110 protein-coding genes, 1 tRNA gene and 2 pseudogenes (1 of these 113 only partly in view) are annotated in these 112,044 nt (G+C 65.5%); 59 read left to right on the top strand and 54 right to left on the bottom strand.

The features are described from left to right. The 3 genes from arsH to arsK all read left to right on the top strand — a co-directional run. Positions 1-615, top strand: partial view of an arsenical resistance protein ArsH gene (gene arsH, locus GRZ55_RS15545; RefSeq protein WP_169287856.1) — the 3' portion only. 117 nt of this gene lie to the left of the window's left edge; only the last 615 of its 732 coding nucleotides appear in the window; its start codon lies off the left edge, out of view; its stop codon occupies positions 613-615. A gap of 66 nt (positions 616-681) precedes the next feature. Further along, positions 682-1,005, top strand: coding sequence for a helix-turn-helix transcriptional regulator (locus tag GRZ55_RS15540; RefSeq protein ID WP_169287941.1), 324 nt, complete (start codon positions 682-684; stop codon positions 1,003-1,005). Positions 1,006-1,024: 19 nt separating this feature from the next. Continuing rightward, positions 1,025-2,278, top strand: a complete 1,254-nt coding sequence (arsK, locus tag GRZ55_RS15535; RefSeq protein WP_169287855.1) for an arsenite efflux MFS transporter ArsK — start codon at positions 1,025-1,027, stop codon at positions 2,276-2,278. A gap of 9 nt (positions 2,279-2,287) precedes the next feature. Here arsK and GRZ55_RS15530 read toward each other — a convergent pair whose 3' ends face one another. Further along, entirely contained in the window at positions 2,288-2,869 is a 582-nt protein-coding gene (locus GRZ55_RS15530) for an NAD(P)H-dependent oxidoreductase (RefSeq protein ID WP_169287854.1), read from the bottom strand. Between the two features lie 133 nt (positions 2,870-3,002). Here GRZ55_RS15530 and GRZ55_RS15525 point away from each other — a divergent pair, with 133 nt between their 5' ends. Further along, positions 3,003-5,690: a bifunctional acetate--CoA ligase family protein/GNAT family N-acetyltransferase gene (locus tag GRZ55_RS15525; RefSeq protein ID WP_169287853.1), complete on the top strand. Its 2,688-nt coding sequence runs from the start codon at positions 3,003-3,005 to the stop codon at positions 5,688-5,690. A 10-nt stretch (positions 5,691-5,700) separates the two neighbouring features. On the opposite strand, the gene GRZ55_RS15520 is transcribed toward GRZ55_RS15525, so the two are convergent. The 4 genes from GRZ55_RS15520 to GRZ55_RS15505 all read right to left on the bottom strand — a co-directional run bounded on the left by GRZ55_RS15520 (position 5,701) and on the right by GRZ55_RS15505 (position 8,956). Beyond that, positions 5,701-6,288 carry a helix-turn-helix domain-containing protein gene (locus GRZ55_RS15520; RefSeq protein WP_246734800.1) on the bottom strand — a complete coding sequence of 196 codons (588 nt, stop codon included), beginning with the start codon at positions 6,286-6,288 and terminating at the stop codon, positions 5,701-5,703. Positions 6,289-6,419: 131 nt separating this feature from the next. Next, positions 6,420-6,791, bottom strand: a complete 372-nt coding sequence (locus GRZ55_RS15515; protein ID WP_169287851.1) for a DNA-binding response regulator — start codon at positions 6,789-6,791, stop codon at positions 6,420-6,422. 108 nt (positions 6,792-6,899) lie between these two features. Next, positions 6,900-7,511 carry a response regulator FixJ gene (fixJ, locus tag GRZ55_RS15510; protein ID WP_169287850.1) on the bottom strand — a complete coding sequence of 204 codons (612 nt, stop codon included), beginning with the start codon at positions 7,509-7,511 and terminating at the stop codon, positions 6,900-6,902. Further along, entirely contained in the window at positions 7,508-8,956 is a 1,449-nt protein-coding gene (locus GRZ55_RS15505) for a PAS domain S-box protein (protein ID WP_368856631.1), read from the bottom strand. The genes fixJ and GRZ55_RS15505 overlap by 4 nt, the downstream gene beginning before the upstream one ends. A 226-nt stretch (positions 8,957-9,182) precedes the next feature. Here GRZ55_RS15505 and GRZ55_RS15500 point away from each other — a divergent pair, with 226 nt between their 5' ends. The 5 genes from GRZ55_RS15500 (at position 9,183) to GRZ55_RS15480 (ending at position 15,487) form a co-directional block, all read left to right on the top strand. Next, on the top strand, positions 9,183-9,938 hold the full coding sequence (locus GRZ55_RS15500) for an SDR family NAD(P)-dependent oxidoreductase (protein WP_210257365.1): 756 nt from the start codon (positions 9,183-9,185) through the stop codon (positions 9,936-9,938). A gap of 16 nt (positions 9,939-9,954) precedes the next feature. Beyond that, complete coding sequence (locus tag GRZ55_RS15495; RefSeq protein WP_210257364.1) at positions 9,955-12,675, top strand: HAD-IC family P-type ATPase; 2,721 nt, start codon at positions 9,955-9,957, stop codon at positions 12,673-12,675. Next, positions 12,672-13,535: a universal stress protein gene (locus GRZ55_RS15490; protein WP_169287847.1), complete on the top strand. Its 864-nt coding sequence runs from the start codon at positions 12,672-12,674 to the stop codon at positions 13,533-13,535. The genes GRZ55_RS15495 and GRZ55_RS15490 overlap by 4 nt, the downstream gene beginning before the upstream one ends. A gap of 65 nt (positions 13,536-13,600) precedes the next feature. Next, positions 13,601-13,975 carry a hypothetical protein gene (locus GRZ55_RS15485; protein ID WP_169287846.1) on the top strand — a complete coding sequence of 125 codons (375 nt, stop codon included), beginning with the start codon at positions 13,601-13,603 and terminating at the stop codon, positions 13,973-13,975. 159 nt (positions 13,976-14,134) lie between these two features. After that, positions 14,135-15,487: a dicarboxylate/amino acid:cation symporter gene (locus GRZ55_RS15480; RefSeq protein WP_169287845.1), complete on the top strand. Its 1,353-nt coding sequence runs from the start codon at positions 14,135-14,137 to the stop codon at positions 15,485-15,487. 21 nt (positions 15,488-15,508) lie between these two features. Here GRZ55_RS15480 and ccoS read toward each other — a convergent pair whose 3' ends face one another. The 8 genes from ccoS to ccoN all read right to left on the bottom strand — a co-directional run bounded on the left by ccoS (position 15,509) and on the right by ccoN (position 23,573). After that, a complete protein-coding gene (ccoS, locus tag GRZ55_RS15475; protein ID WP_169287844.1) occupies positions 15,509-15,658 on the bottom strand; it encodes a cbb3-type cytochrome oxidase assembly protein CcoS in 150 nt (49 codons plus the stop codon). Beyond that, positions 15,655-17,931: a heavy metal translocating P-type ATPase gene (locus GRZ55_RS15470; protein ID WP_169287843.1), complete on the bottom strand. Its 2,277-nt coding sequence runs from the start codon at positions 17,929-17,931 to the stop codon at positions 15,655-15,657. Before GRZ55_RS15470 ends, ccoS begins: the two co-directional genes overlap by 4 nt. Further along, positions 17,928-18,428 carry a FixH family protein gene (locus tag GRZ55_RS15465; RefSeq protein WP_246734787.1) on the bottom strand — a complete coding sequence of 167 codons (501 nt, stop codon included), beginning with the start codon at positions 18,426-18,428 and terminating at the stop codon, positions 17,928-17,930. The genes GRZ55_RS15470 and GRZ55_RS15465 overlap by 4 nt, the downstream gene beginning before the upstream one ends. Further along, on the bottom strand, positions 18,425-19,984 hold the full coding sequence (ccoG, locus tag GRZ55_RS15460) for a cytochrome c oxidase accessory protein CcoG (RefSeq protein WP_169287842.1): 1,560 nt from the start codon (positions 19,982-19,984) through the stop codon (positions 18,425-18,427). Before ccoG ends, GRZ55_RS15465 begins: the two co-directional genes overlap by 4 nt. Positions 19,985-20,167: 183 nt before the next feature. Next, on the bottom strand, positions 20,168-21,040 hold the full coding sequence (gene ccoP, locus GRZ55_RS15455) for a cytochrome-c oxidase, cbb3-type subunit III (RefSeq protein WP_169287841.1): 873 nt from the start codon (positions 21,038-21,040) through the stop codon (positions 20,168-20,170). A gap of 2 nt (positions 21,041-21,042) precedes the next feature. Further along, entirely contained in the window at positions 21,043-21,192 is a 150-nt protein-coding gene (locus GRZ55_RS15450) for a cbb3-type cytochrome c oxidase subunit 3 (protein ID WP_169287840.1), read from the bottom strand. 11 nt (positions 21,193-21,203) lie between these two features. Further along, on the bottom strand, positions 21,204-21,932 hold the full coding sequence (gene ccoO, locus GRZ55_RS15445; protein ID WP_169287839.1) for a cytochrome-c oxidase, cbb3-type subunit II: 729 nt from the start codon (positions 21,930-21,932) through the stop codon (positions 21,204-21,206). A 9-nt stretch (positions 21,933-21,941) separates the two neighbouring features. Then, complete coding sequence (gene ccoN, locus GRZ55_RS15440; RefSeq protein ID WP_169287838.1) at positions 21,942-23,573, bottom strand: cytochrome-c oxidase, cbb3-type subunit I; 1,632 nt, start codon at positions 23,571-23,573, stop codon at positions 21,942-21,944. A 217-nt stretch (positions 23,574-23,790) separates the two neighbouring features. On the opposite strand from ccoN, the gene GRZ55_RS15435 reads away from it, so the two are divergent. Next, the gene (locus tag GRZ55_RS15435; RefSeq protein ID WP_169287837.1) at positions 23,791-24,408 is read left to right on the top strand and encodes a L,D-transpeptidase; all 618 of its coding nucleotides are present in this window, start codon (positions 23,791-23,793) and stop codon (positions 24,406-24,408) included. A gap of 61 nt (positions 24,409-24,469) precedes the next feature. Here the strand turns inward: GRZ55_RS15435 and chrA are convergent, their stop codons facing one another. Beyond that, positions 24,470-25,798, bottom strand: a complete 1,329-nt coding sequence (gene chrA, locus GRZ55_RS15430; RefSeq protein ID WP_169287836.1) for a chromate efflux transporter — start codon at positions 25,796-25,798, stop codon at positions 24,470-24,472. A gap of 139 nt (positions 25,799-25,937) precedes the next feature. On the opposite strand from chrA, the gene GRZ55_RS15425 reads away from it, so the two are divergent. Beyond that, entirely contained in the window at positions 25,938-27,239 is a 1,302-nt protein-coding gene (locus GRZ55_RS15425; protein ID WP_246734786.1) for a dienelactone hydrolase, read from the top strand. Here GRZ55_RS15425 and GRZ55_RS15420 read toward each other — a convergent pair. Further along, on the bottom strand, positions 27,217-28,068 hold the full coding sequence (locus GRZ55_RS15420; protein ID WP_169287835.1) for a helix-turn-helix domain-containing protein: 852 nt from the start codon (positions 28,066-28,068) through the stop codon (positions 27,217-27,219). The genes GRZ55_RS15425 and GRZ55_RS15420 overlap by 23 nt on opposite strands. 92 nt (positions 28,069-28,160) lie before the next feature. Here GRZ55_RS15420 and GRZ55_RS15415 point away from each other — a divergent pair, with 92 nt between their 5' ends. Next, on the top strand, positions 28,161-29,384 hold the full coding sequence (locus tag GRZ55_RS15415; RefSeq protein ID WP_368856627.1) for an MFS transporter: 1,224 nt from the start codon (positions 28,161-28,163) through the stop codon (positions 29,382-29,384). 128 nt (positions 29,385-29,512) lie between these two features. Further along, positions 29,513-29,671: a DUF3309 family protein gene (locus tag GRZ55_RS15410; protein WP_169287834.1), complete on the top strand. Its 159-nt coding sequence runs from the start codon at positions 29,513-29,515 to the stop codon at positions 29,669-29,671. A gap of 180 nt (positions 29,672-29,851) precedes the next feature. Here the strand turns inward: GRZ55_RS15410 and zigA are convergent, their stop codons facing one another. The 4 genes from zigA to GRZ55_RS15390 all read right to left on the bottom strand — a co-directional run bounded on the left by zigA (position 29,852) and on the right by GRZ55_RS15390 (position 34,101). Continuing rightward, positions 29,852-31,075, bottom strand: coding sequence for a zinc metallochaperone GTPase ZigA (zigA, locus tag GRZ55_RS15405; protein ID WP_169287833.1), 1,224 nt, complete (start codon positions 31,073-31,075; stop codon positions 29,852-29,854). Positions 31,076-31,245: 170 nt separating this feature from the next. Continuing rightward, positions 31,246-32,928, bottom strand: a complete 1,683-nt coding sequence (locus GRZ55_RS15400; protein ID WP_169287832.1) for a copper resistance protein CopC — start codon at positions 32,926-32,928, stop codon at positions 31,246-31,248. 54 nt (positions 32,929-32,982) lie between these two features. Further along, the gene (locus GRZ55_RS15395) at positions 32,983-33,507 is read right to left on the bottom strand and encodes a YcnI family protein (RefSeq protein WP_169287831.1); all 525 of its coding nucleotides are present in this window, start codon (positions 33,505-33,507) and stop codon (positions 32,983-32,985) included. Between the two features lie 51 nt (positions 33,508-33,558). After that, a complete protein-coding gene (locus GRZ55_RS15390; RefSeq protein WP_169287830.1) occupies positions 33,559-34,101 on the bottom strand; it encodes a hypothetical protein in 543 nt (180 codons plus the stop codon). Between the two features lie 147 nt (positions 34,102-34,248). Between GRZ55_RS15390 and GRZ55_RS15385 the strand changes: the two genes are divergently transcribed. Beyond that, positions 34,249-34,776, top strand: coding sequence for a histidine phosphatase family protein (locus GRZ55_RS15385; RefSeq protein WP_169287829.1), 528 nt, complete (start codon positions 34,249-34,251; stop codon positions 34,774-34,776). Positions 34,777-34,863: 87 nt separating this feature from the next. Continuing rightward, a complete protein-coding gene (uvrB, locus tag GRZ55_RS15380) occupies positions 34,864-37,797 on the top strand; it encodes an excinuclease ABC subunit UvrB (protein WP_169287828.1) in 2,934 nt (977 codons plus the stop codon). Positions 37,798-37,847: 50 nt separating this feature from the next. On the opposite strand, the gene GRZ55_RS15375 is transcribed toward uvrB, so the two are convergent. Further along, entirely contained in the window at positions 37,848-39,065 is a 1,218-nt protein-coding gene (locus GRZ55_RS15375; RefSeq protein WP_169287827.1) for a hypothetical protein, read from the bottom strand. Between the two features lie 143 nt (positions 39,066-39,208). Continuing rightward, a complete protein-coding gene (locus tag GRZ55_RS15370; protein WP_169287826.1) occupies positions 39,209-40,045 on the bottom strand; it encodes a hypothetical protein in 837 nt (278 codons plus the stop codon). A gap of 303 nt (positions 40,046-40,348) precedes the next feature. On the opposite strand from GRZ55_RS15370, the gene GRZ55_RS15365 reads away from it, so the two are divergent. After that, complete coding sequence (locus tag GRZ55_RS15365; RefSeq protein ID WP_169287936.1) at positions 40,349-40,819, top strand: GFA family protein; 471 nt, start codon at positions 40,349-40,351, stop codon at positions 40,817-40,819. Positions 40,820-41,123: 304 nt separating this feature from the next. Here GRZ55_RS15365 and carB read toward each other — a convergent pair whose 3' ends face one another. Further along, a complete protein-coding gene (gene carB / locus GRZ55_RS15360) occupies positions 41,124-44,621 on the bottom strand; it encodes a carbamoyl-phosphate synthase large subunit (protein WP_169287825.1) in 3,498 nt (1,165 codons plus the stop codon). Between the two features lie 234 nt (positions 44,622-44,855). Between carB and GRZ55_RS15355 the strand changes: the two genes are divergently transcribed. Further along, positions 44,856-45,044, top strand: coding sequence for a hypothetical protein (locus GRZ55_RS15355; protein WP_169287824.1), 189 nt, complete (start codon positions 44,856-44,858; stop codon positions 45,042-45,044). A gap of 7 nt (positions 45,045-45,051) precedes the next feature. Here GRZ55_RS15355 and GRZ55_RS15350 read toward each other — a convergent pair whose 3' ends face one another. Next, positions 45,052-45,603, bottom strand: a complete 552-nt coding sequence (locus GRZ55_RS15350; RefSeq protein ID WP_246734784.1) for a type ISP restriction/modification enzyme — start codon at positions 45,601-45,603, stop codon at positions 45,052-45,054. A gap of 166 nt (positions 45,604-45,769) precedes the next feature. On the opposite strand from GRZ55_RS15350, the gene GRZ55_RS15345 reads away from it, so the two are divergent. Further along, positions 45,770-46,126 (top strand): hypothetical protein, encoded by a 357-nt coding sequence (locus tag GRZ55_RS15345; protein ID WP_169287822.1) that lies wholly within the window; start codon positions 45,770-45,772, stop codon positions 46,124-46,126. A gap of 286 nt (positions 46,127-46,412) precedes the next feature. On the opposite strand, the pseudogene GRZ55_RS15340 reads toward GRZ55_RS15345, so the two are convergent. The 3 genes and pseudogenes from GRZ55_RS15340 to GRZ55_RS15330 form a co-directional block, all read right to left on the bottom strand. Continuing rightward, positions 46,413-47,198: pseudogene (locus GRZ55_RS15340) on the bottom strand (D-alanyl-D-alanine carboxypeptidase family protein); the annotation flags it as partial. A 224-nt stretch (positions 47,199-47,422) separates the two neighbouring features. Beyond that, complete coding sequence (locus GRZ55_RS15335; RefSeq protein WP_169287820.1) at positions 47,423-48,421, bottom strand: serine hydrolase; 999 nt, start codon at positions 48,419-48,421, stop codon at positions 47,423-47,425. Positions 48,422-48,502: 81 nt separating this feature from the next. Continuing rightward, a complete protein-coding gene (locus tag GRZ55_RS15330) occupies positions 48,503-49,297 on the bottom strand; it encodes a lytic transglycosylase domain-containing protein (RefSeq protein ID WP_246734783.1) in 795 nt (264 codons plus the stop codon). 151 nt (positions 49,298-49,448) lie between these two features. Between GRZ55_RS15330 and GRZ55_RS15325 the strand changes: the two genes are divergently transcribed. Continuing rightward, the gene (locus GRZ55_RS15325; RefSeq protein WP_169287819.1) at positions 49,449-49,982 is read left to right on the top strand and encodes a methylated-DNA--[protein]-cysteine S-methyltransferase; all 534 of its coding nucleotides are present in this window, start codon (positions 49,449-49,451) and stop codon (positions 49,980-49,982) included. Positions 49,983-50,054: 72 nt separating this feature from the next. On the opposite strand, the gene GRZ55_RS15320 is transcribed toward GRZ55_RS15325, so the two are convergent. Continuing rightward, entirely contained in the window at positions 50,055-50,270 is a 216-nt protein-coding gene (locus tag GRZ55_RS15320) for a hypothetical protein (RefSeq protein ID WP_169287818.1), read from the bottom strand. 441 nt (positions 50,271-50,711) lie between these two features. Here GRZ55_RS15320 and GRZ55_RS15315 point away from each other — a divergent pair, with 441 nt between their 5' ends. Next, the gene (locus GRZ55_RS15315) at positions 50,712-50,951 is read left to right on the top strand and encodes a DUF1344 domain-containing protein (protein WP_169287817.1); all 240 of its coding nucleotides are present in this window, start codon (positions 50,712-50,714) and stop codon (positions 50,949-50,951) included. 67 nt (positions 50,952-51,018) lie between these two features. Here GRZ55_RS15315 and GRZ55_RS15310 read toward each other — a convergent pair whose 3' ends face one another. After that, entirely contained in the window at positions 51,019-52,236 is a 1,218-nt protein-coding gene (locus GRZ55_RS15310; protein ID WP_169287816.1) for a mandelate racemase/muconate lactonizing enzyme family protein, read from the bottom strand. Positions 52,237-52,262: 26 nt separating this feature from the next. Next, a complete protein-coding gene (locus GRZ55_RS15305; RefSeq protein ID WP_368856626.1) occupies positions 52,263-53,354 on the bottom strand; it encodes a Zn-dependent alcohol dehydrogenase in 1,092 nt (363 codons plus the stop codon). 151 nt (positions 53,355-53,505) lie between these two features. Here GRZ55_RS15305 and GRZ55_RS15300 point away from each other — a divergent pair, with 151 nt between their 5' ends. From GRZ55_RS15300 to GRZ55_RS15290, 3 genes are read left to right on the top strand one after another with little or no spacing between them, the layout of a single operon-like run. Beyond that, the gene (locus tag GRZ55_RS15300) at positions 53,506-53,901 is read left to right on the top strand and encodes an acyl-CoA thioesterase (RefSeq protein ID WP_169287815.1); all 396 of its coding nucleotides are present in this window, start codon (positions 53,506-53,508) and stop codon (positions 53,899-53,901) included. 15 nt (positions 53,902-53,916) lie between these two features. Then, positions 53,917-54,642, top strand: coding sequence for an RNA polymerase sigma factor (locus GRZ55_RS15295; protein ID WP_169287814.1), 726 nt, complete (start codon positions 53,917-53,919; stop codon positions 54,640-54,642). Continuing rightward, positions 54,561-54,944, top strand: coding sequence for a VOC family protein (locus tag GRZ55_RS15290; protein ID WP_169287813.1), 384 nt, complete (start codon positions 54,561-54,563; stop codon positions 54,942-54,944). Before GRZ55_RS15295 ends, GRZ55_RS15290 begins: the two co-directional genes overlap by 82 nt. A gap of 22 nt (positions 54,945-54,966) precedes the next feature. Here the strand turns inward: GRZ55_RS15290 and mgtE are convergent, their stop codons facing one another. Continuing rightward, a complete protein-coding gene (gene mgtE, locus GRZ55_RS15285; protein ID WP_169287812.1) occupies positions 54,967-56,322 on the bottom strand; it encodes a magnesium transporter in 1,356 nt (451 codons plus the stop codon). A gap of 389 nt (positions 56,323-56,711) precedes the next feature. On the opposite strand from mgtE, the gene GRZ55_RS15280 reads away from it, so the two are divergent. Then, positions 56,712-57,311: an NADPH-dependent FMN reductase gene (locus GRZ55_RS15280; RefSeq protein ID WP_169287811.1), complete on the top strand. Its 600-nt coding sequence runs from the start codon at positions 56,712-56,714 to the stop codon at positions 57,309-57,311. A gap of 15 nt (positions 57,312-57,326) precedes the next feature. On the opposite strand, the gene GRZ55_RS15275 is transcribed toward GRZ55_RS15280, so the two are convergent. The 4 genes from GRZ55_RS15275 to GRZ55_RS15260 form a co-directional block, all read right to left on the bottom strand. Next, the gene (locus GRZ55_RS15275; protein ID WP_169287810.1) at positions 57,327-58,622 is read right to left on the bottom strand and encodes a hemolysin family protein; all 1,296 of its coding nucleotides are present in this window, start codon (positions 58,620-58,622) and stop codon (positions 57,327-57,329) included. Between the two features lie 80 nt (positions 58,623-58,702). After that, on the bottom strand, positions 58,703-59,527 hold the full coding sequence (locus GRZ55_RS15270; RefSeq protein ID WP_169287809.1) for an extensin family protein: 825 nt from the start codon (positions 59,525-59,527) through the stop codon (positions 58,703-58,705). A gap of 88 nt (positions 59,528-59,615) precedes the next feature. Next, positions 59,616-60,164, bottom strand: a complete 549-nt coding sequence (locus GRZ55_RS15265; RefSeq protein ID WP_246734781.1) for an extensin family protein — start codon at positions 60,162-60,164, stop codon at positions 59,616-59,618. Between the two features lie 253 nt (positions 60,165-60,417). Next, entirely contained in the window at positions 60,418-60,843 is a 426-nt protein-coding gene (locus GRZ55_RS15260) for a DUF3775 domain-containing protein (RefSeq protein ID WP_169287807.1), read from the bottom strand. A 154-nt stretch (positions 60,844-60,997) separates the two neighbouring features. Here GRZ55_RS15260 and GRZ55_RS15255 point away from each other — a divergent pair, with 154 nt between their 5' ends. The 7 genes and pseudogenes from GRZ55_RS15255 (at position 60,998) to GRZ55_RS15225 (ending at position 66,312) form a co-directional block, all read left to right on the top strand. Then, positions 60,998-61,348 (top strand): DMT family protein, encoded by a 351-nt coding sequence (locus GRZ55_RS15255; protein ID WP_169287933.1) that lies wholly within the window; start codon positions 60,998-61,000, stop codon positions 61,346-61,348. 188 nt (positions 61,349-61,536) lie between these two features. Further along, on the top strand, positions 61,537-62,010 hold the full coding sequence (greA, locus tag GRZ55_RS15250) for a transcription elongation factor GreA (RefSeq protein ID WP_169287806.1): 474 nt from the start codon (positions 61,537-61,539) through the stop codon (positions 62,008-62,010). Between the two features lie 89 nt (positions 62,011-62,099). After that, positions 62,100-63,131 carry a glycosyltransferase family 4 protein gene (locus tag GRZ55_RS15245; RefSeq protein WP_368856625.1) on the top strand — a complete coding sequence of 344 codons (1,032 nt, stop codon included), beginning with the start codon at positions 62,100-62,102 and terminating at the stop codon, positions 63,129-63,131. Between the two features lie 253 nt (positions 63,132-63,384). Further along, positions 63,385-64,110, top strand: coding sequence for a glycosyltransferase family 25 protein (locus tag GRZ55_RS15240; protein ID WP_169287805.1), 726 nt, complete (start codon positions 63,385-63,387; stop codon positions 64,108-64,110). Positions 64,111-64,115: 5 nt separating this feature from the next. After that, a pseudogene (locus tag GRZ55_RS15235) lies at positions 64,116-64,715 on the top strand (glycosyltransferase family 29 protein); the annotation flags it as partial. A gap of 63 nt (positions 64,716-64,778) precedes the next feature. Beyond that, positions 64,779-65,480 carry a glycosyltransferase gene (locus tag GRZ55_RS15230; protein WP_169287931.1) on the top strand — a complete coding sequence of 234 codons (702 nt, stop codon included), beginning with the start codon at positions 64,779-64,781 and terminating at the stop codon, positions 65,478-65,480. Positions 65,481-65,535: 55 nt separating this feature from the next. Continuing rightward, positions 65,536-66,312 carry a glycosyltransferase family 25 protein gene (locus GRZ55_RS15225; RefSeq protein WP_169287804.1) on the top strand — a complete coding sequence of 259 codons (777 nt, stop codon included), beginning with the start codon at positions 65,536-65,538 and terminating at the stop codon, positions 66,310-66,312. A gap of 27 nt (positions 66,313-66,339) precedes the next feature. Here GRZ55_RS15225 and GRZ55_RS15220 read toward each other — a convergent pair whose 3' ends face one another. Then, positions 66,340-66,810, bottom strand: coding sequence for an Lrp/AsnC family transcriptional regulator (locus GRZ55_RS15220; protein WP_169287803.1), 471 nt, complete (start codon positions 66,808-66,810; stop codon positions 66,340-66,342). A gap of 209 nt (positions 66,811-67,019) precedes the next feature. Here GRZ55_RS15220 and GRZ55_RS15215 point away from each other — a divergent pair, with 209 nt between their 5' ends. The 3 genes from GRZ55_RS15215 to GRZ55_RS15205 all read left to right on the top strand — a co-directional run bounded on the left by GRZ55_RS15215 (position 67,020) and on the right by GRZ55_RS15205 (position 70,367). Continuing rightward, positions 67,020-68,324, top strand: a complete 1,305-nt coding sequence (locus GRZ55_RS15215; RefSeq protein ID WP_210257360.1) for an O-antigen ligase — start codon at positions 67,020-67,022, stop codon at positions 68,322-68,324. 144 nt (positions 68,325-68,468) lie between these two features. Beyond that, positions 68,469-69,443: a thioredoxin-disulfide reductase gene (gene trxB, locus GRZ55_RS15210; protein WP_169287801.1), complete on the top strand. Its 975-nt coding sequence runs from the start codon at positions 68,469-68,471 to the stop codon at positions 69,441-69,443. 9 nt (positions 69,444-69,452) lie between these two features. Then, positions 69,453-70,367, top strand: coding sequence for a LysR family transcriptional regulator (locus GRZ55_RS15205; RefSeq protein ID WP_169287930.1), 915 nt, complete (start codon positions 69,453-69,455; stop codon positions 70,365-70,367). A 371-nt stretch (positions 70,368-70,738) separates the two neighbouring features. Here GRZ55_RS15205 and GRZ55_RS15200 read toward each other — a convergent pair whose 3' ends face one another. Beyond that, positions 70,739-72,790 carry an elongation factor G gene (locus GRZ55_RS15200; RefSeq protein ID WP_169287800.1) on the bottom strand — a complete coding sequence of 684 codons (2,052 nt, stop codon included), beginning with the start codon at positions 72,788-72,790 and terminating at the stop codon, positions 70,739-70,741. A 166-nt stretch (positions 72,791-72,956) separates the two neighbouring features. Further along, positions 72,957-74,159 carry a pyridoxal phosphate-dependent aminotransferase gene (locus tag GRZ55_RS15195; protein ID WP_169287799.1) on the bottom strand — a complete coding sequence of 401 codons (1,203 nt, stop codon included), beginning with the start codon at positions 74,157-74,159 and terminating at the stop codon, positions 72,957-72,959. A gap of 182 nt (positions 74,160-74,341) precedes the next feature. Here GRZ55_RS15195 and GRZ55_RS15190 point away from each other — a divergent pair, with 182 nt between their 5' ends. The 7 genes from GRZ55_RS15190 (at position 74,342) to GRZ55_RS15160 (ending at position 81,279) form a co-directional block, all read left to right on the top strand. Continuing rightward, positions 74,342-75,226: an EAL domain-containing protein gene (locus GRZ55_RS15190; protein ID WP_169287798.1), complete on the top strand. Its 885-nt coding sequence runs from the start codon at positions 74,342-74,344 to the stop codon at positions 75,224-75,226. 5 nt (positions 75,227-75,231) lie between these two features. Beyond that, positions 75,232-76,080, top strand: a complete 849-nt coding sequence (locus tag GRZ55_RS15185; RefSeq protein ID WP_169287797.1) for an EAL domain-containing protein — start codon at positions 75,232-75,234, stop codon at positions 76,078-76,080. Positions 76,081-76,158: 78 nt separating this feature from the next. Continuing rightward, positions 76,159-76,767, top strand: a complete 609-nt coding sequence (locus GRZ55_RS15180) for a glutathione S-transferase family protein (protein ID WP_169287796.1) — start codon at positions 76,159-76,161, stop codon at positions 76,765-76,767. Positions 76,768-77,045: 278 nt separating this feature from the next. Further along, complete coding sequence (ugpB, locus tag GRZ55_RS15175; RefSeq protein ID WP_169287795.1) at positions 77,046-78,377, top strand: sn-glycerol-3-phosphate ABC transporter substrate-binding protein UgpB; 1,332 nt, start codon at positions 77,046-77,048, stop codon at positions 78,375-78,377. A 65-nt stretch (positions 78,378-78,442) separates the two neighbouring features. Beyond that, complete coding sequence (gene ugpA, locus GRZ55_RS15170; RefSeq protein WP_169287794.1) at positions 78,443-79,333, top strand: sn-glycerol-3-phosphate ABC transporter permease UgpA; 891 nt, start codon at positions 78,443-78,445, stop codon at positions 79,331-79,333. Positions 79,334-79,344: 11 nt separating this feature from the next. Further along, positions 79,345-80,193, top strand: coding sequence for a sn-glycerol-3-phosphate ABC transporter permease UgpE (ugpE, locus tag GRZ55_RS15165; RefSeq protein ID WP_169287793.1), 849 nt, complete (start codon positions 79,345-79,347; stop codon positions 80,191-80,193). A gap of 3 nt (positions 80,194-80,196) precedes the next feature. Then, positions 80,197-81,279 carry a sn-glycerol-3-phosphate import ATP-binding protein UgpC gene (locus GRZ55_RS15160; RefSeq protein ID WP_169287792.1) on the top strand — a complete coding sequence of 361 codons (1,083 nt, stop codon included), beginning with the start codon at positions 80,197-80,199 and terminating at the stop codon, positions 81,277-81,279. Between the two features lie 41 nt (positions 81,280-81,320). On the opposite strand, the gene GRZ55_RS15155 is transcribed toward GRZ55_RS15160, so the two are convergent. The 3 genes from GRZ55_RS15155 to carA all read right to left on the bottom strand — a co-directional run bounded on the left by GRZ55_RS15155 (position 81,321) and on the right by carA (position 83,612). Next, complete coding sequence (locus GRZ55_RS15155) at positions 81,321-81,548, bottom strand: hypothetical protein (protein WP_169287791.1); 228 nt, start codon at positions 81,546-81,548, stop codon at positions 81,321-81,323. A 256-nt stretch (positions 81,549-81,804) separates the two neighbouring features. Continuing rightward, complete coding sequence (locus tag GRZ55_RS23705; protein WP_169287790.1) at positions 81,805-82,290, bottom strand: BA14K family protein; 486 nt, start codon at positions 82,288-82,290, stop codon at positions 81,805-81,807. A gap of 119 nt (positions 82,291-82,409) precedes the next feature. Next, positions 82,410-83,612 (bottom strand): glutamine-hydrolyzing carbamoyl-phosphate synthase small subunit, encoded by a 1,203-nt coding sequence (gene carA, locus GRZ55_RS15145; RefSeq protein ID WP_169287789.1) that lies wholly within the window; start codon positions 83,610-83,612, stop codon positions 82,410-82,412. Between the two features lie 286 nt (positions 83,613-83,898). On the opposite strand from carA, the gene GRZ55_RS15140 reads away from it, so the two are divergent. Beyond that, positions 83,899-84,348: a GatB/YqeY domain-containing protein gene (locus GRZ55_RS15140; RefSeq protein ID WP_169287788.1), complete on the top strand. Its 450-nt coding sequence runs from the start codon at positions 83,899-83,901 to the stop codon at positions 84,346-84,348. Here GRZ55_RS15140 and GRZ55_RS15135 read toward each other — a convergent pair. The 4 genes from GRZ55_RS15135 to GRZ55_RS15120 form a co-directional block, all read right to left on the bottom strand. Beyond that, positions 84,345-85,400 carry a sensor histidine kinase gene (locus GRZ55_RS15135; protein ID WP_246734780.1) on the bottom strand — a complete coding sequence of 352 codons (1,056 nt, stop codon included), beginning with the start codon at positions 85,398-85,400 and terminating at the stop codon, positions 84,345-84,347. The two genes, GRZ55_RS15140 and GRZ55_RS15135, sit on opposite strands and share 4 nt — an antisense overlap. 1 nt (position 85,401) lies before the next feature. Continuing rightward, entirely contained in the window at positions 85,402-85,815 is a 414-nt protein-coding gene (locus GRZ55_RS15130; protein ID WP_210257370.1) for a response regulator, read from the bottom strand. A 29-nt stretch (positions 85,816-85,844) separates the two neighbouring features. Next, complete coding sequence (locus tag GRZ55_RS15125) at positions 85,845-87,314, bottom strand: ATP-binding protein (protein ID WP_246734779.1); 1,470 nt, start codon at positions 87,312-87,314, stop codon at positions 85,845-85,847. 135 nt (positions 87,315-87,449) lie between these two features. After that, positions 87,450-89,111, bottom strand: coding sequence for a Na/Pi cotransporter family protein (locus GRZ55_RS15120; protein ID WP_169287784.1), 1,662 nt, complete (start codon positions 89,109-89,111; stop codon positions 87,450-87,452). Between the two features lie 228 nt (positions 89,112-89,339). On the opposite strand from GRZ55_RS15120, the gene GRZ55_RS15115 reads away from it, so the two are divergent. Beyond that, the gene (locus GRZ55_RS15115) at positions 89,340-90,206 is read left to right on the top strand and encodes an undecaprenyl-diphosphate phosphatase (protein ID WP_169287783.1); all 867 of its coding nucleotides are present in this window, start codon (positions 89,340-89,342) and stop codon (positions 90,204-90,206) included. A gap of 3 nt (positions 90,207-90,209) precedes the next feature. Here GRZ55_RS15115 and GRZ55_RS15110 read toward each other — a convergent pair whose 3' ends face one another. Continuing rightward, entirely contained in the window at positions 90,210-90,494 is a 285-nt protein-coding gene (locus GRZ55_RS15110) for a BrnA antitoxin family protein (protein ID WP_246734778.1), read from the bottom strand. 10 nt (positions 90,495-90,504) lie between these two features. After that, a complete protein-coding gene (locus tag GRZ55_RS15105; RefSeq protein ID WP_169287781.1) occupies positions 90,505-90,801 on the bottom strand; it encodes a BrnT family toxin in 297 nt (98 codons plus the stop codon). Between the two features lie 169 nt (positions 90,802-90,970). On the opposite strand from GRZ55_RS15105, the gene dnaG reads away from it, so the two are divergent. The 7 genes from dnaG to GRZ55_RS15070 all read left to right on the top strand — a co-directional run bounded on the left by dnaG (position 90,971) and on the right by GRZ55_RS15070 (position 97,251). Further along, positions 90,971-92,884 (top strand): DNA primase, encoded by a 1,914-nt coding sequence (gene dnaG / locus GRZ55_RS15100; RefSeq protein WP_169287780.1) that lies wholly within the window; start codon positions 90,971-90,973, stop codon positions 92,882-92,884. Between the two features lie 291 nt (positions 92,885-93,175). Continuing rightward, entirely contained in the window at positions 93,176-95,194 is a 2,019-nt protein-coding gene (gene rpoD / locus GRZ55_RS15095) for an RNA polymerase sigma factor RpoD (protein ID WP_169287779.1), read from the top strand. 96 nt (positions 95,195-95,290) lie between these two features. Then, a complete protein-coding gene (locus GRZ55_RS15090) occupies positions 95,291-95,551 on the top strand; it encodes a DUF4160 domain-containing protein (protein ID WP_169287778.1) in 261 nt (86 codons plus the stop codon). After that, complete coding sequence (locus GRZ55_RS15085; RefSeq protein WP_169287777.1) at positions 95,506-95,832, top strand: DUF2442 domain-containing protein; 327 nt, start codon at positions 95,506-95,508, stop codon at positions 95,830-95,832. The genes GRZ55_RS15090 and GRZ55_RS15085 overlap by 46 nt, the downstream gene beginning before the upstream one ends. 64 nt (positions 95,833-95,896) lie before the next feature. Further along, on the top strand, positions 95,897-96,511 hold the full coding sequence (locus GRZ55_RS15080; protein WP_169287776.1) for a GyrI-like domain-containing protein: 615 nt from the start codon (positions 95,897-95,899) through the stop codon (positions 96,509-96,511). Between the two features lie 8 nt (positions 96,512-96,519). Next, positions 96,520-96,939, top strand: coding sequence for a secondary thiamine-phosphate synthase enzyme YjbQ (locus GRZ55_RS15075; RefSeq protein ID WP_169287775.1), 420 nt, complete (start codon positions 96,520-96,522; stop codon positions 96,937-96,939). Positions 96,940-96,966: 27 nt separating this feature from the next. Beyond that, positions 96,967-97,251 (top strand): HlyU family transcriptional regulator, encoded by a 285-nt coding sequence (locus tag GRZ55_RS15070; protein WP_169287774.1) that lies wholly within the window; start codon positions 96,967-96,969, stop codon positions 97,249-97,251. 45 nt (positions 97,252-97,296) lie between these two features. Here the strand turns inward: GRZ55_RS15070 and GRZ55_RS15065 are convergent, their stop codons facing one another. Next, the gene (locus GRZ55_RS15065; protein ID WP_169287773.1) at positions 97,297-97,728 is read right to left on the bottom strand and encodes a peptidylprolyl isomerase; all 432 of its coding nucleotides are present in this window, start codon (positions 97,726-97,728) and stop codon (positions 97,297-97,299) included. Positions 97,729-98,264: 536 nt separating this feature from the next. On the opposite strand from GRZ55_RS15065, the gene GRZ55_RS15060 reads away from it, so the two are divergent. After that, positions 98,265-99,134 (top strand): NAD(P)-dependent oxidoreductase, encoded by an 870-nt coding sequence (locus GRZ55_RS15060; protein WP_169287772.1) that lies wholly within the window; start codon positions 98,265-98,267, stop codon positions 99,132-99,134. On the opposite strand, the gene GRZ55_RS15055 is transcribed toward GRZ55_RS15060, so the two are convergent. Both GRZ55_RS15055 and GRZ55_RS15050 read right to left on the bottom strand, forming a co-directional pair. Next, a complete protein-coding gene (locus GRZ55_RS15055; RefSeq protein ID WP_169287771.1) occupies positions 99,135-101,252 on the bottom strand; it encodes a DUF294 nucleotidyltransferase-like domain-containing protein in 2,118 nt (705 codons plus the stop codon). It lies immediately after the preceding gene. 152 nt (positions 101,253-101,404) lie between these two features. Further along, positions 101,405-103,267, bottom strand: coding sequence for an OmpA family protein (locus GRZ55_RS15050; RefSeq protein WP_169287770.1), 1,863 nt, complete (start codon positions 103,265-103,267; stop codon positions 101,405-101,407). Between the two features lie 196 nt (positions 103,268-103,463). Between GRZ55_RS15050 and GRZ55_RS15045 the strand changes: the two genes are divergently transcribed. From GRZ55_RS15045 to GRZ55_RS15025, 5 genes are all read left to right on the top strand, one after another. Next, positions 103,464-103,910, top strand: a complete 447-nt coding sequence (locus GRZ55_RS15045) for a YcgN family cysteine cluster protein (RefSeq protein WP_169287929.1) — start codon at positions 103,464-103,466, stop codon at positions 103,908-103,910. After that, positions 103,907-104,437, top strand: a complete 531-nt coding sequence (locus tag GRZ55_RS15040) for a GNAT family N-acetyltransferase (protein WP_169287769.1) — start codon at positions 103,907-103,909, stop codon at positions 104,435-104,437. Before GRZ55_RS15045 ends, GRZ55_RS15040 begins: the two co-directional genes overlap by 4 nt. Further along, positions 104,434-104,850 (top strand): ketosteroid isomerase-related protein, encoded by a 417-nt coding sequence (locus GRZ55_RS15035; RefSeq protein ID WP_169287768.1) that lies wholly within the window; start codon positions 104,434-104,436, stop codon positions 104,848-104,850. The genes GRZ55_RS15040 and GRZ55_RS15035 overlap by 4 nt, the downstream gene beginning before the upstream one ends. Next, a complete protein-coding gene (locus GRZ55_RS15030) occupies positions 104,847-105,443 on the top strand; it encodes a GNAT family N-acetyltransferase (RefSeq protein WP_169287767.1) in 597 nt (198 codons plus the stop codon). The genes GRZ55_RS15035 and GRZ55_RS15030 overlap by 4 nt, the downstream gene beginning before the upstream one ends. Before the next feature lie 98 nt (positions 105,444-105,541). Continuing rightward, positions 105,542-105,913: a hypothetical protein gene (locus GRZ55_RS15025; protein ID WP_169287766.1), complete on the top strand. Its 372-nt coding sequence runs from the start codon at positions 105,542-105,544 to the stop codon at positions 105,911-105,913. A gap of 72 nt (positions 105,914-105,985) precedes the next feature. Here GRZ55_RS15025 and GRZ55_RS15020 read toward each other — a convergent pair whose 3' ends face one another. Further along, the gene (locus GRZ55_RS15020) at positions 105,986-106,708 is read right to left on the bottom strand and encodes an SIMPL domain-containing protein (RefSeq protein ID WP_169287765.1); all 723 of its coding nucleotides are present in this window, start codon (positions 106,706-106,708) and stop codon (positions 105,986-105,988) included. Positions 106,709-106,815: 107 nt separating this feature from the next. Between GRZ55_RS15020 and GRZ55_RS15015 the strand changes: the two genes are divergently transcribed. Further along, positions 106,816-106,892: transfer RNA gene (locus GRZ55_RS15015), tRNA-Ile, on the top strand. A 377-nt stretch (positions 106,893-107,269) separates the two neighbouring features. On the opposite strand, the gene GRZ55_RS15010 is transcribed toward GRZ55_RS15015, so the two are convergent. The 4 genes from GRZ55_RS15010 to minC are packed head-to-tail and all read right to left on the bottom strand — an operon-like array spanning position 107,270 to position 109,355. Further along, positions 107,270-107,434: a hypothetical protein gene (locus GRZ55_RS15010; RefSeq protein ID WP_169287764.1), complete on the bottom strand. Its 165-nt coding sequence runs from the start codon at positions 107,432-107,434 to the stop codon at positions 107,270-107,272. A 59-nt stretch (positions 107,435-107,493) separates the two neighbouring features. Next, complete coding sequence (minE, locus tag GRZ55_RS15005) at positions 107,494-107,775, bottom strand: cell division topological specificity factor MinE (protein WP_169287763.1); 282 nt, start codon at positions 107,773-107,775, stop codon at positions 107,494-107,496. Further along, positions 107,772-108,587 carry a septum site-determining protein MinD gene (gene minD / locus GRZ55_RS15000; RefSeq protein WP_169287762.1) on the bottom strand — a complete coding sequence of 272 codons (816 nt, stop codon included), beginning with the start codon at positions 108,585-108,587 and terminating at the stop codon, positions 107,772-107,774. Before minD ends, minE begins: the two co-directional genes overlap by 4 nt. Positions 108,588-108,617: 30 nt before the next feature. Then, positions 108,618-109,355, bottom strand: a complete 738-nt coding sequence (gene minC / locus GRZ55_RS14995; protein WP_169287928.1) for a septum site-determining protein MinC — start codon at positions 109,353-109,355, stop codon at positions 108,618-108,620. A gap of 309 nt (positions 109,356-109,664) precedes the next feature. Between minC and GRZ55_RS14990 the strand changes: the two genes are divergently transcribed. Further along, positions 109,665-111,101 (top strand): sensor histidine kinase, encoded by a 1,437-nt coding sequence (locus tag GRZ55_RS14990; RefSeq protein ID WP_368856624.1) that lies wholly within the window; start codon positions 109,665-109,667, stop codon positions 111,099-111,101. Next, on the top strand, positions 111,098-111,775 hold the full coding sequence (locus GRZ55_RS14985) for a response regulator transcription factor (RefSeq protein ID WP_169287761.1): 678 nt from the start codon (positions 111,098-111,100) through the stop codon (positions 111,773-111,775). The genes GRZ55_RS14990 and GRZ55_RS14985 overlap by 4 nt, the downstream gene beginning before the upstream one ends. Positions 111,776-112,044 lie beyond the last annotated feature (269 nt).

Raw genomic sequence — 112,044 nt, 5'->3', positions numbered from 1 at the left:
CTGATGCTCTATGGCTCGCTGAGGGAGCGCTCCTATTCGCGGCTGGCCACGGAGGAGGCCGCCCGCATCCTGCGCCGTCTCGGCGCGGAGGTGCGCATCTTCGATCCTGCCGGCCTGCCGCTGCCCGATTCCGTGCCCGCCGATCATCCCAAGGTCGCCGAGCTGCGCGATCTCTCGCTCTGGTCGGAAGGTCAGGTCTGGTGCTCGCCCGAGCGCCATGGATCGATGACCGGCATCATGAAAGCGCAGATCGACTGGCTCCCCCTTTCCATGGGCGGCGTGCGGCCCACCCAGGGCCGGACGCTCGCCGTCATGCAGGTCTGCGGCGGGTCGCAGAGCTTCAACGCCGTCAACCAGCTGCGCGTGCTCGGCCGCTGGATGCGCATGGTGACCATTCCCAACCAGTCATCGGTAGCCAAGGCCTTCGCCGAATTCGATGGCGAGGGGCGCATGAAACCGTCACCCTACTACAACCGCATCGTCGACGTGATGGAAGAGCTGGTGAAGTTCACCCTGCTTCTGCGCGACCGCACGGCCTACCTCACCGACCGCTATTCCGAGCGGGTGGAGACGGCCGAAGAGGTCTCGCGGCGCGTCAACCTGCGGTCGATATGAGTATCGGCGACGTCGTTCTCCCTCGCCGATCGGCCCGCAGCAATGGAGGTCTCCATGGATTTACCCATGACGCTGGAACAGGCGGCAGCGCAGCTGGAAGCCCTCGGCAACCCGACGCGGCTGAAGATCTACCGGATCCTGGTGCGCGCGGGAGCCGAGGGGCTTCCGGTGGGCGCGGTCCAGGAGCGCATGGCAATTCCTGCCTCGACGCTCTCCCACCACTGCAAGCGGCTGCTCGACACGGGGCTGATGACCCAGGAGCGGCAGGCGACCACCCTGATCTGCCGCACCAACTATGCCGCCATGGCGGGGCTGTTGGGTTTCCTGGCCGCCGAGTGCTGTGTGGAGGGAAGCGCTCCCGACCTGCCGACAATGTCGCCGCCACGCTAGGGGGATGCGGGAGCCGAACATGCTGGCGGGAAGCGACCACGTGACCGAGACCCGGGCCCCTGCCTCCGCGATATGGGCGCTGGGCCTGACCCAGATCATCGGCTATGGCACGCTCTATTACAGCTTCGCCATTCTCGCGCCAGGCATGGCGACGGATTTCGACCTGCCCGAACACTGGATCTTCGGCGCGCTCTCGGTGGCCCTGTTCGTGGGGAGCCTGCTGGCGCCCACCGCCGGCCGCCTCGCCGACCGCTACGGGGCGGGACGCGTGATGTGCCTCGGGTCGGCTGCCGCGGCCCTCGCCCTCGTCGCTGCGGCACTTTCCCCCAACGCTGCTGCTTTCGTCGCAGCACTCGTGATGATGGAACTGGCGGCGTGCTTCGTGCTCTACGCCACTGCTTTCGTGGCAATCGTCCAGCTGGGCGACAGCGGTGCCTCGCGAAGCATCACCCACCTGACGCTGATTGCCGGTTTTGCCTCGACCGCCTTCTGGCCGCTGACGACGGCGCTCTACGCCGAGCTTTCCTGGCGCGAGGTCTATGTCGTCTTTGCAGCGCTCAACCTGTTCATCTGCCTTCCCGTCCATTTCTGGCTGATGCGTCTTCACCGCCGCGCTGTCGCCGTGGCGGCGCCCGCCGAGAAAGCCCCGGCTTCGGACGAGCGGCCCGTCGATCCGAGGCGCCGGACGTCCGCCTTCCTGTTGATGATGGGCGGGTTCGCCGCAGCCGGGTTTGTGCTGTCGGCGGTGCTTCTGCACATGGTGCCGTTGCTGACCGCACTCGGGCTGGGCACGGCCGGCGTGCTCGTGGCGACGCTGTTCGGCCCGTCGCAAGTGGCCAGCCGCCTCATCAACATGGTCTTCGGCGGGAGGTTGCCGCAGACCGTGCTCGCCGTCATCGCGACCGGCCTTCTGGCCGCCGGCATCACGCTGCTGCTGGTCGGCGCGCCGAACGTGGCCGTCATCGCCTTCTTCGTCGTCCTCTTCGGGCTCGGCTCCGGGCTGGTCTCGATCGTCGGGGGCACCTTGCCGCTGGAGGTCTTCGGGCGTGAGGGCTACGGCCGCCGCGTGGGCTGGATGAGTGCTGCCCGCCAGTTCACCTCGGCCTTCGCGCCTTTTGTCCTGGCGCTGATGATGGCCCGGTTCTCGGTGCCGCTGTCACTGGCAACCCTGCTTGCGGTCAGTTTTCTCGGGGTGCTGGGTTTCGCGGTGATCGTCCATCTCCAACGGCTGTCCGGGCGCCCCGCCCCGGCTCCCGGCGCCTCTGCCGTGTGAGGCGATAACTCAGCTGGCCCGCCGACCCAGGTCGCGCATCTGCGCCAGCCACTTTTGCCGCTTGTCCTCCTTGGCCGCTGTCACCAGCCCGAAGAGCGTCGTGCGCACCGGGCTGAAGCCCACGAAACGCAGGATGCTGCGCCTCAATCCGGCGACGCCGTGCGAGAGGAAATAGAGACGGTAGAGAAAGGCCGGCATGCCCATGGTGACGACCAGCCGGGCCGAGCCGCCGGCGAGAAGGGATTTCGGCCCCGACTTGGTGTATTCGAAGGCGATGCCCGGCCGCATCACCTGCTCGAGGAAGGCCTTCAGAAGCGCCGGCATGGTGCCGAGCCAGAGGGGAAAGACGATCACGACATGGTCGGCGTGGCGCACCGCTTCGCCGGCCGCGGAGAGGCTTGCGGGGATATCGCCTTTCTCGAATTCCACCTGCGACCGGAGAAAGGGGATGTCGAGACCGGCGATAGCGATCGTCTCGACCTCATGCCCACCTTCCCGCGCCCCCGCCGCATAGGCCTCGGCCAGGCCCGCGCAAAGCCTGCCGGGATCGCCGTCGGGATGGCCGTTGATCACGAGAACCCTGCGCGGCATGGTCGTGCTTCCTTCACTGAAGGTGGAACCTTATCGGCTTCTACCGAGGTTTCCCCGGTAATGCGTTGACCTCAATCAACGGGCGGTCTGAACTGGCGGCCCATAAGCAGACAGCAACCGACGGAGAGACGTCATGACGATCCGCAATCTCGAAGGCGCCGCGCGCCCGACCTCCGTCGCGATCATCGGCGCCTCTCCCCGCCCAGGCTCCGTGGGGGGCATCGTCCTGGCAAACGTCCTTGCGGCGGGATTCGAAGGAAATGTCTGGGCCGTCAATCCGAAGCACCGCGAGATCGCGGGGATGGCGTGTTATCGCCGCGTCGCCGACCTGCCGGCGGCGCCCGATCTGGCGGTCATCGCCACGCCCCCGCGCACCGTGCCTGGCCTCATCACGGAGCTGGCCGAGAAGGGAACCCGCGTCGCCGTCGTCATCACCGCCGGCCTGAACGCGGAAAACGGCCTGCGCCAGAAGATGCTGGATGCCGCCCGGCCGCACACGTTCCGCATCATCGGACCGAACACGGTGGGCCTGCTGGTGCCGACCATGAAGCTCAACGCGAGTTTCGCCCATATGGCACCCGCCTCCGGCGGGCTGGCGCTGCTGTCGCAATCCGGCGCCATCGCCACTTCGCTCATCGACTGGGCCGCGGACGAGGGCCTCGGCTTCTCCCACATCGTCTCGCTGGGCGACCAGGCCGACGTCGATGTCGGCGACTATCTGGACATGCTGGCCGGCGACGCCGCGACCAAGGCAATCCTGCTCTATCTCGAATCCATCCCCAACCCGCGCAAATTCATCTCCGCTGCCCGGGCGGCGGCGCGGCTGAAGCCCGTCATCGCCATCAAATCCGGCCGGCACGAAGCCGCCGCCAAGGCCGCGGCCACCCATACCGGCGCGCTGTCGGGCGCCGACCGGGTCGTGGAGGCGGCATTGAGGCGTGCCGGTATCCTGCGGGTGAAGGGTCTGGGCAGCCTGTTCGATGCCGCCGAGACCGTGGCCCGCTTCCGCCCGCTGGAACGATCGCGTGTCGGTATCGTCACCAATGGCGGAGGTGCCGGTGTGCTGGCCGTGGACACGCTGATGGACCAGGGCGGCGAGCTGGCCCAGCTTTCGGAGGCGACGCTGGCACGACTCGACAAAACGCTCCCGGCGACCTGGTCGAAGGCGAACCCCGTCGACATCATCGGCGACGCGCCGCCGGAACGCTACGAGGCGGCTGTCCGGGCCGTGGCGGCCGACCCCGACGTGGACTGCATCCTGATCCTCAACTGTCCCACCGCACTGGCCTCGCCGGTGGCGGCGGCCGAAGGCATCGCCCAGCTTGCCGACCGGGGAATGATCGACGGCAAGCCCGCCCTCACCTGCTGGCTCGGCGAGGAAACCGCACGCGCTGGCCGCTCGATCCTGCAGGATGCGGGCCTGGCGAGCTTCGCCACGCCGGGCGAGGCCGCCATCGCGGTCTCGTATCTGAGCGATTGGTCGCGCGCGCAGCGTGCCCTGATGCGCGTACCCTCGAGCCTCAGCGAGGACGTCTCCGGCGACCGGCAGGTCATCGACGACCTTCTTCGCCAGGCAGCACGTGAGGGGCGCCGCATCCTGACCGAGAAGGAAGCGAAGGGCGTGCTGGCGGCCTATGGGATCGAGGTGCCGGAAGACCTTTTCGCCCCCTCCCCCGACAAGGTCGAGGCGATGGCGGCCGATCTCCTGTCACGCACCGAGCGGATCGTGCTGAAGCTCGTGTCGCGCCAGATCAGCCACAAATCCGATATAGGCGGCGTGGTGCTGAACATCGAGACGCCCGAGGCGGCGCGCCGGGCGGCCGAGAAGATCGCCCAGCGGGTCAAGGACGAGCGCCCCGACGCAAGGATCGACGGCTACGCCCTGCAGCCGATGATCGTGCGCCCGCATGCGCAGGAACTCATCATCGGCATGAGCCATGATCCGATCTTCGGGCCGGCGATCCTGTTCGGCACCGGCGGCGTCGCGGTCGAAGTGATCGACGACACCGCGATCGCCCTGCCGCCGCTGGACGACGTGCTGGCCGGCGACCTGATCGATTCCACCCGCGTGGGCCGCCTGCTCGCCGGATTTCGCGACCGCAAGCCCGCCGACCGTCGGGCGATCGTTCACGCGCTGAGCGCGGTCTCGCAGCTGGTCGTCGACTATCCCGCAATCCTCTCTCTCGACATCAATCCCCTGATTGCCGATGCCGACGGCGCCGTCGCGCTCGACGCGCGCATCGAGATCGATCCCGAGAGGGTTGGCGAGGCCGGCCCGAACCGCGCGATGGCCATCCGCCCCTGGCCTTCGGGATGGTCCAGGGACGAGCAGCTGGGCGACCGCAACTGGCGCCTCCAGCCGATCAAGCCAACCGATGTCGAACTCTTTCCGGCCTTCCTGGCCAAGGTCTCGCAGGAAGATATAAGGCTGCGCTTTCTGGCCCCGCGCAGGCACTTTCCCCACCAGATGCTGGTTCGGCTGACCCAGCTCGATTACGACCGCGAAATGGCCTTCGTGGCCCTCGACATCGAGAATGGCGAATTGGGCGGGATCGCGCGCATCTCGTGCGATCCCAACCACGAGACCGCCGAGTTCGGCCTCCTGGTGCGCACCGATCTGCAAGGACACGGGATCGGCCGCGCCCTGATGGAGCAGCTGCTCGACTATGCCCGCGCCGACGGCATTGCGCGGATCGAGGGGCATGTGCTCGACGAGAACACCAAGATGCTGGAGATGTGTCGCCGCCTGGGCTTCACCATGAAACGCGAACCGCAGGAGCCGGGCGTGTTGCTCGTCTCCTGCGAACTCGGCCTGGAATGAACGGTGCGTGCTACTCGCACATGGCGCGCAGCGCGTCCGGCTTGCGGATCTCGACCGTGCGTGTGTTGACCAGGTGGATATGGCCGCTCTCCCGGAAACGGGAGAAGGCGCGCGACACGGTCTCGATGGTCAGGCCGAGATAGTCGCCGATATCGGTGCGGGACATCGGCAGGTCGACGTGGTCCAGACCGCCCTGGCGCTCCATCATCTCCAGAAGGAAGGCCGCGACCCGCTCGCTGGCCGACTGCCGGCCGATGACGAGCATGTGTTCCTGCGCCCGCACCAGCGCCTGAAGGGCGATGGGCAGAAGCTCGCGCGCCACCCGCTCTTCCGGCGGCATGCGATAGCTGCGGATTCCGCAGGCCGCAATCGCCTCGGCGAAGAAGCCGTGCTTCTCGCTCGCCTCGAAGCCGAACACTTCGCCGGCGACGTGGAAGGCGCTGATCTGGCGACGTCCGTCGGACAGGAGCCTGTAGATGCGCACAGCACCGAAATCGATCTGATAGAGCGCATTGGCGCGGTCGCCGGGGGCGTAAATCTCGGTATTCGCGTTGTAGTGGGTGACCTGCGCACCACGCCCCGCCTGCTGCGACAGCATGCCATCGAGGTCGATTCGCGTGGCAGGTGATCCGAAAGCGAAGTGGCTGGCCATGGGGGGTCTCCATCTGTTGTGGAGAGACCTTCGCCGATCCGCCGGGTCACCGATATTCGGTTACCTCCTAAGTAGTTCTACGTAGCCGCCCCCTGCGCCAGGGCCGGCATGGGGATACGGACCGCCAAGGCCCTTTCGACGATGTCGATGAGGGCCTTGCCCAGCAAGGGTTTCTGCACGAGCGCATGTCCCGGACCGGCGGAGGTCTCCTCGACCCTTTCCGCCAGGACGATGACGGGCGACGATTCGATCGACAGCCCGCAATCCCTCGCTTCGGACAGGGCCGCGTCGTCGATGATGATGCAGTCGGCCTGCCGCAATTCGCGCACGGCATCCCGCGCACGCGCGGCGAGCCTCACCTTGAACCCCTCGGCCTCGAGCACGAAGCAGAGCGAAAGGCGCACCGCGTCGTCTGGGGCAATCACGAGGATCTGGCCGGCATCGGACAATTCGGCTCTCCACAAGAAGCGGCGGCGACCAACGTCCACCATGACGTGAAAGATGCGCCGCGCGCGGGAACCACGCCTTGAGTTCGATCAAAGGGACAAAAAGGCCATTCAGTCCGTCTTCGCCGCCATGACCATACGCACGAGTTCGGGCAGATTGCGGGCCTGCATCTTGGCCATGACGTTGGCGCGATGGACCTCGACGGTGCGGGGGCTGATGTCGAGATCATAGGCGATCGTCTTGTTGGGCAGGCCCGCGACGATGCCGGTCATGACCTGCTGCTCGCGTTCGGACAGGCGGGTCATGCGCTCCCGTACGGCGCCTGAATCATGCCCGCCATTCTCCTGCTTGCCGAGTTCTCCGATCGCACGCGCGATAGCCTCAAGCAGCACTTCGTCCTCGAACGGCTTCTCGATGAAATCCAGCGCGCCTGCCTTCATCGCCTCGACCGCCATCGGGACGTCGGCATGACCGGTGATGACGATGGTCGGCAGCATGGCGTCCTGCTCGCGCAGCTTCTTGAGCAGTTCGACGCCGCTCATGTCGGGCATGCGCAGATCCGTCACGAGACAGGCACGATCGAGACCGGAAGCGATGGCGAGGAAAGCGGTCGCCGATTCATGAACGCGCACGGCATGGTCGGACATGGTCAGGAGAAAGGCCAGCGATTTGCGCACCGGCTCTTCGTCGTCGACGATGTGGACGATCACATCTGCGCTCATGTCGGATTCGCCTCTTCGTCGATGGCCGGCATGGTGAAACGGAACGTGGCTCCACCCTGTTCGTTGCGATCCATCACGATCGTGCCGCCATGGGCCTCCACGATGCGCTTGGATATAGAAAGTCCGACGCCCATGCCACCGGGTTTTGTCGTGACAAAGGGCTTGAAGAGCTGCTGGGCGACATCGTCGGTCAGCCCCGGGCCGGTGTCGGCGACTTCGATCTGCACCATCCCTTGCTCCGCCGCAGACGATGTGCGCACGCGCAGCTCGCGGCGCTCGGAATGGCGCATCGCCTCCATCGCGTTGCGCAACAGGTTGATGAGGACCTGCTGGATCTGGACGCGATCCACCAGCACGGTCCGTGCCTCGTCCCCGAACTCGAAAACTGTGCGGATCCCCGCTTCCCGGGAACCGACCAGGGCCAAAGCGGCCGCCTCCTCGACGAGCTGTTTCAGATCTTCCGGCTGCTTTTCGGTCTCTCCCCTTGTGACGAACTCGCGCAGATGCCGGATGATCTGGCCGGCACGCAGGGACTGCCGGGCGGTCTCTTCCAGCGCCTCGCGCATGCGGTTGGCCAAGTCGTCGTCGAAGCGCCTCAGAAGCCGCGTGCAGCCTTGCACGTAATTGGCGATCGCCGACAGCGGCTGGTTGAGCTCATGGGCCAGTGTCGAGGCCATCTCGCCCAGCTCGTTGATGCGCGCCAGCCTGGCGAGTTCGCCCTGCACCTCCTCCAGTCGTGCCTCCGATTCCGCGCGCTCCGTCAGGTCGCGGATGAAGCCGGTGAAGAATACCTGGTCGCCGCTCTTCATCTCGCCCACCGCAAGCTTCATGGGAAAGGTCGAGCCGTCCTTGCGCTGTCCGACGACGACGCGGTCAATCCCGATGATGCGGCGTTCTCCGGTCTGCATGTAGCGGTTCATGTAGGCGTCGTGCTCGCCCCGGTAGGGCTGCGGCATGAGGAGGCTGACATTGCGTCCCGACACCTCTTCCTCCGAATAGCCGAACTGGCGCACGGCGGCCTTGTTGAAGGTCTGGATCACACCCTTTCGATCGATGACGACCGTGGCGTCCGGTACCGTATCGAGAATCGAACGAAGATGCGCCTCTCGCGCCACGAGCTGGGCGGCCGTGCGCCGCGACCGGCGTTCCGCTTTCTGATACCGGGCCCCGCAAAGGGTCAGCAGAACCCCGGCCACCGCTATCGCCAGAAGCTCCGAGGCGGCAATCGGATAGCTGTCGGGCGCAATGAGGGTGCCCCCCACCAGCCCGGCGAGAACAAGCGCCGTCGCCGCCATGCCCGGCGCCCAGCCGCCTTGTGAGCCTGCACCGAGCGCAACGAGGGCGAGCATGAGAGCAACCCAGGTGCTGCCAGTATGATCCACGAGCAGGAACCAGACGACGAGCACCACCAGCGCGCCGGCCGCGGCCAGCGCATAGCCGGCCACCCCCTGCCCCGGACGTTCGTCGTTTGCGATCAGATGGGCCAAGCTTCGCTTCCGCTCTTGCGCTTCCTTCGTGGCGTCCTGCCGAAACAGGCAATGGGGTCCTTGGTCGCGCCTGTCAATCGGCGAAGAGCGTGTGAGGGAGGGCTCGGTTGACCAGCGTCAAGGCGCGCGGCTGCTTGAAATGCGATGGATGGGCAACGAACAGCGACAAAGGCAGGAGCCCGACATGAACAGACAGTTTGATGGCAAGACCGCGATCGTCACGGGCGCGGCATCGGGCATCGGCGCCGCCATCGCCAGGGAACTGGCTTCCGCAGGCGCCACCGTCATCGTATCGGACCTGGATCTGGACAAGGCGCAGGCCGTTTGCGACGAGATCGCCACGCAAGGCGGCAAGGCCCTGGCATTCGCAGCGGACGTTTCGGATGCCGATGCCAGCAGGGCGCTGGTGGATTTCGCGGTGAAGGAAACCGGCGCGTTGCATCTGGCCGTCAACAATGCCGGCATTGGCGGTCCGAGCGAGAAAGCCGGTGACTATCCGCTGGAGGGCTGGCGCAAGGTGATCGACGTCAATCTGAACGGCGTTTTCTACGGCATGCGCTACCAGATACCCGCCATGCTGGAAAAGGGCGGCGGCGCCATCGTCAACATGGCCTCGATCCTCGGGTCCGTTGGCTTCATGAACGCGAGCGCCTATGTGGCCGCCAAGCACGGCGTTGTTGGCCTGACCAAAGCCGCCGCGATGGAATATGCAGCCCAGGGCATCCGCATCAATTCCGTCGGACCCGCCTTCATCAATACGCCGCTTCTGTCGGCCAATCTGGACGAAGAGACGATCGGACAACTCGCCGGCATGCATCCCATCGGCCGTCTCGGTACGGCGGAGGAAGTGTCGGCACTGACTTGCTTCCTGCTTTCCGACCGCGCTAGCTTCATTACCGGCAGTTATCATCTCGTCGATGGTGCCTACACCGCGCAGTGACAGTCAGCAGGGACAGATGAATGACGTGAAGGAGAGCGCCGGTCGGCCGAGTTGGGCCGAACCGGCCGAAAGCGTGCTTGCGCTCACCGGGTCCGACCGCAAGGGGCTGAGCCAGGCCGAGGCACGCCGTCGCCTGGAGGCGGAAGGAGCCAACCGGCTCCCCGAGCCGCCGCGGCGAACCGCGCTGCAGAGGCTGGTGTCCCAGTTCAACAATCTTCTCATTCTCGTGCTGATCGGAGCGGCCGCGATCACGGCGCTGCTCGGCCATTTCATCGATACATTCGTCATTCTTGCCGTGGTGGCGGCCAATACGCTGATCGGCTTCTTCCAGGAGGGCAAGGCCGAGGAAGCGCTGGAAGCGCTGCGCGGCATGCTGGCACCGCGTGCTTCGGTGCTGCGCGACGGGCGCAGAGTCGAGATTGCCGCCGACGAGCTCGTGCGAGGCGACATCGTGCAGCTGGAGGCGGGCGACAAGGTGCCGGCCGACCTGCGGCTTGTCTCGGCTTCCAGCCTGTCAATCGAGGAAGCCATCCTGACCGGCGAATCGGTGCCGACGCGCAAGCAGGTCGATCCGGTAGAGAAGGAGGCGGTGCTCGGCGACCGGCGTTCCATGGCCTATTCCGGAACCATGGTAACGCGCGGCACGGCAGCCGGCGTAGTCGTGGGCACCGGCCCGCACAGCGAGATCGGTCGCATTTCCGGCCTGCTTGCCAATGTCGAGCAGCTGACCACGCCGCTCATCCAGCAGATGGGCGTTTTCGCCCGTTATCTGACGGGCGTCATCCTGGCGATCTCCGCGCTCATCCTGCTGTGGGGAACGCTGCTGCGCGACCAGGATTTTGCCGAGACCTTCATGGTCGTGGTCGGCCTGACGGTCGCAGCCATCCCGGAAGGGCTGCCGGCCGTGCTTACCGTCACTCTCGCCATCGGCGTCCAGACCATGGCCCGGCGCAATGCCATCGTGCGCCGCCTGCCCACCATCGAAACCTTGGGGGCGGTCTCGGTCATCTGTTCCGACAAGACCGGCACGCTCACCCGCAACGAGATGATGGTGACGACACTTCTGACGGCGGAAGGACGTTTCGACGTATCGGGCACGGGATACACGCCCGCGGGCGAGATCAGCCGCGAGGGCGAAACCGTCGATCCCGACGCCACGCCCGCGCTAGCCGACCTCGCTCGGATCGCGGCGCTGTGCAACACGGCGGCGCTGCACGAGGACAGCCACGGCTGGCGGGTCGAAGGCGACCCCATGGAGGGCGCCCTGCTGGCGCTGGCCGCAAAGCTCGGCGTCGGTCATGAGAACCGGGAAGAGCCGGCCGATTCAATTCCCTTCGATGCCGAATATCGCTACATGGCCACGCTGCATGGTGCGGCCGGCGACATGACCGTGGCGCTGGTCAAGGGCGCGCCCGAACGCATCCTGGACATGTGCGGCAGCGAATTGTCCGGGGAAGGGCCACGTCCCCTCGACCGCCGCTACTGGACCGAGAACGCCGAATCCATTGCCAATGACGGCCAGCGGGTCCTGGCGCTCGCGATGAAGGAGCATGCCGGCTCCGGGATCGATCATGACGACATCGCCGAGGGGCTGGTGCTGGTCGGTTTCGTCGGCCTGATCGACCCACCGCGGCCGGAGGCCATCACGGCCGTGGCCGACTGCCAGGCCGCCGGAATCGTGGTCAAGATGATCACCGGCGATCACGCCGGCACGGCCGCTGCAATCGGCCGACAGATCGGGCTGAAACGTACCGGGAAGGTCCTGACCGGGGCCGACATCGAGGCGATGGACGAGGCGTCGCTGGCCAAAATCGTTCTCGACACCGACATCTTCGCCCGTACCAGTCCCGAGCACAAATTGCGGCTCGTGACAGCGCTGCAGAGCCACGGCCATGTCGTCGCCATGACCGGCGACGGGGTCAACGACGCGCCCTCGCTCAAACGGGCCGACGCCGGCATCGCGATGGGACGCAAGGGCAGCGAGGCGACGCGCGAGGCCTCCGACCTGGTCCTGGCGGACGACAATTTCGCCTCCATTGCCGAGGCCGTGCGGCAGGGGCGCACCGTCTACGCAAATCTCAAGAAGGTCGTCACCTTCCTGCTGCCCGTCAATGGCGGCGAGTCGCTCAGCCTGATGATCGCAATCGTCTTCGGTCTCGTGCTGCCCATCACGCCCGCCCAGATCCTGTGGGTCAACATGGTTAGTTCCGTCGCGCTCGCCATGTCGCTCGCCTTCGAAGCGCCCGAGCGCGACATCATGCGCCAGCCGCCGCGCGATCGGACGGCACCGATCCTGTCGCGCTTTCTGGTTTGGCGTGTGGCGCTTGTCTCTGTGCTGTTTTCGATCGGCGTCTTCGGCCAGTTCGCGCTGGCGCGCAGCTTCGGCGACGATATCGAGACCGCCCGCACCATGGCGCTCAACACGCTGGTCGCGATGGAAGTTTTCTATCTCTTCTCCGTGCGTTACCTGCGCGCCGCCTCCATCACCTGGGAAGGGGTCAGGGGCACCCAGCCCGTGCTGATCGCGGTGGCGATCGTTGTCGTGTTGCAGGCTGTCTTCACCTATGTGCCCTTCATGCAGCTCCTGTTCGAGACGCGGCCCCTGTCGCTCGTCCAGCTTGCACAGTGTGCCCTGCCGGGCCTGGTGCTTCTGCTCATCCTCGAAATGGAGAAAATGATCGTCAGCCGGTTCAACCTTGCCGTCGACCACACAAAGATCGCGGAGCCGAACACATGAAGACCATCCTCGTCGCGACCGATTTTTCCGAGCGTTCGGACCGCGCCCTGCGGCGCGCCACGCTGCTGGCAAAGAATGACGAAGCGCGGCTGGTGCTCGTTCATGGCATCGACGACGAGCAGCCCGAACGCCTGGCCGACAGCGCCCGCCGCGAAGCCGAAACGCTGATTGGCGAACTGGCTCATTCGGTGACGACCTTCGACGGTGTCGCCTGCGAGGGGGTGGTGGTCTCCGGCCCGCTGGACGAAGTGGTGGCGACGGCAGCCGAGGATTTTGATGCGGATCTTCTCGTGGTGGGGGCTCACCGGCAGCGCCCGTTCCACGACATCTTTCTCGGCACGACAGTGGACCGCATCCTGCGCCGCAGCCTCAGACCGGTTCTGATGGCCAAGTCCACGCCCGCAGGCCCGCATCACCGAATCCTGTTTGCGACCGACATGAGTCAGGGCTGCACGAACGCGATTCGCACAGCCCGTGACCTGGGGCTACTCGCCGACGCGCGGCTGTCCGTCGTCCATGTCTTCGCCGCGCCCGGGCAGGAGCTCATGCTGCATGCCTCTGCGTCGACGAAGGAGGTGCTCGCCTATGTCGAGAGCGAGCGCTCCAAGGCGGCCAGCAGGCTCTCCGCCTATCTGGGTGATATCGGACTGGAGGCCGACGCGCGCCTTGCCGAACTGGCGGAGGTCTCGACCGCCGGCACCATCGACGACTGCGCCCGCGACATGAAGGCCGACCTGATCGTGATCGGAACCCAGGCACGCTCCACCATCGCCCGCTTCGTGCTCGGCAGCGTCGCCCAGGGCGTGCTGCGGTCGACCGCAAGCGACGTGCTCGTGGTGCCGCCACCCGACGCCGATTGACGGGGATCAAGGGCTTTGGCGGCCAATACGTGCAACTGGAAGATCGAACACGAGGAGATCTTCCCATGAAGCTGCCGCCAAGCATCCGCCACATCCACATGGAACTCGCCCGGGAGAAAGGGCATCCGGGCGGCGAGCGCGATGACGGCTACGACATTCTCGCCCCGCTCGACAGCGAAGGGCGTCTCGACGCCGCCGAGTGGAAATCCCATGCCGCCGCATGCCGCGTGCGCCGTTTCCGCGGCGGCGAGACGGATCGGATCGGGCTGCTGCGCCGAAAGCCGGGCGGAGCCTGGTACTTCGATTACGAAGAAGGCGATGCCGACGACGAACTCGGCTTCCGCTTCAACGACGAGCGTTTCGTCCCCGGCGAATATGTCTCGCTCACGAACGAGGGCGACACGCACACCTACCGAATCGTGTCGGTGGTGAAGCCCTAAGGCGCGATCCAACCCCAACTTTCCGGGGCACGAGCCAGCCAGCGCTGCCGGCGACAGCCACCGGGGCCCTGCCTCCTCGATTTGAGGCGGGGCCAGGCGCCCGCGTTTGCCCTCCGCATCCCTCGACGTTATCAAGCGGCGAACATACGGAGACTGACAATGGCGGCGCCCGGCGGCACGAGCGAAGCGCACGACCCTCAACCGATCCATCTCTACCAGCAGCGTTTCAAGCTGCACGCGTGGATTCGCAGCCGGCTATGGGCGCAGGTGATGGTCGGCATGGCGCTGGGATTTGCCGTCGGCACCATCCTGTCGCCCGATATCGGAATCCTGGATGCCGCGACGGCCGAACTGCTCGGGGCGTGGCTGGCCCTGCCGGGGCAGATTTTCCTCGGCCTGATCGCGATGGTTCTGGTGCCGCTGATCTTCGCCTCCATCGTGGGCGGGCTGAACGGCGCTCAATCCGGCGCGGAGCTCCGCTCCACCGGCTTGAGGCTGGCCGGCTTCATCCTTGCCACGACTTTCGCCGCCGCGTGGATCGGCGTCGCGCTCGCCCGCTGGCTGCAACCCGGCGCATCGGTCCATGGGCTGTCCATGTCGGGCAGTGCGGCGGTTCCTGAGGCTGGCGAGTCGCCTTTCGACGGCGCCCAGGCGCCCGACATCATCGCGGGCATCCTGCCCACCAACCCCACGGCGTCCATCGTGCAGGGCGACCTGCTCGCCGTCGTCGTGCTCGCGGTCCTGGTCGGCATCGCCGCCACCCAGGTCAATCGCGACAAGGTGGCGCCCTTCCTCGCCCTCCTCGACGCCCTGCTCGCCATTGCCATGACCATCGTCAAATGGGCCATGTTCCTGGCCCCGATCGCGGTCTTCGGTCTCATGGCGCAGCTTGTCATGCGGGTCGGGCTGGAGACGGTCGCCGCCATGTCGACCTATGTCGGCACCGTCTTTCTCGGGCTGGCCCTGCTGCTGGTCATCTATCTTGCGATCGCGGCACTGGTCGCCAAAGTGACGCCGATGCGCTTTCTGAAGACGGCGGGCGGCACGCTGCTGCTGGCCTTCTCCACCTCAAGCTCGTCGGCCGTCATGCCGATGACCATCCAGACCGCGCGGCGTCTCGGTGTCCCTGACGCCACCGCCAATCTCGTGGTGCCGCTCGGCGCGACCATGAACATGGCCGGCACCGCGCTTTACCAGTCGGTGGCGATCCTGTTCCTCGCCCAGATGGCCGGCATCGAATTGTCGCTCGGCGAGATCGCCATCATCACCGCGACTCTGGTGGCCTCATCGATCGGCGCGCCGGGCACGCCGGGTGTCAGCATCGCGATCCTGTTGAGCGTGGCGGCCGGTTTCGGCATTCCGACCGCCGGCATGGTCATCATCCTGGGGGTCGACCGCATCCTCGACATGAGCCGCACGGCGGTCAATGTCACCGGCGATCTGGTGGCGAGCATGGTGCTGAGCGGGCGCAAGGTCCGCGACGCGGATGGTTCCAGTCCTGCGGAGCCATAGGCGGACAAGGTCGATCGGCGATCAGACCTCGTCTTCCTCGTCGATGAGGATACGCTCGGCCGCCCCGTCGAGATCGTCATATTGGCCGCTCGACAGCGACCAGATGAAGGCAGCCAGCCCCAGCCCACCGAGAAACAGGGCGATCGGGATCAGGAAGATCAGATTGCTCATTCGGCCGGCTCCAGTCGCAGCCCGCGCGCGGCGGCCTGCGTGGCCTGCGGCTGCGATTCAACGGCATCGACCCGAGCCGGCTTGAGCCGCATGGCGTTGAGCACCACGATGACCGAGGACACCGACATCGCGATCGCCGCCACCAGAGGCGTCACATAGCCGAGCACGGCGATCGGCACCGCGACGACATTGTAGACCGTGGCGATGGCGAAGTTCTGGCGGATCAGCACGCCCGCGCGCCGCGACAGGTCGATCGCCGCAGGCACGGCTGAGAGGTTGTCGCGGAGGAAGACGAGGTCGGCCGCCTGCCGGCCGATATCGGCCGCGTTGGCGGGCGCCATCGAGACGTGGGCCGCTGCGAGCGCCGGCGCGTCGTTGAGCCCGTCGCCAACCATCAGCGGCTTGTGACCGGCAGCCGACAGGGCCTTCAGCCGTTCCGTCTTCGCGCCGGGCAGCATGCCGGCCTCGAATCGCACAATGCCCAACTGCCGCGCCATGGCCGCAACCTCCGCCTCGCGGTCGCCCGAAACGATCTCGGCCGGCAGGCCCGCCCTGGCCAGCGCCGCAACCGCCGCCGCGGCGCCCTCCCGCGGCCTGTCCTCGAAATGGAAGGCAGCGAGAAGCTTTCCGTTGCGCGACAGGACGGTGCCGGCTCCCGCCGGATCTCCGGCTGCACCGGGGAGCGCCCAGTTGGCGCGTCCGAGCCGCACGATTTCGGCGCCGTTCCTCGCCTCGACACCGAGCCCGGGCAGTTCGGCGATGTGCTCGAAGGTCTGCGTCGCGGCATTCCCGGCGGCTTCCGCCAGCGCCAGCGACAGCGGGTGGCGCGAATGGACGGCGAGCGCCGCCGCCAGCGCCAGATCAGCTGGCGCAACCTCGTCCGCATTGACGAGCCTCGGCCTGCCCAATGTCAGCGTGCCGGTCTTGTCGAAGACGACGGTGTCGGCCTCTGCCAGCCGCTCCATGGCCGAGCCGTCCTTGACCATGATGCCCTGCTCGAACAGCCGGCGGGCGGCGATCACCTGCACGATCGGCACGGCCAGGCCGAGCGCGCAGGGGCAGGTGATGATGAGGACGGCAATGGCGATCAGGATGGACCTATGCCAGTCGCCGGTGACCATGACCCAGCCGACCAGCGTGATGAGGGCCACCAGATGCACGACCGGCGCATAAAGCTGCGCCATGCGGTCGGCGATGCGGCGATAGCGGGCACGCCCCCCCTCGGCCGCCTCCATCAGGCGCATCATCTCGGCCAGGAAGGAGTCCCTGGCCGGGGCGGCGGCCTCCAGCGTCAGCGGTCCCGTGAGGTTGAGCGTACCGGCCTGGAGGCGGGCGCCCTCTTCCACCGGCTCGGGCCGGCTCTCGCCGGTCACCAGCGAACGATCGAGATCGGAACGGCCCCTGAGGACCTTCGCATCGACCGGCACCCGCTCGCCGGCTGCGAGCAGGATGGTCATGCCGGGTTCGATCTCTGCGACGGGCAGATAGGCACGGGAGCCATCGGGGGAGACGATCGTCGCGCCCCGCGCCGAAAGCCGGGCGAGGCCCTTGACGGCCACCCGCGCCCGCTCGCGCATCACATGGTCGAGCGTGCGGCCGATCAGGAGGAAGAAGAGAAGCGTGACGGCCGCATCGAAATAGGCGTGCGGGCCGCTGGTCATCGTCTCGTAGAGGCTCATCACATAGGCGGTGATGACACCGATCGAAATCGGCACGTCCATGTTGGAGCGGCCGTGGCGCAGCGCGCCGAGCGCGGAGCGAAAGAAGATGCGGCCCGAATAGACGAGCGCGGGCAGCGCGATCAGCGCCGACACGATGTGAAGGAAGTCCCGTGTCGCCGCATCCGCGCCGGACCAGACGGAAACGGACAGCAGCATGATGTTGGCGGCGGCAAAGCCCGCCACGCCCAGCGCGCGGATCAGTTCCGAAAGCTGCTCGTCCTTGTCGCCGGCACCCGGGTCGAAAAGATGCGCGCGGTAGCCGAGACGCGACAGAGTGGACATGATCGGCGGCGGCGGCGTGCCGTCACGCCAGCTGGCCGACACGCGCTTCGTTGATAGGTTGACGCGGGCGCTTTCCATGCCTTCCAAGTGCTTGAGCGCGCCCTCGATCGTGGCAATGCACGCGCCGCAATGGACGTCCGGGACGGACAGGTCGACCTGTCTCAGCCCGTTGCCCAGCGGCCGGCTGGCCAGGAGCAATTCCTCATCCGACGGCAGCGCCTCGCCCGCCAGTTCCAGCGCAGCTTCCGTGCCGGGCGCGCAGCAGCTCATTGCAGGCTTCCGTTGCGCACGAAGACGCGCTTCATGTCGCGCCACGGCTCGCTCAAACCATGTGTCACGGCACTTATGTCGACGATCCACTGGCCGTCCTCGAGCGGGAGGTCGGCAACGAAGCTCCCTCCGCCTTCCGCCTGGAGCGTAGCCTGGCGATCCTTGGATTCCTGGACCGGTCGACGAAACTCGACGACGATGTCCATGAGCCGCACGCCCTGCCCTTCGCCATTGGTCAGCCGATAGGCGAAGGAACCGTTCGCATAGCTCATCTCGCTGCGCCAGCCGAGCGCGGCCCGCGCGCGGGCGGCGTCGAAATGATCGTTGAACTTCTGGCTCTCGACATAGGAGTTCTGGACCACCAGCCCTGTCCAGCTCCTGTTGGCGAGCGTTGCCATCGTCACGTTCACGGAGATGATGACGCCGAAAAAGGCAACCAGGATCAGGAAGAGATGCTTGCCGGTGAATTCACGCGGGCGCTCGGACATGTCGTTCATCGGTTGGACTCCGGGGCGTGGAAGATGGCGGAATAGCTGGCGGCCTCGGCGCCTTGCCGCTCCGCGACACGGAAGGTGAAGGCGCTGGTTCCGGCGGTCACCAGTTCAGGTGGCATGCGCACGAAAACGCGCAGGTTTCTGAGCCGGTCGGGCTCGAGCATCACGAACACCTCGCGCGATTCCGGCATGTCGAAGCCGCCGAGCAGCATGGTCGCGCCTTCGAGCCCCTCCAGTGACAGCGTCACTGCGCGCGGTTCGGCCACCTTGTTCAGGATCTTGACCGTGTAGCCGTTGCGGATCGAGCCATCGGACAGGAGCACGAATTGCGGATTGCGGTCGTGCTGGACGCTGATTTCCAGGAGGTCGCGTGTGGCGAGCGCGAAGAGGAGCGCGACGCCGACCAGACCCCAGATCGCCAGATAGGCGAATGTGCGCGGACGAATGAGCCGGCGGAGATCGAGACCGCGCGCATCGGGGAGCAGGCGCCCGTCCGAACCGCGCACGCGGGCGGGATCGATGGCGGCCGCACCGCCGCCGGTCGCCAGCGCCATGTTGTGGTTGTAGTCGGCGAGCGTGGCATAGGCGATCAGCCCGCGCTCCTTGCCGGTCTTGTCCATGATGGCGTCGCAGGCATCGATGCACAGCGCGCATGTGATGCATTCCAGCTGCTGGCCGTCGCGGATGTCGATGCCCATCGGGCAAACGGCCACGCAGGCATTGCAATCCACGCAGTCGCCGATGGCGCGGCCCTCGGCAGCAGCCTTCTTCACGCCGCGCGTGCGGGGCTCGCCGCGCCAGTCATTATACGTGACCGTCAGCGAGTTCTCGTCGAGCATCGCCGCCTGGATGCGCGGCCACGGGCACATGTAGATGCAGACCTGCTCGCGCATCAGGCCGCCGAACGTGTAGGTCGTGGCGGTCAGGACGGCGACGGTGATATAGGCGACGGTGGCCGCCTGCCCGGTCAGGAAATCCATCGCGAGCGTCGGCGCGTCGGCGAAATAGAATATCCACGCGCCGCCGGTGGCCACCGCGATCAAGACCCAGATTCCATGCTTGGCAACGCGCTTGACGATCTTGCTGCCCGTCCACGGACCCGCATCGAGCTTCATGCGCGCGTTGCGGTCACCTTCGATCCAGCGTTCCACGACGAGGAAGAGATCCACCCAGACCGTCTGCGGGCAGGTGTAGCCGCACCAGGCGCGGCCAACGGTGGAGGTCACCAGGAACAGGCCGATGCCCGCCATGACCAGAAGGCCCGCGACGATGAAGAACTCCTGCGGCCATATCTCGGCGAAGAAGAAGTAGAAGCGGCGATTGGCGATGTCGACCAGCACTGCCTGGTCAGGCGCATGAGGCCCCCGGTCCCAGCGGATCCAGGGCGTGAGGTAGTAGATGCCGAGCGTGATCAGCATGACCAGCCACTTGAAATTGCGGAAGCTGCCCGAAGCGCGCTTGGGGAATATCTTCTTGCGCGGCGCATAGAGGGGCTGGCGCGTCGCGGCCCGGTTGACGGCTTCCGCGTCGAGGCGTTCGACGTCGCTGGTGTCCAGCATGGCATTCTCCGGGGCGCAGCAGGCGCCTCCCAAGGGGGCTGTTGTCCTTCGACTTGTCGCGCTCCGTGCGGCGGGGAACCTTGATCCGGGTCAAGTCGAGGGCGCTAAAAGCAGGTTCGGCCCGACGTTGCCGCCGGGCCGTTCGCTGAAGTGGGGTAGAGAGACCGCGCCCCCCGGTGCGGCCTATTCGCCCCCGCCAAGCGAATGCACGAAGACGGCGAGCTTTCGCACCGTCACATCTCCCAGCCGATCCGCCCAGCCCGGCATCACGCCGTGGCGTGGCTGGGCGATCTGCGCGGCGATTTCCGCCTCGCTGCCGCCATAGAGCCAGATGGGATTGTTGAGGCTTGGCGCGCCCAGGAGTCGTTCTCCTTCACCGTTGAAGCCATGGCACGCCGCGCAGTAGACCTCAAAGTGCTCCGCGCCGGCCTCGACGAGATCGGGATTTTCCGGCTCGCGCGACAGGCTCGCGACGAAGGCCGCCGTTTCGGCGATCTCCCGCCTGGTCATGACGCCCGCGAAGGCCGGCATCTCCGAGATGCGCGTGTCGAAGTCGGCATGATCGCGCACGCCGTGGGCAATGGTGTGGTGAAGATCCTCGATCGTACCGCCCCAGATCCAGTTGTCGTCATTGAGGTTGGGAAAGCCCTCCGCGCCCTGGGCACCGGTCCCGTGGCACTGGGAGCAGTTGACCCGGTAGGCGGCCGCGCCGCCGGCAATGGCGAAATTGCGCAAGGCGTCGTCGGCCAGAACCTCGTTGAGGTCCAACGAGGCGAGCTGGGCCGTCTGGTCGCTTCGGCTCAGTTGAACCTGTTCCACCTCGCGGTGCAGCTCGGCACGGCTGGAATAGCCCAGCACGCCCTGCGTGGCCGAATTGACGAGCGGCCAGGCCGGGTAGGCGATCGTGTAGCCGATCGACCACACGATGGTCGCGTAGAAGGTCCACAGCCACCAGCGCGGCAGCGGGTTGTTCAGTTCCTTGATGCCATCCCATTCATGGCCGGTCGTCTCGACGCCGGAGATCTCGTCGACCTCCCTCTTGTCCTGGTCGCTCATGATCAGTCTTCCTTGAACGGGATCTGCGAGGCCCTGTCGGCGTGCTTCTTGCTGCCAGGCCTGAAGGCGAAGATGACGACGCCGATGAAGAAGAGGAACAGGGCCAGCAGCGCCCAGCTATCGGCGAAATGGCGCATTGATTCGTAGTCCATCAGGGTGCTCCTCAGCGGAAACCGACATTTTCGTCGTAGGTGGAGAAATCGACCAGCGTGCCGAGCATCTGGAGATAGGCGACGAGCGCGTCCATTTCGGTGACCCGCGACGGATCGCCGTCGAAGGACTCGACGCGCACTTTGGGATAGCGCGACTCAAGGCCTGACGGATCGGCGTCCGGATTGGCCTGCGCCAAGAGATCGCGGCTCGCGTTCTCGATCATCTCATCGTCGTACGGCACGCCGACCGCGCGATTGGCCCGCAGATGGCCGGCCGCGTCCAACTGGAGCGGCGTCGATGCCAGGAAGCCGTAGCTCGGCATGTTGGATTCCGGCACCACGGAGCGCGGATCGATCAGATGCTGAACGTGCCATTCGTTGGAATAGCGTCCGCCGACGCGCGCCAGGTCGGGCCCGGTCCGCTTGGAGCCCCACTGGAAGGGGTGGTCGTACATCGACTCGGCTGCCAGGCTGTAATGGCCGTAACGTTCCACCTCGTCGCGGAAGGGGCGGATCATCTGTGAGTGGCAGGCATAGCAGCCTTCGCGGATGTAGATGTTGCGGCCCGCCAGCTCCAGCGGGGTGTAGGGCCGCATGCCCTCCACCTTCTCGATCGTGTTTTCGAGATAGAAGAGCGGGGCGATCTCGACGATGCCGCCGATGGTGACCACGAGGAAGGAGCCGGCCAGGAGCAGCGTGGCGTTCTTCTCGAGGATCTTGTGCTTTTCCATGAGAGCCATTGCGGCCTCCTATTCGGCTGGCTTCAGCGCGGGCAGGGAGCCGCCGACGGGCGCCTCCTCCCGCACATGGCCGCGTATTGTCATGTAGAGGTTGTAGGCCATGATCAGCGCGCCGATCAGGTAGAGGAAACCGCCAAAAGCGCGCATCACATAGTAGGGATACATGGCCGCCACCGTCTCCGCGAAGGAGTAGACCAAGAAGCCCTGATCGTCGTATTCGCGCCACATGAGGCCCTGCATGATGCCCGACACCCACATCGACGCCGCGTAGATGACGATCCCGAGCGTGGCGGTCCACACGTGGATGCTGACAAGCCGCGTCGAGTAGAGCTTGGCGCGTCCCCACAGCCGCGGGGCCATGTAGTAGAGCGCGGCGAAGGAGATCAGGCCAACCCAGCCAAGCGCGCCGGAATGCACGTGGCCGACGGTCCAGTCCGTGTAGTGCGACAGGGAGTTGACCGCCTTGATCGACATGACGGGACCCTCGAAGGTGGCCATGCCGTAGAAGGCGATGGCGATCACCATCATCTGGATGATCGGGTCGGTCCTGAGCTTGTCCCAGGCGCCGGACAGCGTCATCAGGCCGTTGATCATGCCGCCCCAGGAAGGCATCCACAGCATGATGGAGAACACCATGCCCAGCGTCTGCGCCCAGTCCGGCAGCGCCGTGTAGTGAAGGTGATGGGGTCCTGCCCAGATGTAGAGGAAGATCAGCGCCCAGAAGTGGATGATGGAGAGCCGGTAGGAATAGATCGGCCGGTTCGCCTGCTTGGGCACGAAATAATACATGATGCCGAGGAAGCCGGCGGTGAGGAAAAAGCCGACCGCGTTGTGGCCATACCACCACTGCGTCAGCGCATCCTGCACGCCGGAGAAGGCCGAATAGCTCTTGGTACCCAGGAAGGAGACCGGCATCGACATGTTGTTGACGACATGCAGCATGGCCACGGTGACGATGAAGGCGAGGTAGAACCAGTTCGCCACGTAGATATGGGGCTCCTTGCGCCTCAGGATCGTACCCAGGAAGACGGCGAGATAGGCGACCCAGACGACCGTCAGGAGAATGTCGACATACCATTCGGGCTCGGCATATTCGCGGCTCTGGGTGATGCCCAGGACATAGCCGGACGCGGCCAACAGGATGAAAAGCTGGTACCCCCAGAATACGAACCAGGCGAGATTGCCGCCCCAGAGCCGTGCGTGCGAGGTGCGCTGCACGACCCAGAAGGAGGTGGCCAGAAGCGCGTTGCCGCCAAAGGCGAAAACGACTGCCGAGGTGTGGACGGGACGCACCCGTCCGAAGGTGAACCAAGGCTCGAGATTGAGCTGCGGCCAGGCCAGCTGCGCGGCGATAAGGACGCCCACCACAAGCCCGACGACCGCCCAGAACATGGTCGCGATCACGCCGTAGCGGATCGGCCCGTCCATGTATTCGACCTCGGCATGCACGCTCGAGCGCGCCGGCGTCGCGGGCGCGGGCAGAAAGCTGTGCCGGCGCAAGAGCAGGACGGCGCCGCCGGCCAGCGCGAAGAAGAGCACCCACATGTGGGCCTGGAACAGCGAATCCTGCGACAGCGCCGCCCCTACCAGCGCGAGGAATGCCGCCAGGCTCACGCCGACGATTTCCACCGTGTATTTCATGACTAAATCCCCAGTTGCCTCGGACCCCGAACGAGGGGCGGCCATGGGGCATTTGACAGAGCGCACGTGCGCGCCCCTTGATTTACGTCAAACCGCGCGTCTGTTGGCCCTGGCGGTCGCGGAACTGTTACCGCGAAGCGCTCGACAATTACGTTTCGTTAACCATAAGAAGCGTAGGGATTTGACCGTAGGTCAGGGGATTATACTCGGGGGCGATATGTCGATTACACGCAGGGGATTCATCATAGGATTGCCGCTCTTTGCGGCTGGTTGCGCAACGAGCGGGGCAGACACTTTCGTGACCGCCTATGGTCCGCGCAGGGAAGAGCCTTTTCCGTTGAGCGCCCTGTCGCCCAACGAGGTCAAGCCGGAGCTGCGCCGCCAGCTCGTGGATTACGAGACGCGCCACCCCAAGGGCACGATCGTCGTCGATACACCGGATAAGCGCCTTTACTACGTGATGGGCGATGGCAAGGCGATGCGCTACGGAGTCGGCGTCGGCCGTGCCGGACTGGCCCTGCGCGGCAATGCCTATGTCGGCCGCAAGGCGGAATGGCCGCGCTGGACCCCGACCGACAACATGATGGCGCGCGACCCGATCAACCGGCAATATGCCGGCGGTGTCCCCGGCGGCCTCAACAACCCGCTGGGCGCGCGTGCGCTCTATCTCTACCGCGACGGCCGCGACACCATGTTCCGCATCCACGGCACCAACCAGCCGCAATCGATCGGCCATGCCATGTCGAGCGGCTGCATCCGGATGCTCAATCACGACGTGATCGACCTGCACGAACGCGTGCCCACCGGCGCCCGCGTCGTCGTCATGCAGGCCTGAGGCACGCCAGCGTCTTCGCGGCGGCAGGCCCACGGGCCGCCGCCGGTGCTTGCCGATCGGCTCAGACCAGCAGCATGAAGCCCATGCCGGCAAGAGCCGCTCCGCCCAGCACCAGGAAAAGGTTGAGCTTCAGCACCAAGAGTGCAATTGCCGCCGCCAGTGCGATTGCCGCGGCGGCCGGATCGAAGCTTGCCGGGTCCGGTACCAATACGCGGAGCGGTCCGGCCGCTTCCGCATCGAGCCGTGCAAAGAGCACGTGCAGGCCGAACCAGAACGCCAGATTGGCGATGACGCCGACCACCGCGGCCGTGACCGCCGTCAACGCCGCCGAAAGCCATTTCACGTCGCGCAGTTTCTCGACATAGGGCGCTCCGGCGAAGATCCAGAGAAAACACGGCACGAAGGTGAACCACAGCGCCACCAGCGCGCCGCCAATGCCGCCGGCAAAGGGCTCGAGGCCCGACAGGCGCGCGCCGCCGAGGAAGCCGACAAAAAGCAGGACCAGAATCAAGGGTCCGGGCGTGGTTTCCGCCAGGCCGAGCCCGGTCAGCATCTCGTCCGGGCGCAGCCAGCCATAGACCTCGACTGCCTGCTGGGCGACCCAGGCGAGCACCGCATAGGCACCACCGAAAGTCAGCGCCGCCATGACCGAAAAGAAGCCGGCCTGCAGCGTGAAGACATGCGTCGCCCCGAGCGCGACGAACAGGAGCAGAAGCGGTCCAAGCCAGATGGCGAGCCACAGCGCCGTCGTCGAGACGAAGCGACCAAGGCTCGCCTCGCCCCTGTGCGGCATGGGAGCGGCGGCAGCGGGCACATGTTTGCCGTCCGGGGGCATCATCCAATAGACGGCCGCGCCAATGATGGCCGCCGACAGGATGATGACGGGAAAGGGTATCTGCAGGAAGGCGATGCCGACAAAGGCCACGACGGCGATCGTCACCATGAGGCTGTTCTTCAACGCGCGTTTGGACACCTTGATCAGTGCCTCCAGCACGACGGCCAGCACGGCCGCCTTGAGGCCGAACAGCAGGCCTTCGACGATGGTGACCTGGCCCATTGCCAGATAGAGTGCCGACAGCGCGATGAGCACGGCCGCGCCCGGCAGCACGAAGAGCAGACCCGCGATGAGACCGCCGCGGACGCCATGCATGAGCCAGCCCGCATAGGTGGCCAACTGCATCGCCTCGGGCCCGGGCAGCATCATGCAATAGTTCAATGCGTGCAGGAACCTGGGCTCGTCGAGCCACTTCTTCTCGTCCACCAGGACCCGGTGCATCAGAGCGATCTGGCCCGCCGGCCCGCCAAAGGACAGCAACCCGATCTTGCCGAAGACGCGGAAGAGTTCTCCCAGGGTCGGCGTGTCAGCGGGCTCGGGGGAAACGGTCTGCATGGCGGCTCCGGGCTGTCCGTTCGCTCTATCGGGATGCGGTGGGGATGACAATGTCATCAAGCGCACCAAGTTGGAGAGGCGTGGTCTTCCTGTCACACGGACGGGCGAGGCTGGGCAGAGATTGCATATGAGGAACGACATGAAAAAGACACTGGTGGCCATCTGCGTGGCCGTTTTCACAGGCGGGACGGCCATGGCGGAAAATCGCATCGACATCGTGCGTCCGGATGCACCGGCGCTGGCCGCCTTCGGCCCGCACGCCGTGGGCGTGGTCACGCTGGACCTGGTGAACAGCGACCAGGTCGACATCGTCAATGTCGTCGAGGGTGGGGACCATCCCCGCTACGATCGGGAACTGACGGTGGAGGTCTGGTATCCCGCCGCGGATGGAACCGCGGCTGAAGGCAGCTACGACATCGAACTTCGCGACGGCGAGACCACGGCCACGATCCGCGGGCGCGGCGTGCGCGATGCGGACCCTGCCGCCGAAGGGGATTTTCCGCTCGTGATTCTCTCGCACGGCTATCCCGGCAACCGGTTCCTGATGGCGCATCTGGCCGAGAACCTCGCCAGCAAGGGCTACGTCGTCGCGGCGATCGACCATCGTGATTCGACCTATTCCGACCAGACGGCTTTCGGCTCCACCCTCGTCAATCGCCCCCTCGACCAACTGTTCGTGCTTGCCGAGATCGACCGGCTTTCGGGCGAGGATGACGGCATTCTCGCCGGTCTCGTCGATGTGGAGCGCACCGGCATCGTCGGTTATTCCATGGGCGGCTACGGTGCCATCGTTGCGGCCGGCGGCGGCGTCACGGAGGCCAGCACGGCCTATGAGTGGGGCGCCCGCGACGGCACGCTGCGCCGCCACATTGCCGGTTCCGACGAACACGCTGCAATGCTTGACGAGCGGGTTCGCGCGGTCATCGCCATCGGTCCGTGGGGCATGAACACCGGTTTCTGGGACGCCGACGGGCTGTCGGGCCTGCGGGCGCCGATAATGCTGATGGCCGGCAGCATCGACGACGTCTCGGGCTACGAGAACGGCATTCGCCGCATCTTCGAGGAGACGGCAGGCGTCGAGCGCTACCTGCTGACTTTCGAGAACGCCAACCACAATGCGGCCGCGCCCATCCCGGCACCGGCCGAATCCTATGCCCATTCCGAAACGCTCGGCTGGTCGCCCTTCGACCATTATGCCGACCCGGTCTGGGATACGGTGCGCATGAACAACATCGCCCAGCACTTCGCCACGGCCTTCCTCGATCTTCATCTCAAGCAGGATGAAGAGAAGGCAGGCTATCTCGACCTCATCGAGGATGGGTCCGCCGGCGTGGCGGCGCTCGACGACAATGGCGAGCCCGAAGACGGGCACACCTACTGGCGCGGTTTCGCGTCGGGCACGGCGGTCGGGCTGACTTTCATGCGGGGCGGCGAGGAGTAGCCGTCTCGGCCAGTTGGGCGCCGCGCAGATAGGCGCGCGGCGCCATGCCCAGCATGCGCTTGAACATGGTGATGAAGGCCGGCACGCTTTCATAACCGAGGTCGAGGGCGACCGTGGTGATCGGCTCCCCCTCGGCCAGCCTCGGCAAGGCGGCGAAGAGGCAGGCCTGCTGGCGCCATGCGGAAAGCCCCAGCCCGGTTTCGCGCGCGAAGGCACGGGTGAAGGTCCGCCGGCTCATTCCCGAACGCTCGGCCCAGTCATCGATGGTTGCCCGGGCGGACGGGGCGCCCAGGAACCCGCGGCAGAGAGCGACAAGCCGGGCGTCCGAAGGCATTGGCAGGCCAAGCGGGCGTTCCGGCAGATGCGCGATCTCGGCGACAAGCAGTTCGAGCAGCAGCGTGCGGCGGCGGTCTTCGGCCTCGACCGGCCCCATCGCCACGGCTTCGATCAGCAGGCTGCGCATCAGATCCGACATGCCCATGACCCGAAGCGCCGTGGGCAATCGCGCGCTGGCGTCCTCGCGCACATAGACCGACCGCATGCTCACGTCGCCCAGCATCTCGACGGAGTGCACGACGCCGGCGGGAATCCACATGGCGTGGTCGGGCGGCACCATCCAGCGGCCCGCCTGCGTGGAGACAGTGACGACCCCCGCAAGCGCGTGCAGCAACTGCGCCCGCCCGTGACGGTGCGCGGTCACCTTGTGGCCGTCGGGATATTCGCCGGCGAGCGTCACGGCGGGCTCACGCGAATCCTCGATCGCCGCCAGGCGCCCGGCAAGCGCTTCAGTTTCCAGAAATGGCGGGGCGACGTGTAACGATTCCGCCATGAATGTGGCCCAGTTGCGAAACTGTTAGACCAAATCACGAAAGTCATTCGCCGGCAATGCGCCTATAGCGCGTTCGATACCGGAGTTTTCACGTGACCGACACCACCGCCAAGCCCGTCCTCGCCGCCGAGAACACGGCATTCACCGTGCTTTTCGCCCTCAGCTTCTGCCACATGCTAAACGATGTGATGCAGTCGCTGATCGCGGCTATCTATCCGATGCTGAAGGACGACTATCACCTGTCCTTCTGGCAGATCGGGCTTCTGACCATGGCCTTCCAGGTCACCGCTTCGGTCCTGCAGCCGCTCGTGGGGCTCTACGCCGACAAGCGGCCCCTGCCCTATTCGCTGGCCTTCGGCATGGGCTCGACCATGCTGGGCCTGCTGATGCTGGGCTTTGCCACGCAATACGAGATGCTTCTGGCGGGGGCGGCATTGATCGGGGTGGGCTCGGCGATCTTCCATCCGGAAGCCTCGCGCGTGGCCCGCATGGCGTCGGGCGGGCGTTTCGGCCTCGCCCAATCCGTGTTCCAGGTCGGCGGCAATGCAGGCACGGCCATCGGGCCGTTGCTCGCGGCCTTCATCGTGGTGCCGCGAGGGCAGGAGAGCGTGGGCTGGTTTTCGCTGATGGCCCTTCTCGGCATGGTCGTGCTCTGGCAGATCGGCAACTGGTATATGCGCTATCTGCGGCGCAACGCCACCCGACCCAAGCCCTCACGAGAATTGCTTCTCTCGCGCAAGCGCATCGTCTGGGCGCTCGTGGTGCTGATCACGCTGGTCTTCACCAAGCACATCTATATGGCCGCCTTCACGAGCTACTACACCTTCTTCGTCATCGAGCGTTTCGGGGTGACGATCCAGGAATCGCAGCTGCTGCTGTTCCTCTTCCTGGGGGGTGCTGCAGCGGGCGTCGTCATCGGAGGACCGTTAGGAGACCGTTTCGGCGCGAAGACAGTGATATGGATCTCGATCCTGGGCGTGCTGCCCTTCGCGCTGGCGCTGCCCTTCGCGAACCTCTTCTGGACCGCTTCGTTTTCGGTTCTGATCGCGGTGATGCTCTCCTCGGCCTTTCCCGCGATCATCGTTTTCGCGCAGGAACTGATCCCCGGACGCGTGGGCATGGTGGCCGGCATATTCTTCGGCCTGGCCTTCGGGCTCGGTGGAATTGGCGCGGTGGCGTTGGGCGTGCTGGCCGACGCACAGGGCATCGATTACGTCTACCGCCTGACCTCCTACCTGCCGTTCCTGGGGTTGCTGACCGTGTTCCTGCCCGACCTGCGCAATGGCCAGGCCGAAGCGCGCCCGATGCGTTCCTGACCGCCCATGCATGCCGGGATACCGGCTGAAGCATGGCACAAGGAAGGCGGCAATGAGGTCGACGGAGGAACCTTTCCCCGTGCCGAGCATTGAGAAGCCGCAATCACACCTGCGTGAAGGAGACACAAATGGGCGTTGGCACGATACTTCTCATCATTCTCATCCTGCTTCTGATCGGAGCCATCCCGGCATGGCCCCACTCGCGCGGCTGGGGATACGGTCCCTCCGGCATCGCCGGTGTGGTCCTGATCATCGTTCTGATCCTGCTTCTGACCGGTCGGATCTGACGGAATCGTCCTGCGCGCCGTCGTCTCGCGACTCCGGCGCGCCGATTCCTTGCGTCTTCACCGAGCGCGGGCCGGCGTAGCCCAGCTTGGGATGGCACTCGCAGTCGATATGCGCGGCAGCCTTCGGGTCGCGCAATGCCGACACGAAAGTGCCGACAGCCCATTTCAGATCGTCGAACTTCATGCGGCGTTCCGCTCCCAGTCCGGGAAGGGATCATCAAGACCGCGCCAGTTCTCGGGCAGGAATTCCTCGTCCTCCACCAGACAGGCGTCGAGTTCCGCACGGATGCGAACCTCGTTCATCTGCTGGTTGCCGATGAAGACCAGTTCCTGCCGACGATCACCCCAAACCGGATCGATATAGGCCTCCATCACGGCGTGAAAGTCGGGATGATCGGGCCAGCGATGCTTCGGCACCGACGACCACCAGCGGCCGCGCCGGCCCGTCCGCACCAGCGCGCCGGCCTGGCTGAGTTCGCCCACGTGGTGCGGTCGCGTGGCCAGCCAGAAAAAGCCCTTCGCGCGGATCACGCCCGGCCAGGACCGATCGATGAACGCCTGGAGTTTCGTCGGGTCGAAGGGGCGCCGTGCCCGGTAGACGAAGGAGCGGATCCCATATTCCTCGGTCTCGGGCACATGATCGGCGAAGCCGTTCAGCTCCTTGTACCAGAGCGGATGCTGGGCGGCCTTCTCGAAATCGAAAAGCCCCGTGTCGAGAACCTGATCCAGGGGCACGCGCCCGAAATCGGTCTCGATGATGCGCGCATCGGCATTCAGCGCCCGCACGATGCTTCGTGCCTGCTTGAGTTCGCCCGCCTTGGCATCGGTCACCTTGTTGAGCACGATGACATCGGCGAATTCGATCTGCTCGACGAGAAGATCGACAAGCGCCCGGTCATCGCCCTCCCCGGCTGTCTCGCCGCGGTCACGCAGGAAATCGTGCGAGGCGTAATCCTTGAGCAGGTTGGCCGCGTCGACCACCGTCACCATCGTGTCGAGCCGCGAAATGTCGGAGAGGCTCTGCCCCGCCTCGTCGCGGAAATCGAAGGTCGTGGCGACCGGCAGGGGTTCGGCGATGCCGGTACCCTCGATCAGCAGATAATCGAACCGGCCTTCCTGCGACAGCCGCCGGACCTCCGCCAGGAGATCGTCGCGCAGGGTGCAGCAGATGCAGCCATTGGTCATTTCGACCAGCTGCTCCTCGGTCCGCGAGAGATCGGCGCCGCCCTCGCGCACCAGGGCGGCATCGATGTTCACTTCGCTCATGTCGTTCACGATGACGGCGACGCGGCGGCCCTCGCGATTGTTGAGCACATGGTTGAGAAGCGTCGTCTTTCCGGCGCCGAGAAAGCCCGAAAGTACGGTGACGGGGAGGCGTTTCGAAGGTTGGGTCTGGTCGAGCATGAGCCTCGCTTTCGGAAAAAGGTCGTGCGGCATCCCGAAGGGCCACCGCCCGATCTCAGAGCGAGATACGTAATGTTATTACATTAGTCAATATGGCCGTGGCCCGGTCGCGCCGGAGAGCCTCGCCCAGGCCGGGCCTGCCGGTCAGCCAACAATCGCCGACATCACGGCTAGTCGATCTCCACCTCGAAGCCGAAGATCGGCTTGTCGAAATCCGTCACCAGCGCATCGATACGGATCTGCCACGTGCCGCCGATCGCCATGTCGGACGTCGTCAGCGCGTAGTCATCGTCGCCGGGCGCGAGCTGGCGCGTCGCAGCCTCGATGCCCAGTTCGGCCGCGGAAATCCGTGCCTCGACCTCAAGTGCCTCGATCGGATTGCCGTCCGCGCCCCGCAGCGCAACGGACATCGTGTTGCGACCCGCTCGCGCGGGCGACAGCCGCATCACCGCCGTCGTGCCGCGGACCGTCAGTTCCCGGACAATCACGGAGGGCTGGTCGTGGTCTTGAGAATGGCCGTGCTCATGGCTGTGCCCATGGTCATGGCCATGACCGGACATCTCATCATGAACGGTCGCCGACAGCCCGCGCGGCGGCGTATTGAAGCCGAGCAGGGCGGTGAGAACCATGACCATGCCGACCAGCCCGATCTCGAGGCGGATATTGCGGATCAGCCGGCGGGCCGCCGAAGCGTCGCCTGCCGCCAGCAGATGCGTCAGGCCAGCCTTGTTCTGGATGGCGATCGACATCAGGCCGGCGACGAGAGCCAGCTTGGCGGCCAACACGAGACCGTAACTCGTCTGCCAGAGCGCGGCCAGACCGCGCATCTGAAGGACGCCGAGGACCGTGCCCGCCGCGACCAGCAGGACGACGGCGACGACCGCGCGGCCGGAAAAGCGTTCCAGCAGGCGCGCTGCCGTGCCGGTTGGAAGCCGGCGAACCGCAAAGAGCAGGGGCGGCAGCGATCCGACCCAGAAGGCAGCCACGACGACGTGCAGCATGACGGCGGGCGCGGTCAGCAAGCGCGGTTCCGACGTCGCCGCATGGCCCGCCATGCCGAGCGGCAGCATCGCCAGCAGCGCCACGATCGCCGCCGCCTGACCTGGCGCGGCGCGGCGGCATGTCGCCGCCAGGAAGAAGAGCATGACCGCGCTGGCCAAGAGCGCCCCGCCGATCGGCGTCGCCAGGCTGGCGATCCAGAGCGAAGGGCTCAGCATCTCCGAGGGAGCCGCCGCCAGCAGCAAGCCGCCCTGAAGGTAGATGCCGATCAGGCCCGCAATTCCGCCCGTGATGGCGGCGACGCGGACGACCCGCGATGCATGGGCTGTCACTTCATGCTGGTCGCGGGCCACGAGGATAGCGAACCAGGCGCCACCGGCCGCCACCAGCAAAGCAGCGAGATAGATTGCCCTGAAGCCGGCAGCGGCCACGACCCAGCCGCGCGCTTCCTGCTGGGCGGCGGGCACAGCCTCGCCCGACCACGCTTCGGGAAACGCACCGACAGCGAAGCGGAAGGAGCCGCCGACCGGATGCGAGTCGGCGGAAATGACCCGCCAGGTCACGATGTACCCGCCTGCGGGCAGTTCACCGTCGAGGGGCAACGCGACCCGCTGGTCGATGGCACGGGCGGCATCCGTGTCGGCAAGCGTTCGGCCCGACGCGTCGAGCAGGCGAAAGATCACGGGCCGCACGGCCTCGTTGAAGCCGATGGTGATCCGGTCCGGCGCGACATCAAGGACGCTATCCGCGGAAGGCTCGGTTTCGAGCAGCACCGCATGCGCCAGGGCAAGGCGCGGCGCAAGCGCCAGCACCAGGAAAAGCAGCAGGCTTGCGACACGGAGAGGGCAGCGCATGTCGGTCCTCCAGCGTGAAACGGAGCGGCGCACGAAACGCCGCTCCGTCCGCCGTCAATTGGGTGCGGTGAGCGTCACCCGGGGCGCGGGATAGTCCAGGTCGCGGGCGCTCTGGCCTTCGGCCGGGATCTCGATCCAGCGATCGGCGCCTTCCTCACATTCCTGCACGGCGGGGAAATAGACCGTCTCGCCAGGTGTGTTCGGCAGCCGGACACGGACGACGAACTCGTCATAATGCGCGTCGAGCAGACGACCGCCCGTCCAGTGGATTTCCGACACACGGGTCGTGATGGTGTTGCCGTGGCTGTCGGTGATCGGCTCGGCCAGCTCTTCCGTCACCGCTTCGACTTCCCAGCCCCATTTGGGCTGCGGCTTGGCACCAGTGACGCCTTCGGGAATCTGCAGCCGGACCGCGATGGTGGGAGAGCCGCTGCAGCCATGGGGCGTGCGCAGGACGACCTTGTAGTAGGAATTGGCGGGCGCCTGCTGGACCTCCAGCGTGGCATGGGCGTGCAGGGCATTTGCGGACAGGCCGAGGAAGGCCGCGCACAGCGCAGCCGAAGTGATCGTTCTGATCATGACAGTCTCCGATAAATTGATGTGGTCTGGCGGCGCGCGAAGCGCCGTTGCTCAGGCCACGATCGGCGGAGCGCGGGGCTGGACTGGGCTGAAATGCTGCGAAGACGGTCGCTCGACGGCATCGGCGACCGGCAGGGGTGCCTGGTATCGGACACGGCCAGACAGGATGACGGGGTCCGGTGCCACCAGGGCCGTGGCCGCCTTGGCGAGGCTGCAGACCGGACAGCGCGGCATGTCGTGGCTGGAATGGTCCGCCTCGTGATCCGCGCCAGCGGACTGAGCATCATCGGCGGCGGCGTGATGATGGACATGCGCCCCGTGGTCGTGGCCGGCCGCATGACGAACATGATGATGCGCGTGCGGCTCATCGGTCGGGCTGGCGGGCTTTTCGGCCGCGCCCCCGACCTGCGCCAACTGCATCTGAAGCATGTGGCCGTGATGGACCGGGATCGCGAAGACAAGCGCGGCCATCGCCATGAAGGCGCCAGCGAGGGCGATGCGTCTCAGGCGATTTTCCAATCGGGCAACCAGCGCGTCATGCGTGAAGTTGTCGCGACCATAGTCGGGTGCCGGATGGCTGGCTACCGGCGACATGCCCCTGCGACAAGCAGGCGCAATGCGCGCCAACGCACGGCGAGGCGGTGGCTTGCGGGACGCGCCATGAAAGATCATCCTGCGCCGATGTCTCGGCACCACGCCCCATCGGGATTATGTCCGGCCCAGCCGCGGACCCGCCGCTGAATGGCGACGCGCACGCTCCTCCTCCTGCGCCACGCCAAATCCAGCTGGGACGATGCCGGACTTGCCGATTTCGACCGGCCGCTCGCGCCGCGCGGACTGAAGGCCGCGCCGCTGATGGGAGAAGAGATGGCGCGCCGGGGCTGGCTGCCTGACCTTGTCATCGTCTCGCCGGCGGCAAGGACCCGGGCCACCTGGACGCTGGCGGCGCCATGCCTGCCCGACCTTCCCGAGGCCGTCTTTCCGGACCGGCTCTACATGGCGGGCCCGGACGACCTGCTGTCCCTCGTGAGCGAGACGCCGGGGCAGATCGGGACACTGCTCGTGGTGGGCCACAATCCGGGGATGGAGGAGTTCGCAACGATGCTGGCGAGCGTGCAGTCCGATCCTTCCGCGCTGCGGCAGATGCGGGCAAAATTTCCCACGGCCGCGCTGGCACGGTTCGAATGGCAGGGGGAATGGGACGGTCTGGCTCCGGCCGCGGCGCGGCTGACGCATTTTCTCCGACCCAAAGACATCGCGCGCTCCTGACAACGCCCCGTCAGGAGGGTCGGCAAATCGATCGCCGCGCGCCGACCGGCCTTCCAATCGCCGCGAAGCCTCTCCATATTGCCCGCGATGACATCCCGATCGAGCAAGACCCCCGCGCGGCAGAACGGCCGCGACGCTTCCGACGCCGAAACCTCCGGCTTCGGGGAAGCGCCGCAAGCCGATTTCGAAGGCGCGCCGCTGACGGGCCCGGTTTCCGACTGGGCGCGCCAGATCGCCGCCGAGGCCGAGCACCCCTCCCCGGACCTTGGGTCCGACCCTCCCCATCGAGGGTCGGGTGAGCGCGGCGCGGCTCGCTCCACCTCCCCCTCCGATGGGGGAGGTCGTCGCGCAGCGACGGGAGGGGGTGAAAAGGCCAAGCCCGCCAAGAAGATCCCCGCCCGATCCGCCGCGCCGAGCAAGACCGCGCGCGGCACCTCGATGGGCGGCGCGGCCTCGCCGAAAGAACGCGCCGCGGCCGGCCTCAATCCGGTGGCCGGCATGGACATCGCGCTGGAGGATGCGGCCGGCCTCGACAATTCCGGCGTCACCGCCACGGTGGCGGCGCTCTCGCGGCTGATCGAAAGCGGCGACCCCAATCTGAAGGGCGATGGCTGGGTGCCGCACCGGCCCGAACGGCCGCAGAAATCGGAAGGGGGCATCCCCTTCAGGATGCAGACCGAATACCAGCCAGCCGGCGACCAGCCGCGCGCCATCGCCGATCTCGTCGCCGGCATCGACGAGAACGAGCGCACCCAGGTGCTGCTCGGCGTCACCGGCTCGGGCAAGACCTTCACCATGGCCAAGGTGATCGAGGAGACGCAGCGCCCGGCCCTCATCCTGGCGCCCAACAAGACGCTGGCCGCGCAGCTCTATTCGGAGTTCAAGAACTTCTTCCCCGACAATGCGGTGGAGTATTTCGTCTCCTATTACGACTACTACCAGCCCGAGGCCTACGTGCCGCGCTCGGACACCTATATCGAGAAGGAATCCTCGATCAACGAGCAGATCGACCGCATGCGCCACTCGGCCACGCGCTCGCTGCTGGAGCGCGACGACGTCATCATCGTCGCCTCGGTGTCCTGCATCTACGGTATCGGCTCGGTCGAGACCTACACCGCCATGACCTTCCAGATGGAGGTCGGCGACCGCATCGACCAGCGCCAGCTGCTGGCCGATCTCGTGGCGCAGCAATACAAGCGCGCCGATGCCGGCTTCGCGCGCGGCTCGTTCCGCGTGCGCGGCGACACGATCGAGATCTTCCCCGCCCACTTGGAAGACGCAGCCTGGCGCGTCTCGCTGTTCGGCGACGAGATCGAGCAGATCACCGAATTCGACCCGCTGACTGGCCAAAAGACGGGCGAGCTGAAGAGCGTCAAGATCTACGCCAACTCGCACTACGTGACGCCGCGGCCGACGCTGAACCAGGCCACCAAGTCGATCAAGGAAGAGCTGAAGCACCGGCTGGTCGAGCTGGAGAAGGCGGGCCGGCTGCTGGAAGCCCAGCGGCTGGAACAGCGCACGCGCTTCGACCTCGAGATGCTGGAGGCGACCGGCTCCTGCGCCGGCATCGAGAACTATTCGCGCTATCTGACCGGGCGCCGTCCGGGCGACCCGCCGCCGACGCTGTTCGAATACGTGCCCGACAACGCCATCGTCTTCGTCGACGAGAGCCACGTCACGATTCCGCAGATCGGCGGCATGTATCGCGGCGATTTCCGGCGCAAGGCGACACTGGCCGAATACGGCTTCCGCCTGCCGTCCTGCATGGACAACCGGCCGCTGCGCTTCGAGGAGTGGGATGCCATGCGCCCGCTCTCGGTCGCCGTCTCGGCCACCCCCGGCAACTGGGAGATGGAGCAGGCGGGGGGCGTGTTCGCCGAACAGGTGATCCGGCCGACCGGCCTGATCGACCCGCCGGTCGAGGTGCGCCCGGCCAAGGCGCAGGTCGACGACGTGCTGGGCGAGATCCGCGAGACCGCGGCCAAGGGCTACCGCACACTGTGCACCGTCCTGACCAAGCGCATGGCCGAGGACCTGACCGAATATCTGCATGAGCAGGGCGTGCGCGTGCGCTACATGCATTCCGACATCGACACGCTGGAGCGCATCGAGATCATCCGCGATCTCAGGCTCGGCGCCTTCGACGTGCTGGTCGGCATCAACCTCCTGCGCGAGGGGCTCGACATTCCCGAATGCGCGCTGGTGGCGATCCTGGACGCCGACAAGGAAGGGTTCCTGCGCTCGGAGACATCGCTGGTGCAAACCATCGGCCGCGCGGCGCGTAATGTCGACGGCAAGGTGATCCTTTATGCCGACAAGATCACCGGATCGATGCAGCGCGCCATGGACGAGACCGCGCGCCGCCGCGAGAAGCAGGTCGCCTGGAACACCGCCCACGGCATCACCCCGGAATCGGTCAAGGCGCGTATCTCCGACATTCTGGATTCGGTCTACGAGCGCGACCATGTGCGCGCCGACATCTCCGGCATCACCGGCAAGGGCGAGATGGTGGGCGCCAATCTCAAGACGCATCTCCAGCATCTGGAAAAGGAGATGCGCGACGCCGCCGCCGATCTCGACTTCGAGCGTGCGGCAAGGCTGCGCGACGAGATCAAGCGGCTGCAGGAGACGGAACTCGCCATCGCCGACGACCCACTGGCGCGCGACGTGGGCGTGGAGAACACCCAGAAGAGCCGGCGCGACGCGGCCAAGGGGCGCGGCGGGAAGCCGAAGGCCGCGCAGGGCGGCCCGCTCTTCGCCAAGCCGGAGCTCGACGACATGGGCCGCTCGGGCGATTACGCCACCCCGGCGGGCAACACGCTGTTCCGCAAGAACACGCTGGACGAGATGACGGTCGGGCGCACCGAAAAGCCGACCGGCAAGGCGGTGCCGCCGAAACCGCAGGCCGAGGACCCGGCCATCGTGAAGCGCCACCGCGCCGGCGCCGGCTCCTACGAGGACCCGGCAGACGAGCGCAAGAAGAAGCGCCGCCCCGGCAAGACGGGACGGCCCGGACGGTAAAAGAGCAGGCGCCGCCATGCCTCAGCATCGCGGCGCCCCGATCTCCCCGCCTATTCGGCGGGAACCATGCGTGCCGGCACTTTCGGCTCCTCGGCCACCAGCTTGGCGTTGAGCTTCCAGTAGACCTGGATGGTCTTGAGCTGCAGCACGACCAGCGGCAGGTAGAGCGCGAAATAGACCGGCGAATAGGCCTCCACCAGGCCGATGCCGACCAGCCCCGGATTGATGAAGAAATTGGCGAAGACGAACAGCGCCACGCCGGGGCAGATCAGGGCGAAGGACCCGGGCGAGCGGCCTTCGCCGGCGATGTAGTGCTCGAAATAGCCGAAGCGCTTCATCACCGCATAGCCGATCAGGCCGAAGACCAGCTGCAGGGCGAGCAGGAAGGTGAGGTAGGAAAAGACCGAGCCCGGCGCCCATGCGACGCCGAAATTATGCATCAGCGCCATGTTGAGCCGGTAGATCGCGATGCCGGCCACGGTGACGAAGGGAATGACGATCCACAGGGTCGGCGCGGTCTCCTTGTCGGCCTTGTTCTCCATCATGGCGCGGAAGCCGAGCACCAGCATGATGGCGCCCATGACCAGCGCCGCCGTGACGAAGAATGCGGCACCCATGAAGGCGATGGCCGAGGTGACGAGGTTCTGGCTCATGGCGGCCGAAGCCGAAAAGCCGACGCCGACCATGGCGAGCGCGAAGACCGACAGCATCTGGCCCAGCGAATTGTTCTTGGCGCAGGAAAAGCCGCCTTCCGTCAGCACGCGGCCGAGAAAGCCGGTGAAGATGCGCAGCGCATGGACGCCGATCGCCGCGAAGGCGAGAATGGCGAAGGGGAAGAGATATTCGGCGATGCCCCACAGGCCGGGCACGAAGACCGCGCCCGCGATGAAGGCGACATTGACGGACATGGCCAGCGTCAGCGGCACCACCATCAACTGGCTCTCGGCATTGCCCTGGCGAAAGGCCGCATAGGCCTCGCTCTGCTTCCACGCCGCGGCCTGGCGCAGATTCCAGACCAGGAGCCGCACATGGGTGACGGCGAAATAGAGGAAGGCCAGAAGGCTGACGACGATCATCGCCTGCATCGCCATGCCGCCCTCCTGGAAGGCGGCGAGCAGGCTGGCGAAAGTTGGGATGGGCTGGCCGGGGCGCGGCGTCATCCACATCAGATACATGAAGAAGGAGACGGCGAGACCGCCGGCGCCGAGGCTGGACAGGAAGTAGAGCGGCGAATAGCGTTCGCCCTTGGGCTGCGAAGCGAGTCTCATCGGATCCTCCATTAATATTCGTATCAACGTATATGCGCATCTATGCATGTACGCAATACGAGGTGGCGGAACGGATTGTCGCAGGCCGGATCATGGCGGCCTGCCCCGATGCCCGGCGCGCCGAAAGCGGCCTCGCCCGCGCCTCAGGACGTGTCGGGCCTGTCCAGCGCGTGGAGGGCGAGCGCATGGGCATGGGCGAGGATCTCGTCGATCTCGCGGATGTTGCCGACAGGGGCGGCGGCGGGATCATAGCGGGCGAGCCTTCCGCCGGGCGGCCGGGTCCGCCGGATCGGCAAGCGGCTTGGCGCCGGCCCCGCACGGCGCCGGGCGCTCAGCCGAACATACCGCCTGGCCTGCCCGGGCAGATCGTCGAGCGCGGCAATGAGCGCCGCCAGGCGCCGGGTCAGGCCTTCGGCGCCGACACGATCGCCGGGCGAGGGCCGCGGCGGCAGCGGCGCCGGCTCCGTGACGCCCGGGACGCAGATGCGCGGGGCGGAATGTGTGGGCACATGGCGGGCGCGCGACGGGCCGGGATGGCGCGGCGGATCGAAGAGGGGAAGGCTGAGGCGTCGCGGAGCGGAGGGCGCCCCCGGCGCCCCCYCCMCCATGCTTCGCATGGTCCCCCTCCCCCGTGAACGGGGGAGGATCGCGGAGAGGTCGGCGGGCGCCATTGTGACGGCGATGCCGAAGCGGCGCAGCAGCGGTTCGAGGGGCGCGGGCTTCGGCTCCGTGTTGCGCACCGGCGCCGGCACGACCAGGCCGTGGGCGGCCGCGATGATCAGCCGCCGGGCGGCGGATTCGGCCGGGCGGAGGATTTTCAGGATGGCACACCAGAGAATGCGGGGGATGGTCCTTCGAGGCCCGGCATCAGTGGGCACCTCAGGATGAGGACCGTCGGCGAACCCGGCCATGTCGACCAGCCCCGCGACGATGCGCTTCAGCGCCGCCCGGTTCGCCTCGATTGCCAGAGTTCCGTCCATCGCCGCCTCCCTTCGTGTCAGGCCGGGGGGAGTATGGGGGAGGTGCATGGGGGTGTGGATAAGTGGAAGTTCGAAACATTCCACTGCGTCATCCTCGGGCTTGACCCGAGGATCCAGGCCCGAACGGAGACGAAGCGCGGAGCGATGCAGAACGGGCACCCTTCGCCCGCCGCCTCGCGCGGCCGCATTTTTCAGGCATGGATCCCAGGGTCTGCGCCTCCGCTCACGCTTCGGCTCCGCCCTGGGATGACGAAGGTGGAGTGGCTGCGGGAATCGCGCTAGGGTGCCGCAGCACAGGAGACGATCATGCCACCATCCCTTCCCCTTTCCGGCTCATGCCGCTGCGGCCGGGTCGAAATCCGCGTGTCGAAGCCGCCGATCGCCACCAGCGCCTGCCACTGCCGCGGCTGCCAGAAGATGTCGGCCAGCGCCTATTCGCTGACCGCGATGATCCCGGCCGACGGCTTCGAGGTGACGAAGGGCGAGCCGGTGATCGGCGGGTTGCACGGGCCGGACATACTCCATTATTTCTGCCCGTACTGCATGAGCTGGATGTTCACGCGGCCGGAAGGCATGCCCTTCGTCAATGTGCGGCCGACCATGTTCGATGACACCGGCTGGTTCCGCCCCTTCATGGAGACCTATACCAGCACCAAGTTGGCATTCGCGGAAACAGGGGCGGTGCGGAGCTTTGCGGAGTTTCCGGCGATGGAGGAGTATGAGGGGCTGGTGGGGGAGTATCGGGCGTGGGCAGCTGCCGGCGCTGACGGGTAAGGCGAGGGTCTCTACCCCCCTTGTGGGGAGGTCGGCGGACGCCAGGCCGCCGGGTGGGGGTTTCTTCACCGTCGCGACCCCACCCGACGCTCCGCGTCGACCTCCCCACAAGGGGGAGGTAGGGGGGGCCGCCATGCCCGCCATCCACTGGACCTTCAGATCCGCCCGAAGGCGGACCGGGCTCTCACCGTTCGTCGCTTCAATCGACGATTAATCGGCCTTCGGCCTACCGCTCCATACCCCTCATCCGACCTCGCTTCGCGAGGCCACCTTCTCCCACAAGGGGAGAAGGGGTGGTCGGTGCCTACCCGAAATAGCTCTGCAGCGGGCGGACTTCCAGGCTGCCGGCCTTCAGCGCCTTGATGGCCTGGGCCACCGCCTTCATGCCCGACAGGGTGGTGTAATAGGGCACCTTCTGCATGAGGGCGGCGCGGCGGAGCGATTTGGAGTCGGAGACCGCCTTCTGGCCGTCGGTGGTGTTGAAGACCAGCTGGACCTGGCGGTTGCGGATGGCGTCCTCGATGTGGGGGCGGCCTTCCAGAACCTTGTTGACCTTTTCGGCCGCAATGCCGTTTTCGGCCAGGAAACGCTGGGTGCCACTCGTGGCCAGCACCCGGAAGCCGATATCGGCCAGCATCTGGACGGCCGGCAGCACACCCTTCTTATCCTCGTCGCGCACCGAGACGAAGACGGTGCCCGAACGCGGCAGGTCGACGCCGGCACCCAGCTGCGCCTTGGCAAAGGCCATCGCGAAATCGCGGTCGAGGCCCATCACCTCGCCGGTCGACTTCATCTCGGGGCCGAGCAGCGTGTCGACGCCGGGGAAGCGGGCGAAGGGGAAGACGGCTTCCTTGACCGCGATGTGGCCGAGATTCTTCAGGTCCGGGCGCGCGCCATAATGCGACCAGGCGCCGTCGAGGCTCTCGCCGGCCATGATGCGGGCGGCGATCTTGGCGATCGGCTTGCCGATGGTCTTGGCCACGAAGGGCACGGTGCGAGACGCGCGCGGGTTGACCTCGAGCACATAGACCTCGCCGTCCTTGACGGCGTATTGCACGTTCATCAGCCCGCCGACATGCAGCGCTTTTGCCAGCGCCGCCGTCTGGCGCTCGAGTTCGGACACGAGCTCGGGCGACAGCGAATGGACGGGCAGCGAGCAGGCCGAATCGCCCGAATGGATGCCCGCCTCCTCGATATGTTCCATGATGCCCGACACGTGGACATCGGTGCCGTCGCACAGCGCGTCGACATCGATCTCGGTGGCCTCGGTCAGATAGGTGTCGAAGAGCAGCGGGTTCTTGGACAACAATGTGTTGATCTGGCCGGTCTTGTCGGCCGGGTATTTCTGGCGGATCTCCTCGGGCACCAGGCCCGGCACCACGTCGAGCAGATAATTCTGCAGCATGGTCTCGTCATGGATGATCTGCATGGCGCGGCCGCCCAAAACGTAGGACGGGCGCACGACCAGCGGGAAGCCGAGCTCGGAGGCCACGACGCGCGCCTGCTCCACCGAATAGGCGATGCCGTTCTTCGGCTGCTTGAGGCCGAGCTTGACGAGCAGCTTCTGGAAGCGGTCGCGGTCTTCGGCCAGATCGATCATGTCGGGCGCGGTGCCGAGAATCGGGATGCCGGCCTTTTCCAGCGCGTCGGCAAGCTTCAGCGGCGTCTGGCCGCCGAACTGCACGATGACGCCGACGAGCTCGCCCTTCGCCTGTTCGGCACGCAGGATCTCCAGCACGTCCTCGTCGGTCAGCGGCTCGAAATAGAGCCGGTCGGAGGTGTCGTAATCGGTCGAGACGGTCTCGGGGTTGCAGTTGACCATGATGGATTCGTAACCGGCTTCGGCAAGCGCGAAGGCGGCATGGCAGCAGCAATAGTCGAACTCGATGCCCTGGCCGATGCGGTTCGGCCCGCCGCCGAGGATGACGACTTTCTTGCGGTCCGAGACCTGCGCCTCGTCGGCCAGCATGCCTGCAAAGGGCGTCTCGTAGGTGGAATACATATAGGCCGTGGGCGAGGCGAATTCGGCAGCACAGGTGTCGATGCGCTTGTAGACCGGGTGGACGTCGAGGTCGCGGCGCAGCTTCGCCACGGTCTCGGCCGACGTGCCCGACAGCGAGCCCAGCCGCGCATCGGAAAAGCCCATGGTCTTCAAAAGCCGCAGGTTCTGGGCGTCGCCCGGCAGGCCGTGCTCGCGCACGCGCGCCTCCATGGCGATGATGGCCTCGATCTGCTCCAGGAACCACGGGTCGATCTTGCACATGGCATGCACGTCGGCAAGCGGCGTGCCCATGCGGATGGCCTGCGCGACCATGCGCAGCCGGTCGGGCGTGGGCGTGCCGAGGGCGGCGCGGATGGCGTTCCTGTCGTCGCCACTGTCGCCCGCCGCGCCCAGGCCCGGGATCTCGATCTCGTCGAGACCGGTGAGCCCGGTTTCGAGCCCGCGCAGGGCCTTCTGCAGCGATTCGGCGAAGGTGCGGCCGATGGCCATGACCTCGCCCACCGACTTCATGGCCGTGGTCAGCACATTGTCGGCGCCGGGGAACTTCTCGAAGGCGAAACGCGGGATCTTGGTGACGACATAGTCGATCGAGGGCTCGAAGGAGGCGGGCGTGGCGCCGCCGGTGATGTCGTTGTCGAGCTCGTCCAGCGTGTAGCCGACGGCAAGCCTGGCAGCGACCTTGGCGATCGGGAAGCCGGTCGCCTTGGAGGCGAGCGCGGACGAGCGCGAGACGCGCGGGTTCATCTCGATGACGACGAGGCGGCCGGTCTCGGGATTGACGGCAAACTGCACGTTGGAGCCGCCGGTTTCCACCCCGATCTCGCGCAACACCGCGATCGAGGCGTTGCGCATCATCTGGTATTCCTTGTCGGTCAAGGTGAGCGCCGGCGCCACGGTGATGGAATCGCCCGTGTGCACGCCCATCGGATCAAGGTTCTCGATCGAGCACACGATGATGCAATTATCCGCGCGGTCGCGGACCACCTCCATCTCGTATTCCTTCCAGCCGAGCACCGATTCCTCGATGAGGACTTCGGTGGTGGGCGAGGCGTCGAGACCGGACTGGATGATGTCGAAAAATTCGGCGCGGTTATAGGCGATGCCGCCGCCGGTGCCGCCCATGGTGAAGGAGGGGCGGATGATGGCCGGCAGGCCGATTTCTTCCAGCGCCTGGGCCGCGATCGCCATGGCATGCGCCATGTAGCGCTGCTTGCGGTCGCCCTCGCCGAGATTCCACTCGGTTTCCAGGTCGTCGAGCGCGGTGTCGAGTTCGTCGCCGGAGAGCTTTCCGCGCAATTCGACCCGCGCGGCCTCGTGCTTGCGCCGGTCCTCGTCCTTCACGGCCGATGCGTTGGCGAGCATGGATTTCGGCGTCTCCAGCCCGATGCGCGCCATCGCCTCGCGAAACAGCGAGCGGTCCTCGGCCATGTCGATGGCCTCGGCATTGGCGCCGATCATCTCGACATTGTAGCGCTCCAGCACGCCCATGCGGCGCAGCGACAGGGCGGTGTTGAGCGCGGTCTGCCCGCCCATGGTGGGCAGCAGCGCGTCGGGGCGCTCCTTGGCGATGATCTTGGCCACCACTTCGGGCGTGATCGGCTCGATATAGGTCGCATCCGCCAGCTCGGGATCGGTCATGATCGTGGCCGGGTTCGAGTTGACCAGGATGATGCGGTAGCCTTCCGCCTTCAACGCCTTGCAGGCCTGGGTTCCCGAATAGTCGAACTCGCAGGCCTGGCCGATGACGATGGGTCCGGCCCCGATGATCAGGATCGACTTGATGTCTGTGCGTTTGGGCATGGTGTCTCTGGCGCTTGCGCGGACAGCCGGAACGGTCGGCCCGTCCGGCGCGCGAGGAGTGAATCTTTCTGGCTAGGCGCGCCTTATAGGGGAGGATGCTGGCTTGGGGAAGAGGGGATCGGCCCCGTCCACGGCGCAGACGCGGCGGGCCGGCGCGGGCCCCGCACAGGAACCGCCGCGGCACGACCCGCGTTCTTCAATCGCAGATCGCACTCACCCGCGGAGGAGAACACCATGGGCACCGAAAACGCACCGACGGAAAAGGGCAAGAAGGCCTCGAAGGGCCTGCACGACAGCGCGCATGACGAGGAACGCAAGGTCGAGGCCGAAAAGGGCTCGCACCTGAAAAAGGGCGAGGAGCGTTTCGACGAACGCTCGCGCTCTTCGGACGGGAAGGGCGTGGAGGAGAAGCAGGAGGAGTGAGCGGCGGCTAGCGCCGCGCGTTCTTCATGGCTTGCGTGATCGCCACCGTTTCGACGCTTGCGCGGGTCACGCGGGCGATCAGGTCGATCACCTTTTCCTTGTAGTCGGCGAAGCGATAGGTGTTGAATTTCTCGCGGATCGTCGGATCGCGCGGGGTCTTTTCCTTGTACTGATCGAGAATCCAGTCGAGCCCGGAACGGTTGCCGAGCCGGTAGTCCCAGGCCTCGGCCGGGATGCCGGTCAGCTGCGTCTCGGTGTCGAGGCGGATCGTCCCGTTGTCGCGCTCGGCCTTGAGGATCGCGCGCAGCGCCACGCCCGCTTGCCGCGCCTTTTCGTCCGGCTCGTCGAGCCGTTCGATCGGCCAGGGCTCGACCTCTTCATAGCCGATATGCAGCGCCATCAGCCGCTCGCCCCATTCAGCCCAGGCCCAAAAGTCCGGATAGAACGGAATGCGCGGGAATTCGCGCTTGAGGTTGATCGCGTATTTTTCGCGATAGACCGGGTCGTGCAGCGGCGCGCGCCGACGCCTCCCGCGCGCGGCTTCGTCCGGCGGGGGCAACCCGCCTGCCCGCCGATACAACCTGAAATACCTGTCCATCCCACTTTACACTTTAAAATAGAATTATGCCGCCAAAGTTGCTATGGGTTGTGGCGTGGCCGGGAGCAGATCCGAGCCACGCAAAGTCCCCGAACATGCGCTTAACAACCCTTGGAGGAGTGGTGACATGGCGACGTATCACGAGTTCGACCAGAAGGCGGTTGCATCCGCCCTCGAGGCCGCCCGCGGCCATTACGATCAAGCGGCGCTGCTGAAGAGCAACGAGGTGAACCCCGTCGATGACGGACATCTGAGCATCAGCGGCGGCTGCATCTCGGTGACGGTGGAGGGCGGCAAGGTCTGCGTGAACCTGCCGCTCGGCATCGGCAGCATCTGCGTGCCGATCCCGCCGATCTTTCCCGACGGCACGGCCGCGCAGGCCTGCATCAGCATCTGCACGACCTGGGGCATTCCCACGGGCGTGAGGCTGACCGTCAGCATCGCCGGGCAGACGATCATCAACAAGACGTTCCTGAAGTGCTGACCGCGTGAGCGGGCGGCGGGCACCCGGCCCGCCGCCGACTTTGCCGAGCGCAGCCTCAGCGCCGACCCAGCGCGTCGCGCACGCGGCTTTCACCCGGCAGGGAGGATCCGGCCGCCCGGGCCGGCATCGCGTAGCCGGTGTCGGAGGTCCGCACATCGACCGTGGTCGCCGCGGTGGCGGGGGGCGTGGGCTTGGCGACCAGCACCGGGCCTTCGTCGCGGATGCGGAATTGCGGGGCTTCCATCGCGTCGGGCATCACATGGACTTTCGCCACGCGCGGGCGGAAGGCCGGGCGCTCGACGATGAGGTCGGCCGACTTGACGGGGGACGCCTGCGGCAGGTGCTCCACGATGAGTTCGGCCATGTGGTCGTCGCGGCTGGCGCCGGTCTGGCCGCCCATGACGACGGCCACGATGCTGCGCCCGTTCAGGCGCACCGAGGAGACCAGGTTGAAGCCGGAGGCCCGGGTGAAGCCGGTCTTGATGCCGTCCACGCCGGTGACGCGGCCGAGCAGGCGGTTGTGGTTGCCGATGGTCTGGCCGGCGAAATTGAACTCGCGCGTCTGGAAATAGTGGTAGCGCTCGGGGAAATGCTCGCGGATGGCATAACCCAGCACCGCCATGTCGCGCGCGGTGGTGACCTGGCGCTCGTCCGGCAGGCCGTGGGCGTTGTGGAAGATCGTGTCGTTCATGCCGAGCTGCCTGGCGCGAGCGGTCATGAGGCGGGCGAAATTCGCCTCCGTGCCGCCCAGCATCTCGCCCAGCGCGGTCGCCATGTCGTTGGCCGAACGGGTGACGAGCGAGCGGATGGCGTTTTCCACGGTGATCAGGCTTCCCGCCCGCATGCCGAGCTTGGAAGGCACTTCGGCCGCCGCGTTCTCGCTGACGGGAATCGGCGAGGCCAGCGTGACGCGGCCCGATTCCAGCGCCTCGAAGACCATGTAGAGCGTCATGATCTTGGTCAGCGAGGCGGGAAAGCGCGTCTCGTCGGAATAGCGCTCGAACAGCACCTCGCCGGTATTGGTATCCCAGACATAGGCGGCGTATTTCGGATTGGACTGGGCCGGCTGCATCGCCAGGACGGCGAAGAGCAGCGCCAGGAAAGGGAGGAGGATGCGCGGCAAGGCGCGCCCCGTCTCGCGACGGGGAAAAAGAGGCTGGGACAAGGCATTACCCATCTTCTGATGAAACCGCCGCGACGCGCTGGTGCGTTCGATGCCCAGCCGACCGGCTCAGGCCCCTCTCTTGCGCCGTTTTGTGTCGATAGTTTGATCGAAAGCGGCCGTTGCCGCGGCAGCTATCGCACGGCCTGGATGATCTCGCCCAAAAGCGCGTGCAGATCGCCGCGGTGGCCGCTGCGCCCGGCCGGCGCGTTCTCGTCGGAAGTCATGGCGACCGTGAGTTCCAGTTCCGGCACGACATAGACCATCTGGCCGCCATAACCCCAGCCGTAATAGACGTCGGCACCCGCGATCCGGCGCGTGAACCAGCCATAGCCGTAGCCGTCGCCGGTGAAGCGCGAGGCGGTGCGGGGCTGGAAGGACTGCTCGATCCACTCCTCCGACAACAGCCGCGTGCCGTCGCGCGCGTGCCCGCCGGTGCGGTAGATCTCGCCGAAGGCCAGCAGCGAGCGCGGCGTCATCGCCATCTGGTTGCCGCCCAGATAGATGCCCTGCGGATCGCGGTCCCAGCCGGCGATCGAAAATCCGTCCTGGCCGCCGAGCCAGTCGCGCGCCAGCTCCAGCGTGGAGCGGCCGGTCTGACGGGTGAGGATGGCCGACAGGAGATGCGTGGAGCCGGTCGAATAGAGCATGGCGCCGCCAGGCTCGTCGTCGAAGGGCATGGCGAGGGCGGCGCGCACCCAGTTGCGGCTCGACACCCAGCGCCCGTAATTGGCCCCGGAGGTGCGACCCAGCCCGGCCTGCATGGACAAAAGGTGCCCGACGGTGATGTCGGCCAGGCGCGGATCGCCATTGTCGGGAAGGTCGGATGCGAGCAGCGGGGCGATCGCCTGATCCGGCCCTTCCAGCACGCCCTTGTCGATGGCGATGCCCACCAGCGCCGAGACGACGGATTTGGAGGCCGACTTGATATTGGTGGGACGGTCGGGCGAACGGCCGCGATAGCCCTGCGCGGCGACCGTCTCGCCCTCATGGGCAACGACGACCGTATGCAGGGGCTGCAGCCGCTCGGCGTCGTCGAGGATTTCGGCGAGGCGATCCTCCAGACCGACCGCACGCGACGGCGAGGCGAGGACGAGGAGGAGGGAGAAGGCGAGAAGGGCGGCTCTGGTCATCAGGGGCAACTAGGCCGCGCTTCGGGCAGGACAAAGGCCAGCGCGCGGCCGGCCCCTGATTTCACGCCAAAGTGAAAGAGCTCAGGGCCTCAGCCCCGTCTCGTGCAGGATGCCCTTGCGCCGCGCATCGTAATAATAGCCGCGCTGGTAGAGCCGGATGGCCCGGTCCTGATCGAAATCCGCCGTCAGATAGGCGCCGCGCAGATAGCGCACCGCGTAGTTGAGGTTGGTCTCGGCATCGAGCAGGCCTTCGGGCGCACCGCGATAGCCCATGGATCGGGCGGTGTCGTGGCGGATCTGCAAGAGACCCCAATAGATGCGGTTGCGCGCGGCCGGGTTGAGCGTGCTTTCCTTGTGCGCCAGGCGCCGCACCAGTTCGACGGGCAATTCGTAATGCGCGGCATAACGCGCGATCAGGGCGTCCAGCTCGGGACTGCGCGCGGCAACCGGGCGCGGCGTCACGCTGGAGACCGGGTGGATGGCGCGCACCCGCGGGGCATGGGCGGCGGCCGCACTGGTCGCCGCGGCGATAGCCTGGACGCCGCTGGGCGTCGGGCCGGCATAGGCCGCGGCCATCACCGGCGCGGTATCGGTCGCGATCGTGGCGGGTGCTTCGGCGGCCCGCTCGGCCGGAATCAGCGCGAGTTCCTGCGGCAGGTCGGTCTCGCCCGCCTCGGTTTCGGCCATATCGGCCACCGCTTCCTCGGCCGTAGCATCTTCGGCCACCGTTTCCTCGGCTGCCTCGCGCTCGGCTTCCGCCTCGGCGGAGACCGCTTCCATCTGGGAGGCGAGATCGAGACCGCTGGTCGTGCAGGCCGAAAGGCCAAGAGAAATCGCCAGTGCAAGAGGCCCGGCAAGCATGCGTATCGTGGACAAGGCTGTCCCCTCGTTCAGTTTCGCATATCCCCCGCGAAATCCCCGATTAGCCGAAGCGGGGCGTGGCGGCAACCCGCTTTCACGCCGGGGCCGATGGCGGGCTTCGCCACCGGCCCGCAAAATGCTAGGATTCAGGCATGATGAGACGCAGATGAACTCCACCATCTTCGACACCGCGATCGGCTATTTCGGGCTCGCCTGGGATGAGAACGGCCTGGGCCGGCTGGTGCTGCCGGAACGCGATTCTGCCGTCGTGGTGGCGCGGCTGGCCGAAACACGTCGCGTTATTCCTGAGGGCTGGGTGGCGGAGCTCGTGGGCGAGATAAAGCGCTATGCTGAGGGCGAGGCGGTGGGTTTCGACCGCTTTCCCGTGCAGTTCGGACCGGCCGCCGCTTTCGACAGGGCGATATGGCTGGCAACGCGCAGCCTGGCGCATGGCGAGGTGACGACCTATGGCGCGCTGGCCGAACGTGCCGGCTATCCCGGTCAGGCGCGACCGGTCGGCGCGGCCCTCGGTCGCAATCCGGTGCCGTTGGTGGTGCCCTGCCACCGGGTGCTGGCGGCGGGCGGCCGGCTGGGCGGGTTTTCAGCGCCGGGCGGCGCGAGCGCCAAGGCGAAACTGCTGCTGCACGAACGTGCGGACACGGCCCCGGCCCTTCCCGGCCAAGGCTCGTTCAGCTTTTGAGATTGTCGCGATACAGGAAGGAGAGGCGGGCGACGGCCCGCTGGGCGGCGCGATGTTGCGGCCACGCCGTGATCAATGGCCGAGGCCGGCATCCACCAGATAGAGAGGCTGGCGGCGGCCGTGAATATAGGCGTCGATCACCCGCTCCTTTACCGCGCGGCGGCGTGCATGTTCGCTCTTGGCGAGGCCGAGTTCGGCGCAGACGGCATCGACTGCCGATTTCACCTCGGCGCGCTCGCGCGGGCCGAGTTCGGCGGCAAGGCAACTCTCTGTCGAGACAGGAATCATGGCTTTCCTCCTTGCTTGTCCCGCAGCCCTTTCCCGAGCGTTCCGGAACTTTCGGATGATACGGGGTAAAGTGTCAAAAGACGCAATCATGTCCATCACGTTTGGAGTCCGCCTGACATGTTGAGCGAATTGTCTTTCAGCCCGGTCCGACGAAGTGATCGGGCAAATCGCCTGGCTCAAGCCTTCGTGATCGAAAAAGACGCTTGCCGGTGCCGCGCGGGCATGCGCGCAAACCCTTGATTTTGCGGAAGCGGCCTTCGCAAATCAGCGCCATATCGCACATTGGGGCAAAATTAAGCCACTGAATATGTTGAGAAAATACACCAAAGGTGATTTGGCCGCAGCGATCCGATCGCCTAGGTCTCGGGTGTCTCCGAGGCCGGTCCGCCATCCCACTCAGCACCGGTCTCGGGGACAGACAACATGCAAAGGAGCAATCCAATGAAGAAATTTGTCGCCACCCTCGCCGCCTCCGCCGCCATGATCGGCTTTGCCTATGCCGGAGAGGCGGAAGGCACGGTCGCGTCGGTGGACGCCGAGACCAGCATGATCACGCTGGAGACCGGCGAGACCTTCGTGGCCCAGGACGGCGTCGACATCGGCATGATCGCGCCGGGTTCGCAGGTGCGCATCACCTATGACGACGACACGATGGAAGCCACCGACGTCGAGGCCATGTAGGCGGCATCGCTTCACCTGGTTGACTGGGCCGGTCCTGCAAGGGGCCGGCCTTTTTTCTGCGTGCGGCTCAGGGATCGAGCGGCCGGGCCGCCATCTCGAGATGCAGCTGCGGTCCGTCCCAGGGATGCGCCTCGCAGACCGCCTCGTCGAGTTCGACGCCGAGGCCGGGTTCCTCGGACGGGATCACGTGACCATCCTGCCAGCCGATCTTGTTCTTCAGAAGTTCGGCGTGGAAGCCGTCCCACTGCTTCAGCGATTCCAGGATCAGGAAGTTGGGCAGGGTGAGCGCCAGCTGGATGTTGGCTGCGCCCACGATCGGCCCGCAATAGCAGTGCGGCGCGATCTGAATGTGATGCGCCTCGGCCATGGCGGCGATCTTCTTTGTTTCCAAAATCCCACCGGAGCGGCCGAGATCGGGCTGCAGGATGGAGGCCGCGCGCTGCTCGATCACCCGGGCGAATTCCCATTTGGTCGTCAGCCGCTCGCCGGTGGCAATGGGGATGGAGGTCTGGCGCGCGACCAGCGCCATTTCCTCGGGCATGTCGGGCGGCACCGGCTCCTCGAACCAGAGCGGGTCGTAGGGCTCGATGGCGCGCGCCATCCTGAGCGCGCCGGCCGGCGTGAACTGGCCATGCGTGCCGAACAGGATGTCGCAGCCGGTGCCCACCGCCTCGCGGATGGCTGCCACCATACGGGCCGACAGGTCGATATCGACGAGGCGCGGCTGGTGGCCGTCGAAGGCGGTGTAGGGGCCGGCCGGATCGAGCTTCACGGCGTCAAACCCCTGCGCGACATAATCGAGCGCGCATTGCGCGGCCATGTCGGGGTCGTTGTAGACGTTGCGCGAGGGGTCCTCGACCTCGTCGACGAAAGCGCTGCCCGAAGTGGGGTAGAGATAGGTGTAGGACCGCAGGGTCTCGTGCACCCGCCCGCCGATGAGCTTGTGCACGGGGCGGCCCGCCTCCTTGCCGATGATGTCCCAGCAGGCGATTTCAAGTGCCGACACGCAGCCCATCATGGTGATGTCGGGGCGCTGCGAGAAGCCGGACGAATAGGCACGGCGGAAGAAGGTCTCGATGTCGTGCGGGTCGTGGCCGACCAGATAACGCGCGGCGACATCCTCGATCAGGCGCGCGGTCAGATGCGGGTCGAAGGTGGCGTTGTAGGCCTCGCCGTAGCCCACGACACCGCCATCGGTCGTCAGCCTGACGAAGATGAAATAGCGTCCGCCGATGCCGGGCGGCGGGTTGCCGACGACCCAGGTCTTCACGTCGGTGATCTTCATGGACGTCCCCCCTGCGGGTTGGTTTTTCAGTCGAAGACGATGACGTTGCGCAGCGCCCGGCCCGCCTTCACGTCGGCGATCGCCTCGTTGATCTCGCCGAGACGATAGGTGCGGGTCACGAGCTCGTCGAGCTTGAGCCGGCCCTCGCGATAGAGCGCGACCAGCATGGGAATGTCGGTGGCGATCGTGCTTTCTCCCATCTTGGAGCCGACGATGCGCTGATTCCAGGCAGCCATCGTGCCGGGGTCGTATTCCGCCATGACCCCGGAGGGCGGCATGCCCACCACAACCATCTGGCCAAAGCGCCCCATCCAGGCGAACGCGCCGTCGAAAGCCGCCTTGGCGCCCACGGTGACGAAGGCGTGGTCGATGCCGCGGCCCTCGGTGATCTTCATGATCTCGGCAGCCGCGTCGTCGCGCATCGGATTGAAAGCATGGGTCGCGCCGAAATGCCTTGCCGCCTCGAGCTTCGCATCGTCGATGTCGAGGGCGACGATCGCGCGGGCGCCGGAAATGCGCGCGCCCTGGATGCTGTTCAACCCCACGCCGCCGCAGCCGATCACCGCGGCCGTGTCGCCCTCGGCCACGCGCGCCGTGTTGGTGACGGCGCCGAAACCGGTGATGACACCGCAGGCGAGCAGCGAGGCGACCGGGAACGCCATATCGGCGGGAATCTTCACCACCTGGCTGACATGAACAAGTGCCTTTTCGGCGAATGCCCCGGTGTGCATCGCCTGGACGACCGCGCCGCCATCGGCCCTCTTCAGGGGCCCGGCCGCATCGCGCGCAAACACTTCCTCGCAGGTGATCGCCTGGCCGCGTCGGCAGTAATGGCAGCCGCCGCAGAATCGGATCAGGGTAACGACCACATGGTCGCCGGGTGCGACGTCCTCGACACCCGGCCCCACGGCCGAAACGATTCCGGCGGCCTCGTGGCCGTAGACGGCTGGCAGGTCGCCGCCCCAGGCGCCTTCGGCGAAAAAGATGTCGGAATGGCAGATCGCACAGGCCTTGACGTCGACCATCACCTCATTTGGCGCCGGCTCGTCGAGGACGAGCTCCTCCACGACGAGAGGCTGACCGAACGCGCGGCAGACGGCGGCTTTGATCCTTGGCACTGCGGCTGAGCTCCCGTTGGCGCGCGCACGGTAGGACGGACAGACGGGGGCGTGCAAGGGCCGCGAAGGCAATGGCTTGCGCCGTTTCGGCCATGGCACGTTGACCGGCCCGGCGAAGGCGGATAGGCGGGATTCCGAGGGAGATTTCGACATGAAAAGAGACGATGCGCGGCCGGTTGGCGAACTGACACTGCGAACGCTCGCCATGCCCGCCGACGCCAATGCCGCCGGCGACATTTTCGGCGGCTGGGTCATGGCGCAGATGGATCTGGCCTGCGGCATCCGCGCCGCCGAGCGTGCCAGGGGCCGCGTGGTGACGGCGGCGGTGCGCGAGATGTCCTTCGCCAAGCCGATGAAGATCGGCGACACGCTGTGCATCTATATCGACATCACCAAGGTCGGCCGCACCTCGATGACGCTGTCCGTCGAGGCCTGGGCGCAGCGCTACCTCTCCGACGTGATGGAGCGCGTCACCTATGCCGATTTCGTCATGGTGGCGCTCGACGGCGACAGCAAGCCGACGCCGATCCCGGCGGAGGAGAGCTGAGGAGGCGGGACCACGGTGCTGTCGCGATCGGCCTATCTCGAATTGCTGGCCATTGCGCGCGTCCACGCCCGCAACGCCGTCGAAGCCGAAGATCTGCTGCACGAAGCCATCGTCGCGGCCCTGAGGGCCGGGCGGGAGGTAAGCGCCCAGGAGCGCGGCTGGTTCTTTGGCACCATGCGCAATCTCTCGGCCATGGCCAACCGGAGCGCCGCGCGCAGACGCAGCCGCGAGGAGCGCGCCGCCCTCCCCTCTGGCCACCTGACCGATACCGGCGACCTCGCGCCGTTGGCACGCGCAGCGGAGCTCCCGCCATCCCTGCGCATTGTCGCCCTTCTGGCCCTGGCGGGACACAATCGCGCGGAGATCCGGCATTTGCTGCGCATCTCGGACGATGCGCTCAGGCAGCGCATTGCGGCCATCCGGCGGGTCTGGTCGGCACGCGGCGACCCCTGTCCCGTCGAGTTTCCCGCCCTTGCCGGCACCCTGGCCTTCGGTTCCATACGCCGCTCCCTGTTGCCGCTCATGCGCAAGGGTGCCGTCGATTTCGCCAGCCACGACCCCGACGCACATCCGATCGGTTTCAGAATTCCGAGGCCGGTGCCTCACGAAATCCGGACCGGCGGCAACAATGGTTCGGATCAAGCCACAAGGAGTGCCTCATGCTGTCCAAATCCCGCATCGGAACCATCTGTTTCTACGTCACCGACATCGACCGCACGGAGCGCTTCTACCGCGACGTGATCGGCCTCGATGTGCAACGCCTGGAAGATGACGGCAGCCCCTGGCTGATGGCGGCGATCGAGAACAATGTCGAACTGATCTTCTTCAAGGCCGAGTGCCGGCCGGGCAACTCGCCCATCATCGTGTTCGACCTGCCCGAGGGCGGGATAGACGATCTGGTCGCGGGCCTGGCGGAGAAGGGCGCGACGATCGTCACACCCGTCAGCCACGCACCGGGCGGCTGGTCGTCCGAATTCGCCGACCCGGACGGGCATGTGATCTCGATGTATCAGAGCGAAACCAAGCCGCGCAAAAGGGGCTGATCGCGCAGATGCCGGGCGCCGATCAACCGCTGCCCGGCATCGGCAGGAATGTCGTGGCGATCGAGAAATAGATCACCACGCCGACGACATCGGCGATGGAGGTCACCAGCGGTGCCGACGCGGTGGCCGGGTCGAGGTTGAAGCGCTGCAGCGCGAAGGGCAAGGACAGGCCGATCAGGCTGCCGATCATGACGATGCAGATCATCGACAGCGAGACGGTCAGCGCCAGATCGGTGCCTCCGCGCCAGAAGCCCAGCAAAGACACGGCGGCCGCCATGGTCAGCCCCAGCGCGAGGGCCACGACCGTTTCACGCAGGATCAGATATCCCCAGTCGGAAAAGCGCACGTCCCCGGTCGCGAGTGCGCGCACCATCAGCGTGGCCGATTGCGCGCCGGCATTGCCGCCGGACGCGATCAGCATCGGCAGGAAGAACATCAGCGTGAGGTTCGCGGCCAGCGTATCCTCGAAATAGGAAATGCCGGCGCCCGAGAAGATGTTGCCGAAGACGAGCAGCACCAGCCACATGATGCGCGCCCGGTAGAGCATGCCGATGGTCGCTTCGCCCACCGTGGTGGCGAGGTTGGTAACCGTACCGACGCGGTGGAAGTCGTCTGTCGTCTCCTCCTCGATGACATCAAGCGCGTCGTCGTGCGTGACGATGCCCACGATGCGGCCTTCCGCGTCGATGACGGGCAGCGCCAGCATGTCGTAGCGGCCGATCTTGCGCGCCACTTCCTCCTGATCGTCATCAACCGAGACGGCCAGCGTATTGGTCTCCATGATGCCGCCGACCTTGGCTCGTGCCGGGGCGGTGATCAGGTCCTGCAGGCGCACGGAGCCGATCAGCTTGCGGTCCTCGTCGACCACATAGGTGCGGTAGATGGTTTCCTTGTCGGGGGCTTCGCGGCGCAAACGCGTCAGCGCCTGGGTGGCGGTCAGGTCGGGCGCGAGCGTCGCGTAGTCCGACGTCATGATGGCGCCGGCGGTGCCCTCCTCGTAAGCGGCGAGCTTGCGGATATCCTCGCGCTCGGCCTGCACGAGGGCGGGCATCAGCGCCTCGCGCTGGTCTTCGGAAAGCTCGTTGTAGAGATCGGCGCGTTCGTCGGCATTCATCTGGACGACGATGGCGGCAAGCTTGGCGCGCGGGGCCACCGTGGCGAGCTCGACCTGGAAATCGTGATCGAGATAGCCGAACGTATCGGCCTTGCGGGCGAGCGGCAGCAATTCCAGCGCCGCCCAGCCCTCGCGGGCGTCGAGTTCGTTGATCATCGCGGCGATGTCGGCGGGGTGAAGCAGTTCGAAACGTTCGCGGACGGGATCGAAATCCTGGGCCCGAATCAGAGCGTCGAGATCGAATTCCAGCGTTTCCATTTCCATCCCGTTCTCCGTCGCATGGGGCCACCGGCGACGAAGCCCCCGGTCAGGATGAACGGAGACGCGCGCGCCTGCGGGCCGATATATGTCTCAGGGAAGCTACGACCACGTGAAGCTCGCACGCGGTCAAGCGACTAGGTCCCTCGTCCAAAGCGTTTCTCTCCAGTTGCAGACTGTCGCTCCGAGCCGACCTTGACGGGTTCTGGCAAGGGTCGGGCGCGGGCGACGCGCGGCCCGCTCATAAGCCACGAGCCACGCGGCGGCGTCAAGCGGATGGCCAGTTCGGGTAACTCACTGTCAACCGAAGCGGGCCTTGGCGAATTGTGCATGTGCACAATATCTGACTGTCCAAGCCCTCCCAAGGCGAACCAGACCAGAAGGACATCAAAACAATGACCAAGCCGAAGATCGGAATTATCGTTGGCTCCACCCGCGAAGGCCGCTTCGCCGACCATCCCGCCGAGTGGATTGCCGCCCTTGCCCGCGATCACGGCGCCTTCGAGGTCGAAGTGTTGGACCTGCGTGATTATCCCATGCCCTTCTTCGACGAGGCGGCCTCCCCGGCCTGGGTGCCCTCCAAGGACGAGACGGCCCAGCGCTGGCAAAAGAAGATCGACAGCCTGGACGGCTTCATCATGACGGTTGCCGAATACAACCGTGGCCCGACGGGCGTTCTCAAGAACGCCATCGACTATGCGTCCAACGAGTGGAACAACAAGCCGGTCGCCTTCGTGGGCTATGGCGGCGTCGGTGGCGCACGCGCGGTCGAGCAGCTTCGGCTCATCGCGATCGAACTCCAGATGGCACCGATCCGCAACGGCGTCCACATCCAGTGGGCGGTCTACGAGCCGGTGGCCAAGGGCGAAAAGAAGCTCGCGGATTTCGGCTTCCTGAACGACACGGCCAAGGGCATGCTCGACCAGCTGGCCTGGTGGACCAATGCGCTCAAGGCCGCCCGTGCCAAGGATGGCCAGGAAAGCAAGGCGGCCTAGTTCGGACGCCCGTTTCTACCGCATGAGATCAGGCAGGCGCGTGGCGAGTATCTTGTCCACGCGCCTGCCATCCATATCGACCACCTCGAACCGCCACCCCAGATCGTCGATCGTCTCGCCCGTGACCGGCAGATGGTCGAGATGGGAGAGCACGAAGCCGGCAGCCGTCGCGTAGTCGGCCCGCTCCGGCAGATCCAGGCCGAGGGTCTCGGCCATGCGCTCGGCGGGCATCGAGCCGGCCAGCAGCCACGAACCGTCGCTGCGCTGCACGGCATGCGGCTCGGCATGAAGCTCCTCGTGGCGGAACACGCCCGCGATGGCCTCCAATATGTCGGCCGGCGTGACCACCCCTTCGAAACTTCCATATTCGTCATGGACCAGCGCCAGCGGCACGTCCGATTCGCGCAGCGTCGACAGGACCTTGAGCGCGTCGGCATGCTCGTGGATGATCGGCGCGGGCAGCACGTGGCCGCGCGGATCGAGCGACCGGTCCGCCAGGATCGCCGACAGGAGGTCGCGCGTGCGCACCACGCCCAGCATCGCATCGATGCTGCCCTCGCCTGCCGGCAGATGCGAGTGGCGGGTTGCGATCAGCGTTTCGCGGATCGTGTCGGATCCGGCCGCCACGTCGATCCATTCGACATCGACGCGCGGGCTCATGATCGCCCGAACGGTGCGGTCGGCGAGCCGCATGACGCCCATGAGCAGCCGCCGCTCGTCCGGCGCGATGACGCCGGAGGTCTCGGCCTCCGCGATCAATGCGGCAATCTCCTCGTCGGTCACGCGCGTGGCGTTGGAGGTATCCTGCCCGAGCAGGCGCAGCACGGCCTTGCCGGAATGATTGAGGACCCACACGATGGGCATGGCGATGCGCGACAGCGACGCCATCAAGGGCGCGATCTTGACCGAGATGCCTTCCGGATCGCGCAGCGCGATCTGCTTGGGAACGAGCTCGCCCACGATCAGCGCGCAATAGGTGATGGCGGCAACGACCGTCACCACGCCGAGCGCGCTGGCAGCCGGATCGGGCAGTCCGATATCCGAGAGCACTTCCCCCAGCCTGACGCCGAGCGTGGTGCCCGAAAAGGCGCCCGACATGACGCCAACCAGCGTGATGCCGATCTGCACGGTGGAGAGGAAGCGCCCCGGATCGGCGGCCAGCGCGCGCGCGCGGCTGGCACCGGCGACACCGCGCTCTTCCATCGCCTTGAGCCGCGCCGGCCGCGACGAGACCACCGCGATCTCGGACATCGCCAGCAGGCCGTTGATCAGGATGAGCACCCCGACGATGGCGATTTCGATGTAGAGCATGCGAAAGGATCCCGGCGCCTCGCGGCAAGAAGAGTGGCATCCTTAACGGCCACCCCCCGCCACTTCAACGCCGCGCCGCCTCAGCGGCAGGCGACCCGGCCGTTGCGGTCCTGGATGTCGAAATGGAAATGGTCGGCATGGGCGGCGTTGTAGCCGGGTCCGAGCACGGTCGAGAAATAGTTGCAGCCGCCCGAGCGCACATTGTTGAGCAGACCGCGTTCGCGGAAGGCGAACCAGCCGGGCTTGGCCACATCGATGTCGCGGCCGTTGCGCAGCGTGAAACTCATCACGTCGAGCGCGTTGCCGCGCGAGTGCTGGGACGGCGTCGAGCTGCCCGCGATGCGACGGCAGGAATAGCTCGACCCCTGGTTGATCGTGCGCACGCCGGAGAAATAGCGCCAGCGCGCCGCAGACTGCAACTCGTTGCGGGTCCATTCGGCAAAGGTCGCCGCCATCTCGCAGCTGAGCGTGGCCGCCGGCTTCATCTCGACGCTGCCGGCCAGGCTGGTCACCTGCACGGGATAGTCGATCCGGCACGAGCCGCCATCATTGATCGGCGCCAGATCGCGCCAGGTGACACCGAGGCGGCGCAAGCGCTGGCGGCATTCGACCTCGGCAGCCGGCATGGCCGCGCCCGACGAACGCGACGAGAAATCGACACGCGGGTAGCCTGCCATGAACGGATTGGACGGAATGAGCCGCTGCAGCCCCCGCGCGTTGCGGGCCAATGTCGAGGGTTGACCGCCGACTTCGGCGCGCGGCTGCGGCGTCAGCACACTCGTTGCCGTGCAGGACGAGATGGAGATCGCCGTCAGCGTCAACACCGCCAGGCAGGACGCCGTGCGCGCAAAATGACCTCGAAGGGCGGCAGCCAGCCGCCGAATGGCACGCAATACAAAAGCCATCGAGCAAACCTGTCCCAGGGACGGACAGCATGGATTAAAATTGTAAAGGAAATCTCATCGTGCCGTTTACCTTCGCCCGCGTCCCCGCTCAGCGGCAATAGGCGCCGCCATTGCGCTCGGCCAGGTCGAAGTGGAAATGGTCGGCATGGGCCTCGTCCGTACCCGGCCCCAGCACCGTCGCGAACGGACCGCAGGCGGCCTCGCGGATCGCCGCGAAGAAGTCGCGTTCGGCCGCTTCATCGGCGCCATATTCGCGAATGTCGAGCGCGGTGCCGTCTTCGAAACGGATGGCGCCCCAGTCGAGCGCATTGCCCGATGCGTGTTCCGAGATCGTTTCCGACCCGTGCCGGCTCCGGCAGACATAGGCCGAGACCTGAACAAGCGTGTCGGGCGACGTCTCGAGATGGCGCTCGGCGGCCGGCCGGACCTCCTCGCGCATGAAGCGCGCCGTGGCCTCCGCCATGGGGCAGGTCAGCAAGGCGGGCGGCTCGAGCGCGACGCCATCGCCCAGATCGCTGAGCAGGACGGGATGGTCCATGCGGCACCCGTCCTCGGGCTCATGGACGGGCGGCGCCTCGGCAAAGCTGGCGCCCGCGCGGGCAAGCGCGGCGCGGCATTGACGTTCCGCGCGGGGCATGTGGGATGCAGGTCCGGCATCCGCGGGGGGCCGGGCCCCTTCCCGCGGGCGCGGCAGGGGTATCGGTGGGTGCGGCATCTGCGCGCCTGCAACCTCGATATCGGCCCAAGCCTCTGCCTGGACAGATAGAACGCCGAGGAAAATAGCCGACAGAATCAGAAAGATGCGCGCGGAAGGACTGCCCATGACGTCAATCTGCGGCGACCAGAGGCAGAATGACAGCAAGCCGGCGATCAAGTCTCGTTAACGGCTGTCAGGCGCCGAGCGCCTCCAGCCCTTCCTCGAGCCAGTCGCTGAGCATGGGCATGCCCATGAGATACTGCGCCGTGCGCTTGTTGCCCCTGGCCTTCGCCTCGGTGACGGCGGTTTCCCATTCGCCGGCCTCATAGTCGCCGCGTCCGAGCCACGCCAGAGCGACCAGTTCGGCCGCCTCATCGACATTGAGATCGCCGATCAGCTCGCGCAGCTCGATGGCGGTCAGGTCCTCCGATTCCTCCTCGGCCAGACCATCATGGGCATGGGTGTCGCGGGCCTGGTCGTCGAGTTCGACCTCGTGCTCGTGCCCGCTGTCATAATCCTCGTTGACCGCCGCACTCACCGCCCGCGCCTTGAGGATGAAGTGTCGCACGGTGTCGGGCGCGATCGTCAGCGCCCATTCCTGTTCAACGGCCTTCTTCATGGCGGCGGCACCCCTTCTGGAGACAGGACCGATCATCCATCCAAATCGGGCCAGCGGCAAGGAAAACCGGATGGTTGCAGAGCGCGCCCAATATCCCTGTTGCCAGGAGACCGCGACCGGCTCTAATGGCGCAACGCCCGCCGGAACACCCTCCATGTCGCTGATCCTGTCGCCGAAGGTCCTGCCGATCCTGCTCCTGATCGGTTCGAACGTCTTCATGACGCTCGCCTGGTATGGCCATCTCAAGTTCAAGACGGCGCCGCTGGCCACCGTCGTGCTCCTGAGCTGGGGCATCGCGTTTTTCGAATACTGGATGGCGGTTCCCGCCAACCGGATCGGCCATCAGGTCTATTCGGCCGCCGAATTGAAGACCATCCAGGAAGTCATCACGCTGACCGTCTTCGCGATCTTCTCGGTCGTCTACCTGAAGGAGGCGTTGAGCTGGAACCACCTTGCCGGTTTTGCATTAATCGTGGCCGGCGCGGCACTCGTGTTCCGGGGCTGAGTCGTCCGATCCAACCTGCCCGTTCACTGCAGGGCAGGAAAAAAGCAGGTGTAAAATCGCGCACCCATATCTATATTGGAGCGCGAAGAGGATTGGACGGTTCGTTGGCCAGGGCTTCCGGACCGTTTATTTTTTTGTCGACATGCCCGTAAAGGGCCAGCGCCACGTTCAACGTTTGAGGGTGTGAAATGAACAAGGTCCCGATGACCGTCTCCGGCTACGAAGCGCTGAAGGAGGAACTCCGCTGGCGCCAGCAGGAGGAGCGCCCGCGCATCATCGACGCGATCTCGGAAGCGCGTGCGCATGGCGATCTTTCGGAAAACGCCGAGTACCACGCCGCCAAGGAAGCGCAGGCGCTGAACGAAGGGCGCGTGCAGGAACTCGAGGACTTCGTCGCGCGCGCCGACGTCATCGACGTGACCAAGCTGTCGGGCGAGACCATCAAGTTCGGCGCGACCGTGGTCCTGGTCGACGAGGACACCGAGGAAGAGAAGACCTACCAGATCGTGGGCGACCAGGAAGCCGACGTGAAGTCGGGGCGCATCTCGATCTCCTCGCCGATCGCGCGCGCGCTCATCGGCAAGCAGGTCGGTGACGAGATCGAGGTCAACGCACCGGGCGGCGCGCGCGGCTACGAGGTGGTCAAGGTGAGCTGGGCCTGATCCGGGTGGCGGACGAGGCGCAAGCCCGGCCAAGGGGTGCTCCGTCCGTCGAGACCGCCAGACCGGCCGTCGATCCGGCGCGCGTCGAGGTGATCGCACCCAATTTCAAGCGCCGCCTTTCCGGCGTCACGAGCACCATCGTCCAGCTCGTGCCCGAACAGGCCACGAGCCTCGGCATCGCCACGCTGGGGCCGGGGCTTCCCGCCTCCCTGCCCGCCCTGCGTTGGCGCCAGCTGTTGCAGCTCTACCGGCGCCCGACCGCGCGGCCGTTTCGCATCTGGCACGCCAGGCGCAACATCGAGATGATTGCCGGCCTGGTGATGCGCGACATCCTGCGCATGCCGCTTCGGCTCGTCTTCACCTCTGCCGCGCAGCGTCATCACAAGCCGTTCACGAAATGGCTGATCCGCCGCGTGGATGCCGTGGTGGCGACCAGCCGTCTCTCGGGCTCCTTTCTGGAGGTCCCGCACACGGTCGTCATGCACGGCATCGACACCGACCGGTTCCACCCGCCGCGCGAGCCGCAGGATGAATTCGCGGCATCGGGACTGGCGGGGCGCCATGCGATCGGATGCTTCGGGCGCATCCGGCACCAGAAAGGCACGGACCTGTTCGTCGACGCCATGATCGCGCTATTGCCGGACCATCCGGACTGGACGGCGATCATCACCGGGCGCACCACCGGGCCGCACGCCGACTTCGCGGCCGGTCTGGAGGACAAGGTCCGGCGGGCGGGACTGGAGGATCGGATCCTGTTCCTGGGCGAGGTGGAAGACATCCGAGTCTGGTACCGCCGCGTCTCGCTCTACGTCGCGCCGTCGCGCAACGAGGGATTCGGCCTGACGCCGCTGGAAGCCATGGCATCGGGTGCCGCGGTGGTGGCGAGCGACGCCGGCGCCTATCGCGAACTCATCGCCGAGGGAGAGACAGGCACCGTGGTGCCCGCCGGCGACGGCGATGCGCTGAGAGAAGCCATCCGTCCCTATCTGGCCGATCCGCAGGCCACGGTCGAGCAGGGCAAGGCGGGAATCGCCCGTGTCGCCGAACATTTTCCCTTGCGCCGCGAGGCGGACGGACTTGCCGCCATCTATGAGCGCCTCTGGGCGGGAGCGGATCGATGAGCGACTTACGCCGCATCGAATGCTCGACGATGGCGGGCAAACCGGCCCGCGCCCGCCCGGACGCTCCCTTCCCTTTCGGCCTTGCCATCGACGCCGGGCCTCTGGCAGAGTCCACCCGGCACACGCCTGGACCCAGCCGGACGGAACGAGACAAGTCGACCAAGCAGGTCGGCACCTTACCGTTGCAAGGCCCTCTGCCCGTGCGCCGGCCCCCGGACGCCGGCTTCAGAAGAGCTCCAAAAACGGTCGGATCGTGAAGGTCGAAGCGTTCATCATTCATCTGCCGCGTGCCACCGCACGCAAGCCCCAGGTCAGCAAGCTGGCGGCGGCCCTGCCGATGGAGGTGTCGGTAGTGGAAGCCGTCGACGGGATGGAACTCGGCGATGCGGCAATCGCCAGCCATTATGTCCGCCAGCTGCACCGGCCGCGCTATCCCTTCGCGCTCGGGCGCGGCGAGATCGCCTGTTTCCTGAGCCACCGCAAGGCATGGCGCGAGATCGTAGAGCGCGGGCTCGACGCCGGCTTCGTGGTCGAGGACGATGTCGACGTGGAGACGGCCGAGTTCGGCCCGACGCTGGACCTTGCCCTTGCGCACATGAACCCGGCCGACGTGGTTCGCTTTCCCCGCAAGGCCGACGACGGCCTCGGCCCGCTCGTCGCCAGCGCCGGATCAAGCGGCCTGCGGACCACCCGCCGCGTGGGGCTGGGCATGCAGGCCCAGCTTGTGGGCAGAGAGGCAGCAATATCCCTGCTTTCCTTTACCGAGGTCTTCGACCGGCCCGTCGACACCACGGTGCAGATGCAGTGGAAACACGGCATACGCATCCTGACCACCAGACCCATCGCCATTCGCGAGGTGGCCGGCGAGCTGGGCGGCACCACCGCGCAGAAGCGCGGCCCCAAATCCCTGACCGAAAAACTGTCGCGCGAGATCCTTCGGGCGCGCTATCGGTTCGCGGTCCGATTCCACACGGCCTGAGAGACATGACGAAGAAAAGACTATTCGTGGTGGGCAACGGCCCGTTTCTTTCCGACATGACCGAACGCGTCAACTCGAGCGATCTGGTGATCAGGTTCAACGAGCCGAAGACATCGTTCGGGATGAGCGGGACGAAGACCGACTGGCTGTTCGTGGCCAATACCGGCAAGCCGATGGCACGGCGGCTCAACAACCCCGACTACCCGACCTCGCCGATCGTCCAGGCCGCCGATCTCGTCTTCCTCGTCAATCATCCGACCTCCGTGGAGAAATACGGCCTCAAGCCGAACTTCCTGTCGCGCCTCAGGGGCAGAAGGGCGGAATGGACGTGGGCGGCACTGATGATGTATGGCGGCGCGGGCAAGACGGTCGCCGTGCTTTCCCCGACCTTCTACGAGGAAAGTTGCCGCGATCTCGGCCTAACGCCGTCGGAGTCGCTCGCGAAGCGCATCTTTCCGAGCACCGGCTATCTGGGCATCCGCTACGCGCTGGAGAAGCTGCCGGCAGAGGAATGGGACGTCGAGATCGCGGGCTTCAGCTGGCAAGGCTGGCAGCGGCATGCATGGGACCACGAACGCCACTGGATCGAACGCAAGATCGCCGAACGCGGCATCCACGTGTGGCCTTCGAAAAACGACACGAGACGCAGACACGCACAAGGAGGCATGATGGAAACGAAGCTGAACGTATTTGTCGGATGGGATTCGCGCGAGCCGATCGCCTATGACGTCGCGAAGAAGACGCTTCTCGAGCGCGCCAGCGTGCCGGTCGACGTCCACCCGATCAAGCTCGACGAACTGGTCGAGAGGGGCGCCTATACGCGCGAAGTCGACCCGCTGGCCTCCACCGAATTCACCTATTCGCGCTTCTTCACGCCCTGGCTGGCGGACTACAAGGGCTGGGCCCTGTTCTGCGATTGCGACTTCCTGTTCCTCGACGACGTGGCCAAGCTGCTGGAGTACCGCGATCCGTCCAAGGCGGTTATCTGCGTCAAGCACGACTACACGCCCAAGGCGACGGTGAAGATGGACGGCAAGGTGCAGACCAACTATCCGCGCAAGAACTGGTCGTCCTTCATGCTCTTCAATTGCGAGCATCCTTCCACGCGGCAGCTGACTCCGGAACTGATCAACCGCGAGTCGGGCGCCTATCTGCACCGCATGCAGTGGGCCAAGGACGAGGAGATCGGCGGACTGCCGGAAGCCTGGAACTGGCTCGAAGGCTGGAGCGAGAAGCCGGCCGAAGGCACGCCGAGTGCCGTGCACTTCACCAATGGCGGCCCCTGGTTCAAGGACTGGCAGGATGTCGACTATGGCGATCTCTGGAAAGCCGAGGCGTCCAAGGTCGATCCCAACTGGAAGCCGATCTGAAGATTCCATCCCTCACGGGCCATCTCGTGGGAGGTGGCCTTCGGCGGCGTGAACCATGAAGCTGTTCCTCATCAACCTCGACCGCCGGCCCGAGCGCCTTGAGCGCATGGCCGGTCTGTTCGAACGGCTCGGCCTGGAATTCACACGCATCTCCGCTGTGGATGGCACTTTGCTGACGGCGGACGAAGTGAAGGGCCTGGGCTCGCTTCGTCCTGGAGAGTCGGGTTGTTTCCTGAGCCATCGCGAATGCTGGCAACGCATCGTCGATGCATCGCTTCCCCACGCCGCCATTTTCGAAGACGACCTGCATTTGACGCCGGGAGCGACCTCGCTGCTTCGCCAGGGGGGCTGGATCCCGGCCGGGGCCGACATCGTCAAACTGGAGACCCGGCTCTACCATGCGCGCATAGACAAGGCCGCGACCGCGACCGTCGAAACGAGAGCGCTGCACGTGCTGAGGAGCCGGCATGCCGGCGCGGGTGGGTATGTCGTTACCCTCGAGGGGGCGAGGAAGCTCTTGGCGATGACCGAACGCCTCGAGGCGCCGGTTGACCAGGTCATCTTCAATCCGGATCTGCCCTGGGCCGGTTCGCTGACGACATTGCAGCTGGTTCCCGCAATATGTGCCCAGGATTTCTATCTGAAGGAACAGTCGATGATCCTGGGCATCGGCAGCGATCTCCACGAGGAGCGGACTCCCGCCAAGCCGAAAGGCATGGCCAAGCTGTGGCGCGAAGTGAAGCGGCCGGCCAGCCGGGTGGCGGGATTCGTCAGGCGAAAACTCGCCGACATCTCCAGCGACAAGAAATGGGTCGTCGTCGATTACCGATAGCAGAGTGGACGGACACGCCGGCTCCGCTCAGATATCCGCCAGCCCCTCGTCCTTGATCTGGCGGATGGTCAGCGCGGTGCGGACCGTGTCGACATTGGACGTCGAGGTCAGCTCTTCGATGACGAATGTCTGGAAGGTGGTGAGGTCCCGCGCCACGCAATGAAGCAGGAAATCGGTCTCGCCCGACACCATCCAGGCACGCCGCACGATGCTCCACGTCTTGGCCTTTTCCGCGAAGGCCTTGAGTTCCTGATCCGACTGATGCTGCAGGCCGATCAGGCAGAAGGCGACCACCGGGAAGCCGAGCTGGGGCGTGTTGAGCAGCGCCCGGTACCCCTTGATGATGCCCGAATCCTCCAGCCGCTTGACGCGGCGCAGGCAGGGCGGCGCGGAAATGCCGACGCGCCGGGACAGCTCGACATTCGTCATGCGGCCGTCGCCTTGCAGTTCGCGCAGGATCTTCCAGTCGATGGCATCCAATTCGGCGTCGATCGCCATACGCTTCCACCCACTCCGAATCGTGTAATGCCAGCGACACTAGAGCGTTCAATGGGCGATGAGAACGCCAAGAGGCCCACCAACGTCTCTATTTTGCAGCATTCTTCGAGCTGTTAAGCTAGGCATGATTTGCAGCAAGGCGGATTCCTGCACCATCGCTCCGGGTTTCGGGGACCCATCACGGACAAGGCAGACAGCCGAGAGATTTAATGAAGCGTTTGATGCTAAAAGAAGAAGTCCTGCCGGAACTTTTTATCGAAGACCGTACCAAGTTCGAACGAAACAACATCATCACCGTTCTTCTTGTTGGTGCACTGCCTGCGATAGCCGGAAGCGCCATTTCGTTCATTCTCGGAATATGCCTGGCCTGGGCCGTCATCAGCGTCATGCGAGGGACTTACAGGCTCGAATATTTCGGCGGCGACCTGAAAATATGCGTGGCGTTCAGCGCATTTGCGCTCGTGATGTTTGCGGCGGCCATGGTGCCGAGCAACAGGATGGAAGCCTTCCCGCACCTCGTGTGGCTGATTCCCTTCTTTGCTCCATGGTTCCTGATCCCTCGTTTCCGCGCCGGACGCGACCTCGATTATCTGAAGTTCTTCATCATCGGCGCGGGACTGGGTGCGATCCTGGCGCTGGTACTGGCCGGCATTCAACTGGGGCTGGGTGTCGCCCGGCCGACCGGCGGCGCCGGCAACGCGGCCGTCTTCGGCATGGTTTCGCTTCTGCTCGCGGCGATTGCCGGACTGCACATCGACGCACCCGAGCGCAATCTGCGCTGGCTGGCCTTCTTCGGGACGATAGCCGGGCTGCTCGCCACCATCATCTCGATGACGCGGGGCGTATGGATCTCGGCGGCGTTCGCCTCGATCCTCCTCCTTCTCTACGCGCCGCGCCATTGGGCCGCCACGATACGGGAGTTCTGGATCCCGCTGGCGGCGCTTGCCGTGGCGGCGTTCCTGTTCCTGTTCCAGAGGTTCAGCTCGCGGATCGACCACACCTTCTGGGAGATAAACCAGTTCTTCACGGGCGGGTATTCGGTCAGCTTCGTCGAACGGTACCGTCTCTGGGAGGCAGCGATCGCCACGATATCCGAATCTCCCATCATCGGGTATGGAATCCAGAACCGGATGCCAGCGCTCTACAGCATGATCTCGGATGATTTTCCCGATCGCAGCGTCACGCATGCGCATAACGCGTTCCTGAATTTCTACATCGACGCCGGGATATTCGGCCTGATTTCGCTGCTGGTTCTGCTCTTCGCGCCGCTCTACGTCGCCATCGTGACGCCTGCAGACAGGCTCTATCGCAGAAGGCTCTATTTCTGCGTGATCACGGTGACCATCTACGTGACCTGCGGGTTTACGCAGATCATGCTCAATCACGACATTCTCGACAGCTTCATCATCCTTTCCGCCATCATCGTGGCCATCTCGATCAAGCCGCAATCCGAGGCCGTACCTGCCGCCGGGCAGGACCAGCTGACAGCCGGCGGTCGAGGCGAGCCGACCTAGCCAAAAAGCGGCTGTTGCGACCATTGGCCTGTGCGCGACGGTCGGCTGGCCTTGCAACTGCCGTGCCTGGCCACCTAGATTAGCGGCACAGCAAACAGGACAGCACTGCAGGGCGCCCGCGCGCCAAATCGAAAGGCCATATCCATGACCGCTACCCATGCTCCGGTCCTCATCATCGGTTCGGGGCCGGCAGGCTACACCGCGGCGATCTACGCCGCGCGCGCCATGCTCGACCCGATTCTCATCGCCGGGCTCCAGCAGGGCGGCCAGCTGACGATCACCACCGAGGTCGAGAACTATCCGGGCTTCGCCGATCCGATCCAGGGTCCGTGGCTGATGGAGCAGATGCTCAAGCAGGCCGAGCATGTGGGCTCCAAGATCGTCAACGACATCGTCACCTCCGTCGACATGGACGCGCGCCCGATCAGGGTCTCCACCGATTCCGGCACCGAATATACGTGCGATGCGCTGATCATCGCCACCGGCGCGCAGGCCAAGTGGCTGGGCCTGCCGAGCGAACAGGATTTCATGGGCTTCGGGGTCTCGGCCTGCGCCACCTGCGACGGCTTCTTCTACCGCGGCAAGGATGTCGTGGTGGTCGGCGGCGGCAACACGGCGGTGGAAGAGGCGCTCTATCTCTCCAACCTCGCGCGCAGCGTGACGGTCGTCCACCGGCGCGACGAGTTCCGCGCCGAACGTATTCTCCAAGAGCGGCTGTTCCAGAAGGAGAACGTCAAGATCCTTTGGGACCACGTGGTGGAGGAGATCGTCGGCGAAGCCGGCAAGGCGCCCCTGCCGCCTTCGGTGACGGGCCTGAAGATCCGCAACGTGAAGACCGGCGCCGTCGAGGATTTCCCCGTCGATGGCGTCTTCGTGGCGATCGGCCACGTGCCCGCCGTCGATCTTTTCGCCGGCAAGCTGAGACAGAAGCCGGGCGGCTATCTGTGGACGGAAGCGGATTCGACCCGCACCAACATCCCGGGCGTCTTCGCGGCCGGCGACGTGACCGACGACGTCTACCGCCAGGCCGTGACCGCGGCCGGTCTCGGCTGCATGGCAGCCCTGGAAGCCGAGCGCTATCTTGCTGGCGTCGGCGCCATGCAAGAGGCGGCGGAATAGGCCATGCCGATGGTCGGACGCCCCCAAGCCGCGCTCGACTGGGACAAGCTGCGCGTCTTCCACGCCGCGGCCGAGGCCGGCTCGTTCACCCATGCCGCCGATCGGCTCAAGCTGTCGCAGTCGGCGATCTCAAGGCAGGTCAGCGCGCTGGAGCAGGAGGTCGGCGTGCCGCTCTTCCATCGCCATGCCCGCGGGCTGGAGATGACCGAGCAGGGCGAGATCCTCTATCACACCGCCAATGAGGTGCTGATGAAGCTGGAGGGTGTCCGGCTTCGGCTCAACGAGACCAAGGACACGCCTTCCGGCCAGCTGCGCGTGACGACGACGGTCGGGCTCGGCTCCGGCTGGCTGACCGAGCGCCTGCCCGAATTCATGGATCTCTATCCCGACATCCAGTTGCAGCTCATCCTGACCAACGAGGAACTGGAGCTGACCCCGCGCCAGGCCGACTGCGCCATCCGGTTCAGGCAGCCCCAGCAGCCGGATCTCATCCAGCGCAAGCTGTTCACCGTGCATTTCCACCTCTACGCCTCGCCCGGCTACGTCACCCGCCACGGCAGGCCGAAATCGATCGACGATCTCGACCGGCACCGCATGGTGACGTTCGGCGAAATGGTTCCGACCCATCTGTCGGACATGAACTGGCTGGAGACGGCCGGCATGCCGGAAGGCACCAAGCGGGTGGCTGATCTGCAGATCAACAACATCCTGTCGATCAAGGCCGCGGTGCAGCGGGGCGCCGGCGTGGCGATGCTGCCGGATTATGTGGTCGACAAGGATTCAGGGCTGGTCCAGCTGATGCCCGATCTCGAGGTGCCGTCCTTCGATACCTATTTCTGCTATCCCACGACGATGAAGAACCAGGCACGTCTGCACGCTTTCAGGGACTTCCTGCTTTCCAAGGCGAGGGGCTGGTCGTTCTAGGCGCAGCTGGGGGCGCTGCTGTCCAACGACTTCGCCGCAGCCAAGGACTGATTCGTTTTTTCTGGCACGCCGAAGCATCTCAGTGGCAAATTCTCTGCGTCTACTATCGAAATCTGTGGTGATTTGGCCACAGTGGCCGGCGGATCGTGCACATGTGAAGGGCCATGCACTTTTGCATGCCTGCTTTGCGCCGCCCGCTGCTTGTTATTTGAGCAAGCATAGCCCATATCCTAATCATCTCCGGGGCGCATTCCTCCTCCCATTGGCGCCCTTGAGTGTTCCCCTCTGGAGGTTCAGCCTTAACGGGCACTTCCAATAACTAGCCGGATCAATCGATCCGGCTTTTTTTTTGGATTTTTTCCGGACGCCCCTCAGGCAGCCCTGCCCTGCTCGTTCAAAACCGCGTCGGCCAGCCGTCCGGTCAGTTCCGACATGTGGTCGAAACGCGCCGTATAGGAGGCCACGCCCGCCGTCGCCGAGCGCAGTTCGACGATGAGATCCGCGATCTCGGACTGCGGCATCATCGCCTCCACCACATCCCAGCCCGGCCATTCCGGGCGGGCATCGAAGCCCAGGATCTGCCCGCGGCGTTGCGAGACGATGGCCGTGACCCGGGCGGTCGTGTCCGAGGGCGTCTGCACCTCCACCTTCATGATCGGTTCCAGCAGCACGGGCGAGCAGGCAGCCATCCCTTCCTTCATGGCGAGCCGACCGGCCTGCTGGAAAGCCATGTCGGAGGAATCCACCGCGTGGTAGGAGCCGTCGGACAGGTTCACCGCCACATCGATCACCGGGAAGCCAAGCGGCCCCGACCGCAGATAATCGCGCACGCCGGCCTCGACGGAGGGAATGTACTGCTTGGGCACGACGCCGCCGGTGATCGTGTCGGTAAACTCGAAGCCCGCCCCGCGCGGCAGCGGCCTGATATCGAGAACCACGTCGCCGAACTGGCCGTGCCCGCCGGACTGCTTCTTGTGGCGTCCGCGCTGCGTGGCGGCGTTCCGGATCGTCTCGGCATAGGGCACGCTGGGCCGACTGGCATCGACCACGATCTGGTACTTGCTCGCGAGCCTCTCGGCGGCGACGCGCAGATGCATCTCGCCATTTCCCGACAGGAGCGTCTCGCCCGTCTCCTGGTTCTGCGCCACGCGCAGCGAGGGGTCTTCCTCGGCCAGGCGCTGCAGCGAGGTGGAGAGCTTGACCTCGTCCTTGCGGTCGCGCGGCCGCAGCGCCAGGGCATAGACCGGCGGCACCGGGGCCAGCTCGACCAGGGCCGGCACCGCGCTCTTGATGGCCGACAGCGTGGCCCCGGTGGCGATGTCGTCGAGCTTGCCGAGCGCTGCCGTCTCGCCGGCATCCGCCCGCGCGATCTTAACCTGCTCCTTGCCCATGAGGCGATAGAGACCCGATACGCGGCCGGTATTTCCGCCCGGTTCCACAAGCTCCGCCGCATCGGCGACGGCACCGGCCAGGACCCGCGCGACCGACAATTTGCCGCCATGCGGAGTGTGGATGGTCTTCATCACCTGCAGAACCGGCTGATCGCCATCCTCCAGGCCCAGCCGCCGGCCTGTGCTGGCGACATCGGGCCCGTCGTGCCGGATCGCCTTGAGGAGCCGGAGAACGCCGTTTCCCTTCTCCGCCGCACCAATCAGCACCGGCGTGACAAGCCCGGCACGCAGGTCGGCGGACAGATCGTCGAAGATGACGTCGCGGGGCGGCTCGATCTCCTCGAGCAACTGCTCCATCAGCGCGTCGTCATGGTCGGCAAGCGTCTCCAGCATGGAGAAGCGCGCTTCGATCTCGCGGGCCTTCTCGTCATCCGGGATGTGGGCGATCGCGCTGGCCGCGTGCTCCTGATAGATGTAGGCGCGTTCGAGCGCGAGATCGATCGAGCCCACGACGATGCCGTCCTTGCGCAGCGGGATCTGGCGCAACAGCAGCGGGGTGGAACTGGCCTGCTGCAGCATCTTCAGCGTGGCGCGCACGCCTTCCGTGGCCTTGTCGACCTTGTTGAGGAAAAGCATGCGCGGGATGCCCTGCCGGTCGAGCTCGCGCATGATGAGCTGCAACTGGGGCAGCTTCTTCTCGTCGGCCTCAGCGACCACGAGCGCCACGTCGCAGGCAGCCAGGACCGGCATCGCCTCAAAGGCAAATTCGATGGAGCCCGGACAATCGACGAAGGTGATGCTCTCGCCCATGAACTCGACCGTGGCGAAGCTCGCCTCGACGCTCATGGCGTGGGCGCGCGCCTCGGGCGAGTGATCTCCCACCGTGTTGCCGGAGGAAACCGGGTTCTGCCGGGCAATGGCGCCCGTCCGAGCCAGGATCGCTTCAAGAAGCGTTGTCTTGCCGCTGGCAAACGGGCCGACAATGGCGACGCATTTCGGCCCGCTGGGTCTTTCGCCTGCTCGATTACCCATTTTTTCCGACCTCCCTCACGCGAGACAACATGAGCGGCGGCCGGCCTTGCGACCGTCGCGCGCGGACGAAAGGGCTCCTCCTCCCTTTGAACGCGGGCAACATCGTCACATGGCTGCAGGGTTTCGGCAAGTGCCGGCGGCGCGGGCGAACCCGCGCCGGGAAGCGCTATTTCAGCGAGGCGGCGAAGCGCTGGATGCGCGAGCAGGCTTCCTCGAGCAACTCTTCGGAAGTCGCGTAGGAAATGCGGAAGTTAGGCCCCAGCCCGAACGCCGAACCGTGCACGACGGCGACGCCTTCCGCCTCGAGCAATTCGGTGACGAAGGTCTCGTCGCTGTCGATCACCTTGCCCGACGGCGCCGTCTTGCCGATCAGCCCCTTGCAGGACGGGTAGACGTAGAAGGCGCCTTCCGGCACCGGGCAGTCGATGCCGGTGGCCTGGTTGAGCATCGACACGACCAGATCGCGGCGGCCCTCGAACACCTTCTTGTTCCTGGCGATGAAATCCTGCGGGCCGTTCAGCGCTTCCACGGCCGCCCACTGGGCGATCGAGCAGGCGCCAGACGTCTGCTGGCCCTGGATCGTGTCCATGGCCTTGATGAGCGCGAGCGGACCGGCGGCATAGCCGATGCGCCAGCCGGTCATGGCATAGGCCTTGGAGACGCCGTTCATGGTGAGCGTGCGGTCGTAGAGGCCGGGCTCCACCTGGGCGAGCGTCTTGAACTCGAAATCGCCATAGGTGAGATGCTCGTACATGTCGTCGGTCAGCGTCCAGACATGGTCGTGCTTCATCAACACGTCGGCCAGCGCGCGCAGCTCGGCCTCGGTATAGGCCGCGCCCGACGGGTTGGACGGCGAGTTCATGATCAGCCACTTGGTCTTCGGCGTGATCGCCTTTTCGAGCGCCTCGGCCGTCAGCTTGAAGCCGTTGTCGATCGTCGTCTCGGCAAAGACCGGCGTGCCGCCGCACAGCGCCACCATCTCGGGATAGCTGACCCAATAAGGCGTCGGGATCGCCACCTCGTCGCCGGCATTGAGGGTGGCCATGAAGGCGTTGAACAGGATCTGCTTGCCGCCGGTGCCCACGATGGTCTGCTCGGGCTTGTAGTCCAGCCCGTTCTCGCGCTTGAACTTGGCGGCGATCGCCTCGCGCAGCGGGGCGATGCCCGACACGGGCGGATACTTCGTCTCGCCGCGCCGGATCGCCTCGATGGCGGCGTTCTTGATGTTGTCGGGCGTGTCGAAATCGGGCTCGCCGGCGCCCAGGCCGATCACGTCGCGGCCGGCCGTTTTCAGTTCCCGCGCCTTCTGCTGGACGGCGATGGTCGCCGAAGGCTTGATGCGGGAAAGGGCGTCGGCAAGAAAGGCCATTGGACGGCTCCGAAGGGGTTGAATTCGACGGATGCTCTAATGTCTTATCGGGGGAGTTTCCGCAAGGGCCGCGCGCCAATCCTTAACGACTCCTAAACGCTTTCCGGGCCACTCTTCCGCCTCCCGCCGGCCGGAGCCGCGGGGCATCACCAGGAGCCCGGATCGTGCCAAGCGGCAAGGCAATGTCCCATATCGTACGCCTGCCCGACGGCTCGTCGGAAGGCGTCTGGGGCAGCTACGTGCTTCGCACGGCCTTCCAGCCCATCTTCGCCTTCGACGACAGGCGGCGCCTGTCGGTCTGCGCCTATGAGGGTCTGCTGCGCCCCTTCCGCGATGCGCTGCCCCATCGACCGCAGGACTTCTTCCTGTCGATCCCGACCGCGGATCGTTTCCAGGTGGAAACGGTTTCGCGCACCCTGCACCTGCTGAATGCCGGGGTCTTTCTCGACGAGACGGCGCAGATCTTCGTCAATTTCGACCCGTCGCTGTTCGGCGATCCGAAACTGATCGACGGCGTGCTCCGGGACATGCGCCTCGTGCTGCACGAGGCCCGGCTGGACGCCACGCGGGTGGTCTGCGAGGTGACCGAGCAGAAATCGGTCTATGAATCCGCCCTCAGCGATTTCGTCTCCGCCTGCCGCCGGCACGGCTTCACCATCGCCGTCGACGATTACGGCGCCGAGGATTCCGACATGGAGCGTGTCGTGGCGCTCAAGCCGGACATCGTGAAGTTCGACGCCCGCTGGATCCGCCGGCTCATGGACACGGGTCCCGGCCGCGCGCTGCTGGCAATTATGGTGAGGGAGTTCCGCGACCGCGGCATCATCTGCATCTTCGAGGGCATCGAGGAGGACTGGCAGCTCGAGGTCGCCGACGAAGCCGGCGCCGACATGGTGCAGGGCTATCTTCTGGCACGTCCCGAACTCGTGCCGGGCGATTTCGGCCGCACCACGCATGGCACCCCTCACGCGGACGCAAGCGATCGGGCGTCCGGGCGGCGCCTGCCCGCCCGCGCCGCCAAGCAGGATGCCGGCCGGCGCAGCTTCGGCCGCCGGCACGGCGGCTGAACATCATGCATGAAAGCGACACCCTGCCCTTCCTGGCAGACGAGATCGGCCTGATCTATCTGCGCCATGGAACGCTGGTCGCCCGCACGGCCTTCGAACCGCTTCTGCCAGCCACCGGCCAAGAGCCGTCCTTGCTCCACCTGCGGGCCTCGACGGCCTGGTTCCTCGGTGGCCGCGAAATCCGCCAGGCGGCGCTGGCGGCGACCGGGCTGGCCATCGGCGAGCCGGCCCTCGAACGGGCATCGGCGATTGCCCACATGCGCAATCTCTTCGTTGAAGACGAAGGGGCACGGCTCCTCGTGCCCCTGGCGGCGCCGGATGCGGCCTCGATAGGGTCCCTGCTTGCCGCGCTCGACGAACAGATCGAGACCGGCGACATCGAACCGGACCGCATCATCGTGGAACTCCCCGCCGGCGAAGACGGCACGCAGCTTGGCGCCGCGGCCACCGAACTACGGATGCGCGGCTTTGCCATCGGCCTGGGCGATTTCGGCCCCGCCGGCTCGTCGGCGGCCCTGATCGAGGCCGTCGCGCCCGAGATCGTGCGCCTCGACATGCAATGGGTGCGGCTTGCCGACGGCATCGATCCCTCGCATCGCCTGCTGTCCAGCCTGGTCGCGCTGCTGCGCGAGGGCGGCAGGACGACGCTTCTGGGCGGGATCGAGAGTGCCGGCGACCACGACACCGCGCTCAAGATCGGCGTCGACCTGCTGGCCGGGCCTCTTCTCGCCCCGCCCTTTCTCGCGGGGACCGACAGCCCCCATCGTCCAGGGCCGCAGGACGATCCCGCTCGAGAGGCCTCCGGCGACAATGTCATCCCCCTCGCCGATCCGGGTCGGCATCACGGCCGTTGAACGGCTTCATCAAGGATTGTGATTGGTGCCGAGTGGCGAGCGGCGCCATCATGCGGCGACAGCCGAGGAGCCGCCCAGATGATGACCATCCATGGAATGACCGACAGCGGCAACTGCTACAAGCCGCGCCTGCTGATGGCGCTGCTCGGCCTGCCCTTCCGCCATGTGGAGGTCAGTTTTCTCGATGGCGGCACGCGGCAGCCCGCATTCACCGCCAAGAACCCCAATGCGAAGGTTCCGCTGCTCGAACTGGAGGATGGCAGGGTTCTGGCGGAATCGAACGCCATCCTCTGCTACCTCGCCGACGGCACGTCCTACATGCCGCTCGATCGCTATGAGCGGGCGGTGGCGCTGCAGTGGATGTTCTTCGAGCAGTACAGCCATGAGCCCCATGTCGCCGTGCGGCGTTCGCTGATGCGCTACGAGCGGCTGGCCGACCAGGCCACGCCCGCCCGCATGCAGACCCTCCTGGAACAGGGCAACAAGGCACTTTCCGTCATGGAAACGCGCCTGGCCGGCACGCCCTTCCTGGCCGGCACCGCGCCGAGCGTGGCCGACATCGCGCTCTTTGCCTACACGCATTGCGCCGAGGAGGGCGGGTTCGTGCTGGAGGATTTTCGGGCCGTCTCCGCCTGGCTGGATCGGGTGCGTTCGCTGCCCGGTTTTCGGCCCATGCTGCCCGACTGACCCATTGTAAACTTAGGCGGCTACGGGCCACGCCCTTCACTCTGCAGTGGCTTGCATGTGGATGCCGCGGGACGTTAGCGCGCATTTCATTTGCATTTTGCCCGATTCACGGGCATTTCACTTTCGATATCGCCTCTTTCGCCGGCAAAACGAAAAATTTCGCTGGTGATTGATACGGTCTCGACATTCGTTTGTGACGGTGCTGTCATGCAGCCGTTACAAATCTTGTTCAGAAGAACGACCACCGAACAACCGGTGGCAATTAGGGAGAAAAGATCATGAAGTTGCGCAAACTGCTGACCGCGACCAGTGTGGCGGCACTGATGCTGCCTGCGATGGCCTCGATGGCCAACGCCCAGACCACCGTCACCTGGTGGCACGCGATGGGTGGCGAACTTGGCGAACTCCTCGAGGGCGTTGCCGAGAGCTTCAACGAGAGCCAGGACGACTATCGCGTCGTGCCGAGCTACCGCGGCACCTATGCCGAGACCATGACCGGCGCCATCGCCGCCTTCCGTGCCGGCGAGCAGCCGCACATCCTGCAGGTCTTCGAAGTCGGCACCGGCACCATGATGGCCGCCGAGGGCGCGATCTACCCGATCTACCAGTTGATGGCCGACACCGGCAAGAATTTCGACCCGGACGCCTATCTCGACACCGTGGTGAGCTATTACACGGATCCCGACGGCAACATGCTGTCCTTCCCGTTCAATTCCTCGACCCCGATCATGTATTACAACAAGGATGTCTTCGAGGCCGCCGGACTTGATCCGGAGTCCCCGCCGGAGACCTGGGCCGAGGCCGAGGAGGCAGCCCGCGCCATCGTGGAATCCGGTGCGGCGCCTTGCGGCTTCACCACCTCCTGGCCGAGCTGGGTGATGCTCGAGAACTTCTCGGCCTGGCACAATCTGCCGCTGGGCACGCTCGCCAACGGCTTCGAAGGCTTCGAGACCGAGTTCGTCTTCAACAACGAACATGTCGCCCGCCATTGGGACAATCTGGCCAGCTGGCAGGACGAAGGCGTGTTCCGCTGGGGTGGCCCCGGAACCGGTGCCGACGCTTTCCCGGCCTTCTACGCCGGCGAGTGCGGCTTCGTCTTCGGTTCGTCGGCCAGCCGCGCCGGTGTGCTGCGCAACTCGGACTTCAACGTCGGCTTCGGCTTCCAGCCTCATTATGACGACATCGAGGGCGCACCGCAGAACACCATCATCGGCGGTGCCACGCTGTGGGTCCTGACCGGCCACACGGACGAGGAATACGAGGCCGTCGCGGCCTTCTTCGAATTCGTGTCGCAGCCCGAGGTCCAGGCCCAGTGGCACCAGGACACCGGCTATCTGCCGATCACCCAGGCTTCGTTCGATCTGACCCGGGAACAGGGTTATTATGACGAGAACCCGGGTGCCGACACCTCGATCCGCCAGATGACGCTGAACCCGCCGACCGAAAATTCCCGCGGCCTGCGCTTCGGCAATTTCGTCCAGATCCGCGACGTCATCTCCGAGGAGATGGAAGCGGTCATGGCCGGCACGAAATCCGGTCAGCAGGCGGCAGATGATGCCGTCAGCCGCGGCAATGCGCTCCTGCGCGAGTTCGAAGCTTCCATGAACTGAGCCCGATAATGCGACCCGTCCGATGATCTTCGGGCGGGTCGCATCCTTTTGGCGGATCGGACGCGATGCAAACCAAACGCACGACATTCTCCAGCCCGTGGCTGCCCTACGCGCTGCTCGCGCCGCAGGTGATCATCACGCTGATCTTCTTCATCTGGCCCTCCTGGCAGGCGCTGGTGCAGTCGCTCTACCGGCAAGGCGACGCCTTCGGCATCCGACCGCCGACCTTCGTCTGGTTCCAGAATTTCCAGACCCTGTTTGCCGATCCGCTCTATCTGAACTCGCTTCAGGTGACCTTCGTCTTCTCCGTCGGCACCACGCTGCTGTCGATGGGCCTGGCGCTTCTCTTCGCGGTCATGGTCAACCGCATGATCCGCTCGCGCAACAGCTACACGACCTTCCTGGTCTGGCCCTACGCCATCGCGCCGGCGATCGCGGGCGTGCTGTGGTGGTTCATCTTCAACCCGACGCTGGGGATCCTGCCCTACGTGCTGGACATGTTCGGCTATAACTGGAACCACCGGCGCAACGGCAACGATGCGATGATCATGATCATCATCGCCGCCGCCTGGAAACAGATCAGCTACAATTTCCTGTTCTTCCTGGCAGGCCTGCAGTCGATCCCGAACTCGCTGATCGAGGCCGCCGCGATCGACGGCGCCAGCCGGATGAAGCGCTTCTGGACGATCGTCTTCCCGCTGCTTTCGCCGATCACCTTCTTCCTTCTGGTGGTCAACGTGGTCTACGCGATGTTCGACACGTTCGGCGTCATCCACGCCACGACCGAGGGCGGGCCGGCGCAGGCGACCAACATCCTCGTCTACAAGGTCTATCGCGACGGCTTCGTCAATCTCAACATCGGCTCGTCTGCGGCCCAGTCCGTGGTGCTGATGACCATCGTCGTCGTGCTCACCGTGATCCAGTTCCGCTACATCGAGCGGCGCGTGAACTACTGAGGGGCGCGGATATGGTCGAGAACAATCGCTGGGGCAATTTCTTCGCCCATCTCGTGCTGATCGCCGGAGTGGCCATCGTGCTGTTCCCTGTCTATGTGGCGTTCATCGCCTCCACCCACCCGCCCGGCACCTTCGTGCGCGGGGTGATGCCGCTGCTTCCCGGCACCAATGCCTGGGATAACTACATGACGGTCATCACCGAGGGGCGGTCGCGCGCCGGCACGCCGCCGATCGCGGGCATGATGTGGAACTCCTTCATCATGGCGATGGCGATCACCATCGGGAAGCTGTCGATCTCGCTGCTTTCGGCCTTCGCGATCGTCTATTTCCGCTTTCCCTTCCGCATGTTCTTCTTCTGGATCATCTTCCTGACCCTGATGCTGCCGGTCGAAGTCCGCATCGTGCCCACTTTCGAGGTGGTCGCCAATCTGGGCATGCTGAACAGTTTTGCGGGACTTTCCATTCCGCTGATCGCGTCCGCGACCGCGACCTTCCTGTTCCGGCAGTTCTTCATGACCGTGCCCGAGGAGCTGATGGAGGCAGCCCGCGTCGACGGGGCGGGACCGATGAAGTTCTTCAAGGACATCCTGCTGCCCCTGTCGATCACCAATATCGCGGCGCTGTTCGTGATCATGTTCATCTATGGCTGGAACCAGTATCTCTGGCCGCTGCTCATCACGACGGATCCCAGCTACTACACGATCGTCATGGGGCTCCAGCGCATGGTTACGGGGGGTGACTCCGAGCCGCTCTGGCATCTGGTCATGGCCACCGTCGTGCTTGCGGCAATGCCGCCCGTTCTGGTGATCCTCTTCATGCAACGGCTCTTCGTGAAGGGCCTGACCGAGACGGAGAAATAGGTAATGGCAACCGTCAAACTCGATGGCGTGCGCAAGGTTTATGCGGGCGGCGTGGAAGCGGTAAAGGGCGTCTCGATCGACATCGCGGACGGGCAGCTCTGCGTGCTCGTCGGCCCCTCCGGCTGCGGCAAGTCCACGCTCCTGCGCATGATCGCGGGGCTGGAAGTCATCACCGATGGCGAGATCTCGATCGACGGCCGCGTCGTCAACAGGCTGGAGCCGGCCGAGCGCGACATCGCCATGGTGTTCCAGAACTACGCGCTCTACCCGCACATGAAGGTCTACGACAACATGGCCTATGGCCTGCGCAATCGCGGCCAGTCCAAGGAAGAGATCGACAAGCGGGTTCGCGAGGCGGCCCGCATTCTCGAGCTCGACGAGCTGCTCCAGCGCAAGCCCCGCGAGCTGTCGGGCGGGCAGCGCCAGCGCGTCGCCATGGGGCGTGCGATCGTGCGCCACCCCAAGGCGTTCCTCTTCGACGAGCCGCTGTCCAATCTCGACGCCAAGCTGCGCGTGCACATGCGCGTCGAGATCAAGAATTTGCAGCGTTCGCTGGGTGTGACCAGCGTCTACGTGACCCATGACCAGGTCGAGGCCATGACGCTGGCCGACAAGCTGGTGGTGATGAATGGCGGCGTGGCCGAACAGATCGACACGCCGATCAAGATTTACGAAAAGCCCGCCACCACCTTCGTCGCCAGCTTCATCGGTTCGCCCGCCATGAATCTGCTGCGCGGCGCATCGGCTGGCCCCAAGGGGATCGCCCTGGCCGGGGGACAGGCCGTGAAGCCGCGTGACTTCCAGATGCCGGAGACCGGCAGGGAAGTGTTCCTCGGCGTGCGCCCGGAGCATCTCACCCTCGTCAATGGCGGCAATTCGGATCTCGAGCTGTCCGTGATCGCGGTGGAAAGCCTCGGCGCCGACACCATGGCCCATGGCGTCCTGGCTGGCTCCAACGGCCGCGCCGACAAGATCATCGTCAGGTTGCCGGGTGCTGCCAGCATCAAGGAAGGCGACGTGCTGCCGCTGGCCATCAACCCGGGCATGGCACATGTCTTCGATGCGGAGACGAGCAAGCGCATCTGAGCCGCGGGACCGCCCGCGGCCTCCGGCTCAGGAGCAACGGTTCAGGCGACCTTCCGCAGCTCCTGTCCGGCCACGGCGACCAGATGCCGATCAAGCTCGACAGCGAGCTCCTCGTTCAGCGTGTCGATGTCGACGTAGTAGAACCGGGACAGCTGCGGCGCGATTTCCTCGTCGCCGTAGCCGTGCTGTTTCAGGAGCCGGACCGCGAGCCTGATCTCCTCGCGGTCGACCAGTCTGCGTTTGGCACAATCTTCTTCTGAAAGTTTCATGGCCTCAATGTCTCTGACGCTCTGTTCGGGCAATGAGCCCGAACATGTCCGGGCTCTCTGGAGAACGCGGAACTGGGAACCGGAACTTTGAGGAAAGGTCCGACATGACGGACCGAAACGAATCACCTGCGACGATTATGGCCAGCGCAGGTGGAAAATCAAATACGGCTGCCCGTGAAGCTTGTGCGAGGCTTGAGCAACGCGAACGGGCGGCAATGATGCCGCCCGCTGTCGGAGTACGTCCGGGGGTCGAGGATCAGCCGAAGGGCGACCTGCACGCGCGACGCGGACCCTGGTAGGGCTGGAACGTGTTGTCGGATGCGCGGTAGGAGCGATACTGGCCGTAGCACCACTCGACATGCGACCGGCTGAGGCCGCGCTGCGGAGCACGGGGGGCCGGCCGCGGCTGCTGAGCCACCGCACCGCCGATAATCGCACCTGCCACGAAGGCTGCCGGCGGGAACCACCAGCCCTGATGCTGGCGCCAGCCCTGGCGCGCCTGACGCTGACCGCGGTGGCCGCGGTAATAGGCGGACCCACCGCGAAGCTCGAAGCCGCCACGGGCGCTCGGCGGACGCTGCCGCGCGTCGCGGCGCTGGACCTCGATCACGTTCGAGTTGCCGAACTGCCCCTGGAACTGCGTCGGGGTGGGAATGGGCTGGGCGTTGGCGCCGGCAGTGCCCAGACCGATGGTGCTGACCGCCATCGCGGCCGCACACAGATAGGATGTCAGTCGTTTCATATCGGGACTCCATCAACTCATTGGTTTTTCGTGCCGATTTCGATGCCGGCACGATGTACCCTTCGAGGGACCAATGCGTCGATGGAGGGGTTTGTTCCGATTTTACCGATTGCGCGGGCTCACCGCTCTGCGAGCGCGGGCTCGCCACGGCGTTCGCGGATGAGATTGGCGAACCGCTTGAACAGATAATGGGAATCCTGCGGGCCAGGCGACGCTTCCGGGTGGTGCTGCACCGAGAAGACCGGCTTTCCGGCAAGCGCGATGCCGCAATTGGTGCCGTCGAAGAGGGACACATGCGTCTCGTCGACACCCGCGGGCAGGCTCTTGGATTCGACCGCGAAACCGTGGTTCATGGACACGATCTCCACCTTGCCGGTGGTGTGGTCCTTCACCGGGTGGTTGGCGCCGTGATGGCCCTGATGCATTTTCTGGGTCTTGCCGCCGAGCGCGAGGGCCAGGATCTGGTGACCAAGGCAGATGCCGAAGATCGGAACCCCGGCCTCGATCAGCTTCTGGATCACCGGCACGGCATATTTGCCCGTCGCGGCGGGATCGCCCGGGCCGTTGGACAGGAAGACGCCATCCGGTTCCATCGCGAGGATGTCCTCGGCGCTGGTGCGTGCGGGAACAACCGTCACCTTGGCGCCCAGCCCGGCCAGCAGCCGCAGGATGTTGCGCTTCACACCATAGTCGATGGCCACGATATGCATCGCCGCCTCGCCCTGTGTGCCGTAGCCCTCGTCCCATACCCAGGGCGTCTCCGTCCAGACCGACGACTGGCCGGAACTGGCCTTCTCGGCGAGATCGAGACCCTCGAGACCGGACCATTCACGGGCCTTGGCCTTCAGTGCTTCGAGATCGAAACGGCCATCTTCCGAATGCGCGATGATGGCGTTCGGCATGCCGGTCTCGCGGATATGGGCGGTAAGCGCGCGCGTATCGAGGCCGCTGATCGCCACGATGCCGCGCTGGCGCAGCCATGCGTCGAGATGGGAGGCGGAGCGGTAGCTGGAAGGGTTGGTGACCTCCGCGCGGAAGACGGCACCGACGGCCCCGTGGCGCGCGGCGGGGTTGAGATCTTCCATATCCTCGTCATTGGCGCCGATATTGCCGATATGCGGGAAGGTGAAGGTCACGATCTGCGAGGCATAGGAGGGATCGGTGAGGATTTCCTGGTAGCCGGTCAGCGCCGTGTTGAAGCAGACCTCGCCCACCGCCTCGCCTCGCGCGCCAAGGCCCTTGCCCTCGATGACGGTACCGTCGGCCAGGACGAGCACGGCAGTCGCGGTTGTGGGGGCCCAGGGGGCTGTAGTGGCGGCCATGGAGGTCTCCGTAACGTGATGAACAGGCTCTTGATTTGTCGGCAGGGCAGAGCCACATGCCGGTGCTGAAGTGGGATGGGCGGAGCTGTTCCGCAATCCCGTACTCCACCGAAAATTCGAGCAGGCGGCGGACAATAGGCCAACGTCCCCGCTGGGTCAATTGTATCGAACCCGCCGGCTGGAATAAAATTATTATAAGCTTTTCAAGGGTTTAGCATCCAAGAAACGGTTTGCATGCCCCGCGCCGGAAAGCTATTGTTCGCGCCAGCGACAGGAGAATAAAGCCATGCGCGAAAAGATCGCCGAGGCGCTCAAGGACGCCATCAAGAACGGTCGCAAACGGTGTGTGTCGACGCTGCGCCTGATCCAGGCTGCCATCACCGATCGCGACATCGCCAATCGTGCCACGGGCAAGGACCCCGTGAGCGACGAGGAGATCCTCGCCATACTCTCGAAGATGGTCAAGCAGCGCGAGGAATCGGCGCAGGCCTTCGAGGAAGGCGGACGCCTCGAACTGGCCGAGCAGGAACGCGAGGAGATCGAGATCATCCGCGCCTTCATGCCCAAGCAGCTGCCCGAGGAGGCGGTGCGCCAGGCCTGTGCGGAGGTCATCGACGAGGTCGGCGCGGACGGCCTGCGCGACATGGGGCGCTGCATGAACGCGCTCAAGGAAAAATACCCCGGAAAGATGGACTTCTCCAAGGCGAGCGGCATCGTTAAGGGGTTGCTGCGCTAGGTGATCGCCCCATCCGCCTCGATGGGCAGCTTGAGCGAGACCCGGGTGCCCGGGCGGTCCGTGAGGTAGATGATCTCAGATCCGAGCGTCACGGCCATGGAGCGCACGATACGCGTTCCCAGGCCGGTGCCCTGCGGCTTGCCCTCGCCCGACCAGCCGATTCCGTCATCTTCGACCAGAAGCTCGGCTTCCGTATGCGTCTCGCGGCGCACGATCACGCGCACCTCGCCTTCGCTGCCTTTCGGATAGGCGTATTTGTAGGCGTTGGTCAGGAGCTCGGTGACGATCATGCCGACCGAGACGGCCTTGTCCGGGGGAACGTGCAGCGTTTCCAGGTGCAAAGCGGTGCGCATGCGATGTCCGGCCGCACGCATCGAATTGTCCAGCTCCGCGACGAGACCGGACAGATATTCGTCCAGCGCGACCGAACGCACATCGTCGGAGGTGTAGAGCTTGCGATGCAGGCCCGCTATCGCCGAGATTCGCGCCTCGGTTTCCGCCAGCACGCCCTTGGCGCTCGGGTCCTGGATGGCGCCCGACTGCATGCGCACCAGAGCCGCTACCAGGGCCAGCGAGTTGGCCACGCGGTGGTTGACCTCGGTCAGCAGGAGTTCGGCCCGGTCGCGCGCCGTGCGCACCTCGGCCTCGGCCTGCTCCTTGGCGCGTTGCAGCCTGGCCTTGCGATACGCCTTCTCGATCGCGCCCGCGAGAAGCACGAAGAAATCGTCGCCGACCGTCTTCAAGACATAGTCGGTCGCCCCCGCCTTCAACGCATCGATGGCGATGCTCGCATCCGAGGACCCCGTCACATAGACGACCGGCGGCGGCAGCGGCACATCGGCCAGTCGCGACAGAAGCTCCAGCCCGGTGTGCCCCGCCAGGTAGTGATCGAGCACCACCACGTCGACTTCATCCGCAGCGATGCGCTGAAGCGCGGATTCTATGTCCGTCGCGTTGTCCACCTCGAATCCACGCCGCCCAAGCGCCTTTTGCAGGAGCCTGGCCAGCGCCACATCGTCGTCGACATGCAGGATGCGGACGGGGTTTTCCAAACTAGTCGGTCTCCGGGACCTGAATGACCGAAAAGAACAATCCCAATTGCCGGATCGCGTTCGCGAAATTCTCGTAGTCGACCGGCTTGGTGATGTAGACATTCGCGCCCAGATCATAGCAGCGCTGGATCTCGCGCTCGTCATCCGTGGTGGTCAGCACAACCACGGGCGACCGCTTGGTGTGCACGTTCGTCTTGACCTTCTCGAGAATGTCGACACCGGTCATGTCGGGCAGATTCAGGTCCAGGAGGACGAGAAGCTGGCGCCCGGCGCTGACCTCGCCCGAGCCGTCCGGACCCATGAGATAGGTCAGCGCCTCGGTGCCGTTCGTGAAGGGCACGATCTGGTTGCTCACGCCCGCGCGGCGAATGTTCTTCTCGATGAGGCGCGCATGCCCCTCATCGTCTTCGATCATGATAATCGTGACTGGCTTTCCGTCGTTGCTCAACTTGTTCGGCTCCTTATGGCTGTTCGGGAATCTTCGGGCAGGATCACGGTGAAAGTGGAGCCATGCCCCTCTTCCGATTCGACCCTGATGTCGCCTCCCAGGCCTCTTGCTAGAGTGCGCACGTGCGCCAGACCGATTCCTTCACCCGGTTGGTCCTGCGCGCCGGAACGCCGGAACAGATCAAATACACGCTGATGATCCTTGGGTGCAATCCCGCGTCCATTGTCGGTCACGTCGATGGCGAAGCGGCGACCGGGCAGGCGCCGCGCCGTCAACGAAACATGCAGCGGACGATCCTTCTTCCGGTACTTGACCGCATTATCCAGCAGATTGCCGAATATCTGGTCGAGAGAAAGGCGGTCGGACATGATGCGCGGCAGATCGACGTCGATCGTGATCTCGCCCTCGGTTTCGGCAACCTGATGGTTGACCGCGTCGGCACCGGCCTGCAGCAATTCCCTGAGGTCTATGCTTTCGGGCTTGAGCGGGCGGCGGCCATCGCGCGAGATCTTCAGAATCGCGTTGATGAGGCTGTCCATCTTTTTCGTCGACGATCGAATGAAGCCGATCGCTTCCGGCAGATCCTCGCTGGCGGCCTGGCGGGCTTCGTGGATCTCGTGGTCCTCCAGCGCGCCTTCGGCCAGCACGTATTTCTGGATCGACTGCATGGTCTCGTCGAGCTCACTGGTGAAGCCCATGATGTTGACGAGCGGCGCGCGCAAATCATGCGTCACGATGTAGGCGAAGCGCTGGATCTCCTCATTGGCGCGGACCAGTTCCTCGGTGCGCTCGCTGACACGGCCCTCGAGGTCGGCGTTGAGCGCCTCGACCTCCTCGCGTGAAGCCACCAGATCCTTGGTGTAGTTGAGAGCGGTGAAGACCGAAATGCCCATGACGGCGATGACGATCACGCCGCCGATCAGCGTGATCAGGCGCAACAGGTCCGCCGTTTCGCGCTGATCCTCGACGCCTTCGGTCAAACGGGCGTCGGCAGCTGCGATGACGGTGTCCAGGAAGTCCCGCGCTTCCGACAGAATGTCGCGGTCGCGCTCCGTCGCGAAAACGGCGATTGCTTCGGCCGTATCGCCCTGGCGGCGCAGCTCGATCGACCGGTTGGCCGTGTCCACCTTGTGCTCGATCGCTTCGCGCACTTGTTGCATCGGCTCGGCGGCCTGCGGATAGGCCACCAGGATTTCGGCAAGCCTGTCGTAGTAGGGAATGATGGCGTCTCGCGCCGCGAAGAAGTTCTCGAGATGACGCTCCTGGCCGGTCAGCAGGTAGCCGCGCTGGCCCGCGTCGATCTCCTGCATCGCGTTGCGCACCTCGACCGTCGCCGTGCGCCCTTCGCGCGCCTCAACGACCTCCTCGAAATAGACCTGCGTGCGTTCCACCAGCCAGAGCGACGTCCCCACGATGGCGACGATCGCCACCAGGCCAACGACCAGAAGGCCGGCGGTCAGACGCATGAAGGCTGATTTCGTTATGGGCATGAGGGTGTCGGGCGAAAAAGGGCTTCGTCAGGTTTGCATCTGCATGACCCAATGCCGCGCGGTTGACCAGCACAAATGACGTAGCAGACGCGAATCGGAACGCTTTTTTGCCTATTTGACCCTCAATCGCGAGCCGCGCAGCCAGCCCTCCTCCTCGAGAACCGGATAGGCGATGGACGCCAGCAGGGAATTGATCTGTTTGAGATCGCGGATCGTGTCGAGGTGAAGCGAGGAGGTCTCCACGCTGCGGATGGTGCCTTCGCGCAGACGCTCGAAATGCAGGCGGCTGGTTTCCCGCTCCATGTCGCGCAGCCGGTCCTTCTCCACCACCAGCTGGCGGGCGGTCTCGCGGTCGCGGCTGATGAGCACGTTGAAGGCCAGCCGGGCATTGGACAACACGCTGGCATGCAGCCCGCACAGCTCGCGCCAGCCTTCGGGCGTGAAGTCGAGGCCCCGGTCGAGCTTCTTGCGCACATTGACCAGCAGGTTGCGCACGATGATGTCGCCCACCTGTTCGAGCTTCACGCACGCGCCGAGCAGTTCCTGCGTCCGCAGCGCGTTTTCCTCGCTCATGCCGGCGGGCGCGATGCGCGCCAGATAGAGCTTGATGGCGGCATGGCGACGGTCGACCCGATCGTCCAGCGCCGCAAGGGCGGCGATGCGGGCGCGGTCAGGCTCCTCGTAGAGATCGATGACGCCCTTCAGCATCACCTCCACCGTTTCGCAGATGCCCACGACCTCGCGCGTCGCATTGGCGAGCGCCAGCGGCGGGTTGTCGAGGACGGTCGGGTCGAGCGCGCTTGCTTCGGCAGCGAATGCCTCGGGTGTGGCCGGGGCGGCAAAACTCGCCACGGTCGTCTCCACGAGGCGATGGACGAGGCCGGCCAATGGCACGCCGAGAATGACCAGGGCGACGTTGAAGGCGATATGGGCGTTCACGATCTGCAGCGGCGCCGAGGCGCCGAGCGCATGGAGCGGCGGCGACAGCAGCACCAGGCCCGCCAGCGCCAGCATCGAGCCGGCACCGCGCAGGACGAGATTGCCGAAAGGCACGGTGCGCGCAGCCGGCGGCAGGGTCCGCGACAGCATGGCGGCAATCAGCCCGCCGCCGAGATTGGCCCCCAGCACCATCACCACACCGAGCTCGACCGGCACGAGACCGCGCGCCGAAAGCGCAACCAGAAGCAGGATCGCCGCCACGCTGGAATGAAAGAGCCAGGTGACGATGGCTGCGAGCAGGAAGGCGGTGACCGGATCGCCCGCCAGATAATTGACGATCACCGGCAGAAGCGCGCTCTGCCGCAGTGGCTCGGACGCCTCGCCGATCAGCTGCAGCGACAGGACCAGGAGGCCGATGCCGATCAGGATCCGGCCGAACTGGCGCCACTCCCGCCGCTCGGTGGCCAGGAAGATGGCCGTGCCGACAAACAGGCAGATCGGCACGATGATCGTCAGGTCGAAGGTCAGTATCTTGACCACGAGCGCTGAGCCGAGATCGGCACCCAGCACCGCGATCAGCCCCGCGGCGCCGCCGACGATGCCCGACCCCACGAATGAACCGACCAGCAGGCTGACGGCGGTCGCGCTCTGCAGTGCCACCGCAAGCCCGGTGCCCGCGAGGATGGCCGCGAACGGGTTGCGCAGCGTCGATCGCAGGCGCCGCCGCATGACGTCGCCATAGGCACGCTCGACGCCGGTGCGCACCATGCGCGTCGCGTAGAGAAGCAGCGCCACGGCGCCAGCAAGATGGAGGAGGACCAGCGAGCCCGACATGTTGTTCTTCTTGTTTCTGGTTCGATTGTCGCCCTGACCCCAGGGCGAAAAACGAGATTTGGCACGACCGCTTCCAGGTATCAAGGCCCCGGCATACGGCCATTTTTCAATTTAGTCGGTTAAGTGTTTTTCATCGAGCCGTGCAAAGGCTGTTTTCACGCGCGGGCCGTTCGCCTATCCCGGATCAATCCCCGATGCAGCGATTCCCCGAGCAGAGAGAATGCCGACATGACAATCCTTGAGGCTTTCATCCTCGGAATTGTGCAGGGCGTGTTCATGTTCGTGCCCGTCAGTTCGACCGCCCACCTCGTCATCACCCAGCATCTGATGATCAATGCCGGTTCGAGCCTGCCACCCCCCGAAAGCCCCGAAATGATCCTCTTCGACCTGATCGTGCATGTCGGCACGCTGGTCTCGATCGCCATCGTCTTCTGGGGAAGTCTGCGCTACCTGGCCATCCGCACCTTCGTCGACCTCGCTTCCTATGCGCGCGCGCCAGGCGGCTGGAGCGCGGTCGGCCCGGTGCTGCGCCTGATGATCCTCGGCGCCGTCACGGTGCTGGTGACGGGCGTCCTGGGACTTGTGTTCAAGGATCAGATCGAACGCGTCTTCGGCGCGCCCCAGATCGTGGCGGTCACGCTGGCGACAACCGGCCTTCTGCTGTGGCTGACGGACCGGCTCGGGCCCCGTGCCGTCGGGCTGAAGTCGATCGGCTTCAAGATCGCCATTATCATCGGCATCGCGCAGGCGGCGGCCCTGGTGCCGGGCATCAGCCGCAGCGGCATCACCATCATCGCCGGTCTGTTCGCCGGGCTGAAACGGCGCTGGGCGGCCGAATATTCCTTCCTGATCGCCATCCCCACCATCCTGGCCGCCACCGTGGTGCAGGGACTGCGCGAGGTCGATCCCGGCGCGCTGGAGGCACTGGGCCATGCGCCGCTTCTGGTGGGTTTCGTCGTGTCGGCCATCGTCGGCACCATCGCGCTCAAGCTGGTGCTCGTCCTGCTCTACCGGGCGCAGCTCAAGATCTTTGCGATCTATCTCTTCATCCTGGCGGGGCTGGTGGCGCTGGGATTTCTCGACGGGCTGGTGTGAGCCCTATTCGCCCGCCTTCTTCCTGACCTCGTCCATGTAGTGGCGAAGCACGGCGTTGATGCGGGTCTGGTAGCCGCGCCCTTGCGCCTTGAAGAAGTCGATGATGTCGCCGTCCAGCCGGATGGAAATGGCGTGCTTGGGGATGGGCTGCACGACAACCGCCTTCGACCAGTCGAAATCGCCGATTTCCTGCCAGTCCGGGTCATCGCGCATCTGCGCCTCGATCTCCTCGTCGGAAATATCGGCGAGCCGCTTGAGATTTGTCCGGCCTTCAGTCGACTTGGCCATCCGACGGATTTCATCTGCCGAATACCTCACGATATTGTTGTCGCTCATATCTCCTGGCAGCCCTAGCTGAGATGATCCTGCAACCCGGCTCGCGCACCGTATAGATGACGGCGACGATTGCACCCTTGATGTTGCAGAGGGCCAGCGTGCGGGCTTCTCCCTGTCTATTCGATGCCTCTTCCAAATGAGGCTCCAGCAGCGCCACCGCTGCATCGACAAAATCGATCTCGCGTTCGCTCAACGTGCGAGCTCGCTTGGTCTCGTCCCATTCGAATTCAGCAAATGCGAGCTTTTCCACGACGCGCATGACGGGTCCATCGATAGTCTGCTGACGGGGCGGCACCTCATGCGCTTCACGCTTGTATATACACTTATGTCTACACTTTCGCAACCTGTGAATCGCGGGAGCATTCGCATTCGTGGCTCGCGCGCTGCGTGGCCGGTGCTTATATGAGTGCCTGACAGGATTGCCCGCGATGCGCTTCTCCAACAATTTTCTCGACGAAATACGCGACCGGGTGCCGATCTCCTCGCTGATCGGCGCACGGGTGACGTGGGATCGGCGCAAGACCAACGCGTCGCGCGGCGATTACTGGGCGTGCTGTCCCTTTCATGGCGAGAACACCCCCTCCTTTCACTGCGAGGACAAGAAGGGACGTTACCACTGCTTCGGCTGCGGCGCGTCGGGCGACCATTTCCGCTTCCTGACCGATCATGACGGGCTGAGTTTTCCCGAGGCGGTGGAGCGGGTCGCCGAAATGGCCGGCGTGCCGATGCCCGCCCGCGACGCGGAAGCCGAGCGGCGCGAGAAGCAGAAGGCGAGCCTCACCGACGTGATGGAACTGGCCACGCGCTTCTTCCAGGACGGGCTCCAGAGCCAGACCGGCGCGAAGGCCCGTGCCTATCTGCGCGAGCGCGGCCTGTCGGCCGCCACACAGCAGGAATTTCGCCTCGGCTACGCTCCCGACAGCCGCAACGCGCTGAAGGAGCATCTTGCCTCCAAGGGCGTGGACAAGGAACAGATCGAGGCCTGCGGGCTGGTGGTGCACGGGCCAGACATTGCCGTGTCCTACGACCGTTTCCGCAACCGCATCATGTTTCCCATCGAGGATTCACGCGGACGGGTGATCGCCTTTGGCGGCCGCGCCATGTCGGCCGATCAACCCGCGAAATACCTCAACTCCAACGACACGGAACTCTTCCACAAGGGCAATGTGCTCTACAATTTCGCCCGCGCCCGCAAGGCGATGGGCAAAGACGGCTCGGTGATCGCGGTCGAGGGCTACATGGACGTGATCGCGCTGGCCCAGGCCGGCTTCGCGACGGCCGTGGCACCGCTCGGGACCGCGCTGACTGAAAACCAGCTCGAACTTCTGTGGCGCATGTCGGGCGAGCCGGTGCTGTGCTTCGACGGCGATCAGGCCGGCCTGCGCGCGGCCTGGCGGGCGGCCGACCTGGCCCTTCCGCTGATCGGCCCCGGGCGAACGCTTCGTTTCGCGCTGCTGCCCGGGGGACAGGATCCCGACGATTTGCTTCGCGCCGAGGGGTCGCAGGCGATGAGCGACGTGCTGACCCATGCGCGCCCGCTTGCCGACCTGCTGTGGATGCGGGAGACCGGCGGCGGCAGTTTCGACACGCCCGAACGGCGCGCCGAACTCGAACAGCGCCTGCGCGAGCTCGCCAGCCGCATCCGCGAGGAAAACGTCCGCCGCCACTACGCCCAGGAATTTCGCGAACGTGCCCAGGCCTTCTTCGGCGGGACCCGCACCGCCCAGCGGGGCGGCTTCCGGAAGGATGGCGCGCAGCCGCGACCGGGCGCCCAGATGCGCGGCAGGCTGGCCGTTTCCGACAGCCTTGCACGCTCGGCGCTCGTGACGGGCCAGGGCGGCTTCATGCCGCTGCGCGAAGCCGGCATCGTGGCCGCGCTCGTCAACCACCCCTTCCTGCTCGAACAGCATTTCGAGGAGGTCGAACGCGTCGGCCTCACCAGTCCGGACCTCAAGCGCCTTCTGTCGGTCATCGTGGACGCCGTCGCCCATGATCTTGCCCAGGACCGCGAGGCCCTGCAGGCAGCCATCGGGCGCGCGGGCCTGGAGGCCACGTGGGAACGCGCGGAGGCCCTGACGAAGCGGGCACGCCTGTGGCCGCTCCTGTCGGGGGCCGATCCCTCCGACGTCGACGACGCGTTCAAACAGGCGCTGCACTTGCAGCGCGCCACGCATTTTCTAAATAGGGAACTTCGGGCTGCCGAAAGCGCCTTGGCGAGCGAGCCAACCGAGGAAAACTATCGGCATCTGGTGGAGATACAGTCGCAATTGCAAAGCGTGCAGGCGACGGAAGCGCTTATTGAAGGCTTCGGTATCGGTTCGGGACGCGCCGCGCGCGGCTGACGGCGGAGCGCAAACCCCGAAATTGATTCGCCTTTTTGGCACGAATCGTGGCAGAGGCGCTTGACCTGCTCCCCAATTGGCGGAATCAGGTCGGTTTCTTTGCGTGACGAATTCGTTGCGCCATGGCTGGGCGGCTTGGTGCTGGAGGGGAAGCACCATATATGCCGGAATGAAGCGGAGCGATAGCCGAGTGCGGTCAAGCGCGACACCCATTCTTCGGTTCCAGTCGGTCCAATGCACGCGCTTCCCTGTGCGTCAAAAACGGCTCCGGTCGCTTGGAGAATTGAATATATGACAACCAAGGAAAAGGAAGAGGTCGAAACCGAGCGCGAAGGCGGCACAGACGGCCCGCTGCTCGACCTCTCCGATGACGCTGTCAAGAAAATGATCAAGGTCGCCAAGAAGCGCGGCTATGTGACGATGGACGAGTTGAACTCCGTCCTTCCATCCGAAGAGGTGACCTCCGAGCAGATCGAGGACACGATGGCGATGCTGTCCGACATGGGCATCAATGTCGTGGAAGACGACGAAGCCGGCGAAGACGCCGACAGTTCCCCGCCCTCCGCCGACGAGGAATCGACCGAGCTCGCCGAGCAGCAGGGCACCGCGGTCGCCCAGACCACGGCCAAGAAGGAGCCGACCGACCGTACCGACGATCCCGTGCGCATGTATCTGCGCGAGATGGGTACGGTGGAGCTTCTGTCGCGCGAAGGCGAAATCGCCATCGCCAAGCGCATCGAGGCCGGCCGCGAGACCATGATCGCGGGGCTGTGCGAAAGCCCGCTGACCTTCCAGGCGATCATCATCTGGCGCGACGAGCTCAATGAGGGTTCGATCCTCCTGCGCGAGATCATCGATCTCGAGACGACCTATGCCGGCCCGGAAGCCAAGCAGGCCCCCGTCGTCGAGCGTGCCAACGAGGAAGAAAAGCCCAAGCAGGACGACAGGTCCCGTCGCGGCGGCCGCGAAGACGACGACATCACCAATGTCGGCGGCGAAAGCCAGACCGAGGACGACGAGGACGACGAGGACGAGGCCAATCTGTCGCTGGCGGCGATGGAAGCCGAACTGCGTCCCCAGGTGATGACCACGCTCGACCTGATCGCCGACACCTACAAGAAGCTGCGCAAGCTGCAGGATCAGCAGGTCGAGAACCGGCTGGCCGCCGCGGGCACGCTCTCGCCCAGCCAGGAGCGCCGCTACAAGCAGCTCAAGGACGAGTTGATCACGGCGGTGAAGTCGCTGTCGCTCAACAACAACCGCATCGAGTCGCTGGTCGAACAGCTCTACGACATCAACAAGCGCCTGGTGCAGAACGAGGGCCGGCTGCTCAGGCTTGCCGAGAGCTACAAGGTCAAGCGCGAGGAGTTCCTGAAGGAATATCAGGGCTCGGAGCTCGATCCCAACTGGATCAAGCGCATTTCCAACCTCGCGGCGTCGGGCTGGAAGGAATTCACCAAGAACGAGAAGGAAGCGATCCGCGACCTGCGTTCCGAAATCCAGAATCTCGCGACCGAGACCGGCATCTCGATCCTGGAATTCCGCCGGATCGTCAACCAGGTCCAGAAGGGCGAGCGCGAGGCGGCCATCGCCAAGAAGGAGATGGTCGAGGCCAATCTGCGCCTCGTGATCTCGATCGCCAAGAAGTACACCAACCGCGGCCTGCAGTTCCTGGACCTGATCCAAGAAGGCAATATCGGCCTGATGAAGGCCGTGGACAAGTTCGAGTATCGCCGCGGCTACAAGTTCTCGACCTACGCCACCTGGTGGATCCGGCAGGCGATCACGCGTTCGATCGCCGACCAGGCGCGCACCATCCGCATCCCGGTGCACATGATCGAGACGATCAACAAGATCGTGCGCACGAGCCGCCAGATGCTGCACGAGATCGGCCGCGAGCCGACGCCGGAGGAACTGGCCGAAAAACTCGCCATGCCGCTGGAAAAAGTGCGCAAGGTGCTGAAGATCGCCAAGGAGCCGATCAGCCTCGAGACGCCGGTCGGCGACGAGGAAGATTCGTATCTGGGCGACTTCATCGAGGACAAGTCGGCGATCCTGCCGATCGATGCGGCGATCCAGGCCAATCTGCGCGAGACGACGACCCGCGTCCTGGCCTCGCTGACGCCTCGCGAGGAACGCGTGTTGCGCATGCGCTTCGGCATCGGCATGAACACCGACCATACGCTTGAAGAGGTCGGCCAGCAGTTCTCGGTCACCCGCGAACGTATCCGCCAGATCGAGGCCAAGGCGCTCAGGAAGCTCAAGCATCCGTCGAGAAGCCGGAAGCTGCGAAGCTTCCTGGACAGCTAGACACCTACGAAAACCCGGCCTCGCGCCGGGTTTTTTCGTTGCGGCGCCGAGGACTGCTGGCACAATGGCTGATGGTCATTCGACGCAGGGTGGAAGATGCCGACAATCTCGATCTTCTATGGCATCGTCATCCAGATGTACTGGAACGACCACGCGCCGCCGCATTTTCATGCTCTCTACGGGGAGCATGAGGCGATCGTATCGATCGAAACGCTTCAGGTTCAGCGTGGTGCCATGCCGCGCAGGGCTTTGGCGCTCGTGCTAGAATGGGCGCAGGAGCATCAATCCGAACTGATGGAGAACTGGGAGCGATGTCGTTTACACGAGATGCCGATGAAGATCGAACCGCTGCCGTAGTGCCGCCCATCAACCCCGCGGCGCCGTGGCGCGTGGTGGCAGTCGTGGTGGTGGGCGATACTGATCTGAAAGTGCGCTTCGTCGACGGCGTCGAAGGGCTCGTGCACATGCACGATCTCATCTGGTCGGAGCGCCCCGGCGTTTTCGCGGCGCTGCGCGATCCGGATGTATTTCGCCGGGCGCATCTCCAGCTGGGCGCTGTGACCTGGCCCGGCGAAATCGACCTCGCGCCGGACGCCATGCATGACGAGATCGCACGAAACGGATCATGGTCCCCTTGAGCGGCCTAAAGCGGGCTACTGCCGCAATTCCCATTAACTGCCGGAGGGGATATTCACACCGCCCATGGAAAAGATCGACTTCAAGAAGACCCTGAAGGCGCTTTATCAGCCGCCGGCCGGCCGGTTTTCGCTGGTCGAGGTGCCGCGGCTGGCATTTGTCATGGTCGACGGCACGGGCGATCCGAATGTCGCGCCGGCCTATGCGAGCGCCGTGCAATGGCTCTATTCGGTGAGCTACGGGCTGAAATTCGTGTCGAAGAAGGAGCTGGCGCGCGACTACGCCGTGCCGCCGCTCGAGGGACTGTGGTGGGCCGACGACATGAACAGTTTCCTGACCCGCGACAAGTCGGCCTGGTCGTGGACCATGATGATCATGCAGCCCGGCTGGATCACGCCCGACATGTTCAGGGCCGCCGTCGAGAAGGCGGGCAAGAAGCTCGGGGCCGCGCCGGCGAGCCTGCGGCTGGAAGAATACGAGGAAGGGCTGTCGGTGCAGATCCTGCACGTCGGCTCTTATGATGACGAAGGGCCGGTGCTGCGCCGCCTGCACGAAGAGTTCCTGCCCGAAAACGCCCTGACCGAGACCGGCCACCACCACGAGATCTACCTGTCGGATCCGCGCAAGGTGGCGCCCGAAAAGCTCAATACCGTGCTGCGCCAGCCAGTGCGGCGGCTCTGAGGAGAACCATGCACCAGACCACCCTGACCCTGCCGACCAAAGGCCCCGGCCTCTACGAATTCACCGACAGGGCCGCCGTCTTCGTGCGCGAGGCGGGGATCGAGACCGGGCTTCTCACCGTCTTCGTGCGCCATACATCGTGCTCGCTCCTGATCCAGGAGAATGCCGACCCGGACGTGCGGCGCGATCTCGACACGTTCTTTGCCCGCCTGGTGCCGCCCGCCGACGATCCGGCCATGTCTTGGGTGATCCACACCACGGAAGGCCCCGACGACATGCCGGCCCATATCAAGGCCGCACTCACCGCGGTGTCGCTGTCCATCCCCGTGGGCGGCGGGCGGCTGCTGCTCGGCACCTGGCAGGGGCTCTATCTTTTCGAGCACCGCGACAGCCCCCGCCGGAGGGAAATCGTGTTACACCTCGCCTGAATCGACGAAACACAAGGGGAGAAGGGCATGTCCTTCTGGAAGAAGCTGTTTGGTGGCGGCGGGGATGTCACGGCGCCGACGGCCCAGTCCGAACCGGTCCATTACATGGGCTATGTCATCACCGCGACGCCCTTTGCCGAAGGCGGCCAGCACCAGACCTGCGGCGTGATCACGCGCGAGATCGACGGCGAGATCAAGTCGCACCGCTTCATCCGCGCCGATCGATTTCCTTCGCTCGACGACGCGACGCAGACCACGATCCGCAAGGCCAAGCAGGTCATCGACGAGCAGGGCGACCGGATTTTCGGGTAGCCCCGCCCCGGACCTGATAACGGCCCGGAGGCGGCAAAGCCGACCTCAGCCGACGCGCTCGATCACTTCGATCTCGAACACCAGATCCTCGCCCGCCAGCGGGTGGTTGGCGTCGACGGTGACCTTCTCCTCGTCAAGCGCCACGACGGTAAGATCGAGCGTCTGGCCGTCCTGGGTATTGGCCTGAAGCCGCGCGCCCATCTCGAGCTGGACCTCGGGCGGGAACGCCGTGCGCGGCACGTCCTGCACGCGGGCCGCGTCGTGGGGACCGAAGGCTTCCTCGGCCGGCACCGTCACGGTACTCGCCGCACCCACCGCCATGCCTTCGACATGGCGCTCGATGCCCGGCATGATCTGCCCGGCGCCGACCTTGAACTCCACCGGGTCGCCCTGGCGCGAGGAATCGACCGGCGTGCCGTCGGTCAGCTTGCCGGTATAGTGGATACGAACGACGTCGCCGCTCTTGATTTCGCTCATGTCTGTCTCTTTCAGTCAGGAGTGTGAATGCGGACGCGCGTCTTTGCGCGGGCCCAGCGAAGGCCGCTGGAGCGGCACGGGTCATTCACTCCCAACGTAGTGGCATGGGCCGGGATGTAAACCGCGGGGGCGGGGTTTTTTGGGGTGGGGGGCCAAACCAGATGAGGCGGCGCCCCCTCCACCATGCTGCGCATGGTCCCCCTCCCCCGCTTCGCAGGGGAGGATACGCCGTCGCGGCCGTCTGCGCCCTCAATCCTCCCCCGTTTACGGGGGGGATCACGCGAAGCGTGGGGGAGGGGGCGCGTGTGGCACGTGGAGGCTGGACGCCGAAATCACGAGTGATGCCTACGCCGGCGAGCCCCTCTCTTGCGTTTTCCAAGCACTTGCTCGGGGCAGGCCCACTCGCAAATGCAGGAAAACGCTTTCTCCCCCACAAGGGGGGAGATGGGCGGCGGCGGCGGCTCCCCCCCCGATACCACCTTGCGCCCGGCCCTCGCCCGCGCGAGGATTGGCCCGACACCAACAGGGAGGAATTCATGTCGCTGGCAGGCAAGACGCTGTTCATTTCGGGAGGCTCGCGGGGGATCGGGCTGGCGATTGCGCTGCGGGCGGCGCGGGACGGGGCGAACGTCACGATCGCGGCCAAGACGAGCGAGCCGCATCCGAAACTGCCGGGCACCATCCATACCGCGGCCGACGAGATCGAGAAGGCCGGCGGCAAGGCGCTGGCGGTGGTGTGCGACATACGCGAAGAGGCGCAGGTGGTGGCGGCTGTGGCGCAGACGGTGGAGGCTTTCGGCGGCATCGACATCTGCATCAACAATGCCAGCGCGATCCAGCTGACGGGGACACTCGCCACGGATATGAAGCGCTACGACCTGATGCACCAGATCAATACGCGCGGCACGTTCCTGGTCTCGAAGACCTGCATCCCGCATCTGAAGAAGGCCACCAACCCGCACGTCCTCACCCTTTCCCCGCCGCTCGACATGCAGGCGAAATGGTTCAAGAACCACGTCGCCTACACGATGGCGAAGTTCGGCATGTCGATGTGCACGCTCGGCATGAGCGCGGAGTTCGCGCGCGACGGCATCGCGGTCAACTCGCTGTGGCCGCTGACGGCGATCGACACGGCCGCGGTGCGCAATCTGCTCGGCGGCGACACCATGGCCTCGATGAGCCGCGCGCCGGAGATCATGGCGGATGCCGCGCACGCGATCCTGTCCAGGCCCTCGCGCGAGACGACCGGCAATTTCTTCATCGACGAGCTGGTGCTGCGCGAGGAGGGCGTGACGGATTTCTCCACCTACGCGCCCCATGCAGAGGGCCCGCTGGCAGCCGATTTCTTCGTGCCCGACGCGGTGTTCGAACAGACCGACACCCAGCTGATGAAGGGCTTCGGCTGATCAGCCGGTCATCAGCGCGCGCAGGAGATGCGGGAGCTGCTCGACGCTGGTGATGGCCCGCTTCAAGCGGCGCATCTGCACGTTGTCCAGCGCCTCCAGCTCGACCTTGTTGGAGACGCGCAGGCCCGAGGCGAGATCGCGGCTCTGCTGGGCGAGCATCAGCGACAGGATAAGCGCGTGGGCATCGAGCAGAGCGCGGATCTCGGCCGCGCCGCCGATCCCCTGCTCGATCATCGCGCCCAGCCGCGTGCGGGTGCCGCGATGCCGGAGATCATGGCGGATGGCGACGGCCCGGGCAAAGGCCACGAGCGGAAACAGCCCGTGCTGCTTGAGATCGAGCCGCCCCTCCTTGCCCCTGAGATTGCCGAACATGGTGAAGGCGCTGGCGCCCTGATCGATCCGTTCGCCCAGCAGGACGGGGAAATGACGCTGGTCGCGGCCGCTGGCAAAGGAATAGTCGAACAGCGCCTGTGCCAGCGCCGTGTCGCCATGCACCGCCCGCTGGTCGAAGAAGATGTCGACATTGAGCAGATCGGCGGGGTTGGAGCGACGGACCCAGTCGGAGATGCGCGCCTGCCATGTCGCGACGGAGCCCCGCCAGGCCGCGTTCATCGCCATGACCCCGCCCCTGCACAAGGGAATGCCCGCCCCGTCGAGTGTCTGCGCGATCCGGTTGCCCAACTCCGCGAACCAGCGGTCCTGCGGCCCGTCGGGCTCACCTTCGGCAAACACGATGGCGTTGTCCTGGTCCGCGGCCAAGAGGCTCTCGCCGCGCCCGCCCGAGCCCAGCACCATGAGCGCATAGGGACAGGGTGGCGGTCCAAAGCCGTCGGCCAGCATCGACTGTTCGGCCAGGATCGCGACGCGCCGGCTCATGACGCGCAGCTCTTCGGAAATGATGGCAGCGATCGTCGCCGGCTCGATCTCCTCGGCGATCAGCCGGTCCGTCACCGCGGGCAGGCGCGACCACGCATTGGCGAGGCCGTCCACCGCCTCCGTGGTCTCGATCTCGTCTTCCAGGTCGATGGCGGCGCCCGCGCGCAGCCTCAAAAGGTCGCGGGCCGAAATCACGCCCTCCAGTCGACCGCCCTCGTCGCGCACCGCCAGATGCCTGATCCTGAGGCGGTTCATGCGACCGACGGCGCGGTAGAGGAAGGCCTCCCCGGCGATGGAGGCGAGCGGTTTCGAGGCGAGATCGCCGACGGGGCGTTCGAGCATCGACGGCCCGTGCGCGGAGAGCGCGCGCATCACGTCGCGCTCGGTCACCACGCCATAATCGCCCACGGCCCGGCCTGGCTGGGCGTCTTCGCCCACAAAGAGCGAACTCACATGCCGCTGCACCATCAGATCGACGATATCCCGCACGGTGTCGGTTTCCGCCACCACGAGGGGCGGCGACGACATCACGTCGCGCACCCGGTGTCGATAGGCATAGGGGTCGACCTTGCCAAAGACGCGCATGGTCTCGGGCCGGCGCACGGGCTCGGCCCAGCCGGCGCGCTGGTGCTCCTCCATCGCCGTGCGCAGGGCAAGGCTCGCCCGCTCGGCTTCCGCCAGCGTGCGGATACCGCGCTCAGCCAGCCGCGGGATGAGCGCGACGAAAATCTCGGCCGCCGCCTGCGCATCGCCCAGCGCCGTATGACGCCCTTCGATGGCGACGTCGAGCCAGCTGGCAAGCGTGTCGAGCGACTGGTCGGGCAGGTCGGGATTGGCGACCTGGGCCAGCATCCGGATGCACAATCCGCGCGGCACGTCCCATTCCATGTTGGCCAGCGCCGCTTCCCTCTCCAGCACGGCAAGATCGAAGCCGATCGAATGGCCGACGATCACCCGCCCGTCGCGAAAGGCATCGATCTCGGCCCAGACCTGAGCGAAACCCGGCTTTCCAGCCACCATGGCGTCGCTGACGCCGTGGATGGCCGTGGAGGCCGGGGGGATGGGCTCGCCGGGATCGACGAGCAGCGAGAGGTTTTCATCCGTCGAGACGCTGCCGCCACAGATACCCACCGCGGCGATCTGGACCATGCGCGCCTTGCGCGTGTCGAGCCCGGTCGTCTCGGTGTCCAGCGCCACCGCCTCGAGAGCCGTCAGCCGTGTGGAGCCGTTGATCTGGCGCATGTTCCCCCTCCCTTGGCGCTTCTATAACACCAGCGCGCCCGATCGCCTTGACCGAAATCATCCGCGCAAAGAAATGCCCGGCCGGTGGAGGGGGCAACCGGCCGGGCCAGCCTGTTCCCGAAAATATCGGGAACGCGGCAGGAAAGTTCAGATCAGCGGCTGGCGACCGGGGTCACCAGAGGCGTGATACGCCTCACCACCACGCGTCGGTTGAGCCGCTCGGGCTCCTGCGTGTTGATCTTGAGATAGTTCTTTCCATAGCCCTGCGTGACGAGGTTTTCCGGCGGGATGTCGAAATAGTCCGTCAGGGCGATGGCGACGGCCTCCGCACGGCGGTCCGACAGCGCCAGATTGGCCTCATGCGAGCCAACCGCATCGGTGTGGCCCTCGATCATGAACACTTCGGCCGGGTTGCGCTCGAGCAGCCGGTGCATCGCATCCGCCATGCCCTGCAGCCTGCCGACTTCGGTTTCGCCGATCGAGGCGGAGCCGAAATCGAAAGTCAGCGTGTCGAGCTCGATCCTCGGCATGATGTCGCGGACGCGGGACGAATAGCGCACCTCGTCAACCGAGTAGAGACGCTGCACGCGTTCCACCGGCGGGCGATCCAGGAAGTCGTAATAGACGTTCGGATCCTCGACGCGGCGGGCTTCCAGGATGTACTCGCGGGCCGGTATGCGCAGCCTCAGCGGCGGCAGTTCGCGGGCGGGGTCCCGCCACTGGCGGCGGCCTTCGCCATCGCGGCCACGATCATCCGCATAGACCAGCACATATTCCGTGCCGTCCGGCATGACCCTGGACCGGCGCACGATGTCACCATAGCGGTCGCGGATGGTGACGACCATCACGCCGCTAGGACGCACCACGGTCTCGCGGGTGCGGCCACGGGGCAGCTCCTCGTAATAGACCTCCGTGGCATCGCGGCCCATGCGAGGGGCGTCGGCGCTCTGCACGATGAGCTGGTTGTTGAACTGGATGACGAAACGGTCGCCGATCTCGCGCATCACCTCGGCGCCTTCGCGACGTTCGGAGCGCTCATCCACGCGGCGTTCGATGCGACGGCCTTCCTCGGCCACCGAGGATTCGATCTCTTCGACAACCGTCTCGGCCTGCGCCTCTGCGTCGCTGGTCGGCGCGGGAGCCGTGTCTTCCTCAACGGCCACGGCATCGTCATCGGTCAGACCGAGCGCTTCTGCTTCCTTCTCGCTGTCGAGCAGCGGAGCGGCATCCTCGTACTCGTCCGGCTCGACGACATCTTCGACCGCCTCTTCCTCTTCGGCGGGCAACGGCGGCTCGGCTTCCTCGGTCAGTTCCTCGTCGAGGGCCTCTTCGTCGATTTCGGCAGGCGACTCCTGCTGGACGGGCTCGTCGACCGTCTCTTCGGGCGCATCGGGCGTCTCGACCGCGGGCTCCTCGATCACCTCTTCCGCAGCCGGCTCTTCAACTACCGGTTCTTCAACTGCCGGCTCCTCGGCGACTGGCTCCTCGGTGATGTCCTCGGCCGCATCGTCCTCAGCCGCAGCCGACGGCTCGCTCGTTTCCTCCGCGTCGGCGGCAGGCGCTGCCTCTTCGGTTTCCTCCATCTCGTCGGGGGCGGTTTCCGGCTCGAGTTCGGCCTCGGGCTCGATTTCGGGCTCCGGTTCGTCCTCGACCTCGTCAATCTCCTCGACGGCAGGTTCCTCGACGGCCGGCTCCTCGATAACGGGTTCCTCCTCGGCGACGGGCTCGTCGGCATCCATCTCTTCGGCCGGAACGTCGTCTGCCTCGGGTTCCACCGCCTCGGCTTCCTCGAGAAGCGCGCGGCAATCCGCGAGGATGGCGTCGTCGGTCTCGGCATCATCCTCGAGGATGACGCGGCACTCGGCCTCGTTCAGCGCCTGGACCCGGATGACCGGCAGAGCGCGCGCATTGGCGGCCTGCGGCAGGATCGACGAAGCCGGCAGCGCGCTTGCGCTCGCAGCGGTCATCACCAATCCCATGGCGGTGCCGGCGAGAATCAGCATCTTGCTGTTCATGAATTCATAACTCCCATGGAGATGTCCCAACCCGCTTAAAACCGAATTTTCGGCTTTTGGTTCCGTCAGGAGCCGAAAGCACGGCCCCAAGGGCAGTCCTGAACGAGATTTCCGGCGCAAATTGGCCGGAGCGGAGAAAAACCGCGCCGGAAGGGCCGACCTTGACCGCGCGGCTCCCGCGGGCCACATGGCGTCGATGCAGGATGGTTACTGGCGCGAGAAAACCCTGGAAGACATGACACCCGCGGAGTGGGAGGCACTCTGCGATGGCTGCGGCAAATGCTGCATCTCGAAACTTGAGGACGAGGACACGGGCGAGATCCACTGGACGAGCGTCGGGTGCCGGCTCTTCGACGCCGAGGCCTGCCGTTGCCGCGATTACCCCAACAGGCTGGCGGAGGTACCGGACTGCGTCGGGCTGACGCCTGCCAAGATCCGCGCCATCCCTTGGCTGCCTTCGACCTGCGCCTACCGGTTGGTTGCCGAAGGGCGCGACCTCTATTGGTGGCATCACCTTCTCTCCGGCAGCCGCGACACCGTTCATGCCGCCGGCATGTCGATGCGCGGCAGGGTGACGGCGAACGAAACCGAACTTGCCGACACGGACGCCTATCTGGAGCACCTGCTGGAGGAGGAGCCTTGAGCGGTGGCGTCTCCTTCCGCCTGGCACGGATGGGCGATGCGGAGCAGCTGACAGGGCTCGCCCGACAGCTTGCCGCCAGCGAAGGCGGCATGCCAGAACGCCTGTCGCCGGACTGGGTGCGCGACAACATGCTCCTGAGCGCCGGCGCCGTGCGCGCGGTGGTCGCCGAGCTTGACGGTCGGCTGATCGGCTATTTGGCTTGGTCGCCGATCGTCGAGACCATCTTCGCTTCGGCCGGTGCCTATGTCAGCGATCTGGTCGTTGATGCCGCGCATCGCGGCGAGGGCATTGGCCGCCGTCTGCTCGCCGCCGCAGCAGCCGACGCGCGCGCGCTCGGCCGCCAGCATCTGTGGCTCGTCACCGGCAAGGGCAACGAGCAGGCCGACCGCTTCTACCGGAGCCTGGCCAACATCCGCCACGAGGCCGTGGGTTTCGCCTTCGCCGACGAGACTTTCACCCGGCTGGCCGATGAAGGACAGTCGCTGCCCGCACCGCACCCCAGTTCCAACGACGAGGACATGAAATGAGCGAGACCGAAACGCGGCACCTGATCGAGACCTATCTGGCCGCCTTCAACCAGGCCGATGCCACCGCCATGCTGGATTGCCTGAGCGAGGACGTCGCCCACGACATCAACGAAGGTGGCCGCGAGATCGGCAAGGACACGTTCCGTCAGTTCCTGGCGATGATGGCGCGCCACTACCGCGAGGAGCTGTCGGACATCGCCATCATGGTGGCGCCAGGCGGCAACCGCGCGGCGGCCGAATTCACCGTGCGCGGCACCTATCTGGCGACGGCCGAAGGCCTGCCGGAAGCCAATGGCCAACGCTACACGCTGCCGGCCGGCATCTTCTTCGACATCGACGACGACAAGATCTCGCGCGTCACCACCTATTACAACCTGGCCGACTGGACCCGCCAGGTCGTCCAGGCCAGATGACGCCGGCCGTCCGCCGCCTCGACAGGGCCGCCGCCGAAGCCGCCTTCGACGATCTTGCGCGTCTCCGCATCGAGGTGTTCCGGGAATTTCCCTATCTCTACGAGGGCGATCTCGACTACGAAAGGCGGTATCTGGCCACCTATCTCGCGCAGGAAGGCGCCGCCATCATCGGTGCCTTCGATGGCGACAGGCTGGTGGGTGCGGCGACCGCCTCCCCGCTGGCCAACCATTTCGAGGCATTCGCGCAGCCATTTTCCGACCGCGGGCTGGATATCGCGGAATTCTACTATTTCGGCGAATCGGTGCTGGAAAAGGCCTATCGCGGACAAGGTGTCGGCGTGCGCTTCTTCGAGGAACGCGAGAGGGCGGCGATCGAGGACGGGTTTTCCTCCTGCATCTTCTCCGCCGTCATCCGCCCACGGGACCACCCGCTGCGGCCCGCCGACTACACGCCCCTGGATGCCTTCTGGCGCAAGCGCGGCTACCGGCGCCTCGACGGCTTCGTGACGGGTTTTTCCTGGCGCGATTTGGGCGAGACGGAAGAGACGCAAAAGCCCATGGAGTTCTGGATCAAGCAACTGCGCCGCGAATGAATGGCTGATGAACGGCCGGTTCGCGTCCGGTTCAGCCACCTGGTGGCAAGATGGCTTCATCATCGACCAACGCCAAGCTTTCGAGTTGGAGCCAAGCCATGTTCAAGTTCATCCGTACCGCTTCCCTCGCCGCCCTCGTCGGGATCGGCGCCCTTGCCGCCATGCCTGCCAGCGCGGAAGCCTCCAACGCTTCCTTCTCCTTCGGCATCGCCTCGCCCGACGGCGCCTTCAGCGTGCAGTTCGGCAATGCCGGGCCGCGCTATCACCGGGGCTATCCCCGCCACCACCAGGTGAGCCACTGCACCGATTGGCGGGCCGTGAACAAGGCGCGCGACATGGGCCTGCGCAACGCGCGTGTCGCGCGATCGGGCCATCGCACCGTGGAGGTGCGCGGCTGGACCCACCGCCGCGGCCACACCGCGATCACCTTCGCGCGCGCGCCGCATTGCCCGATCGTGGCCCGCTACTGACGCCGCGATCCTGCCGAAATCACGACTGAAGCGCCGGCGGGATTTCCCGCCGGCGCTTTCTTGTCGCCACTGCTATTGCAGGATTTCGAAGCTCACATCGACATTGACCTGATAGGTGTTTTCGCCCGCTTCCACCGGCACCGAAGAGTCCTCGGCAACCGCACGCATCGCCATTTGCGGGGCGCCGAGCGGGCGCATGTCCGGCTGGCGGACCTGCTCGCTGATGGACATGACCCGACCGAGCCGCACGCCCGCGGCCTCGGCCAGCGTCTCGGCCTTGGCGCGGGCATTCTTGACCGCAGCGCTGCGCGCATCCTCGAGCGCGGTGGCCGGATCGTCATTGGTGAGAACGATGCCGCCGCCCTGGTTGACGCCGAGCGTGACGGAGAGATCCAGTACCTCGCCCACCCGCTCGATGTCGCGCACACGCACCGTCAGCGTATTGGAGACCTCGTAACCGACAATGCGGGGCCCCTCCCCGCCGGGGCGTTCGGGATAGACATAGCGCGGGTTGATCGACAGGCCGGAGGTCTGCAGGTCGCGGCTTTCCACGCCCTCTTCCCGCATCGCCTCGATGATCTCGCGCATCGCGGCATTGGCGTCATCGAGCGCTTCGCGGGCGGTCTGCGCCTGGCGCATGACGCTGAGCGACAGGATCGCCATGTCCGGCGCGACCGCGGCTTCGCCCTGCCCCGTGACGGCGATGGTCGGGCCGGCCTGGGCAAGGGCGGGAGTGAGCATGCTCGTCATGGCGAGCGACGAGACGACAAAAAATCCAAGCACGGCTGCACGCATGTGGTTCTCCTGGGTTGCGGGCCTTACGTGGCGATAGGTGGCGATTGTGGGATGTTTGGGGCGAACGCTTGTGCCCGCCTGCAAAAGCCTCTAATCCAGCCGGCGTGGGGCCTGTAGCTCAATTGGTTAGAGCCGGCGGCTCATAACCGCTTGGTTGGGGGTTCGAGTCCCTCCGGGCCCACCATCCTCACATAAACTGTAAGGACCGTCCGGACATGGTTCAAAACCGGCAATGGTCGACTTACGCGCGGCAATTACTGTCGAGAAACTGCAATTCCTGGCTGAGTCGCCTGTCGTGATTCCGGGGTGGGCCCCATCGAATGGCTGCTTCGCGCCCCAACCCCGGTCATTGAGGATGGCGCTGCCGGCAGCGAAGAGCGGACATCCCAGCCAACGCGGAAACGAGGCCTGCTGTGGCGCAGCTTCCGCACCAGATGACCGGGCGGCTGCCAACGGCTTAGGGTTCCCCTATCCGTGACGGACCCCCCAATATGGGCAGAAATGGCGGCTTCGAGGTAGATCGCTGCTCTTCGTCGCTGATGATTGCGACACCGCGTGCGCCTAGTCTGGAACCTGCTTCACGACGGTCGCCTGCTCGCAGACCTCGATGTGCGTTGCCAAGGCCTGGTTCGACAGCACGGCGCTGATGGTGGTGATGTCGCGCCCCTGATAGCGGGGCATCTTCTGAATTTCCTTCAGCCTTTCCAGAAGTTCGATGCGGCTCATGCGCTTGTTCCTTCGATTTCATCGGGACCGGTAACTGGAATAATGTGAAGGACGGCCGGTCAGGCCGCCTTCTTGCGTGCGGCCGCCGGCTTGGTGGGGTTGAACGGAATCTCGATGTCGACGGCGAGCGTCGAGACCTGCTCGCCGCGATCCATCCTCACGCTGACCTTGTCCTGGTCGATGTGCATGTGCTTGGAGATCACGCGCAGGATTTCGTCACGCAGCTTGGCGACAAGATCCGATCCGCCGGTGCTGGCGCGTTCGTGCGCGAGCAGCACCTGCAGACGTTCGCGCGCCGCCGGCGCCGACCGGGTTCTCGAGAAGAGCTTGAACAGGTTCATGCCGCCTTCCTCCCGAAGAACTTGCCGAAGAAGCCTCGCCGCTCGCCCGGGATCGTAACCGGGAGCGGCTCACCCTTGAGACGGCGCGCCGCCTCGAAATAGGCCTTTGCCGGCATGCTGTCCTCGTCTGCGAGTGTCACCGGCGAGCCGAGATTGGAGGCACGCAGCACATCCATGCTCTCCGGGATGATGCCAAGCAGCGGAATCGACAATATCTCAAGGACGTCGTCCACCTTCAGCATGTCGCCACGCTCGGCCCGGACCGGATCGTAGCGGGTCAGCAGCAGGTGCTTTTCCACGCGCTCGCCGTTTTCGGCCTTGAGCGTCTTGGCATCGAGCAGGCCGATGATGCGGTCGGAATCGCGCACCGAGGAGACCTCGGGATTGGTCACGACGATCGCCACGTCGGCATGGCGCATGGCCAGGGTGGCGCCCCGCTCGATACCGGCCGGACTGTCGCAGATCACCCAGTCAAAGGCCCGCTTCAGTGCTGTGATGACCTTCTCCACGCCTTCGGGCGTGAGATTGTCCTTGTCGCGGGTCTGCGAGGCCGGCAGCAAAAAGAGCGTTTCGACCCGCTTGTCGCGGATCAGCGCCTGGGTGAGCTTCGCTTCCCCCTGGATGACGTTGACTAGGTCGTAGACGACCCGCCGCTCCGCTCCCATGACGAGATCGAGATTGCGAAGACCGACGTCGAAGTCGACGACCACGACCTTGTCCCCGCCGCGCGCCAGGGCAGCGCCCAATGCGGCCGCCGATGTGGTCTTGCCCACGCCGCCCTTGCCCGATGTTACCACGATGACTTTGCCCATCGACCTCTCCTGTTTGTATTCTTTTGTCCGTCAGCCCAGAATTGCGGTCTTCAGCGCGTGGCTATCCAGCCAGGCCTGCACAGACCGCCCCCGCAAGTCCGGCTCCATGTCCTCGGCCGTCAGGTAGAACCCGTCGACCGCCATCAGTTCCGCCTCCAGCTTGCGGCAGAAGATGCGCGCGGCGCTGTTGCCGTTGGCGCCCGCCAGCGCCCGCCCTCTGAGCGTGCCGTAAACATGGATCGATCCGCCCGCGACCACTTCCGCGCCCGACGCAACCGAACCGACGATGGTGACATCGCCTTCGGGGAAGAACACCGACTGGCCCGACCGCACCGGTTCGGTGACGACCAGCGAGCCGGAAGACTGGACGGGGGCCTGCGTCACAGCCGGCAAAGGTTCAGCTGCCGGAGCGGCCTGCCCGTCTTCCGCTTCGGTCGGCGGCTCGAAATCCGCGGCTGGACGCCCTTCGCTCATGGCCGGCGGCATGTCCGGGCCAAGCAGCGAGTTCCGGGCGCCTTCGACCCCCATGATTCGGACGTTGCGCTGGCCAAGCCGATCGATCAGGTCGCGCAACTCCGCCTTGTTGATGTCGAGGCCGTTCACATCGAGAATCACAGGCCGGCGCAGGAAGAAGCCGGCGGAGCGGTCAGCGAGATCATCGAGCCCGACCAGCCAGTCCTCGAAGGGCAGCTCCGGGGCGAGCGAGAGGGCAAGGAAGGAGCGCCCCTTGAGGCGGATGGGCCGGGGTTTTGTTAACACGTTGGCGATCTTGGTTAATTTTCGGTTGCCAAAACCTACCCGAATGAGGGTTAACAGAAAGTTAACGCGCACCCGCTCGCTGCTGTTCTGACCGGCTTTTGTTGAACCGTTCTCAGGATGCGATGAACCTCGTCGGCACGGAGTCCCCCTGCCCGCGGCTGGGCCGATGCATTGCGCAAGGCAAGGCGCGAGTGACCGCTCCCGAGCTGGCTTGAGCGTACCGCTCCTGGCCGGTTCCTCCCAGGGAACATCTGGTGGCCATGGCCGTTGATAGCCAACATTCGCGACGGCGAACCAGCTCGTTGGAGGAACGGGAATGTGACTGTAGCGGTCGACCCGGCCCATGATCGCAAATTCTGGACTGCTCCCGTCCGGCAGCTGCGCCGACGGTGGCTTTCGTCCTCGCTCGCCCTGCAGTTTCTTGCTGCCGGCAGTGTGGTGTCGCTCATCGCGATTCTGCTTGTCGGCCTCCTGGTCACGTCACTCCTCGAACGTGCCGTAACGCGCAACGCCGCGGTGACCACCGCGCTGTATGTCGACAGCGTGATCGCGCCCCTGCTTCCTGATCTGCAGCGAAATGCCGTGCTCGACAATCCGATCAAGCGGGCTCTGGATGAGACGCTGGGCAAAGGCGCACTGGGGGATCGGCTGGTTGCGATGCGCATCTGGAGCACGAACGGCACCATCCTCTATGCTACCAACAACGCGATAGTGGGCCAGCGCTTCACGCTGTCCGATGAACTTCGTCGGGCCGTCGCAGGGGACCTTAATGCGCGCTATCATCCTGACGGCAGTTGGCATCAACCCGAACCGCCGGCAGCCGGGCCCCTTCTTGCCATCTACAATCCGCTTCTGCAGCCCTGGTCTGGTCAGGTCGTCGCAGTCATGGAGTTTTACGAGGTTGCCGACGAATTGCGCGATGCTTTGACCGGGGCACGGCTGCGAAGCTGGTTGGCCGTTGCGGCGACCACGGCTTCCTTCTTCCTGCTCCTGGGCGTCATCGTCCTTCGCGGCAGCAGGACGATCGACGAGCAGGGGCGCAAGCTGTCCGCCCAGGTCACGGAACTGACGCGGCTTCTGGATGCAAACCGGGCTTTGCAAAAACGCGTGGTCGGCGCCAACCAGCGCGCCTCGGCAGTCAACGAAAGCCATTTACGCAGGCTGGGCGCCGACCTTCACGACGGGCCAGCACAACTGATTGCCCTTGCATCCCTCCGTCTGGACAGCGAGGCCCTTCTTTCCGAGAGGGTACCTCTGCAAGCACGCACACAGGAGGTCGAACGCATCAGGGATACGCTTGCCGATGCGCTGCGGGAGGTCCGGAGCATCTGTCGGGGACTTGTTCTTCCTCACATTGAGGGAGCCGATGTTGCAGGCGTTGTCTCCCGCGCCATCGATGATTACGAGCAAAGGACGCGGGCAACGGTCGAGCGGCGTATCGAGCCGATCGACAGGGACATATCGCTATCCCAGCGCATTTGTGCCTATCGGTTCGTGCAGGAAGCCTTGAACAATGGTTATCGCCATTGCCCGGGAGCGGCCCAGGCGGTTGAGGTGAAAGCGGTGAGAAACGCACTCAGAGTGACAGTTTCCGATCGCGGGCCGGGCTTCGATCCGGCCTCCATCAAGCCGGGGAGCATCGGGATCGAGGGCCTGCGGGATCGCATCGAAAGCCTGGGCGGCAGCTTCAATCTCCGATCATCTGCAGCTGGCACCGCTTTGATCATGTCTTTGCCAATCGACGAGGACCTATGAACGCTCAAGTGACACTCGTTGTCGTGGACGATCACCCGCTTTTCCGCGAGGGTGTGGTGCGCAGCATGGAAGAGACAGGACGTTTCAGGGTGGTGGCAGAAGGCACCTGCTGCGACGACGCGGTGCGGCTTGCACGCGAGCAGCGGCCCGACATCCTCCTGGTGGATCTCTCGATGCCTGGCGGCGGCCTCGAGGCGATCAAGCTTATCCGGGCGCAGGATCCAGATCTTCGCATAGTGGCCTTGACGGTCTCCGAATCCGCCGATGACGTGACCGCAGCGCTCAATAGTGGCATCAACGGATATGTCCTGAAGGGCGTCGGCTCCCGCGCCCTGACCGAGATCCTGCTTCTTGTCACCAACGGAGAGACCTATGTGACGCCGGCCCTGTCCGCGCGGCTCCTGTCACGACTTTCGTCCCAAGCACGCGACCACTTGCCCGACCCTGTGGAGGCCCTCTCGGCCCGCGAGCGAGAGGTCCTGGAGCTTGTGGCCTGCGGAATGAGCAACAAGGAGATCGCTCGTCGGCTCGACCTGAGCGAAAAGACCATCAAGCATCATATGACCTGCATCCTTGCCAAGCTGGATGCCAGCAACCGCACGGATGCAGCCATGAAGCTTCGCGGGTGGAACGCCCAACAGCAGCATCAGGGCGCAAACAGCAGCCTAACGTAATCGGCAAACGTGGCCCGGCGATCGACGATCACCCTCCCTTGCGCGTCGTGCATCACGTAGCGACCCTCGCTGACGGTCTCCCGCATGCCGTTGTCGTGCACGACGGTGGAGCTTGCTGAGGACGGCGCCGGTGGGCCCGGGTTGTTGCTTGAACCGCCGCGGCCCGCGCCGCCGCCGCCCACGCCTCCACCGCCTCCGCCGCCTCCGCCGCCTCCGCCTGCACCTCCTCCGCCAGCGCCGCCCCCGCCTGCACCTCCTCCGCCGCCCCC

It is taken from the genome of Chelativorans sp. ZYF759 (genome assembly GCF_012911015.1).
Taxonomy (GTDB): Bacteria; Pseudomonadota; Alphaproteobacteria; order Rhizobiales; family Rhizobiaceae; genus ZYF759.
Note: the sequence above shows the minus strand (reverse complement) of the source record. Positions and strands in the feature narration are given on the sequence as shown.

Bases quoted from the DNA above. Each gene is read 5' to 3' on its own strand.
- GRZ55_RS15540 (WP_169287941.1), top strand. From the start codon at position 682: ATGACGCTGGAACAGGCGGCAGCGCAGCTGGAAGCCCTCGGCAACCCG.
- arsK (WP_169287855.1), top strand. From the start codon at position 1,025: ATGCTGGCGGGAAGCGACCACGTGACCGAGACCCGGGCCCCTGCCTCC.
- GRZ55_RS15530 (WP_169287854.1), bottom strand. From the start codon at position 2,869: ATGCCGCGCAGGGTTCTCGTGATCAACGGCCATCCCGACGGCGATCCC.
- GRZ55_RS15525 (WP_169287853.1), top strand. From the start codon at position 3,003: ATGACGATCCGCAATCTCGAAGGCGCCGCGCGCCCGACCTCCGTCGCG.
- GRZ55_RS15520 (WP_246734800.1), bottom strand. From the start codon at position 6,288: ATGCTGTCGCAGCAGGCGGGGCGTGGTGCGCAGGTCACCCACTACAAC.
- fixJ (WP_169287850.1), bottom strand. From the start codon at position 7,511: ATGAGCGCAGATGTGATCGTCCACATCGTCGACGACGAAGAGCCGGTG.
- GRZ55_RS15500 (WP_210257365.1), top strand. From the start codon at position 9,183: ATGAACAGACAGTTTGATGGCAAGACCGCGATCGTCACGGGCGCGGCA.
- GRZ55_RS15495 (WP_210257364.1), top strand. From the start codon at position 9,955: ATGAATGACGTGAAGGAGAGCGCCGGTCGGCCGAGTTGGGCCGAACCG.
- GRZ55_RS15490 (WP_169287847.1), top strand. From the start codon at position 12,672: ATGAAGACCATCCTCGTCGCGACCGATTTTTCCGAGCGTTCGGACCGC.
- GRZ55_RS15485 (WP_169287846.1), top strand. From the start codon at position 13,601: ATGAAGCTGCCGCCAAGCATCCGCCACATCCACATGGAACTCGCCCGG.
- GRZ55_RS15480 (WP_169287845.1), top strand. From the start codon at position 14,135: ATGGCGGCGCCCGGCGGCACGAGCGAAGCGCACGACCCTCAACCGATC.
- ccoS (WP_169287844.1), bottom strand. From the start codon at position 15,658: ATGAGCAATCTGATCTTCCTGATCCCGATCGCCCTGTTTCTCGGTGGG.
- GRZ55_RS15470 (WP_169287843.1), bottom strand. From the start codon at position 17,931: ATGAGCTGCTGCGCGCCCGGCACGGAAGCTGCGCTGGAACTGGCGGGC.
- GRZ55_RS15465 (WP_246734787.1), bottom strand. From the start codon at position 18,428: ATGAACGACATGTCCGAGCGCCCGCGTGAATTCACCGGCAAGCATCTC.
- ccoG (WP_169287842.1), bottom strand. From the start codon at position 19,984: ATGCTGGACACCAGCGACGTCGAACGCCTCGACGCGGAAGCCGTCAAC.
- ccoP (WP_169287841.1), bottom strand. From the start codon at position 21,040: ATGAGCGACCAGGACAAGAGGGAGGTCGACGAGATCTCCGGCGTCGAG.
- GRZ55_RS15450 (WP_169287840.1), bottom strand. From the start codon at position 21,192: ATGGACTACGAATCAATGCGCCATTTCGCCGATAGCTGGGCGCTGCTG.
- ccoO (WP_169287839.1), bottom strand. From the start codon at position 21,932: ATGGCTCTCATGGAAAAGCACAAGATCCTCGAGAAGAACGCCACGCTG.
- ccoN (WP_169287838.1), bottom strand. From the start codon at position 23,573: ATGAAATACACGGTGGAAATCGTCGGCGTGAGCCTGGCGGCATTCCTC.
- GRZ55_RS15435 (WP_169287837.1), top strand. From the start codon at position 23,791: ATGTCGATTACACGCAGGGGATTCATCATAGGATTGCCGCTCTTTGCG.
- chrA (WP_169287836.1), bottom strand. From the start codon at position 25,798: ATGCAGACCGTTTCCCCCGAGCCCGCTGACACGCCGACCCTGGGAGAA.
- GRZ55_RS15425 (WP_246734786.1), top strand. From the start codon at position 25,938: ATGAAAAAGACACTGGTGGCCATCTGCGTGGCCGTTTTCACAGGCGGG.
- GRZ55_RS15420 (WP_169287835.1), bottom strand. From the start codon at position 28,068: ATGGCGGAATCGTTACACGTCGCCCCGCCATTTCTGGAAACTGAAGCG.
- GRZ55_RS15410 (WP_169287834.1), top strand. From the start codon at position 29,513: ATGGGCGTTGGCACGATACTTCTCATCATTCTCATCCTGCTTCTGATC.
- zigA (WP_169287833.1), bottom strand. From the start codon at position 31,075: ATGCTCGACCAGACCCAACCTTCGAAACGCCTCCCCGTCACCGTACTT.
- GRZ55_RS15400 (WP_169287832.1), bottom strand. From the start codon at position 32,928: ATGCGCTGCCCTCTCCGTGTCGCAAGCCTGCTGCTTTTCCTGGTGCTG.
- GRZ55_RS15395 (WP_169287831.1), bottom strand. From the start codon at position 33,507: ATGATCAGAACGATCACTTCGGCTGCGCTGTGCGCGGCCTTCCTCGGC.
- GRZ55_RS15390 (WP_169287830.1), bottom strand. From the start codon at position 34,101: ATGTCGCCGGTAGCCAGCCATCCGGCACCCGACTATGGTCGCGACAAC.
- GRZ55_RS15385 (WP_169287829.1), top strand. From the start codon at position 34,249: ATGGCGACGCGCACGCTCCTCCTCCTGCGCCACGCCAAATCCAGCTGG.
- uvrB (WP_169287828.1), top strand. From the start codon at position 34,864: ATGACATCCCGATCGAGCAAGACCCCCGCGCGGCAGAACGGCCGCGAC.
- GRZ55_RS15375 (WP_169287827.1), bottom strand. From the start codon at position 39,065: ATGAGACTCGCTTCGCAGCCCAAGGGCGAACGCTATTCGCCGCTCTAC.
- carB (WP_169287825.1), bottom strand. From the start codon at position 44,621: ATGCCCAAACGCACAGACATCAAGTCGATCCTGATCATCGGGGCCGGA.
- GRZ55_RS15355 (WP_169287824.1), top strand. From the start codon at position 44,856: ATGGGCACCGAAAACGCACCGACGGAAAAGGGCAAGAAGGCCTCGAAG.
- GRZ55_RS15345 (WP_169287822.1), top strand. From the start codon at position 45,770: ATGGCGACGTATCACGAGTTCGACCAGAAGGCGGTTGCATCCGCCCTC.
- GRZ55_RS15335 (WP_169287820.1), bottom strand. From the start codon at position 48,421: ATGACCAGAGCCGCCCTTCTCGCCTTCTCCCTCCTCCTCGTCCTCGCC.
- GRZ55_RS15325 (WP_169287819.1), top strand. From the start codon at position 49,449: ATGAACTCCACCATCTTCGACACCGCGATCGGCTATTTCGGGCTCGCC.
- GRZ55_RS15320 (WP_169287818.1), bottom strand. From the start codon at position 50,270: ATGATTCCTGTCTCGACAGAGAGTTGCCTTGCCGCCGAACTCGGCCCG.
- GRZ55_RS15315 (WP_169287817.1), top strand. From the start codon at position 50,712: ATGAAGAAATTTGTCGCCACCCTCGCCGCCTCCGCCGCCATGATCGGC.
- GRZ55_RS15310 (WP_169287816.1), bottom strand. From the start codon at position 52,236: ATGAAGATCACCGACGTGAAGACCTGGGTCGTCGGCAACCCGCCGCCC.
- GRZ55_RS15300 (WP_169287815.1), top strand. From the start codon at position 53,506: ATGAAAAGAGACGATGCGCGGCCGGTTGGCGAACTGACACTGCGAACG.
- GRZ55_RS15290 (WP_169287813.1), top strand. From the start codon at position 54,561: ATGCTGTCCAAATCCCGCATCGGAACCATCTGTTTCTACGTCACCGAC.
- mgtE (WP_169287812.1), bottom strand. From the start codon at position 56,322: ATGGAAATGGAAACGCTGGAATTCGATCTCGACGCTCTGATTCGGGCC.
- GRZ55_RS15280 (WP_169287811.1), top strand. From the start codon at position 56,712: ATGACCAAGCCGAAGATCGGAATTATCGTTGGCTCCACCCGCGAAGGC.
- GRZ55_RS15275 (WP_169287810.1), bottom strand. From the start codon at position 58,622: ATGCTCTACATCGAAATCGCCATCGTCGGGGTGCTCATCCTGATCAAC.
- GRZ55_RS15270 (WP_169287809.1), bottom strand. From the start codon at position 59,527: ATGGCTTTTGTATTGCGTGCCATTCGGCGGCTGGCTGCCGCCCTTCGA.
- GRZ55_RS15265 (WP_246734781.1), bottom strand. From the start codon at position 60,164: ATGCCCCGCGCGGAACGTCAATGCCGCGCCGCGCTTGCCCGCGCGGGC.
- GRZ55_RS15260 (WP_169287807.1), bottom strand. From the start codon at position 60,843: ATGAAGAAGGCCGTTGAACAGGAATGGGCGCTGACGATCGCGCCCGAC.
- GRZ55_RS15255 (WP_169287933.1), top strand. From the start codon at position 60,998: ATGTCGCTGATCCTGTCGCCGAAGGTCCTGCCGATCCTGCTCCTGATC.
- greA (WP_169287806.1), top strand. From the start codon at position 61,537: ATGAACAAGGTCCCGATGACCGTCTCCGGCTACGAAGCGCTGAAGGAG.
- GRZ55_RS15230 (WP_169287931.1), top strand. From the start codon at position 64,779: ATGGAAACGAAGCTGAACGTATTTGTCGGATGGGATTCGCGCGAGCCG.
- GRZ55_RS15225 (WP_169287804.1), top strand. From the start codon at position 65,536: ATGAAGCTGTTCCTCATCAACCTCGACCGCCGGCCCGAGCGCCTTGAG.
- GRZ55_RS15220 (WP_169287803.1), bottom strand. From the start codon at position 66,810: ATGGCGATCGACGCCGAATTGGATGCCATCGACTGGAAGATCCTGCGC.
- GRZ55_RS15215 (WP_210257360.1), top strand. From the start codon at position 67,020: ATGAAGCGTTTGATGCTAAAAGAAGAAGTCCTGCCGGAACTTTTTATC.
- trxB (WP_169287801.1), top strand. From the start codon at position 68,469: ATGACCGCTACCCATGCTCCGGTCCTCATCATCGGTTCGGGGCCGGCA.
- GRZ55_RS15205 (WP_169287930.1), top strand. From the start codon at position 69,453: ATGGTCGGACGCCCCCAAGCCGCGCTCGACTGGGACAAGCTGCGCGTC.
- GRZ55_RS15200 (WP_169287800.1), bottom strand. From the start codon at position 72,790: ATGGGTAATCGAGCAGGCGAAAGACCCAGCGGGCCGAAATGCGTCGCC.
- GRZ55_RS15195 (WP_169287799.1), bottom strand. From the start codon at position 74,159: ATGGCCTTTCTTGCCGACGCCCTTTCCCGCATCAAGCCTTCGGCGACC.
- GRZ55_RS15190 (WP_169287798.1), top strand. From the start codon at position 74,342: ATGTCCCATATCGTACGCCTGCCCGACGGCTCGTCGGAAGGCGTCTGG.
- GRZ55_RS15185 (WP_169287797.1), top strand. From the start codon at position 75,232: ATGCATGAAAGCGACACCCTGCCCTTCCTGGCAGACGAGATCGGCCTG.
- GRZ55_RS15180 (WP_169287796.1), top strand. From the start codon at position 76,159: ATGATGACCATCCATGGAATGACCGACAGCGGCAACTGCTACAAGCCG.
- ugpB (WP_169287795.1), top strand. From the start codon at position 77,046: ATGAAGTTGCGCAAACTGCTGACCGCGACCAGTGTGGCGGCACTGATG.
- ugpA (WP_169287794.1), top strand. From the start codon at position 78,443: ATGCAAACCAAACGCACGACATTCTCCAGCCCGTGGCTGCCCTACGCG.
- ugpE (WP_169287793.1), top strand. From the start codon at position 79,345: ATGGTCGAGAACAATCGCTGGGGCAATTTCTTCGCCCATCTCGTGCTG.
- GRZ55_RS15160 (WP_169287792.1), top strand. From the start codon at position 80,197: ATGGCAACCGTCAAACTCGATGGCGTGCGCAAGGTTTATGCGGGCGGC.
- GRZ55_RS15155 (WP_169287791.1), bottom strand. From the start codon at position 81,548: ATGAAACTTTCAGAAGAAGATTGTGCCAAACGCAGACTGGTCGACCGC.
- GRZ55_RS23705 (WP_169287790.1), bottom strand. From the start codon at position 82,290: ATGAAACGACTGACATCCTATCTGTGTGCGGCCGCGATGGCGGTCAGC.
- carA (WP_169287789.1), bottom strand. From the start codon at position 83,612: ATGGCCGCCACTACAGCCCCCTGGGCCCCCACAACCGCGACTGCCGTG.
- GRZ55_RS15140 (WP_169287788.1), top strand. From the start codon at position 83,899: ATGCGCGAAAAGATCGCCGAGGCGCTCAAGGACGCCATCAAGAACGGT.
- GRZ55_RS15130 (WP_210257370.1), bottom strand. From the start codon at position 85,815: ATGATCGAAGACGATGAGGGGCATGCGCGCCTCATCGAGAAGAACATT.
- GRZ55_RS15125 (WP_246734779.1), bottom strand. From the start codon at position 87,314: ATGCGTCTGACCGCCGGCCTTCTGGTCGTTGGCCTGGTGGCGATCGTC.
- GRZ55_RS15120 (WP_169287784.1), bottom strand. From the start codon at position 89,111: ATGTCGGGCTCGCTGGTCCTCCTCCATCTTGCTGGCGCCGTGGCGCTG.
- GRZ55_RS15115 (WP_169287783.1), top strand. From the start codon at position 89,340: ATGACAATCCTTGAGGCTTTCATCCTCGGAATTGTGCAGGGCGTGTTC.
- GRZ55_RS15110 (WP_246734778.1), bottom strand. From the start codon at position 90,494: ATGGCCAAGTCGACTGAAGGCCGGACAAATCTCAAGCGGCTCGCCGAT.
- GRZ55_RS15105 (WP_169287781.1), bottom strand. From the start codon at position 90,801: ATGCGCGTCGTGGAAAAGCTCGCATTTGCTGAATTCGAATGGGACGAG.
- dnaG (WP_169287780.1), top strand. From the start codon at position 90,971: ATGCGCTTCTCCAACAATTTTCTCGACGAAATACGCGACCGGGTGCCG.
- rpoD (WP_169287779.1), top strand. From the start codon at position 93,176: ATGACAACCAAGGAAAAGGAAGAGGTCGAAACCGAGCGCGAAGGCGGC.
- GRZ55_RS15090 (WP_169287778.1), top strand. From the start codon at position 95,291: ATGCCGACAATCTCGATCTTCTATGGCATCGTCATCCAGATGTACTGG.
- GRZ55_RS15085 (WP_169287777.1), top strand. From the start codon at position 95,506: ATGTCGTTTACACGAGATGCCGATGAAGATCGAACCGCTGCCGTAGTG.
- GRZ55_RS15080 (WP_169287776.1), top strand. From the start codon at position 95,897: ATGGAAAAGATCGACTTCAAGAAGACCCTGAAGGCGCTTTATCAGCCG.
- GRZ55_RS15075 (WP_169287775.1), top strand. From the start codon at position 96,520: ATGCACCAGACCACCCTGACCCTGCCGACCAAAGGCCCCGGCCTCTAC.
- GRZ55_RS15070 (WP_169287774.1), top strand. From the start codon at position 96,967: ATGTCCTTCTGGAAGAAGCTGTTTGGTGGCGGCGGGGATGTCACGGCG.
- GRZ55_RS15065 (WP_169287773.1), bottom strand. From the start codon at position 97,728: ATGAGCGAAATCAAGAGCGGCGACGTCGTTCGTATCCACTATACCGGC.
- GRZ55_RS15060 (WP_169287772.1), top strand. From the start codon at position 98,265: ATGTCGCTGGCAGGCAAGACGCTGTTCATTTCGGGAGGCTCGCGGGGG.
- GRZ55_RS15055 (WP_169287771.1), bottom strand. From the start codon at position 101,252: ATGCGCCAGATCAACGGCTCCACACGGCTGACGGCTCTCGAGGCGGTG.
- GRZ55_RS15050 (WP_169287770.1), bottom strand. From the start codon at position 103,267: ATGAACAGCAAGATGCTGATTCTCGCCGGCACCGCCATGGGATTGGTG.
- GRZ55_RS15045 (WP_169287929.1), top strand. From the start codon at position 103,464: ATGCAGGATGGTTACTGGCGCGAGAAAACCCTGGAAGACATGACACCC.
- GRZ55_RS15035 (WP_169287768.1), top strand. From the start codon at position 104,434: ATGAGCGAGACCGAAACGCGGCACCTGATCGAGACCTATCTGGCCGCC.
- GRZ55_RS15030 (WP_169287767.1), top strand. From the start codon at position 104,847: ATGACGCCGGCCGTCCGCCGCCTCGACAGGGCCGCCGCCGAAGCCGCC.
- GRZ55_RS15025 (WP_169287766.1), top strand. From the start codon at position 105,542: ATGTTCAAGTTCATCCGTACCGCTTCCCTCGCCGCCCTCGTCGGGATC.
- GRZ55_RS15020 (WP_169287765.1), bottom strand. From the start codon at position 106,708: ATGCGTGCAGCCGTGCTTGGATTTTTTGTCGTCTCGTCGCTCGCCATG.
- GRZ55_RS15010 (WP_169287764.1), bottom strand. From the start codon at position 107,434: ATGAGCCGCATCGAACTTCTGGAAAGGCTGAAGGAAATTCAGAAGATG.
- minE (WP_169287763.1), bottom strand. From the start codon at position 107,775: ATGAACCTGTTCAAGCTCTTCTCGAGAACCCGGTCGGCGCCGGCGGCG.
- minD (WP_169287762.1), bottom strand. From the start codon at position 108,587: ATGGGCAAAGTCATCGTGGTAACATCGGGCAAGGGCGGCGTGGGCAAG.
- GRZ55_RS14985 (WP_169287761.1), top strand. From the start codon at position 111,098: ATGAACGCTCAAGTGACACTCGTTGTCGTGGACGATCACCCGCTTTTC.